Annotated in this window: 73 protein-coding genes; 48 read left to right on the top strand and 25 right to left on the bottom strand. The window is 63.7% G+C overall.

Annotation, left to right across the window (positions count from 1 at the left end):
* Nucleotides 1-138 precede the first annotated feature (138 nt).
* From ACODSR_RS17495 to ACODSR_RS17480, 4 genes are read right to left on the bottom strand one after another with little or no spacing between them, the layout of a single operon-like run.
* A complete protein-coding gene (locus ACODSR_RS17495; protein WP_489077906.1) occupies nucleotides 139-3312 on the bottom strand; it encodes an efflux RND transporter permease subunit in 3174 nt (1057 codons plus the stop codon).
* Nucleotides 3302-4546, bottom strand: a complete 1245-nt coding sequence (locus ACODSR_RS17490) for an efflux RND transporter periplasmic adaptor subunit (protein ID WP_489077905.1) — start codon at nucleotides 4544-4546, stop codon at nucleotides 3302-3304. The genes ACODSR_RS17495 and ACODSR_RS17490 overlap by 11 nt, the downstream gene beginning before the upstream one ends.
* Nucleotides 4546-5814: a TolC family protein gene (locus ACODSR_RS17485; protein WP_489077904.1), complete on the bottom strand. Its 1269-nt coding sequence runs from the start codon at nucleotides 5812-5814 to the stop codon at nucleotides 4546-4548. Before ACODSR_RS17485 ends, ACODSR_RS17490 begins: the two co-directional genes overlap by 1 nt.
* Before the next feature lie 58 nt (nucleotides 5815-5872).
* The gene (locus ACODSR_RS17480; RefSeq protein WP_489077903.1) at nucleotides 5873-6286 is read right to left on the bottom strand and encodes a hypothetical protein; all 414 of its coding nucleotides are present in this window, start codon (nucleotides 6284-6286) and stop codon (nucleotides 5873-5875) included.
* Between the two features lie 263 nt (nucleotides 6287-6549).
* On the opposite strand from ACODSR_RS17480, the gene kdgD reads away from it, so the two are divergent.
* Genes kdgD through ACODSR_RS17465 form a run of 3 tightly spaced genes read left to right on the top strand, consistent with a single transcriptional unit; the run spans nucleotide 6550 to nucleotide 9954 of the window.
* A complete protein-coding gene (kdgD, locus tag ACODSR_RS17475; RefSeq protein ID WP_489077902.1) occupies nucleotides 6550-7488 on the top strand; it encodes a 5-dehydro-4-deoxyglucarate dehydratase in 939 nt (312 codons plus the stop codon).
* Between the two features lie 28 nt (nucleotides 7489-7516).
* Nucleotides 7517-8407, top strand: a complete 891-nt coding sequence (locus ACODSR_RS17470; RefSeq protein WP_489077908.1) for a LysR family transcriptional regulator — start codon at nucleotides 7517-7519, stop codon at nucleotides 8405-8407.
* A complete protein-coding gene (locus ACODSR_RS17465; protein WP_489077901.1) occupies nucleotides 8404-9954 on the top strand; it encodes a carboxylesterase/lipase family protein in 1551 nt (516 codons plus the stop codon). The genes ACODSR_RS17470 and ACODSR_RS17465 overlap by 4 nt, the downstream gene beginning before the upstream one ends.
* 118 nt (nucleotides 9955-10072) lie before the next feature.
* Here the strand turns inward: ACODSR_RS17465 and ACODSR_RS17460 are convergent, their stop codons facing one another.
* Entirely contained in the window at nucleotides 10073-11899 is a 1827-nt protein-coding gene (locus tag ACODSR_RS17460) for a DUF8034 domain-containing protein (RefSeq protein ID WP_489077900.1), read from the bottom strand.
* Nucleotides 11899-13239 (bottom strand): MFS transporter, encoded by a 1341-nt coding sequence (locus tag ACODSR_RS17455; protein ID WP_489077899.1) that lies wholly within the window; start codon nucleotides 13237-13239, stop codon nucleotides 11899-11901. The genes ACODSR_RS17460 and ACODSR_RS17455 overlap by 1 nt, the downstream gene beginning before the upstream one ends.
* A 300-nt stretch (nucleotides 13240-13539) precedes the next feature.
* Between ACODSR_RS17455 and ACODSR_RS17450 the strand changes: the two genes are divergently transcribed.
* Complete coding sequence (locus tag ACODSR_RS17450) at nucleotides 13540-16368, top strand: TonB-dependent receptor (protein ID WP_489077898.1); 2829 nt, start codon at nucleotides 13540-13542, stop codon at nucleotides 16366-16368.
* A 75-nt stretch (nucleotides 16369-16443) separates the two neighbouring features.
* Here the strand turns inward: ACODSR_RS17450 and ACODSR_RS17445 are convergent, their stop codons facing one another.
* From ACODSR_RS17445 to ACODSR_RS17425, 5 genes are all read right to left on the bottom strand, one after another.
* Nucleotides 16444-18837, bottom strand: coding sequence for a TonB-dependent receptor (locus tag ACODSR_RS17445; RefSeq protein ID WP_489077897.1), 2394 nt, complete (start codon nucleotides 18835-18837; stop codon nucleotides 16444-16446).
* 218 nt (nucleotides 18838-19055) lie between these two features.
* The gene (gene nov2 / locus ACODSR_RS17440) at nucleotides 19056-20516 is read right to left on the bottom strand and encodes a lignostilbene-alpha,beta-dioxygenase NOV2 (RefSeq protein ID WP_489077896.1); all 1461 of its coding nucleotides are present in this window, start codon (nucleotides 20514-20516) and stop codon (nucleotides 19056-19058) included.
* 86 nt (nucleotides 20517-20602) lie between these two features.
* On the bottom strand, nucleotides 20603-22225 hold the full coding sequence (locus ACODSR_RS17435) for a GMC family oxidoreductase (RefSeq protein WP_489077895.1): 1623 nt from the start codon (nucleotides 22223-22225) through the stop codon (nucleotides 20603-20605).
* Nucleotides 22226-22233: 8 nt separating this feature from the next.
* Nucleotides 22234-24405, bottom strand: coding sequence for a PQQ-dependent dehydrogenase, methanol/ethanol family (locus ACODSR_RS17430; protein WP_489077894.1), 2172 nt, complete (start codon nucleotides 24403-24405; stop codon nucleotides 22234-22236).
* Nucleotides 24402-25316: an NAD(P)H-binding protein gene (locus ACODSR_RS17425; RefSeq protein ID WP_489077893.1), complete on the bottom strand. Its 915-nt coding sequence runs from the start codon at nucleotides 25314-25316 to the stop codon at nucleotides 24402-24404. The genes ACODSR_RS17430 and ACODSR_RS17425 overlap by 4 nt, the downstream gene beginning before the upstream one ends.
* A gap of 95 nt (nucleotides 25317-25411) precedes the next feature.
* Between ACODSR_RS17425 and ACODSR_RS17420 the strand changes: the two genes are divergently transcribed.
* Nucleotides 25412-25909, top strand: a complete 498-nt coding sequence (locus ACODSR_RS17420; RefSeq protein WP_489077892.1) for a nuclear transport factor 2 family protein — start codon at nucleotides 25412-25414, stop codon at nucleotides 25907-25909.
* A 6-nt stretch (nucleotides 25910-25915) separates the two neighbouring features.
* Here the strand turns inward: ACODSR_RS17420 and ACODSR_RS17415 are convergent, their stop codons facing one another.
* From ACODSR_RS17415 to ACODSR_RS17400, 4 genes are read right to left on the bottom strand one after another with little or no spacing between them, the layout of a single operon-like run.
* A complete protein-coding gene (locus ACODSR_RS17415; RefSeq protein WP_489077891.1) occupies nucleotides 25916-26437 on the bottom strand; it encodes a hypothetical protein in 522 nt (173 codons plus the stop codon).
* Nucleotides 26434-26847: a c-type cytochrome gene (locus ACODSR_RS17410; RefSeq protein ID WP_489077890.1), complete on the bottom strand. Its 414-nt coding sequence runs from the start codon at nucleotides 26845-26847 to the stop codon at nucleotides 26434-26436. The genes ACODSR_RS17415 and ACODSR_RS17410 overlap by 4 nt, the downstream gene beginning before the upstream one ends.
* Nucleotides 26844-28376, bottom strand: a complete 1533-nt coding sequence (locus tag ACODSR_RS17405) for an FAD-binding oxidoreductase (RefSeq protein ID WP_489077889.1) — start codon at nucleotides 28374-28376, stop codon at nucleotides 26844-26846. Before ACODSR_RS17405 ends, ACODSR_RS17410 begins: the two co-directional genes overlap by 4 nt.
* A gap of 32 nt (nucleotides 28377-28408) precedes the next feature.
* Nucleotides 28409-29176 (bottom strand): SDR family NAD(P)-dependent oxidoreductase, encoded by a 768-nt coding sequence (locus tag ACODSR_RS17400; protein ID WP_489077888.1) that lies wholly within the window; start codon nucleotides 29174-29176, stop codon nucleotides 28409-28411.
* Nucleotides 29177-29387: 211 nt separating this feature from the next.
* Here ACODSR_RS17400 and ACODSR_RS17395 point away from each other — a divergent pair, with 211 nt between their 5' ends.
* From ACODSR_RS17395 to ACODSR_RS17380, 4 genes are all read left to right on the top strand, one after another.
* Nucleotides 29388-30236 carry a p-hydroxycinnamoyl CoA hydratase/lyase gene (locus ACODSR_RS17395; protein ID WP_489077887.1) on the top strand — a complete coding sequence of 283 codons (849 nt, stop codon included), beginning with the start codon at nucleotides 29388-29390 and terminating at the stop codon, nucleotides 30234-30236.
* Nucleotides 30237-30353: 117 nt separating this feature from the next.
* The gene (locus tag ACODSR_RS17390) at nucleotides 30354-31481 is read left to right on the top strand and encodes a cobalamin-independent methionine synthase II family protein (RefSeq protein WP_489077886.1); all 1128 of its coding nucleotides are present in this window, start codon (nucleotides 30354-30356) and stop codon (nucleotides 31479-31481) included.
* Complete coding sequence (locus ACODSR_RS17385; RefSeq protein ID WP_489077885.1) at nucleotides 31478-31867, top strand: nuclear transport factor 2 family protein; 390 nt, start codon at nucleotides 31478-31480, stop codon at nucleotides 31865-31867. Before ACODSR_RS17390 ends, ACODSR_RS17385 begins: the two co-directional genes overlap by 4 nt.
* 15 nt (nucleotides 31868-31882) lie before the next feature.
* Entirely contained in the window at nucleotides 31883-32644 is a 762-nt protein-coding gene (locus tag ACODSR_RS17380; RefSeq protein WP_489077884.1) for an IclR family transcriptional regulator, read from the top strand.
* 53 nt (nucleotides 32645-32697) lie between these two features.
* Here ACODSR_RS17380 and ACODSR_RS17375 read toward each other — a convergent pair whose 3' ends face one another.
* The 4 genes from ACODSR_RS17375 to ACODSR_RS17360 all read right to left on the bottom strand — a co-directional run bounded on the left by ACODSR_RS17375 (nucleotide 32698) and on the right by ACODSR_RS17360 (nucleotide 35537).
* Complete coding sequence (locus ACODSR_RS17375) at nucleotides 32698-32937, bottom strand: type II toxin-antitoxin system RelE/ParE family toxin (protein ID WP_489077883.1); 240 nt, start codon at nucleotides 32935-32937, stop codon at nucleotides 32698-32700.
* Between the two features lie 44 nt (nucleotides 32938-32981).
* On the bottom strand, nucleotides 32982-33227 hold the full coding sequence (locus ACODSR_RS17370; RefSeq protein ID WP_489077882.1) for a type II toxin-antitoxin system ParD family antitoxin: 246 nt from the start codon (nucleotides 33225-33227) through the stop codon (nucleotides 32982-32984).
* Nucleotides 33228-33362: 135 nt separating this feature from the next.
* The gene (desA, locus tag ACODSR_RS17365; RefSeq protein ID WP_489077881.1) at nucleotides 33363-34763 is read right to left on the bottom strand and encodes a syringate O-demethylase; all 1401 of its coding nucleotides are present in this window, start codon (nucleotides 34761-34763) and stop codon (nucleotides 33363-33365) included.
* On the bottom strand, nucleotides 34764-35537 hold the full coding sequence (locus tag ACODSR_RS17360) for an alpha/beta fold hydrolase (RefSeq protein ID WP_489077880.1): 774 nt from the start codon (nucleotides 35535-35537) through the stop codon (nucleotides 34764-34766). It abuts the gene before it with no gap.
* Nucleotides 35538-35653: 116 nt separating this feature from the next.
* On the opposite strand from ACODSR_RS17360, the gene ACODSR_RS17355 reads away from it, so the two are divergent.
* Genes ACODSR_RS17355 through ACODSR_RS17340 form a run of 4 tightly spaced genes read left to right on the top strand, consistent with a single transcriptional unit; the run spans nucleotide 35654 to nucleotide 38622 of the window.
* Nucleotides 35654-36523: a methylenetetrahydrofolate reductase gene (locus ACODSR_RS17355; protein WP_489077879.1), complete on the top strand. Its 870-nt coding sequence runs from the start codon at nucleotides 35654-35656 to the stop codon at nucleotides 36521-36523.
* Between the two features lie 29 nt (nucleotides 36524-36552).
* Nucleotides 36553-37407: a formyltetrahydrofolate deformylase gene (gene purU, locus ACODSR_RS17350; protein ID WP_294134071.1), complete on the top strand. Its 855-nt coding sequence runs from the start codon at nucleotides 36553-36555 to the stop codon at nucleotides 37405-37407.
* 2 nt (nucleotides 37408-37409) lie between these two features.
* Complete coding sequence (folD, locus tag ACODSR_RS17345; RefSeq protein WP_489077878.1) at nucleotides 37410-38273, top strand: bifunctional methylenetetrahydrofolate dehydrogenase/methenyltetrahydrofolate cyclohydrolase FolD; 864 nt, start codon at nucleotides 37410-37412, stop codon at nucleotides 38271-38273.
* The gene (locus ACODSR_RS17340) at nucleotides 38266-38622 is read left to right on the top strand and encodes a dihydroneopterin aldolase (protein ID WP_294134076.1); all 357 of its coding nucleotides are present in this window, start codon (nucleotides 38266-38268) and stop codon (nucleotides 38620-38622) included. Before folD ends, ACODSR_RS17340 begins: the two co-directional genes overlap by 8 nt.
* Here ACODSR_RS17340 and ACODSR_RS17335 read toward each other — a convergent pair.
* Nucleotides 38619-39938: an MFS transporter gene (locus tag ACODSR_RS17335; RefSeq protein ID WP_489077877.1), complete on the bottom strand. Its 1320-nt coding sequence runs from the start codon at nucleotides 39936-39938 to the stop codon at nucleotides 38619-38621. The two genes, ACODSR_RS17340 and ACODSR_RS17335, sit on opposite strands and share 4 nt — an antisense overlap.
* 141 nt (nucleotides 39939-40079) lie before the next feature.
* Here ACODSR_RS17335 and ACODSR_RS17330 point away from each other — a divergent pair, with 141 nt between their 5' ends.
* Nucleotides 40080-41306 carry a multidrug effflux MFS transporter gene (locus ACODSR_RS17330; RefSeq protein WP_489077876.1) on the top strand — a complete coding sequence of 409 codons (1227 nt, stop codon included), beginning with the start codon at nucleotides 40080-40082 and terminating at the stop codon, nucleotides 41304-41306.
* A gap of 17 nt (nucleotides 41307-41323) precedes the next feature.
* On the opposite strand, the gene ACODSR_RS17325 is transcribed toward ACODSR_RS17330, so the two are convergent.
* Both ACODSR_RS17325 and ACODSR_RS17320 read right to left on the bottom strand, forming a co-directional pair.
* Complete coding sequence (locus ACODSR_RS17325) at nucleotides 41324-41893, bottom strand: MarR family winged helix-turn-helix transcriptional regulator (protein WP_489077875.1); 570 nt, start codon at nucleotides 41891-41893, stop codon at nucleotides 41324-41326.
* Between the two features lie 42 nt (nucleotides 41894-41935).
* The gene (locus ACODSR_RS17320; protein WP_489077874.1) at nucleotides 41936-42337 is read right to left on the bottom strand and encodes a nuclear transport factor 2 family protein; all 402 of its coding nucleotides are present in this window, start codon (nucleotides 42335-42337) and stop codon (nucleotides 41936-41938) included.
* A gap of 122 nt (nucleotides 42338-42459) precedes the next feature.
* Between ACODSR_RS17320 and ACODSR_RS17315 the strand changes: the two genes are divergently transcribed.
* Genes ACODSR_RS17315 through ACODSR_RS17305 form a run of 3 tightly spaced genes read left to right on the top strand, consistent with a single transcriptional unit; the run spans nucleotide 42460 to nucleotide 44130 of the window.
* A complete protein-coding gene (locus tag ACODSR_RS17315) occupies nucleotides 42460-42849 on the top strand; it encodes a nuclear transport factor 2 family protein (RefSeq protein ID WP_489077873.1) in 390 nt (129 codons plus the stop codon).
* Nucleotides 42850-42860: 11 nt separating this feature from the next.
* Nucleotides 42861-43610 (top strand): SDR family oxidoreductase, encoded by a 750-nt coding sequence (locus tag ACODSR_RS17310; RefSeq protein ID WP_489077872.1) that lies wholly within the window; start codon nucleotides 42861-42863, stop codon nucleotides 43608-43610.
* 16 nt (nucleotides 43611-43626) lie between these two features.
* Nucleotides 43627-44130: a DUF3237 domain-containing protein gene (locus ACODSR_RS17305; protein ID WP_489077871.1), complete on the top strand. Its 504-nt coding sequence runs from the start codon at nucleotides 43627-43629 to the stop codon at nucleotides 44128-44130.
* Nucleotides 44131-44171: 41 nt separating this feature from the next.
* Here ACODSR_RS17305 and ACODSR_RS17300 read toward each other — a convergent pair whose 3' ends face one another.
* Nucleotides 44172-46301: an acetate--CoA ligase family protein gene (locus ACODSR_RS17300; protein ID WP_489077907.1), complete on the bottom strand. Its 2130-nt coding sequence runs from the start codon at nucleotides 46299-46301 to the stop codon at nucleotides 44172-44174.
* Nucleotides 46302-46426: 125 nt separating this feature from the next.
* Nucleotides 46427-46870, bottom strand: a complete 444-nt coding sequence (locus ACODSR_RS17295; RefSeq protein WP_489077870.1) for a MarR family winged helix-turn-helix transcriptional regulator — start codon at nucleotides 46868-46870, stop codon at nucleotides 46427-46429.
* Between the two features lie 124 nt (nucleotides 46871-46994).
* Between ACODSR_RS17295 and ACODSR_RS17290 the strand changes: the two genes are divergently transcribed.
* From ACODSR_RS17290 to ACODSR_RS17170, 25 genes are all read left to right on the top strand, one after another.
* On the top strand, nucleotides 46995-48413 hold the full coding sequence (locus ACODSR_RS17290; RefSeq protein WP_489077869.1) for an aldehyde dehydrogenase family protein: 1419 nt from the start codon (nucleotides 46995-46997) through the stop codon (nucleotides 48411-48413).
* A gap of 167 nt (nucleotides 48414-48580) precedes the next feature.
* Nucleotides 48581-49324, top strand: a complete 744-nt coding sequence (locus ACODSR_RS17285; RefSeq protein WP_489077868.1) for a DUF4198 domain-containing protein — start codon at nucleotides 48581-48583, stop codon at nucleotides 49322-49324.
* 26 nt (nucleotides 49325-49350) lie between these two features.
* A complete protein-coding gene (locus tag ACODSR_RS17280) occupies nucleotides 49351-49731 on the top strand; it encodes a hypothetical protein (protein ID WP_489077867.1) in 381 nt (126 codons plus the stop codon).
* Between the two features lie 10 nt (nucleotides 49732-49741).
* On the top strand, nucleotides 49742-50470 hold the full coding sequence (locus tag ACODSR_RS17275; RefSeq protein ID WP_489077866.1) for a HupE/UreJ family protein: 729 nt from the start codon (nucleotides 49742-49744) through the stop codon (nucleotides 50468-50470).
* A gap of 1 nt (nucleotide 50471) precedes the next feature.
* Nucleotides 50472-51071 carry a hypothetical protein gene (locus ACODSR_RS17270; RefSeq protein ID WP_489077865.1) on the top strand — a complete coding sequence of 200 codons (600 nt, stop codon included), beginning with the start codon at nucleotides 50472-50474 and terminating at the stop codon, nucleotides 51069-51071.
* 23 nt (nucleotides 51072-51094) lie between these two features.
* Nucleotides 51095-52309 carry an acetyltransferase domain-containing protein gene (locus tag ACODSR_RS17265; RefSeq protein WP_489077864.1) on the top strand — a complete coding sequence of 405 codons (1215 nt, stop codon included), beginning with the start codon at nucleotides 51095-51097 and terminating at the stop codon, nucleotides 52307-52309.
* A gap of 314 nt (nucleotides 52310-52623) precedes the next feature.
* Entirely contained in the window at nucleotides 52624-54771 is a 2148-nt protein-coding gene (locus ACODSR_RS17260) for a TonB-dependent siderophore receptor (protein WP_489077863.1), read from the top strand.
* A gap of 235 nt (nucleotides 54772-55006) precedes the next feature.
* On the top strand, nucleotides 55007-56053 hold the full coding sequence (locus ACODSR_RS17255; RefSeq protein ID WP_489077862.1) for a PepSY-associated TM helix domain-containing protein: 1047 nt from the start codon (nucleotides 55007-55009) through the stop codon (nucleotides 56051-56053).
* Nucleotides 56050-56976 (top strand): 2-hydroxyacid dehydrogenase, encoded by a 927-nt coding sequence (locus ACODSR_RS17250; protein WP_489077861.1) that lies wholly within the window; start codon nucleotides 56050-56052, stop codon nucleotides 56974-56976. The genes ACODSR_RS17255 and ACODSR_RS17250 overlap by 4 nt, the downstream gene beginning before the upstream one ends.
* A 160-nt stretch (nucleotides 56977-57136) precedes the next feature.
* Entirely contained in the window at nucleotides 57137-57805 is a 669-nt protein-coding gene (locus ACODSR_RS17245) for a haloacid dehalogenase type II (protein ID WP_489077860.1), read from the top strand.
* 7 nt (nucleotides 57806-57812) lie between these two features.
* Nucleotides 57813-59096: an NAD(P)/FAD-dependent oxidoreductase gene (locus tag ACODSR_RS17240; protein WP_489077859.1), complete on the top strand. Its 1284-nt coding sequence runs from the start codon at nucleotides 57813-57815 to the stop codon at nucleotides 59094-59096.
* Nucleotides 59093-60637: an ABC transporter substrate-binding protein gene (locus tag ACODSR_RS17235; RefSeq protein ID WP_489077858.1), complete on the top strand. Its 1545-nt coding sequence runs from the start codon at nucleotides 59093-59095 to the stop codon at nucleotides 60635-60637. The genes ACODSR_RS17240 and ACODSR_RS17235 overlap by 4 nt, the downstream gene beginning before the upstream one ends.
* Nucleotides 60637-61617, top strand: a complete 981-nt coding sequence (locus ACODSR_RS17230) for an ABC transporter permease (RefSeq protein WP_489077857.1) — start codon at nucleotides 60637-60639, stop codon at nucleotides 61615-61617. The genes ACODSR_RS17235 and ACODSR_RS17230 overlap by 1 nt, the downstream gene beginning before the upstream one ends.
* Nucleotides 61614-62459: an ABC transporter permease gene (locus ACODSR_RS17225; RefSeq protein ID WP_489077856.1), complete on the top strand. Its 846-nt coding sequence runs from the start codon at nucleotides 61614-61616 to the stop codon at nucleotides 62457-62459. Before ACODSR_RS17230 ends, ACODSR_RS17225 begins: the two co-directional genes overlap by 4 nt.
* Entirely contained in the window at nucleotides 62456-64264 is a 1809-nt protein-coding gene (locus tag ACODSR_RS17220; protein ID WP_489077855.1) for an ABC transporter ATP-binding protein, read from the top strand. Before ACODSR_RS17225 ends, ACODSR_RS17220 begins: the two co-directional genes overlap by 4 nt.
* Complete coding sequence (locus ACODSR_RS17215) at nucleotides 64261-64566, top strand: (2Fe-2S)-binding protein (protein WP_489077854.1); 306 nt, start codon at nucleotides 64261-64263, stop codon at nucleotides 64564-64566. Before ACODSR_RS17220 ends, ACODSR_RS17215 begins: the two co-directional genes overlap by 4 nt.
* Nucleotides 64548-65921, top strand: a complete 1374-nt coding sequence (locus ACODSR_RS17210) for an FAD/NAD(P)-dependent oxidoreductase (protein ID WP_489077853.1) — start codon at nucleotides 64548-64550, stop codon at nucleotides 65919-65921. The genes ACODSR_RS17215 and ACODSR_RS17210 overlap by 19 nt, the downstream gene beginning before the upstream one ends.
* Nucleotides 65918-67054 carry an NAD(P)/FAD-dependent oxidoreductase gene (locus ACODSR_RS17205; RefSeq protein WP_489077852.1) on the top strand — a complete coding sequence of 379 codons (1137 nt, stop codon included), beginning with the start codon at nucleotides 65918-65920 and terminating at the stop codon, nucleotides 67052-67054. The genes ACODSR_RS17210 and ACODSR_RS17205 overlap by 4 nt, the downstream gene beginning before the upstream one ends.
* 87 nt (nucleotides 67055-67141) lie before the next feature.
* Nucleotides 67142-70705, top strand: a complete 3564-nt coding sequence (locus ACODSR_RS17200) for a CHASE domain-containing protein (RefSeq protein WP_489077851.1) — start codon at nucleotides 67142-67144, stop codon at nucleotides 70703-70705.
* 140 nt (nucleotides 70706-70845) lie between these two features.
* Nucleotides 70846-71496 carry a response regulator transcription factor gene (locus ACODSR_RS17195; protein ID WP_489077850.1) on the top strand — a complete coding sequence of 217 codons (651 nt, stop codon included), beginning with the start codon at nucleotides 70846-70848 and terminating at the stop codon, nucleotides 71494-71496.
* Nucleotides 71497-71587: 91 nt separating this feature from the next.
* Complete coding sequence (locus ACODSR_RS17190; protein WP_489077849.1) at nucleotides 71588-72064, top strand: DUF4402 domain-containing protein; 477 nt, start codon at nucleotides 71588-71590, stop codon at nucleotides 72062-72064.
* 135 nt (nucleotides 72065-72199) lie between these two features.
* A complete protein-coding gene (locus ACODSR_RS17185) occupies nucleotides 72200-72706 on the top strand; it encodes a DUF4402 domain-containing protein (protein WP_489077848.1) in 507 nt (168 codons plus the stop codon).
* 72 nt (nucleotides 72707-72778) lie between these two features.
* Nucleotides 72779-73246 carry a DUF4402 domain-containing protein gene (locus tag ACODSR_RS17180; RefSeq protein WP_489077847.1) on the top strand — a complete coding sequence of 156 codons (468 nt, stop codon included), beginning with the start codon at nucleotides 72779-72781 and terminating at the stop codon, nucleotides 73244-73246.
* Between the two features lie 97 nt (nucleotides 73247-73343).
* Complete coding sequence (locus ACODSR_RS17175) at nucleotides 73344-74162, top strand: fimbrial biogenesis chaperone (protein WP_489077846.1); 819 nt, start codon at nucleotides 73344-73346, stop codon at nucleotides 74160-74162.
* Nucleotides 74163-74186: 24 nt separating this feature from the next.
* Nucleotides 74187-76838, top strand: coding sequence for a carboxypeptidase regulatory-like domain-containing protein (locus tag ACODSR_RS17170; RefSeq protein ID WP_489077845.1), 2652 nt, complete (start codon nucleotides 74187-74189; stop codon nucleotides 76836-76838).
* A 1-nt stretch (nucleotide 76839) separates the two neighbouring features.
* Here ACODSR_RS17170 and ACODSR_RS17165 read toward each other — a convergent pair whose 3' ends face one another.
* Entirely contained in the window at nucleotides 76840-78312 is a 1473-nt protein-coding gene (locus ACODSR_RS17165) for an aldehyde dehydrogenase family protein (protein WP_489077844.1), read from the bottom strand.
* A gap of 206 nt (nucleotides 78313-78518) precedes the next feature.
* On the opposite strand from ACODSR_RS17165, the gene ACODSR_RS17160 reads away from it, so the two are divergent.
* The 6 genes from ACODSR_RS17160 (at nucleotide 78519) to ACODSR_RS17135 (ending at nucleotide 85199) form a co-directional block, all read left to right on the top strand.
* Nucleotides 78519-79376 (top strand): GNAT family N-acetyltransferase, encoded by an 858-nt coding sequence (locus tag ACODSR_RS17160; protein ID WP_489077843.1) that lies wholly within the window; start codon nucleotides 78519-78521, stop codon nucleotides 79374-79376.
* Entirely contained in the window at nucleotides 79373-80836 is a 1464-nt protein-coding gene (locus ACODSR_RS17155; RefSeq protein ID WP_489077842.1) for an NAD-dependent succinate-semialdehyde dehydrogenase, read from the top strand. Before ACODSR_RS17160 ends, ACODSR_RS17155 begins: the two co-directional genes overlap by 4 nt.
* A gap of 100 nt (nucleotides 80837-80936) precedes the next feature.
* Entirely contained in the window at nucleotides 80937-82007 is a 1071-nt protein-coding gene (locus ACODSR_RS17150) for a tartrate dehydrogenase (RefSeq protein ID WP_489077841.1), read from the top strand.
* Between the two features lie 123 nt (nucleotides 82008-82130).
* A complete protein-coding gene (locus tag ACODSR_RS17145; RefSeq protein WP_489077840.1) occupies nucleotides 82131-83534 on the top strand; it encodes an aspartate aminotransferase family protein in 1404 nt (467 codons plus the stop codon).
* Nucleotides 83535-83554: 20 nt separating this feature from the next.
* Entirely contained in the window at nucleotides 83555-84049 is a 495-nt protein-coding gene (locus ACODSR_RS17140; RefSeq protein ID WP_489077839.1) for an Lrp/AsnC family transcriptional regulator, read from the top strand.
* A gap of 4 nt (nucleotides 84050-84053) precedes the next feature.
* Nucleotides 84054-85199, top strand: coding sequence for a M20 aminoacylase family protein (locus ACODSR_RS17135; protein ID WP_489077838.1), 1146 nt, complete (start codon nucleotides 84054-84056; stop codon nucleotides 85197-85199).
* The last annotated feature ends 46 nt before the right edge of the window (nucleotides 85200-85245 follow it).

The raw sequence follows: 85245 nt of genomic DNA, 5'->3' as shown, positions 1-85245 counted from the left end.
TACCGAACGCTCCCATTAGGCAGCGCCCCGTCCGGTGAACAGCCCTCTAGGTAAGCCCACAGATTCGGTCAACAGGGTTTTTCACACCAATGACTTTTTTTGATGGAAGTTGGTGCAGAAGTCCCGAAAAATGGGACTTCAAGGCTGCATCCCTTCTCGGCGTCGCCCATGCATCAGCCGAAAAAGGACGGGCAGCACCAGCAAAGTCAGCAATGTCGATGAGACGATTCCCCCGATCACCACGGTGGCCAACGGACGCTGCACCTCTGCCCCGGCCCCGACGTTGAACGCCATCGGCACGAAACCCAGGCTCGCGACCAGTGCCGTCATCAACACGGGTCGCAGTCGGGTGAGCGCACCTTCGCGGATCGCGTCCTCCAGCGGTCGTCCCTCTGTCAGCAGCGTGCGGATGAAGCTGAGCATCACCACCCCGTTCAGCACCGCGACGCCGGACAAGGCGATGAACCCGATCCCCGCCGAAATGGACAGCGGCAAGTCCCGTAACAGCAACGCCGCAACCCCTCCGGTCAGCGCCAGCGGCACGCCGGAAAAAACGATGGTGGCGTCCTTGACCGAGCGGAACAGGCCGTAGAGCAGGCCAAAGATCAGCAACAGCGCCGCCGGGACCACAAGCCGCAGACGCTCGGCGGCGGAGATCAGCTGCTCGAACGTTCCGCCATAGCTGATCCAGTAGCCTGCCGGTGGCTCCACGTCCCGGTCCACCCTCTCGCGCAATTCCTGCACGAAGCTGCCAAGGTCACGGCCCCTGACGTTGGCGGTCACTACGACACGGCGCTTGCCATCTTCGCGGCTGATCTGGTTGGGACCGATAATGACTTCGACCTTGGCGACGTCCTGCACCGGTACGAAGCCGCGTGGACCGTCTCCATTGCCGGGCAAGGGGATGCGCAGGCGACCAATTTCGTCCACCTTGCGGCGGATATCCTCCGGCAGACGAACGATCACCGGGAAGCGGCGGTCGCCCTCGAACATCTCGCCCGCTTCCTTGCCGCCGATCGAGATGGCGACGACATTCTGCACGTCGCCGACATTGAGGCCGAGGCGCGCCAGCGCGGCGCGGTCCGGGGTGATTTGCAGCACCGGGAGACCCGTGACCTGCTCGACGCCGACATCGGCTGCGCCGTTTATGCCGCCAACGACCTGCTCGACCGACTGACCGATGCGGAGCAATTCGTCGAGATCGTCGCCGAATATCTTGATCGCCACATCGGCGCGGACGCCAGACAGAAGCTCGTTAAAGCGCATCTGGATCGGCTGGGTGAACTCGTAATTATTGCCCGGTATCTGTTCGACCGCCGCCTGCATTTCGGCAACCAGTTGGGTGCGCGGTTTGCGCGGGTCGGGCCAGTCCTTGCGGTCCTTGAGCATGATGAATGTGTCGGCGACCGATGGCGGCATCGGGTCGGTCGCGACTTCCGCCGTGCCGATTTTGGCGACGACGCGCTCGACTTCGGGGAAGCGTTTGAGCCGCGCCTCGACCGTTTTCTGCATCCCGATCGCCTGCGTCAGGCTGGTGCCGGGGATGCGCAGGGCGTGCATGGCGATGTCGCCTTCGTCGAGGTTGGGGACGAATTCCGATCCCATCCGGCTGGCGGCGAAACCTGCGACCAGCACCAGGCCGACAGCGAGTGCGACAATGACTTTGCGCAATCGCAACGCCTTTTCCAGCGCCGGTTCATAGACCTGCCGCGCCCAGAGCATGAGGCGGCTCTCCTTTTCCTCGACCTTGCCGGTAACGAACAGGGCGATGGCGGCGGGCACGAAGCTGAGCGAGAGGATGAGCGCAGCGGTCAGCGCCATGACGACCGTGATCGCCATGGGGTGGAACATCTTGCCCTCCACCCCGGTCAGGGCAAAGATCGGCACATAGACCAGCGCGATGATGAGGACGCCGAACAGCGACGGACGGATCACCTCAGAGGTGGCCGAAGCCGCAAGGGCAAAGCGCTCGTCGCGATCCAGCAAGCGACCCAAACCATGCTGCGCCTCGCCATAGCGGCGCAGGCAATTTTCCACGATGATGACCGCGCCATCGACGATCAGGCCGAAATCGAGCGCACCCAGGCTCATGAGATTGCCCGATACGCCTGCCTGCACCATGCCGGTGATGGTCATCAGCATCGCAATCGGGATGACGGCGGCGGTGATGAGCGCGGCGCGGACATTGCCCAGCAGCAGGAACAGCACGACGATGACGAGCAAGGCGCCTTCGAGCAGATTCTTCTCGACCGTCCAGATTGCTCGTTCGACCAGATCGGTGCGATCATAGATAGCGACGGCTTCGACGCCTGAGGGTAATGCCTTGGCCGCCTCTTCCAGCCGCTCCGCTGCCGCGCGAGCGACGATACGGCTGTTTTCGCCCGCCAGCATGACGACGGTGCCCAGCACCACCTCCTGACCGTTCTCAGTCGCGGCCCCGGTGCGCAATTCCTGACCCATGCCGACATCGGCCACGTCATTGATGCGGATCGGCACGCCGCCGCGATTGGTGACGATGATCGATTTCAGATCATCGACGCCCCCCGCCTGCCCCGGCACCCGGACGAGATATTGTTCGCCATAGCGCTCGACATAGCCCGCGCCGACATTGGCATTGTTGCGGCCCAGCGCATCGACCACATCGTCCAGCGCCAGCCCATAGGCCGCCATCCTGTCCGGCAGGGGCGTGACATGATATTGCCGTTCATAGCCGCCGATGCTGTTGACTTCGGTGACGCCGGGCGTGTTGCGCAGTTGCGGGCGGATCACCCAATCCTGCAAGGTGCGCAGATCTTCGGCATTATAGGGTGTGCCGTCCGCCTTGCGCGCGCCGGGCTTGGCCTCCAGCGTGTACATGAAGATTTCGCCAAGGCCGGTGGCGATTGGTCCCATTTCCGGTTCGACGCCGGGCGGCAATTGCGATCGCGCGGTCTGCAACCGTTCGTTGATCAACTGGCGCGCGAAATAAATGTCGGTGCCATCGGCGAAGACGGCTGTGACCTGCGACAGGCCATAGCGGGAGATGGAGCGGGTATAGTCCAGCCCCGGCAGGCCCGCGATCGCGGTTTCGACCGGGAAGGTCACGCGCTGTTCCGCCTCCAGCGGGGAGAAACCGACCGCCTCGCTGTTGATCTGCACCTGGACATTGGTGATGTCAGGCGTGGCGTCGATAGGCAGGCGCTGAAAGCTGCAGATGCCAAGCGCGCAGAGCAGCAGCACGGCGGCCAGCACCGCCCAGCGCAGGCGAATGGCGGCGGCAATGATGCGTTCAAGCAATGCGGGTTGCGTATCGGATATGGCCTCAATGGTCATGGCTGGCTCCCGACTTGTCGATGTCGGCGCGGATCAGGAAAGCGCCATCGGTGACATATTCCGTCCCCGGCTCCAGTCCGCCCAGCACCTCCGTCCATTCGGGCGTCTTGCGGCCCAGTTCCAGCATCCGCACCTCATAGCTGTTGCCGACCTTGGCATAGACGACATCAAAGTCGCGGAAGCGCTGAATCGCCTTGGTCCGCACCGCCAGCGGTGCCTGCGTCTCGGCAACCGCGAAGGCACCTTCTACCCCCATGCCAGGGCGGAATTGTTCCGCTGCGGATTCAGGCAGATGGACATGGGCGAGCAGGGTCTGGCTGGCAAGATCGGCGGTCGGCAGGATTGCCTCCACCGCGCCGGTCAGCCGCGCCGCGCCCGACAGGCTGCGCAGCGCGACCTTCTGGCCCACCCGCACCCGTTCAGCGTCGCGGGGATAGACGAAAAATTCGGCGTGCAGCTTGGTCGGGTCGGCGATCACGAACAGCGCGCGATCGCCGGTCATGTCCCCCACATTGGCGTTCTTTTCGACGATGGTGCCGCTGATCGGCGCGGTGACGGTGTAGGTCTGGAGCGAATGGCTGGATTCGACCCGCAGCAGCGTCTGGCCACGCCGTACGACCTGCCCCAGCTCACCGGTCATCGACAGGATCTGGCCGGGCAGGCGCGCGCGCACATCGGCCTTGCCCTCCGGCGTGATTTCGATGCGGCCGGACATGTCGATCAGTTCGGCGATCGACGCTGGCCCTGCCCGTTCGGATCGCACCCCGCCCGCCCGCGCCGCGTCGGCGGCGATGGTGGTGCGGCCTTCATAGGAGGCGTAGCTCCATGTGTGGGTGCGCCCCCCTTCGACCGCTTTGACCTTCACGTCGAAACTGTGCGGTTCTGTGACGACACCGCCACCACGCAGATAATCCTCCTGCGGGGTGAAGGCAAAGCGATCGATCTTGCCGCCCAGGCGGACAAGCTCGACACTAAGCTGAACATCTTGCGGCGCGACCGGCTTGTCGTCGCGATAGGCGTAGATGTGGAATTCGGGTTCGACGCCATCTTCAAAGATGGTGATCTCGACCGCGAAATTGCCGTCTCGCAGCATCCGGCCGCGATGGGGGCCGCGTTCTTCCTCGGCCTCCGCCGCGCCATGTTCCGCATGATCGTCGGCGGGCGGGGTTTCGCTGCAACCGGCGAACAGGGCGGGGACAAACAGCAAGGCTGCCAATTTGAGATAAGGGGACATCAGCGATTCTCCGCGCTGGCGAGAAAGGAGGCGTGGCGACCGGTCAGTCGGTCGAGCAGTGCGCCGTCGAGATGATAGGATTTGAGCAGGGCGATGCGGCGATCATAGGCATCGATCATCGCTTCCTGTGCCTGCGTGACTTCCAGGAAGGTGAAGGCGGTGCCACCGCGATTATAGCCCTCGCGCACCAGCAGCACCGCGCGCTCGGCGCTCGGCAACACGGCATTGTCGATCTTGTTGATTTCACGCACAATCGCCGCGCGCTGGGCCAGCAGCCGGTCCATGTCGCGCTTGACCTGCACCCGCAGCACCGCGATCTCGGCTTCGGCGACGCGGCGTTCGGCTTCGGCCTGCTCGACATTGCCGCGCTGGGCGCGACGACCGCCAAGCGGGATAGAGCCGCCGACCACGATGCTGACATCATTGCCCTGGCCATAATGGCGAAGCCCTGCGCGCAGGGTCGGATCGGTCGCACTGTTCGCTTCCGCCAGCCGCGCCCGTGCTGCCGCTGCGTCGCGTTCTGCGTCGAGCAGCGCCACATCTATGGGTTGCGCGTCGGCTGCCGGGTCGGGCGCGAGGCGGGAGAAGCTGCTGGTGTCGATCTGCACATCGCCGTCCGCGCCCCACCATGCGGCCAATGACAGGCGCGCGATGCGGGCGGCCTCGATCGCCTGTTCATGAGCGATGCGCGCCTGCGCCACGACGGTGCGGGCGCGTTCCAGCGCGAACAGCGGGTCTAGCGCACGCCCAACCCTGCGCGCCACTTCACGTTCCAGCCGTTGGGCAAGCGTCAAACGTTCCAGCGCGACGGGAATTTCGGCCTCGGCGGCCAGCGCCTCAACCCACGCCGCCTGCGCCTGCGCCAATATGTCGAGCTGGCGCAGGCGGCCGCGCTGCTGCGTCACGTCGCGGCTGAGCCGGGCCACGCCGACCCGCGCCTCCCGCTTCCCGCCCCGCTCCCATGTCCGCTCATACCAGGCGGTGGTCTGGGTACTGGCGATCGGCGTGTAGGGACCAGTGCGGGCGAGGTCCTCCAGATCGACGGTGACGACATCCTGCGGGCGTACCTCCGCCTGGCGCATGGCGGCGGTGGCCGCGTCACGCTGGGCAGCGGTCACAGCCACGCCGGGATCGGCCTGCGCGACACGCGACAGGGCGTCAGGGAGCGTCAGCCCCTGCGCCCCCAAAGGCAGGGCGGGGAAGAAAGCGCTGACAAGCAGCGCTATGGTCAGGCGCGGAAAAGCGCGCGGACGAACAGATGGAAACATGAAAACAGGCTTTCGCTATGCGACACGGACCAACCCGCGCCGCATGGCGGCCGCAGGTTCAGACGCGAAGTGCGATCAGCCTGGGTGGGCGCTCTGGCCCCTGCGAGACGGAGTCCGGCTCCACCCGATCAACCCCTATAATGGGTGGCGCAGAGCGCGATGATGACATGGCAAGCCCCGCCTGTCCGAGCAGGATGACGCCTGCCCCGCTGTCGCCATGATGGTGATGGCTGTCGGGCAGGCGATCGGGCTGGCCGTCCTGCTTTTCGCCGCGCACATCATGGTCGGCGTCGTGGGCTTCTTCCACGGACAATGCGCTGAACAGCAGATGCCCATGGCCTTGGGTCATACCGGGCGCGTGCTGGACCTGATCGATCATCCGCGACAGGCTCATGCCCGCAAAAAGCGCCAGCAGCGCAATGCACAGCCATGCGCCCAGGCGAAAATACGGGGAGGGGCGCAACGCGGACATCGGCGGAGCCTATCCAAGCGAACGTAACGACACAAGTATCTGTCCATCGCAATCCGCGGTCCCACATTGCTTTTAGTGGCACGGCAGCAGCATATTCTGCTGCACCCACACAAACAGCCGCCCGTCACGACATTGGCCGATCATGCCAGCTTCTGCATCGTTCATGCGCGTCTTTGGTTTGGACGCATGACCCCGAAAGCGCCTATTTCCTCTCCCCAAGCACGGGCGTGGAATGTCCCACCGTGGAGAGGAGAGCAGCGCATATGAGCCATTACAGCCCCACCGATATGGCCCGGCATCTGGGCGAAGGGCTGTTGTCCTTTCCGGTCACCCACTTCGATGCCGATGGCGCATTTTTGGAAGGCCCCTATCGCGAACATTGCGCCTGGATGCTGGGTCATGAACTGACCGGCCTGTTCGCAGCGGGCGGCACCGGCGAATTTTTTTCCCTCACCCCGGCAGAAGTTGCCACGGTCGTCGCGGCAGCCGTAGCGGAAGGCGGCGGCAAGACGCCGGTTATCTCCGGCTGCGGCTATGGCACCGCCATCGCCACCGGCATTGCCCGCGACGCGGAGAAGGCGGGCGCGGACGGCCTGCTGCTGCTGCCCCCTTATCTGATGCACGCCAAGCAGGAAGGGCTGGCCGACCATATCGAGGCGGTGTGCCGTTCAACCGGCCTGGGCGTCATCGTCTATAATCGCGACAATGCCGTCATCAACGATGAAACCCTCGCCCGCCTGTGCGAGCGCAACGCCAATCTGGTCGGATTCAAGGATGGCGTGGGCGACATCGAACTGATGACGCGCATCTATGCGCGGATGGGCGACCGGCTGACCTATATTGGTGGGCTGCCAACGGCGGAAACCTTCGCCACGCCATACCTCACCATGGGCGTCACCACTTACTCGTCGGCGATCTTCAACTTCATGCCCGAATGGGCGCTGGCCTTTTACAAGGCGGTGCGCGCGGGCGATCATGCCCATGTCATGGACGGACTGCGCCGGTTCGTGCTGCCTTATATCGCCCTGCGCAACAAGGGACAGGGCTATGCCGTGTCGATCGTCAAATCAGGGATGCGCATCATCGGGCGCGATGCCGGGCCGGTGCGCTCCCCGCTGACCGACCTGTCGGCAGCCGAGGAAGCCGAACTGCGTGTGTTGATCGAGGCGGTATCGCCGGGGGCCTTGTCCGCCGCCGCGTGACTTGGGCGAAAGGCGGGGCTAGTTTGTGATGATGTTTGAACTCAGCCAGCTCCGCTGCTTCGTCGCCGCTGCCGAAGAACTCCACTTCGGCCGCGCGGCGCAGCGCCTCAACATGACGCAATCGCCACTCAGTCGGCAGATCCAGCTGCTCGAACGCATATTGGACGTGCAATTGCTGGAACGCACCAGTCGGCAAGTCAGCCTGACGCCTGCGGGCAGCGTGTTCCTGATCGAGGCGCGGCGGATCGTGCGCCTGTCCGACAGCGCTGCCCTGTCCGCGCGGCGCGTGGCGAAGGGGGATGCCGGGCGCGTAGCGCTGGGTTTCACCGCCGTATCGGGCTATAATGTCGTGCCGCGCATCGTCGCGCAGGCGCGTGCGGCTTTGCCCAATATCGAGCTGGAATTGCGTGAGATGGTGTCGAGCGAACAGGTCGATGCGCTGCTCACCGGCCTGATCGACATCGGCTTCGTCCGCCCGCCGATCGACCGGCATGAGTTTGAAACGAGTTGCGTGCTGCACGAGCCCCTGTTCGTCGCCCTGCCGCCGGGCGATCCGCGCCAGTCGAAAGCGGCGCTGGAACCGGGCGATTTCGATGGCCAGCCGCTGATCATGTATTCGCGCCAGGGGGCGAGCTATTTCCACAATATGCTGGTGCGGCTGTTCGACGAGGCCCAGGTCGCCCCCCTCTATGTCCAGCATGTGACGCAGATCCATTCGATGCTTGGGCTGGTCCATGCCGGGGTCGCCGCGGCGATCGTGCCGGAAAGCGCGACCGGGCTGCATATGATGGACGTGCAGTTCCGCCGCCTGATGACGCCGATCGACAAGCCGGTCGAACTGCACATGGCGTGGCGGCGCGACAATGCTAATCCGGCGCTGCCCGCGATGCGGCAGCTGTGCGAAGAGGCGACCGGATGAGCGGGATCAACCGGCGCGCGCTGATCGGCGGACTGGCCGCCGCGCCGCTGGTCGTGGCGGCGCGGGCACCCGCCAGTCCGGTTGCGACGACACGCTATGGACGGGTGCGCGGGACGGTCGAGCGGAACGTGCTGGCGTTTCGCGGCATCCGCTATGGTGCCGATACTGCCCCGCGCCGGTTTCAGCGGGCTTTGCCGCCTGCGCCATGGCGGGGCATTGCCGACGCCACCCGCTACGGCCCTTCCGCACCACAAACCAAGCCGGAGGAGCCGACGTCGGAGGATTGCCTGTTCCTCAACGTATGGACGCCTGCGCTGGACAAGGGGCGGCGGCCGGTCATGGTCTATCTGCACGGCGGGGCGCACGCCCATGGGTCGGGCAGCGATCTGCTATATGATGGCGGCAATCTGGTGCGGCGCGGCGATGTGGTGGTGGTGACGCTCAACCATCGGCTGGCGGCGCTGGGCTATGCCTATCTGGCGCAGTTGGGCGGCCCCAGGGAATCGGGCAATGTCGGCAATCTGGACATCATATTGGCGTTGCAATGGGTGCGCGATAATATTGCCGGGTTCGGCGGCGATCCGGGGCGGGTCATGATCTTCGGCCAGTCGGGCGGCGGCGCGAAGGTCGTGACACTGATGGCGATGGCGGAAGCGCGGCCCTTGTTCCACGCCGCCGCGACGATGAGCGGGCAGCATGTCACCGCCGCCGGGCCGAACCATGCGACGGCGCGGGCGAAGGCTTGGATGGCGAAGGCTGGCGCAGCGGACGTGGCGACGCTGGCCCGGCTGCCGATCGACCGGCTGGTCGCGGCGATGGCGATGACCGATCCGCTGGAGGGCAAGGGCGAGATTAGTTTCACTTCCACGCTGGATCATCATGTGCTGACGCGGCACCCCTTCGTGCCGGACGCCCCGCGCGAGGCGGCGCATATTCCGCTGATCATCGGCAATACCCACGACGAAACCGCACTGTGGATCGAAAAGACATTGCGTGCCGGGGATACGACATGGGACAACCTGCCCGACCGGCTGGCGCGGCAGATGGTCAAGGATATGGCCCCCGACCATGTGATCGCGCGCTATCGCCAATTATATCCCGACCGGACGCCGGGGCAGATTTTACTGGCCGCTTCCACCGCCGGGCGCTCCTGGCCGGGACATCTGATCCAGGCGGAGGAGCGGGCGCGAATCGGTGCGCCCACATGGATGTATCAGCTCGATTTCCCATGCCCCGACGCCGGCGGGATATTGGGCGCGTTCCATACGCTCGACATTCCGCTGGTGTTCGACAATGTCGATGCGCCGGGCGCGCGGACGGGGGTGAGCGCGGCAGCGCGGCGGCTGGCAGGGGTGATGGCGGACGCCTTCATCGCGCTGGCGCGGACGGGCGATCCTAATGGCGGGGCGCTACCGCACTGGCCGCACTTTGATCTGGCGCAGCGGCCCACGATGATCTTCGACCGCAACGTGCGGATCGAGCATGATCCGCGCCGGGAGGAAAGGCTGCTGTTCTCGGTCGCGCCCTATATCAAGCCGGGCGGTTAGACCCCATGACTTCCAGTTAAATCTCCAACATCCGTTCGTTTCGAGCGAAGTCGAGAAACCTGCGCATGACGTTTCTCGACTTCGCTCGAAACGAACGGATCAGGGCATGTACTTCGCTCTATACCCGGTCCCACGGGAAGCTGAGCGTCGGGCGCAAGGCGTAGCGGGTCATCGCCAGACGCAAGCGCACGCCGCAGCCCGGCCCCAGCCGCACGGTCACATCGCGCCCGCCAGCAGCAATCGTGCGCCCGTCGATCGTCACGCTGTCGATGCGATGTTCGCCATAGGCGCCGCCCTGCACGGTGACGCTGCGCGCACTTTTGGGGTCGAGATTGACCAGCGTCACCTCCGTCGCATTGTCGGAGAGGCTGTGGACCAGCGCGGCAACCTGCGGCGGCACCCCGGCGCGACGCGCGGCGGGATCGAAATAACGCAGGCGGCAATGGAGCGGCACGCCGCCCTGTGGCGGTGATGTTTTCGACCAGGGCGGGCGGGCGATGTGCAGGCCGCCCGTCATCAACTGGACCAGACTGGTGACGCTGGCCGGGTTGATGCCAATCGGCCAGTCAGCCAGACGGGTCTGCGGCGTGGTGGTGTCGGCTTCGCGCAGGGCGACGCGGTCGGCCACGCGCTTGAGGTCCGCTTCGATCGCACGTTCGGCGTAAGACGGATCGCGCCCTTCCAGAAAGCCGATCCAGGGGTGATCGCCAGCGGCGGCGCGATCCTCGGCGCGCTGCGACATATACCAGATTTCAAAGCCGTTGGTGCGGTAGGGTCGGGGCTTCCAGCCATACCAGCCGTCCGCGCCATACATGGTCGGCGTGTGCGCCACGCCGTCAATGGTGCGCGCAGCGGCGTTGATCCGCGCATTCTGTCGCCGCCACAGGTCGATATAAAGCTGGTCGCCGCTCATCAGCAGCGCGCCCATGAAGGCGGTGATGGAGCGGGGGACGCGGTTGCGATTTTCGCGTACGCCGGTTTGCGGCACGCGGGGGGAAAAGCCCCAGCCATAGACGCCCGTCCACCAATCCTTGCCGACGGTGCCGTCGGGACGGACATGGCTGGGCAATATGTCGCCGTTGCGCGCGGCACGTTCGACCCAGGCATCGAGATAATCGAGCGCCCAGCGGCGAAAGCGCTCCCCGCCGCCCAGTGCATAGGCGTTGAGACCCAAGGTCGTGGCTTGCAGGTTCAGCGGATTATCACCCGCCACATCGCCATATTCGGCATAATGGTCGAGCGTTTCCTGGTAAGTGGTTTCGCCATGTTCCATATGGAACGGCGTCGGGTCGAACGGATCGCCTGCCCAGTCGAGCGGGGTGGCGGGGCGCAACATCGGGCCGCGACTGCCGTTCATCATGCTGCGCATCATCCGCAATTTCGGATCATAATTGGGCGTGGAAGAATCGCGCCCGGTGTAGAAATCAGCGTAGCGCGCGGTGCGCGCGCGCAGCGCCGTGTCGCGGGGCATGGACAGGCCCATGACGTTGAAGCTGGTCAGCCCTTCGGCATTATGCTGCCAGTCCATCTGCACCGGAAATTCGCGATGATACATGCCCTGCCGCGCGATCGGCACATCAACGGTCCGGGCGGCGGTGAACTGACGCAGATGCCCTTCCCAGAATCGGGCGGCGAGGTCGCGGATGCGGTCGCCCCCGCCCAACGCGTGGAGCAGGAACCAGTCGTTGGTCGCCTCTGCCGCGTCGTCCGGCCCGTCATTGGCGCCCCAGCGCTCGAACACGCGCAGCCGGTCGCGCCGGTCGACATATTTGGCGTAGAAATCGACGCAAGCGGCTTCATTGGCGGCGAGCAACTGGCGTTGTAGCACGGCCCAGCGCGGCGGTGGCATCGGCGTGCTGGCGACGAGGGTTTCGCGGGTGTGGGCCTGGGCGGGCAAGGCGAGCGCAGCGGCACCCGCTACAAAAGCGCGACGGCCGATCCGCATCAGGCCAGCTCCAGCCTGCGGATCGGGCCGACGATCACCAGGAAGGCGAAGATGGTGAGCAGGCAATGCGCGCCCACGAAGATCAGCGCCCAGTCGAACGATCCGGTCGCCGCGACAATGAAGCCGACGACGATCGGCGTCACGATACCGGCGATATTGCCGAACATGTTGAATACCCCGCCCGACAGCCCGGCCAGTTGCTTGGGCGCAACGTCAGCCATGATCGCCCAGCCGAGCGAGGCCACGCCCTTGCCGAAGAAAGCCAGCGCCATGAAGATGATGACCCATGTTTCCGATTCCGCCCAGACGCAGGCGATGATGAGCGTGGCAAGCAGCATCCCGGCGACCAACGGCGTCTTGCGCGCCAGATCGAGCGATCCGGTGCGGCGCAGGATGAGGTCGGAGCCATAGCCGCCGGCCAGTCCGCCGACAAAGCCGCACAAGGCGGGCACGGCGGCGGCAAAGCCCGCTTCCATGATGTTGAGGCCGCGTTCCTTGACCAGATAGATGGGGAACCAGGTGACGAAGAAATAGGTCAGCACATTGATGCAATATTGGCCGAGATAAATGCCCAGCATCATGCGGTTGGCCAGCAATTGGCGGATATTGGTCCAGGTAAAGGTCGGCGCGCGTGCCGCCTGCGCCGCGCCATCCTCCATATGGATGAGGCCACCGCCCGCCTCGATATGCGCCAGTTCCGCCGCGTTGATCGACGGATGCCGGTCCGGGCTGTGGATATAGCGCAGGAACAGGGCAGCCGCCACCAGCCCCAGTGCGCCCATGACCCAGAATACCGCGCGCCAGCCGAAACTATGGACCAGCCAGCCCATCAGCGGGGCGAAGGCGACGAGCGAGAAATATTGCGCGCTGTTGAAGATGGCGGACGCCGTGCCGCGCTCAGCGCCGGGAAACCAGGCCGCGACCAGACGGGCATTGCCGGGAAAGGACGGCGATTCAGCAAAGCCGACCATGAAGCGCATGGCAAACAATGTCGCCACCACCGGCAGCCCCGCGATCAGCCCGACTGTGCCCTGCATCGCCGTGAAGATCGACCAGAGTGCTATGGCCCCGGCATAAATGCGCTTGGTGCCGAAGCGATCGAGCAGCGCGCCGCCCGGTATCTGTCCCAATACATAGGCCCAGGCGAAGGCGGAAAGGATGAAACCCGTCTGCACCGGGGAGATGCCGAGTTCCCCCGACGCCGCATTGCCCGCGATCGAAAAGGTTGCGCGGTCGGCATAGTTGATCGACGTGATCAGGAAGATCAGCGCAATGATGCGATAGCGCACATAGCTGGGCCGATCAGCGGCAACGGCAGTCGTGGTGGCAGGGCGGATCACGAATGGCTCTCCTCAACGGTGCCGTCCATCTGTCGGAACGGTCGCAATGGCAAGGAGTGACGCTAGCGGGACAGGCCGGGCCGGTCCAAGCCGAAATCCGCCATGATCCAGTCCCATCTTGGCTTGATGCTGGAGCGGCTCCGCAAGGCCGCCAGCGATCAGTGCAAGCCGTGCATTGATCCATGCGGCATTGGGATTGGCATATTATCCCGTTCCAGCGCTATCGAAGTGGAACCAATCCGGTGATCAATGCCGGACATCATAAGCGCAAGCCGCGCATATCAGGGGAGTGAAAAGGCCATGAACGCCACCCGTCGAACCAAAGCGATGCTGAGCCTGTCCAGCGCAATCGCAACGATTGCCCTGGCACCGATAGCGCTGGCGCAGAGCGATGCGGGGACTGCATCGCCAGCCACCGCCCTGCCGCAGGACGAGCCTGCCGCCGCCGACATCGTCGTTACCGGATTCCGCGCCAGCCTGAACAGCGCGCTGAACGTCAAGCGCAACGAAACCGCCTCGATCGACGCGATCAAGGCGGAGGACATCGCGGAATTCCCGGACCTGAACCTTGCCGAATCGCTCCAGCGTATTCCCGGCGTCGCCATCAGCCGCGTCAACGGCGAAGGCCGCAACGTCACGGTGCGCGGCCTTGGCCCCGAATATACCCGCGTCCGCATCAACGGCATGGAAGCGATCGGCACCACCGGCGGCACCGACAATTCGGGCGGCGTCAATCGTGGCCGTGGTTTCGACTTCAACATCTTCTCGTCCGACCTGTTCAGCAACCTGTCGGTGCGCAAGACCGCGACCGCCGATGTGGAAGAAGGGTCGCTGGGCGGCGTCGTCGACCTCCAAACCGCGCGTCCGCTCGACTACAAGAAACCTACCGCCGTCCTGTCCGCCGCCGCCAGCTATAATGATCTGAGCGGCAAGACGACGCCGCGCCTGTCCGGGCTGGTCGCGACCCAGACCAACGATGGCCGCTTCGGCGTGCTGCTGTCAGTCGCCTATGAAGAGCGCAAGATTGTCGAGGAAGGCGCGAACATCACGCGCTGGACCTATGGCGGGTTCAACATCGTTCCGAGCAATCCCACCAGCGGCGGTTTCAATCCGGCATCGACCCTGCCCGGCAAGACGATCGCGCAGATCAACGACACCAACCCGAACACTGCGCTGTTCCATCCGCGCATCCCCGGTCTGGTCAGCTACGACATCCGCCAAAAGCGTCTGGGCGCGGCAGGGTCCATCCAGTTCAAGCCGACCGACCGCACGACGATTTCGATCGACAGCCTCTATTCAAGGCTGGACGGCACCCGCAAGGAAGCCCAGCTTCAGGCGATCAGCTTCAGCCGGTCGGGCAGCGGCAAGCCGCAGACGATCATCCGCGATGGCGCGGTCGATGGCGATAACAACATCATCAGCGGCACGTTCGACAATGTCGATATGCGATCGCAAGCCCGCTACGACGTCCTCAAGACCGAATTTTATCAGGTCAACGGATCGATCGACCAGCAGCTGGGCGACCGGGTGAAGATCAACATCATGGGCGGTCACGCCAAATCGGAATTCAAGAATCCGATCCAGACCACGGTGACGATCGACGCGGCCAATACCGGCAATTTCCAATATGATTTTACCAGCCGCTTCCCCACCATCGCGCCGGGCGTCGATGTCGCCAGCGCATCGACCTGGAGCTTCGTGAGCGGCACGTCGGAAGTGCGCATCCGTCCCCAGACGGTGGACAACGCCTTCACCACCGCCAAGGGCTTTGTCGAATGGGAAGCCAATGACATGGTGACCCTGAAAGCGGGTGCCGACTGGCGCAAGTTTGAATATGATTCGACCGAGCGTCGCCGCCTGTCGGCTGAAACCATTGTCGCCCCGCTGACCGCCGCGCAACTGGCAGGTATGACCACCCTGTTCGACGGCTTCGGCAAGGGGCTGAGTATCCCGGCCGGCACGCCCACCGCATGGATCATACCCAATCTGGATGCCTTCATCAGCCAGGGCAATATTTACGGCAATCCGATCTACGCCACTGGCGGTGTCGAGAATGCGACCGCGCGCGGTTCCTATATCACCGTGACGGAAAAGGATCTGGGCGTATGGGGCATGGCCCAATTCAATCTTGCCGCCGCGGGCCTGCCGATCCGTGGCGATGTAGGCGTGCGTTACGTCAAGACCGACCAGTTCTCGACCGGCTATCGCAGTCAGGGGAGCCGGATCGATCTCGTCACGGCGGATCGCACCTACAAGCGCTGGTTGCCGTCGATCAACCTGGTCGGCAATATCACCGAAGACCTGCAAGTCCGCTTTGCCGCTGCCAAGACGCTGGCCCGCGCCGGGATTGCGTCGCTGACACCGGGTGGAAATCTGAACATATCGGGTGGTAACCGCAGCTTTTCGTCCGGCAACCCGGACCTCAAGCCCACATCGTCGAAGAATCTGGACGTGTCGATCGAATGGTATCCGACGCAAGGGGCGATCTATGCGCTGGCCGCCTTCCGCAAGGATATCGGCACCTTCGTCCAGACGTTGAGCGTCGGCCTACCCTACAGCAGCCTTGGCCTTCCCGATTCGTTGCTGGCCGGCACGAATATACCAACGACCGATATCTTCATCGTCAGCCAGCCGGTCAATTCGTCGGGCGGCATTCTCAAGGGGTTTGAGGTCAATATCCAGCAGCCCTTCAGCTTCCTGCCGGGCGCATTGGCCAATTTCGGTGTGCTGGCCAACTATACATTCGTGAAGTCGGACATCGAATATCTGACCGCCGCTAATGGCAGCACGTCGGTGACAGCGCCGCTGGTCGGCCTGTCCCGGCACGCCGCCAACGCCACGCTCTATTATGAAACCAAGAAGTTCCAGATTCGCGGGTCCGTGGCCTATCGGTCCAAATATCTGACCGCCGTGCCGGGGACGGAAGGCAATGCCTATAATGGCACCAACCGCACCATCAACGTCGATGCGCAGGCCAGCTACAACATCACCGAAAAGATGAAGCTGAGCATCGAGGCGATCAACCTGACAGACACGAAGAACGACCAGTTTGTCGATGAAACCAATCGTCTGAACGTGCTGACCCATAGCGGTCGCCAGTTCAACTTCGGTATGCGCTACGCCTTCTAACCCGCCCTTCCTGAAAGCGGAGCGCCCTGATGGCCAGTTGCCCTGCACGGCAACTGGCCATTTTTTAGTGGCGCGTCAGAAGCTCTTTTTCGCGGTGAGCGACCATTCGCGCGGCCGCCCGACCACACCGGTCACGACACCAAAGCTGCCGACATTTTCTGCCTTGCCCGCATAATAATAGCTGTCGAGCAGGTTGGTGACGCCAAGGCTGAGCGACCAGTCCTTGTCCGGTCCCTGATAGGTCAGGCGCGCATTGACCAGATGGGGCGCGTTGATCTGGTTGAACGGGTTGTTGATCGCGTTGTAAAAATAGTTGGAACGCCAGGACCAGTCGATCCGCGGGGTCAGCGTGCCAGACCCGCCCAGATCCGCTTCATATTGGATACCCGCCGACAGCTGCCATTTGCTGATGAAGGGGGCGATCATATCCTTGGTCACCAGCGTCGCGGGGTTGGTGATCTTCTTATAATCAAAGTCCAGATAACCGGCCGATGCGTCGATCGACAGGCCGTCGGTGGGATGGAGCGAGGCTTCCAGTTCCCAGCCGAACACGCGGGCGTCGCCAGCGTTGGACGGCACCGAGCAGGAAAATACCACGCTTTCCGGGCACTGATAGCGGACGAGCTGCATATCCTTATAATCATTCAGGAACACAGCGCCGTTGAGGCGTATCATGCGGCCCATCAGGTCCGCCTTGAACCCGGCTTCATAGGTGGTCAGCTTTTCCGGGCCGAATGTCTGCACCTGATCGGGCGCAGACGGGCGCGGATTGATGCCGCCGCCCTTGAAGCCGGTCGAAACCTGCGCATAGGTCATCAACTGGTCACTCCAGCGATAATTGACCCCCAGACGATAATCGAGACGGCTGCCCTTGAACGTGCCGGACAGGCCGTCCAGCCCCGCGAGGAGGAAATTGGGGGCGAAGAAGGCCCCGCTCGGCAAGGTGCCGTCGACATTCCGACGTGAATAATCATAGGTTTTCTTGTCGTCGGTGTAGCGCAGGCCTGCAATCACGTTGAACGCATCACTGACATGGAATTCGGCATGGGCGAAGGCCGATGCGCTGCGATTTTTGACGACGTCGTCGACCAGGAAATCGAACAGCAGCGTCGGGATGGCGCTGCGGCCCGTCAGCAGATCGGTCGCCTTGTAATAGAAACCGCCCACGGTCAGATCGACCGCATCGTTGAAATTGGCGCTCAGGCGCAATTCCTGCGTGAATTGTTCATGGCCATAGTTGAACTGCTGCAACAGGATGGTGAGCGGTGATCCATCGATGTCGATCGCGCTGGTGCCGTCCGCCTTGCGATAGCCGGTGATCGATTTAAGCTTGAGCATGTCGGACAGATCATAGTCGATCGTCCCGGCAATGCCCCAGCTTTTGACCGAACTGGTCGGGCTGGCGGTGAAACCGCCGGGCGCAACCTGGGTCGGGATGCCGAACACGGTCGTATAATTGCCGCCCGTGGCATAGTTGGCATAGGAGGTATAGCTTTTGGACGCGGTGATGAACCGGCTGTCGAACGGGATGCCTGCGACTGGATTGCCCGGCACATAGCTGCGCACCAGCGGGTTGTCGGCGTAAAGCAATTTGGTTGCGACCGCTTCGCTATTATCCTTCGACACATCAGCGACGATGTTGATTTCCAACGGCGATCCGGCAGGCGCATAACGCAGCGCGGCGCGCAGGGCCATGACGTCGATGCCGCCTTCGGTGCCGACCTGGCATCCCTTGTCATTGGTGCCGGTGGGCGCAATGCCCGACGCGGGATTGACGCAGCCATAATCGAGCAGCTTCATATAGCCATCGACATTTTTCGATACGCCCGACACGCGCAGGAACAGGCTGTCGGTCAGCGGGATATTGGCGCTGCCGCGGAGTTCCAGCTTGTCATAGCTGCCATAGGTCGCCTCGATAAAGCCGCCCGCCGTGGCGTCGGGCTTCTTGCTGAACAGCTTGACCGCGCCGCCGACGCTGTTCTTGCCCGCCAGCGTCCCTTGCGGCCCGCGCAGCACCTCGACCCGCTCCAGATCGGTGAGGTCCATCACCGCGCCATAGGTGGTGCCATAATAGATATCGTCGATATAGATGCCCACGCCCGGCTCCAGCGCGAAACTGGAATCGAGCTGACCCACGCCGCGAATGAAGGCGGCGACCGAATTGCCCTGAAGGCTCGTTGCTGGCGCCAACGCCACGTTGGGGGCGAACTGGCCAAGGTCGGTGACGCTGGTCTGGCTGCGCGCGGCGAGCGTTTCGCTCGACACGGCCGTGATCGCGATCGGTGTGTCCTGCAAATTCTGTGCGCGGAACTGTGCGGTGACGATGATGTCGGCGGGCTGGCCCGACTGATCGGCGGCCTGTGCCGGCGCAGCTGCATCCTGTGCCAGGGCGGGTGTCGCGATCATCGCGGCGACCAGCGCCAGGCTGGCGGCGCTGCCGTTGAACGCGGATTTCCAGATATATGTCATTATTTTTCCTCCCTATTGTCAGCCCGCTGAGCATGGGGAGGACGACACCGTACCACCCTTGGGGCGATTCCGGTCCGGGCGACGCTTATGCGTCTGCCTTTGCTGCCATCCTCTGGTCCTGCTCGTCAGACTGTGCTGCTTTGCCAGTATTTTTGGAGGGGGATGAGACCTTCATGATCCTGCCCTCTCCGTCATTAAATAACGATCGTTACTATTTGTCAAGCGGCGTCCGCAAGCTGCTTTGCCGATACCCAGGCACCGTGAACCTGCGCCCGCATCGGCAATGGCATCGGCACGCGAGCGATCGGCCCGGCGGCAATCGCACCGGCCTCCACCACCCAGAGTTCCGACTTGAAATCCGCCTCGCCCGCCTGCCGATCGACGACCATAAGCAGCCAACCGTCATGCCCTTCCTGCGCTGCAGGCACATGCACCGGTTCGCTGATCGCCATGCCCGGCTCCAGCCCCATCATATCGATGCGCCCATTGCCCGGCTCGATCCGCAGCAGCGCGTTGAACGCGAAACCCACCGGCCCACCGGGCAACGGTGGCCCGCCCTGCGGGTTCATCGACAGATACCAGGCCGCCCGATAGGGCCGCCCCTGATCCGCATCGCGCAAGCGCGGCATGTCGCCGGGCGGGCCGACCAGCCGTTCCTCGAACGTCTCACCCTCCTTCGACAGGTCGAAGGTCCAGCGGGTCAACCCGCCCTGAATCTCACGCTGGTCGCGCTGGATGCCACCCGCCTCGCGCATGAAACCGAACGCATTGGTATCCGACAGGCACAGGTCCAGATGGACGAAGCCATCCTCTTCAAAGGCGTTTACCAGATGGAAGGCCGACACGCCCTTGCGTCCCTTGAACCAGCGCATCTCCTCCACCTTGCCATAGCGCGGCATGATGCCGACCCAGCTTTCCAGATCCTGCTGGTGCGCCCAATGCGCTCCGCCCGCCTTCAGCCGGTCGAGATCGGCGGTGGTCGGGAAGATCGGGAAGATCGCGTAATTTTGGGTGATCGCGAAATCATGGATGGTCGAGCAATAGGGCTGGTCGAACCATTGTTCGGATATCAATTTGCCGTCGCGATCGGCGATCGCATAGGATATTTTGGTCGAACATAGCCCGTCGGCCTCATAGCCGAAGAAGAACATTTCGCCGGTTTCCGGGTCCACGCGCGGATGGGCAGTGAAGGTCTGGGATCTAAGCGCGCCATAATAGTCCCAGCGCCCCAGCGTCTCCAGCGTGTCGGGATCGACCTGATAGCCAAGGCCATCCTCCTTGGTCATGAACAGCCGCCCGCCGTGCCAAACCGGCGTGGTATTGGCGACAGTGCGGTCGCGCCCCGCAACGCTGGGATCGTCTGTAAAGGGGTTGCGATACTGGCCGAACAGCGCGCGCCGCGCGTCCTTCTCCAACTGATAGCGCTCGGTTTCGACATAGCGGATCGCATAATCCACCTTGCCGTCATGAATGGCGAATTTCGCGACCATGCCGTCGCCCGACAGCACAATGTCATCATCGAACATCGGCGGATGGGCAGGGTCCGGCACGGCACGGAAGAAAGCGCCGTCAATCTCGGCAGGGATAGTGCCGATCACGTCCAGATTGCGCGCGGACCATTCGATGCCCACGGGTGCGTTCAGCCCGATGAAATGGATGGTCTGGGGATAGCTTGGCATCGCCCTTGGTTCCTTATTCTCTCCTGGGACTTATACTAACATTCGTTACTATTATTGCAAGCGCAGAATGTATGCCGGGGCAACCTTTATGCCGCCGCCTGCGCGTTACGGCGCAGCGTCTTGAGAACATGATCCGCCCCCTTGTCGCCGATCATGATCGCGGTCGCATTGGTGTTGCCCGCGGGTAGCGACGGCATCACCGACGCATCGGCGACCCAAAGCCCGTCCACACCGATGACGCGCAAATCCGCGTCGACCACCGCAGCCGGATCATCGCGATGCCCGATACGCGCGGTGCCGACCGGGTGATAGAGCGGGATCGACGCCATCTTCACATAGTCGCGCAACTGCGCCGCATCTGTGAGCGCCGCGCCGGGGCGCAGTTCCGATTTCACATGCGCCGCAATGGCCGATTGGCGCAGGATATTACGGGCGATGCCGATGCCTTCGACGATCTGCTCTATGTCCAACTCACTGTCGAGTTGCCGGTGCGCGATGACCGGCGGGGCCAGCGGATCGGGTGAGCGAAGTGTGATCCGCCCGCGATGGCTAGGCCGCATCAGTCCGACCAGCGTCGACACGGAAGGATTTTTCCGCAGCATCAACCGGCCTCGCTCGTCAAAGTCGAAGGCGAAGGCAGCAAAGCTGATCTGGAGATTGGGCGCGGGCAAATCCGCCCGGCTTTTGACGAACGCCTGCGCATGACCGATCGCGGTGGTCAGCGCGCCGCGTTTCGCCAAAGCATAGCGCAGCACTTGCCACGCCCCGCGCAACCCCTGCGCATCACTGTTCAGCGTCGCGCCATCGACTTCGTTGACGACATGGGTGCCGACATGATCCTGCAAATTGCGGCCGACGCCAGGCAGGTCGCGCGCCACTTCTATGCCCATATCCGCCAGATGATCGGCCGGGCCGATGCCCGACAGCATCAGCAGTCGCGGCGTATTCATCGCGCCTGCCGACAGCACGACACCATGGCGCGCCCGCAGGATTTTCTCGATTCCATCCTGACGATAGACGATCCCGACCGCGCGCTGATCCTCGATCAGCAGCCGGAGCAATTGCGCCTCCAGCAGAACGGTCGGTGCCTTGCCGCCGCGCCGTTCGTGCAGATAGCCGCGCGCCGCTGAACAGCGCGTGCCGTTGCGCTGCGACACCTGGACATAATCGACGCCCTCGGCGCTCTCACCGTTCAGATCAGTCGAGCGGGCAATGCCCGCCTGTTGCGCTGCCGCGATCCACTGGTCGGTGATCGGATAGCGCGCGCGTCCTTCCGACACGGCGATTGGACCGCCAGTCCCGCGCCAGGCGTCCGCGCCACGCTCATTATCCTCCATCCGCCGGAAATAAGGCAGCACCGACGCATAGTCCCAGCCCTCTGCGCCCATCGCCGCCCACTGGTCATAGTCCCAGCAATGGCCGCGAATGAACATCATGCCGTTGAGCGCGCTCCCCCCGCCCAGCAGCTTGCCCGCCGGCCAGATGTCCGCCCGCCCGCCCAGCGTCGGGTCCGGTTCGACTTGATAGCACCAGTCATAGTCCGGGTTCTGCACGATCGCGCTGGTCAGCGCAGGCACGCGCGAGCGCATATGCCGGTCGGTCTTGCCCGCTTCGATCAGGGTGACGGCCAGCCCGGCTTCGGCCAGCCGCCCGGTCATCGCGGCCCCGGCCGATCCGCCGCCCACGACGATGATGTCGGTATCTTCCATGGATGATCCTAAAAATTCGACATAACGGCGATGCTGGGTGCATCGAGCGGTTTGCCCGCCGCCTTGAGCTTCGTCTCGCGCGCCCGCAGCGCACCCTGCTCGGCGATCAGCCAGGCGTGGATCGCATCGACATCCTGCACCGACAGCAGATCGTCCCAGCGCGGCATCCCGCCCGGTAACAGCAAGCCATCACGCACGATCGCGCCGAACATCTCATGGGTCGCAGGCTGCATCCGGCGCAGGTCGGGCGCGGTCGAACGCAACTGGTTGCTGTGGCAGATGGCGCAATTCTGGAAGAACAGCCCCTGCCCCTGCGCGATCATTGCGAGGGTAACGCCAGGCTTTTGCGCGGGCGGTGCGGATGCGACCTCCAGCGGCGGCAGCGGGTCGGGCATCTTCACCGGGCCACCATCCAGCTTGAACACCAACAACCGGTTGGCATTGCCATAGCGATAGGCCGCGGAATATTCAGGGACGTAGCCCCAGCCGCCGCCGCCAAAGCCGGTCGCCACCGCCACATATTGCACGCCCTTGACCCGATAGGTCAACGGCGCGGCCATGATCGAACTGCCGGTATCAATCTCTTTGAGAACCTTCCCGGTGTCTGCGTCCCGCACCATCAGCTTGCCGCCGATCGAGCCGTGAAACACCAGCCCCGATGCAGTGGCCAGCGTCCCCATCCGGTCCTGCCACCCCTGCGTCGGCACCGCCCATTTCGCCTTGCCGGTCAGTGGATCGATCGCGCGCAGTTCGGAACTATAGGGCTTGTCCTTCACCCATTGCATTTCGGGCAGCTTTTCCACCTGGTCGCGGATCGCAGCGGGCAGCGTCGGCAGCACCTGTTGCAACATCGGCGTGAAGATCAGCGTCGTCTGGACGTTCAGCGCCTTGGCCCGGCGGGCCTGTTCCGGCGTGCCGGGTGGCGGGCCGAACATGAGGTTGCCCATGTCCAGCACATGCGCGAAATAGAGTTTGCGCGTTGGATCATAAGCCGCCGGATACCAGTTGCGCGCGCCTGCCGAGGCTGGATAGACGATGCGCGGGCCGTTCCAGTAATCGACATTTTTGGGCGTCATCTGCGCGACGCCGTCCTTGTCGAACCCCTTGGTCCAGTTGGTGCGGACAAGCGGGTTGATCCGTAACGGCTTGCCGGTTTCCCGGTCGATTACGAACAGATAGCCGTTCTTGGGCGAATGGAGAATGGCGGGGCGGACCTTTCCGTCCACCTCGACATCGGCCAGCACCATCGGCTGGGTCGCGGTAAAATCCCAGCTGTCGCCGGGCGTTTCCTGATAATGCCATTTGACTGCACCGGTCTTGCGATCGAGCGCGACGATGGAGGAGAGATAGAGATTGGTCCCGCCCTTGGGCGAGCGCGTCTTTATCGCATAGGGTCCGCCATTACCGACACCGATATAGACAGTGTCGAAGGCTGGATCATAGTTGATCGCGTCCCACACCGTTCCACCGCCGCCAATGTCCCAGCGGCTGTCCTTGTCCCAGCTCTTGAGCGCGGCATCGAGCGCGGGATTTTCCTGCGGGCCGGATTTGGGATCATGCGGCACTGTGAAGAAGCGCCACGCCTGTTTGCCATCGGCAATGCGATAGGCGGTGACATAGCCGCGTGCGTCATATTCAGCGCCTGCATTGCCGATGATGACAAGGTCACCCGCGACTTCGGGCGCACCCGTGCTGGTGTAGCCGCGGCTGTGGTCGGTGATTGTATCGACCTTCCACCGCACTGCGCCGGTCTTTGCGTCCAGTGCATAGAGCATCCCGTCAAGCGCGCCGACCATCACCTTGCCGTCTGTCACGGCCACGCCGCGATTGGCCTGATCGCAACAGGCTGAACGGTTGGCCTGCATGTCAACCTCCGGCTCGAAGGTCCAGAGCGACGCGCCGGTCGCGGCGTCCAGCGCATAGACCCGGCCGAGATTGCCGCTGGTGTACATCACGCCATCGACCACTACCGGTGTGGCTTCCTGCACCCGGTTGGTGCCCAGATCATGCGACCAGGCGAGGCCGAGCCGTTCGACATTGCCTGCATCGATATCGGTCAGCCGCGAAAAATGGCTGCCGCCGACATCGCCCCCGGTAAAAGGCCAGTCGTCGCCCGCGCCGCCTTTGTCACCCGCTGCGCAACCCGCCAGTAACAGCAAAGCCAGAATCGCGCCTCTCATAGCGGCCAGCTCCCCTTGTGCGCCAGCATGACATCGTGCAGCGATTTGGGCTTCCGGCCCGTGATCCGTTCGACGCAATCCGTGGCCTGCGCAAAATAGCCTTCGCGGATCGACTGGCCGAAGGTGACCATGTCATCGCTCGACCAGGGAATGGGGCCATCGGGCGCGATGTCGGACGCATGGCGGGGGATGCCGAGCGAATCGAAATAGGCAAACATGGCGTCATCATCGACCGGTTCGACCATGATCGGCTTGCCCGCAATGTCGCTGGCCATCGCCATGGCTTGCGGAATGGTGATGAGGTCCGGGCCGGTCAGGGTGTAGGCCTTATTTTCGTGACCCGGCTGGGTCAGCACGCCTACGGCGGTGGCGACGCAATCGTCGCGGCTGACGAAGGCGACCGGGCCATCGGCGCAATTGTCGGGCTTGGTCCCGGCGATCAGCGCGGGGATGACCATCGCGGCGGCGACCGCTTCGGCATATTGGCTGTCGCGCAAATGGGTCCAGGCCGCGCCCGACGCCTCGATGATTTCCTCGGTCGCGCGATGATCATGTTTGACGATGGCGGGATTGCCCGGTTCGTCGGCGGCAATGATCGAGGTGTAGACGATATGGCGCACCCCTTGGCCGACCGCCGCTCCCACCGCATTGCGATGCTGGGCGACGCGGGTGCCAACGCGGGCGGTGCTGATCAGCAGCATCCGTTCGCCCCCTTCCATGGCGGCGGGAAGGGTCGCGGGATCATCGAAATCGGCGAAGCGAACGTCGGCGCCCTTGGCGGCAAAGTCGGCTAACTTAGCAGGAGTGCGCGATAGCAGGATGACGTCCTGCGGCGTGACCTTGTCCAGCAGCAGGGCTGCGGCGGCGCGACCAAATGCGCCGGAAGCCCCTGAAATGATGATCTTTCCCATGCACCCTCTCGCCTATCATTCTTATCGCCAGTTGCGCATAATAGTAACGAATGTTATTGTTGCGTCAAGAGAGTGAAAACAGGAGAGTGACCATCATGCCCAGCCTGCCCATCGAGGACCGGATCGCACTACAGGATCTGATTGCCGCCTACAGCTGGGCGCTGGATACGGGCGATGTCGATGCGCTGGTCGCCTGCTTCACGCCCGACGCGCGCATGGTGGAGGAGGTGTTCGACGAACCCGACATCTGGGAAGGGCATGAGGGGATTCGCGGGATTGCCGAACATTATCGCAACGCGCCGGGCTTTCCGGGTCGCCAGCATCATGTGACCCAGGTTCAATATATGCCGCAGGAGGATGGCAGCTGCACCATGCGGTCCTTCGCCTTCGTCACGGAATGTGAGGGCGAGCCGCCCTATCTGCTACGCTTTACAGGCTGGTATGACGATCATGCGGTCAAGGGCGATGACGGCCAGTGGCGTTTCCGCCGCCGCACCGTGCGGCTGTGGGACGGGCAAGTGCTGAGCAAATTCCCCGGTCGGGGCGAATGGGTGCCGCGCAAGCGGCCGGAGTCGCTGATCATCAAAAGGTAGGCGCGATCAGCGGGACCGTACCAGCACCCAACTGAGCGCTGGTTCCGCTGCTCCCGTGACCGGCGCAACCTCGCACTGCTCCACGCCGCCCAGCGCCAGTTCGGCGAAGGCTTCGGGCCAGCGTGCGCCTGCAAGGCGCGCCAGCGTGGCGATGGTTGCGCCATCGGGCGTGCAGATCGGCACCATTACGCCCACGGCGCGATGCAGGACCAGCGCGACGCGGCGATAACCTGCTTCTGCCGCAATTTCGCCGATCAGCAATTCGTCGCTGCGCCGGGTGACGCCGAACAGTGGTGCCGGTTCGTGCGCCAGCAGGCCACGTAGCTGCCGCACCCGGTCTCCCTCCAGCGCCACAGAAGCGCCGCCCAGCGCGCCGGCCCGCGCGGCAAAGCGCTGTCCTGCGCCAAGCCCTGGATCATGCAGCAACAGCGCCCCGCCCGGTCGCGCTGCCACCGCGCCGCCTAATCCGGCGAGGGCGGACGCCACCGTCGCACTGGCCAGAAAGCCGCGCCGTGTCACGACGGTCATTGTCCCGCCTCCCCGGCCCGCGCCAGATGTTTCGCGATCAGGTCCATGTCCGCGTCGCTCACCTCGCCGCGCGGAATGGCGGGCATGTTGCCGATCCCCATGCGCGCGGCCTGCACCACATAATCGACGGTCAGGTCGGTGCGCTTTTCCAGCAGCGGCTGTTCCGTCCGGCGCGCCAGCAGTCCCGTCCCCATGCCGCCCGGCCCATGGCACATGGCGCATTTTTCCAGATAGAGCCGCTCGCCCGGTCCCGCCTGGGGCCGAGACGAGAGGGTTTCAGGCGCTGGCAAGGGAGGCGGTCCCTTGGCAGCCTGCGCCGGAGCCGGAGCGTTTTCACTCGCCCGGCCGCACGCTGCCCCGGCCAGCACCAGAGCGGACGCTGCCAGCGCGATCCATCCCCGCCGCCTCATGCCCGGCCTCCTGCTTTGCGGGTGGGCCAGATGCCGCTCTTGCCCGGCGCGATCACACCGTTGGGATCGAGCGCATCCTTGACCTTGCGGTTGATCTGCCAGAGCGCCCCCTTGTTGAAATCATAGGTGCCGGCGACCGCATCCATATAGTCGAGATGGGTGCGATATTCGCCATAGCCCTGGACCTTGGCATCGGCGATCAATTGCTTGAGGAAGGGATCGACCCGGCCCATCAGCGCGGGATCATCCTTGTTGATCAGCACGGCGTTCACGTTGATGAGATGGCGTTCGCCGAACGCAAAGCTGGCCTGATAGTCCATGCCAAATTCCTTGTAGCGGGCATAGGTGCGCTGGAACTGCGCCATCGCCGCCGCGCCCGATTGCGGCAATATGGGCGAGAAGCCGACATGGCCGCCGCGTCCGCCATGCCAGTTGGCGTTCTGCATCGGCATGGTCAGCGGCGTGCCGGTCCAGCCGCTCGCCTCCATCGGTTCGCCCGCCTTCCATGTCGTCGGGCGCATCGCCATGGGTTTAAGCGCGCCCATCGCCTGTTCCAGCACCGCATAGGCCGCCTTGTTCACGGACTCGCGACCATAGAGGCGCAGGCTGACGCCCCACCAGCCGACATTGAATTTCTTGCGGATCGCCGCGATCACATCATCGGCGAGGGCGCCGGGCTTGTCGGTCCACTGGTCGCGCGTCGTCACCACGGCGGCGGCGCGCAGCCAGTTGCCGATGGTGGGCGACTGCTGCAACAGCCCTTCGCGTCGCAAGGGAGCGATGGCGTCGATCAACGGTCCCAGATCCTCCGGCCGGTCAAATTCCAGATCCATGCCCATCAGCGATTCGGGCGCAGGCATCAGCCACAGGCCCATTTTGGTGACGATGCCGAAATTGGACTGGACGAACATCTGGTCCCAACTGGGACCAAAGCCGAAGCGATAGAGCTGCCACGTCGGTGCGCCGTCCAGCGCGCCCATGCCGGTGCGCACGACCAGCCCATCGGCCATCACCGCTTCGATACCGCAGATACGCGCCGCATGTTCGCCATAGGGGGTATAGCCGACGCCCCGGTCGAGCGCATTACCGACGACCGATCCCCAGCTGTTGCCCGGCACCGACAGCCAATGCTTCATGCCCCTGGACTTCAGGAAATCATAAAGATCGTAGAAGCCGACCCCCGGCTCCAGCAGCACCGTGCCGTTTGCCTCGTCATAGTCGATCTTCTTCATCCGGCTCATGTCAAGCACGACCGATCCCGCCAGCAGTGGGGCGGAGCCGCCATAGCCCAGATTTTTGCCCCGGCTGATCGGCCAGAGCGACAGGCCGCGTTCCGCCGCGACCCGGACGATCGCCTGCACCTGCTCCACCGTGGCGGGGGCGACCGCACCGGCGGGGTGATGCAGCGCATCGTCGATGGCGAACTTGTCCTGATAGGCAAGCTGGTCCGCCTCATCGAAAAACACATGATCCTTGCCGACGATCGCGGCGAAGGCGGCGATGGTGGCGGGCGGGAGGGGTTGGGCCATGCTGCTAATATGCCTTGTGCTTGGAAAGGGGTTCAGGCCGCCGCCGTCCAGCGGGTGCGCGCCGGGGGACGTGCGCCGCCGTCGAGCCGCAGCACTTCGGCGTTGATCATCGGGCTGCGGATCAGGAACATGGCGGCGTCGGCAAATTCCTGCGCGGTGCCAGCGCGGCGGGGAAATTCCATCCCGTCGATCAGCTCATCAACCAACGCGCTTGGCATATGTGCCGTCATCGGCGTGGCAAAAAAGCCCGGCGCTATCCCGACGCAGCGGATCGCATGGCGCGACAGGTCACGCGCCCAGATCAGCGTCAGTGCAGCCAACGCCGCCTTCGACGCGCCATAAGCGCCCATCCCCTCCTGCCCCTCGAACGAGGCGATCGAGCAGGCATTGAGGATGACGCCGCGTTCGCCATCCGCGCCGTCGGGCGCATTGGCGATCATGGCGTGGGCGACATGGGCGGTGACGGCGAGCGCGCCGATCAGATTGACGTCGATCACCTGGCGAAAAGCGGCAACGTCGCCCGGACCGGCGGGCGTTGCAATGGGACCAATGCCGCCGATGCCCGCCATATTGGCGAGGATAGCGATCGGGCCATGGCGATCTACAATGGCGGTAACAATGGCTGCAAGGGCCGCTTCATCGGTGATGTCGCACGGGATCGACTCGATGTCTGTCAGTGTGGCCAGCTGCCGGTCCAGCACCACGACCCGCGCCCCGGCGTCGCGCAGGGCCAGCGCCACCGCTTCGCCCAGACCCGATGCGCCGCCGGTCACGAGCGCCACTTTGCCCTTCACATCCATCCCGCCTCACTCCGCCGGTCGCGCCGACATTTTTAATAACGATCGTTATCATCTAATGGTGCGATGGCGTTGTCAAGCCAGCGCTATGTCCAGCATTTGACGCCATCATAAAATTCACTTGCCAATTCCGCCTCCGATATTGTATCCCTAGCATACATATTCGGTGAGGCCGCCCCCGGCCCGCCTTTCACAGGACCAGCCAGGGAGCAGGATGATGGAAAACGAAAAAGACGTCGTGTCGGTGCATGTCGAGGACCGGATCGCCTGGGTAAATTTCGCCCGCCCCGCCAAGCGCAACGCGATGAGCCCGACGCTCAACCGGCGCATGATGGATGTGCTGGATGAACTGGAATTTCGCGACGATGTTGGCGTGCTGGTGCTGGGTGGCGAAGGCACTGCCTGGTCGGCGGGCATGGACCTGAAGGAATATTTCCGCGAGACCGAGGCTGACGGCCTGCGCGGCGTGCGCAAGTCGCAGCGCGAAAGCTATGGCTGGTTCCGCCGCCTACGCTGGTTCCAGAAGCCGACTATCGCGATGGTCAATGGCTGGTGCTTTGGCGGCGGTTTTGGCCCATTGTTCGCCTGCGACCTGGCAATCTGCGCCGATGAAGCGCAGTTCGGCCTGTCCGAAATCAACTGGGGCATCCTGCCCGGCGGCGGCGTGACCAAGGTGGTGGTCGACCTGCTGTCGATGCGCGACGCCATGTGGCTGACGCTGACCGGCGACCTGATCGACGGCAAGCAGGCCGCGACCATGCGGCTGGTCAATGAAAGCGTGCCACTCGACCAGTTGAAGGACCGCACCCGCGCGGTTGCCGACAAGCTGCTGGCCAAAAACCCGGTCGCGCTCAAATTCGCCAAGGATGCCGTGCGTCGCGTCAGCACCATGACCTATGACGAGGCCGAGGATTATCTGGTGCGGATGCAGGAAGCGGCCAATTTCCACGACAAGACCGAAGGTCGCAAGGAAGGCATCCGCCAGTTCATCGACGAGAAGAGCTACAAGCCGGGTCTGGGCAGCTATGACCTGTCCAAGGCGAAGGCTGACAGCGACGCCTGATTCTGCTATCCCTCCCGACAGGCGCCGGACAGGATTCGGCGCCTGTTTTTTCATATCCGCGATATATCCATATCCGCGAAACTGTGGCAGGATGCTCCAAACAGGAGGAGGATCTTCATGCCCATTGCCACCACCCATGTCGGCAGCCTGCCGCGCGGCGACGCGCTGACGCCGCTGCTGCTGGCCCGCGACAAGGGCGAGCCTTATGATGCCGAGGCGTTCGATACATTGGTGCAAGCCGCCGTATCGGAGGCCGTGACAGCGCAGATCGAGGCGGGCGTGTCGATCGTCAGCGATGGCGAATTGGGGAAGGTGGGTTACTCCACCTACATGATCGAGCGGCTGTCGGGCTTTGGCGGGCATACCGACCGCAGGCCCGCCGCCGATCTCGCGCCCCTGCCGGAACTGCGGCAGAAGCTCGCGGCAATCATGGGCAGCCAGGATTTCACCCGCGCGTCCTGCATTGGCCCGGTGCGGAAGGTGACGCTGGAGCCGCTGCATGACGATATTCGGCGGTTCAAGGCGGCACTGGCTCCGCATGGCGAGGGGGTCCGGGCGTTCATGAACGCCGCGTCGCCGGGGCTGATCACGGCGTTCCAGGTCAATCGCCATTATCCCAGCCATGAAGCCTATCTGGCCGATCTGGTCGATGCGATGCGCGAGGAATATGAGACGATCGTGGCGGCGGGGTTCGACCTGCAACTAGATTGCCCCGATTTGGCGATGTCGCGGCACACCGGCTATCAGGATGCGAGCGAGGAGGAGTTTCTCAAGATCGCCGCGGCCAACATCGAGGCGCTCAATGCCGCGACCGCCAATATTCCGCCCGAACGGATGCGGATGCATATTTGCTGGGGCAATTATGAAGGGCCGCATGATCATGACATTCCACTGGAAAAGGTGATCGACATCATCCTGCCCGCGCGGCCCGCGACCGTCTTGTTCGAGGGGGCGAACCCCTGCCACGAGCATGAATGGACGGTATGGCGCGACGCGGCCATTCCCGATCATAAAATCCTGGCCCCCGGCCTGATCGATACCTGTTCCAACTATGTCGAGCATCCCGAACTGATCGCCCAGCGGATCGAGCGCTTTGCGCGGATCGTCGGCAAGGAGCGGGTGATCGGCAGCACCGATTGCGGGTTCGGGACGTTCGCGGGCTATGGCAAGATCGACCCTGCGGTGACTTGGAAGAAGCTGCGGTCGCTCCGTGCGGGCGCGGATCTGGCGGACGCGCGGCTGTGACGGCGGAGGAACGGCGCGCTATCGAGGCGGATTGCGCTCGGCTGGTGGCGCTCTATGCTAATTTGAACGATGCGGGCGACTGGCAGGGTGTGGCGGACCTTTATGCGCCCGACGGGCGGATGGCGCGCCCGACGGCACCTGACGATTGGGTGCAGGGGCGTGAGGCGATACTGGCGGCGTTCCTCGCCCGCCCGGCGCGGGTGACGCGGCATATCTGTTCCAATGTCGTGATCGACGTGGTGAGCGCCAGCGAAGCCGTGGGCGAATCGGCGATGCTGTTGTTCACCGGCGATGGCGCGCCTAAGGTCGGGTCGTTCCACGACCGCTTCGTCCTGAGCGCGGCTGGATGGCGCTTTGCCGAGCGGCGGGGCAGCCTGATTTTCTAGGGGAGTTCGCAGGCCATGAATGGCACCACGCCGTCCACCGTCAAATCGGCAATGCGGACCATCGACATCATCGAATATGTCGTCGCGCGGCCCGCTGGCGTGGTGGCGCAGGAGATTGCGGCGGGCCTGACCATTCCAGTCAGCAGCCTGTCCTATCTGCTCGCAACGCTGGTGGAGCGGCATTATCTGGCGCGGGAGGGGCGGCGCTATTTGCCCGGCCCGGCGCTGGCCCGGCTGGCGTCGCCGCGCATGGCGCTGTCGCTGGCGGACAAGGTGCGGCCGCTGGTCAAATCGCTGCGGACCCAGACCAACGAGACCGCCTCCTTCTTCGTGCGCGACGGGTGGCAGCTGGAGGCGATCGTCACCGAGACGGCGGAACAGTCGCTGCGCTATTCGATCAGCGTGGGGACGCGGATTCCGATGCACAGCCTGGCAGCGGGCAAGGCGCTGCTGGCGACGCTGGCGGACGACGAGATCGACGCCTATTTTGCGCAGGTGCCGCTGGAGCCGTTCACGCCGCAGAGCGTCACCGATGTGCGCGCATTGCGGGCAGAGTTGGCGGCGATCCGCGGGTCGGGCGTGGGGCGCACGCGGGAAGAATATACGCCGGGCATTTGTGGGCTGGGCATGGCGGCGATGGTCGATGGCGTCGCGGTCGGCGCGTTCGCCGTCGCCATCCCCCTGCCCCGCTTCACGGCGGAACTGGAAGCGCGTGCGGTGGCGCGGCTGGAACAGGCGGTCGGGCTGTTCGCGGCGGCTGAGGTGGGGACGGAGTGACGGATATGGCGACGCATGATTTTGATCGCCTACCAACTGCAGTTCAGTCCGCCCTAAAGATGGCGGATGGCGTCCATGCGTTGGTGCAGGATGCGAATGATGGCGATGCCGTAACTTGTCGGTCGAAAATAGAGGATGTGCCGCTCGACATTGCGGCGCCGGTAGCCGGGGCGGATGTTGGCGCAATTTTGGGAGTGTTGCGGCGCTTCAGCCAGCTCGGCGCAGATGGTTTCGATGAGATCGATATAGTGCAGGGCCTGGGGGAGGCCCCATTTCGCGACCGTGTAAATCAAATATACCTTCCAGATCGCGCTGGGCGCGCGGACTGAAACGATATTCAGCCATGCTGGGCGGATTTGCGCTGCTTGAATGCGGCGAAATCGAACGGCTCGGCTTCGCCGCTTTGTTCACCCTCGATCAGGGCCTGGCGGATCGTTTCGGCGGCAAAACTGCGTTCCTGTTCGCGGCGGATGAGATCGCGGATGGCTTCGCTGTCATTGGTGTAGCTACCCGCCTCGATCTGCGCAGCGATCCAGGCATCCTGCTGCACGGTAAGCGTGATGGTCTTGCGAACGGTCGCCATGGTGGACCTCCAGACAGTGCTACCGATAATCATATTATTGGTGCAGTTTAGCGCGGCCCCATATTTGCAGCAACCCCAAACGAAAACGGGGGACGCCTTTCGGTGTCCCCCGTTCCTCCCGCTCAGAGAGTCTGATCAGGCTTTCTTGGTGCGCCAGCCGTCGGCGTAATTGTCGCGGGCGGCTTCCGAGTAAGGGACCGAGGAGACGATCGCCTTGATTTCGGTCTGGACGTGGGGTTCGACGGTCGGCTTGGACGTGCCGCCATTGGGTTCGCCCCACAGCAGCGTCACTTCGGTGCCGGGTTCGGCGAACTCCGCATCGACCATCGCCAGCGCCAGGAAGCGACCGGCATTGATGGTGTAGCCGATCCAGGTGGACAGGCCGATGGTCTTGCCGTCCTTGAGCACCGCGTCATAGGGGTGCATACAATAGACCGCGCTGGGGAATTCCAGGAACTTGGCCTTGTCGCCGGTCTGGAGCATCGAACTCATGACGCGGACGATGTCCTCATTGTCGAGGGCCAGCGTCACCTTCTGGCGGTGCGGCTGATCCTTGACCTTTTCGAGCGCTTCGCGGCCGATAAAGTCATGGTCGAACTTGACCATGATGCCATAGCCCAGCTCCCACGGGTTGAGGTAATAATCCTCGATCTTGTCGGAAACGAAGCTGCCGCCGAGCGAGCACATGCCTTCATAGGATTTGGCGGGCAGCCATTCGCGGAACGCCTTGGAACCTTCGCCGGTATAGGTGGCGGGCAGCGGCGACGGGATCCAGCCGGATTCCAGCGTGTTCGACGAATAGGTACGGCCACCGCACAGGGTCAGGCCATGATCCTTGCCCGCTTCGATCAGCGCGTTGCGGACGGTGTCATAATCCTTCCACGGGCCAAACAGCTCATAACCCGGCTGGCCGGCCATGCCGTGGCGCAGCGCGCGCACTTCGACGCCCGCGATCATGATCGGCGCCATGTGGAAGAATTTAAGGTCCGGCGGGGTCTGGCCCATCGCCTTTTCCAGCACGGGCATGGCGTTTGGCCCCTGCAGCTGGAAGCGATAGTTGCGGCGGTAACCCTGCTGGTCCAGCGGGCGGGCGGCGGTGCGCTCGTCGCGTTCGACCTTCACGTCCCACTTGCCGGTCGAGGCCCAATATTCGACCCATTCGATCGAGGGCGCGCGGCCGACCAGCTCGAACTTTTCTTCTTCCAGATAGAAGAGGATGACGTCGCCGATGACAAAGCCTTCGGGCGTGACGGGGGCGAACTGCTTGGCGCGGTTCGGCACAAAGCCCTTGAAGCTGTTGGGGGCGAGGTAGGACAGCATATCGAACGCGCCGGGACCGGTGACGAGCAGGTCGACCATGTGGAAGCTCTGGTTGAACAGGACCGAGCTTTCCGCCCAGCTGCGCTGTTCGTCGCGCCAGTTGCTATATTCGCCCGGAACGCCCGGATAGGCGTTGGGCCCGACCTGCTGGTTGCGCAGGAATTCGACGATGTCGCCCTTTTCATCGAGCAGTTGTTGCAGGGACTTGTCGGTCATTCAAACCTCTCCTTTGGCATGATTGGAAATGTTAGGGAAATCGGGTGCAGCGGGGATGGTGAGCCATTCCCCGACCAACCTGTTGAACGCCTGTGGCGCTTCGGCCGGCATCATATGGCCTGCGCCTTCGACGACGCGTAGTTGCGCGCCGGGAATGGCAGCGACGATCGCCTCATGCTGGGCGACAGGGGACCATTGATCCTGGCGTCCGACCATTGCGATCGTCGGGCAGGCGATGGTCGGCAGCAGCGCATCGACCGAAGGGCGGTTGAGCAGCGCCTCGATCTGCGCCTCAAACGTTGAAAGCCCCGCCGAGACGGCCATGGCGTAGAGGCTGTCCATCAGGGGTTCGTTGCGCAGACCCGCAAAGCCAACCATCGGCGGCAGCCAGCGTGCAACCAGCGCGGCCATGCCCTGTTCGCGACCAATGTCGCGCAGCGCATAGCGCGCTTCGCGTTCGCCGGACTTGGGGCTGTGGACGCCGGTGTCGACCAGCGCGAGTCGCTCGACCCGTTCGGGTGCCTTGCGCACAAGCTCCAGCGCAATGCGCGCGCCCATGGAGTGACCGAGCAGCGACACGCGCGCGGGCATCCGGGCGAGCGCATAGTCAGCCATCGCTTCGATCCGGTCGCACCCAGCGTAAAAGCCGTCAATCACCTGGGCTGCGGGGAAAGCAGCGACCAGTTCAGCGAACATGCGCGAATCGCACATCAACCCCGGAAGGATGATGAGCGGCGCAGCCTGGCTGCCCTGATCAGATGTTTTCGTATCCATGAAGTTTTCATCTATACGAATGTTTACGGATAGGCTAGGGGAAAAATGCGTCAGGGAGAGGCACGCCGCATTCATCCAGCGCGCCGCCCCTGATCGAACGCTACCGGGAGAGAGACATGAGCCTGCCGTCGATCCATCCGAACTGGGATTTGCCGCCAAAGGGCATGACCGATGGCTATTCGCTGGAAATCACGGCGAAAGACATTGACGCCCTGCGCGAGGCCGCGCCCGCCATGGCCCCTGAAACCCCGGTCGCCGTCACCTTCCTGCCGGGCGAATCGCTGGAGGCGCGGATCGAGGCGGCGCGGACGGTGCGGGCGCTGGGTTTTGAACCGATGCCGCATTTTTCCGCCCGCCGCCTGGAGTCGGGCGATGATTTCGAGACCTATTTGGCCGCCGTGGTGCGCGAAGCGGGCGTTACCCGCTGCTTCATCATTGCGGGCGATCCGCCCGAAGCCGCCGGTCCCTATACAGACAGCATGTCGCTGATTCGCACCGGGGCGTTCGAGCGGGCGGGGATCAAGGCAATTGGCGTCGGAGGGCATCCCGAAGGCCATCCCAATATGACCCCGGACCAGTGTTTTGATGTGCTGATCGCCAAATGCGCGGAGATTGAAGCGCGCGGCATGGCCCCGCTGATCGTCACCCAGTTCAGTTTCGACGCAGCGCCGGTGCTGTCCTGGCTGGCAGAATTGCGCGAACGCGGCATCCATGCGCCGGTTCGGATCGGCATTCCCGGCCCTGCCGGGATCAAGACGCTGATGCGCTTTGCCGCACGCTGTGGCGTGGGCGCTTCGGCGTCGGTGCTGACCAAATATGGCATTTCGATCACCAAGCTGATCGGCACCGCCGGTCCCGACAAGCTGGTCGACGCTCTTGGCAAAGGGCTGGGAAGCCAGCATGGCAAGGTGCGACTGCATTTCTATCCATTTGGCGGCCTCGCCCGCACGGTCGAATGGATCAACGATTATACAACAAGCCGCTAAAGGCGGCGCGACTTGAGCGGAGAAGCGATGTGACCGAGATTTGCACCCTGACCCTGCAATGCGACGACCGGCCCGGCCTGGTGGCCGATGTCGCCGGCTTTCTGGCGCAGCAGGGCGGCAATATTACCGACGCCCAGCAGTTTAACGACAAGCTGACCGACCGTTTCTTCATGCGGGTGGAGTTTGAGGCGGCGGACGACAGCGTCGACGGGCTGCGCGCGGCCTTTACCAATGTGGCGCAGAAGCGTGGCATGGAATGGAGCCTGCGTCGCCGCAGCGAAAGGCAGAAGGTGCTGCTGCTGGTCAGCAAGTTCGACCATTGCCTGGGCGACCTGCTGTATCGCTGGCGGATCGGTGAGCTGGACATGGATGTGGTGGGCATCATCTGCAACCATCCGCGCGAGGCGCTGACCATATCTCTGATCGGCAATGTCCCCTTCCACCATCTGCCAGTGACGAAGGACACAAAGGCCGAGCAGGAGGCGCGGATCAAGGCAATCGTTGACGAGACGGGCGCGGACCTCATTGTGCTGGCGCGCTACATGCAGATTTTGAGCGACGATCTGGCCGGGTTCGTGTCCGGCCGGTGCATCAATATCCATCACAGCTTCCTGCCCGGCTTCAAGGGCGCCAAGCCCTATCATCAGGCGCATGAGCGCGGGGTGAAGATGATCGGTGCGACGGCGCATTATGTGACCGCGGACCTGGATGAAGGGCCGATCATCCACCAGGATGTCGAGGCGATCGGCCATGCCGACACGCCCGACGATCTGGTACGCAAGGGCCGCGACATTGAACGACGGGTGCTGGCGACAGCAGTCCAGCATCATTTGCAGGGCCGGGTGTTCCTGAACGGCGCGCGCACCGTCGTCTTCAAGGCCTGACCATGGCGCAGATCATTGACGGACGCGCGATGGCGCGCGCCCTGTCGGACGAGACCGCCGCGCGGGTGGCGACGCTGGTCGAACGGACCGGCCAGCCGCCCGCGCTGGCGGTGGTGCTGGTCGGCGACGATCCGGCGAGCCATGTTTATGTGCGGCGCAAGATCAGCGAATGTCGGCGCGTTGGGATTACCTCGATCGAGCATCGGCTGCCGGTCGATTGCCCGCAGGCAGAGTTGCTGGCGCTGATCGACGCGCTGAACGCGGATGCGGCGGTGCATGGCATATTGATCCAGCTGCCGCTGCCTGCAGGGATCGACGCGGCGCTGGTGCTGGACCGGATCGACCCGGCCAAAGATGTGGACGGATTCCATCCGGTCAATGTCGGGCGATTGTCCACCGGGACTGGCGGGCTGGTGCCCTGTACCCCGCTGGGGATCATGAAACTGCTCGACAGCGTGATCGACGATTATCGAGGCTTGAACGCGGTAGTGATCGGCAAGTCCAATATCGTGGGCAAGCCCGTCGCAATGCTGTTGCTGGAGCGGGAGGCGACGGTGACCGTCACCCACATCGAAACGCTGCACCTGCCCGATATTGCGCGCAAGGCCGACATCATCGTCGCGGCCGCAGGGGCGCCGCATCTGGTGCGAGGCTATTGGGTCCGGCCGGGCGCGATTGTGATCGACGTCGGCATCAATCGCATTACAGAGGCCGACAATAGCACGCGCATCATCGGCGATTGCGCTACCCACGAACTCGACCATGCCAAGGCGGTGACGCCGGTGCCGGGCGGGGTTGGGCCGATGACCATCGCCTGCCTGCTCAGCAATACCGTGTTGGCGGCCGAAAGGAGCCAAAATGCCTGAGACAATCTGCACCACCCGCGTGAAGGTGCGCGACCTGCCCTTGTTGGCCGACATCGGCATCAACCCCGACGAGATCGGTCGTCGCCAGCCTCTGGTGATCTCGGTCGATCTGCTCCTGTCCGCCGACCGGGTGGACGGGATTGGCGACACGGTCGATTATCGCAAGGTCGCGCAGGCAGCCGAAGATCTGGCTTTGGTCCATATCCCGCTGATCGAGACATTTGCACAGAAATTGGGCGAACGGTGCCTGGACTTTGCCTGCGTGGTCGAGGCGCGGATCAGCGTGGACAAGCCGTTCGCGCTAACCCGCGGGCTGGCGGGGGTCGAGGTGACGGTGCGGCGGGACTAATTTTCGTCCGAGGGGCGGATGCGCGAGGCCAGCAGGACCAGCGCGGCGATAGCTGAGCCCAGCGCCAGCAACAGCGATGTGGTGCCTCGCCCGGCCCCGGCGGCCAACAGTTGACCCGCCGCGAAGGGCCCGAAGGCCGCGCCGAAGCGGCCGAAGCCGATGACAGCGCCAGTACCCGTCGCGCGCAGGGTGGTGGGATAAACGTTAGCGATCAGCGCGTAGAGGCCGACCACCGAGCCGTTGGACAGGAAGCCCAGGATGAATGCCGCGCCCTGAAGCAGGACCAGTTCGGGCGGGACGGCACCGAAGGCGGCGACTGCCACTGCGGCACCGGCGAGGCCGAAGATGACGAGTGGGCGCAGGCCGAGGCGGGGCGACAGCAGGCCGAGCATCAGCCCGCCGATCGCGCCGCCCGAATTCATGAATACGGACACGATCGTAGCCCGCGACGGATCGAACCCCAGCGCCACGACCAGCGAGGGTGCCCAGCCAAGCGCATAATAGAAGGTCATCATGTGCAGGCCGTACATGACGATCAGCGCAATGGTGGTGACGCGGTAGCGGTCGGCAAACAGTGACCGCATTGATGCTTTGGGTTCGTTGAGCGCCACCAGTTGCGCCGCCTGCGGCTGGCCAAGCCGTCGCAATATCGCGTTGATCCGCGCGAGTGCGTCCGGCCCGCCGCGCGTCGCCAGCCAGCCGATCGATTCGGGCAGGCAGGCCAGCACCAGCGGCACCATGACCAGCGTGGCCACGCCGCCGAACAGGAATATCGCCTCCCACCCCTGCGTCCGCAATAATTGCGCCGCGCCCCAGCCGCCGATGATGCCGCCGACCGGATAGCCAGCCGCCATGATGCTGACCGCCAGGTCGCGGCGGCGGCGGTTGGCAAATTCCGCCGACATGGCGTTGATCGCCGCCAGCATCGCCCCTAGCCCCAGTCCGGTGAGCGCTCGGAGCAGGCCGAGCGACACCACGCCAGTGGCAAAGGCCGACGCGAACATGCCGACCGTCATGATGGCAAGACAAAGCAAAATCTGGCGGCGACGGCCGATACGGTCGGCCAGTTGGCCCAAGGTTAGCGATCCGACGACCATGCCAACAAGGCCTGTCGAGACAATGATACCGATCGCGCCGGGTCCGATCGCCCAGTCCTTCGCAATGCCGGGCGCAGCAAAGGTGACAGCCAGCACGTCGAAGCCATCGAGCGCGTTTAAGAGAAAGCAGACAGCGATCGCGACAATCTGCGGCAGGCGCATCGGACTGTTGGCCATGATGCTGCGCGGGTCATCCGCTGGCAGGGTGGCGATGGCCATATTCATCCTCTCCTGTCACGCCGTGCAGTCGCTATGGCGATATTGTATGCTGATGACACAATTAGGCGATCCTGCCCGCTTGCGCCAGCCCCATGATAAATGTAACGATCGTTATTAAATGGGTAGAGGGTGCGGATATTTATGACCGATGCGAGCCGGATAACGGCCAGGGAAAGCACGCAGCCCAGCCTGCTGCTGGGGATCGGCTTTGGCTTTCTGTCATCGCTTGGTCCCCTGGCGATCGACCTCTATCTGCCCGCCATGCCGGGTATGGCGCGCGAGCTGGCAGCCGATAGCGGCGCAGTGCAGCGGACCTTGTCTGCCTTTTTCCTGGGGCTGGCACTGGCGCAGATTCCGCTCGGCACGCTGGGCGACCGGTTTGGGCGACGCTGGCCGCTCATTGGCGGGCTGATGCTGTTCATCGTCGCATCTACTGCCTGCGCGCTGGCGACCAGTCTGGAGCAGTTGATCGCGTTTCGCTTCCTCCAGGGGATGGGCGCGTGCGCGGGGACGTCGAGCGTGCGGGCCATGATCCGCGACCGGCATAGCGGGCATCGCGCAGCGCAGTTGATGGCGTTCACCTTTCTGGTGATCGGCATTTCGCCGGTGCTGGCCCCGCTGGCAGGGAGCTACTTATTGCAGCTGACAAGCTGGCGCGGGCTGTTCGGGTTGCTGGCTGGCGGCGGTCTGGTGGCGATCGTGGCGGTGCTGCTGTTCCTGCCAGAATCGCTGCCGCCGGAGCGGCGGGTGGTGCGTCAGTCGATGCTGATATCCTACGGGCACCTGCTGGCGACCCCGGCCTTTGTCGGCTGGACACTGGTGGCGGGATTGGCGACGACCATCCCCTTTGCCTTCGTGACCGCCGCCCCCTTTGTGTTCAGCATCGGCTTTGCCCTGAGCGCGCATGAATATAGTCTGTTGCTGGCGCTGAACGCCGTGACGTCCATCATCGCGACCCAATTTGCGCCGGGCCTGATGCAGCGGCTGGGCGCGCGGCGGCTGGTGCTGAGCGTCGCGAGCGTTGCGATTGCCGCGACAGCGGTGATTGCGCTGGTAGCGGCGCGGCAGGCTATGCCGTTGCTGCTGTTCCAGCTTTATTCGATGCTGTTGTTCGCGATTGCAGGCCTGATCCTGACCCCGGCGGCGATTTCGGCGCTGGATGCGGCGGCGGGCGGGGCGGGCGCGGCGGCGGGATTGCTGGGTACGCTGCAACTGGCGATCACGGCGGTGGCGAGCGGGGTTGTGTCGCTGTTGCCGTCCTTCACGGTGCTACCGCTGGTCGGCGTGTTGGGGGGGGCGTTCGTCATCATGTGGGTGACGGGCATGGCGATCGGGGCGCGAACTGGAAGCACTGCTCGCCCTGATTAGCCATTACTCCACAATGATTAGGCGTCCGCGTCGTCGGGGCGGGTGGATTCGAGGAAGCGGCTATTGCCTGCCTCGTCCTTGGCTTCGAGCGTGTCGACCAGCGTGTCGAGGAAATGGTTGAGCGTATCGACCTGCGCGGCTTCCAGCCCGGACACCAGATAGTCGGCGACCTTGTCCGTCTGGGGGCGCATCAACAGATAGAGGCGCCGGCCTTCCTCGGTCAGCACGAGCGTTTTGCGCCGTTTATTGCTGGCGTCACGCTCTACCGTGATGCGGCCATGTTTTTGCAGCGCGGCAACGGCGCGCGAGACGCTCATCGGGTTCACGCCCGTCATTTCCGCCAGTTCGTGACTGGCGGAATTGGGGAAGCGGCCGATCAGCATCAGCAGGCGAAATTCGTTGAGGCTGATCTTGTAGCGATGCTCCAGATAGGTGGAGAAGGGCGCCATCAATTTATTGGCCAGCCGCAATATGCGGTGCAGCGTATCGGACTGGCTGACTTCGTCAGCACGGGACCGGGGCGACTTGCGTGGCGCGGTCGGGCTTTTGGGCGCAATACTGTTCGACATGGCTTTCCGATAGGACATTTGCCTAGCCTCAAGTCAAGCCGGGCGTGGGGGAATACAGGTTCAGGCGAGGGGAATGATCACGCAGCCAACGCTGGTGAAGCGGCCGTTCGCGACGTGATAATGGATATATTGGCGCATCTCCTGCACTTCGCCTTTTTTGATCGGGGTGAATTGATCCAGCCCCTGTTCGCGCAGGGCTTGCGCGGTGAGGTCGCGGGTTGCCTCGACCCGGATGATGCCTTCGAGCGCGACCAACTCGTCGCTGGCGGCGAAGCGCTCGATCGTCAGGGTTTCGATGACATGGGCGTGGAGAAAGCCGTAGAAGCGCTTGAACGCCTCGCGCGTGCCAAGATCGACGCCGAAGAATTGGATGGTTGCGCCCGGTGCATAGAAATCGAACACCGTGTCATAATCGCGATTGTTGAAGGCGTGCGCGTAACGCGCATAATCAGTGCGGTTCATATTGGCCTCTCCTGCTGTGCGGGCGGCAATTTTCCCCCTGCCAGCTTGCCTTATTAATAACGATCGTTATCGTAAGGTCAAAGGGCGATCAAACGCCAGCGGAAAAGATGGAAGAGGATGATATGGCCCGCACCGAGCAGGAAGAGCATAATCTCAAACTGGTCTTGGCGATGTTCGACCATGTGCTAAAGCCCATGGATGCGAACGCGGTGGACCGTTATCTGGCCCCCGATTATATCCAGCATAATCAGTGGGTGGATACCGGGACCGAGCCGCTCAAGGCGTTTTTACGGCAGGTGCGTGGGCAGACCCCCGACGCCGTGCATGACATCAAGCGCTGCTTTGCCGACGGGGATCATGTAATCGTCCATTATCATGTCCGGCGGCGGCCCGACGATCCGGGCTTTGCCGTGATCGACATTTTCCGCGTCGAAAACGGCCTGATCGCCGAACATTGGGACGTGGTGCAGGATGTGCCGACCGACAGCCCCAATCCCAATTCCCCCTTTTGACGGAGAGAGACATGCGGTTCAGCGACAAGGTCGTTCTGGTCGTCGGTGGCAATAGCGGGATTGGCCTTGCCAGTGCGCAGGCCTTTGCCGCCGAAGGCGCGATCGTGCGGCTGACCGGGCGGGATCAGGCGACGATTGACACGGCAGTGGCGTCCATCCCCGGCGCGAAAGGCTATCGCGCGGATATTGCCGATCTGGACGCGATGGACGCGGTCATGGCCGACATGGCGGCGCAGGACGGGCGGATCGACACCTTGTTCGTCAATGCGGGCGTCGGCGGCTTTGCGCCGCTCCGCGACCTGACGCCCGCAGACTGGGACCATGTTCATGGCGTCAATCTGCGTGGATGTGTGTTTACGATCCAGAAGGCGTTGAAGCTGATGCGCCGGGGCGGGTCGATCGTCGCGACGGGATCGATCGGCGGCCATGCCTTCGTGCCGGGCAACACAGCCTATGCGGCGGCCAAGGGCGGGCTATATGCGGCGATGAAGGTCATTGCTGGCGAGTTGGTGGGCGAGGATATCCGCGTCAACCTGGTCAGCCCCGGCCCGATTGAGACCCCGCTACTGCATCGCAATCCGGGGATGAGCGATGCGGATGTCGCGGCGATGCGCGAGGTCATGATCGAGGCTGTGCCGATGAAGCGCATGGGACGGGCAGAAGAAGTGGCGCGCGCGGTGCTGTTCCTGGCATCGGACGAGGCGAGTTTTATCACGGCGGCAAATCTGTTTGTCGACGGTGGAACACTGGAATTGGGATGATTGGGGAGCTTGGATAATGGACAATCTGTTTTCGACGCTGGATAATCCGCGGCTGGAATTTGCGATGGAGGTGCGGCTGCAATTTCCGCGGGTGCAGACCATCGTGAATACGCCGATGGGGGGCAATCGCAGTGCGGTCTATGTCGATGGCGGCACGTTCGAGGGACCACGGATCAGGGGCAAGGCGGTGCCGGGATCAGGCGGCGACTATGCCTATTTCCGGCCCGACGATGTCGCCGTATTCGACGCGCGCTATATGCTGGAGGAGGAGGATGGCACGCTGATCCTGCTCAACAATCGCGGCTTCCTGTGGGGGCGCAAGCCCGACACGATGGCGAAGTTGCGCGATTGGGCCTTTGGCGAGGGACAGCCGGTGGAGCAGCAGGATTATTATCTGCGCGGCAATCCGACCTTTGAATGTCCCGTCGGCAAGCATGACTGGCTGACCAAGCATGTGTTCATCGGCGTGGGCGAGCGGCGAGCGGACGGCAATGTGCTGCGCTATTATGCGCTGACGTAAATGGGCGGCGTGCTCTCGCGCAGGCGGGAGCACGCTGTCATTCAGAGCGAGATCAGCGCGTCCAGCGCCAGCGCACCTTTCCCTTCGGGATAGACGATCACCGGGTTGAGATCGACCTCGCGGATGTCGGGGGTGGCGGCGACCATGCGGCCGAGGCGCTGGACGACATCGGCCACTGCGCCGATGTCCATGACCGGCGCGCCACGGAAGCCGTCGAGTAGCGGGGCCATCCGCAAGGAGCGGATGCGCGCGATGATGGCGTCGCGCGGCAGGTCGGCGGGGAGCAGACAAACGTCGTGCAGCAATTCCGCCGCAACGCCGCCAAAGCCGACCAGGATGGTCGCGCCCCAATGCGGATCGTTGCGCGCACCGACAATGAGTTCGACACCCTTGTCAGCCATCCCCTCGACCAGCACCCCATCCAGCACCAGGCCGGGGCGGGAGGCGGCGATATTGGCGGCGAGGCGGTGCCAGCCCTCGGCCAGTTCATCGCTATTTTTGAGGTTGATGATGACACCGCCCGCGTCGCTTTTGTGCGGCAGGTCGGGCGATTGGGCCTTGAGAACGACGGGATAGCCGAGCGTATCGGCGGCGGCGATCGCCTCGTCCACGCTCTGCGCCATGGCGAAGCGGGGGAAGGCGATGCCGTGGGCGGCCATAATCGCCTTCGACCGATATTCGGGGATGGAGTGGCCGACCTGCGCCAGATCGGCGACCGGGGCGGCATCAAGTGGGGCTGTGGCAAAGTCACGCGCGGCAGCGGCGCTGATCCGGGCGAGCGCGCGAACGGCACGTTCGGCGGTAGGCAGATAGGTGACGCCTGCCTGACGCAGGGCGGCAAGGTCGTCGGCGAACACCGCGCCGCCTTCGTCCACGCCGCCAACGATGATCGGCTTGTCGGGGCGCAGGCTGGCAAGCGCATCCAGCACGGCGGCAAATTTGATGTGGGAGGTGCCGGTGTCGGTCTGGATCAAGGTCAGCAGGATAGTGGCGATGCGCGGATCATCGACCAGCGCGGCCAGGGTGCGACCGTAGAGACCGGGATCAACCAGCCCCTGCGCGGTGACGTCGAGCGGGTTGGTGACGGGGACGAAATCGGGGAGCGCCGCGCGCAGGGCCGGGCTGTCGGCGTCGGTCAGGGTCGGCAGGTCGAGCGCGACCGCTTCGGACAGGTCGAGCATCATCGCCTTGAACGCGCCGGATTCGGCGATGACGCCAGTGCCACCCCCGCCGATCGCGGCATTGCGGGTCAGCATTTCGGCGACGTCGCCCAATTCTTCGAGCGAGTCGACCAGGATCACGCCGGCCCGTTCGACATGGACGGCCATGACGGCATGATCGCCCGCCATCGCACCGGTGTGGGTGGCGGCGCTGGCCGCGCCCGCCGCGCTGCGGCCGGGATGGAGCAGTACGACCTGCTTGCCCGCCGCGCGGGCGGCGCGGGCGGCGGCGAGGAAGCGGGCGGGGTCGCGTATATGTTCGGCGATCATGGCGATGACCATGGTTTCAGGTTCATCGACCAGATGGGTCAGATAATCCTCGATCCCGCTGGCGGCTTCATTGCCGGTGGAGATGTAGCAGCTCAATGGCACGTCGCGATGAATCATCGTCGTCGCCAGCACCGCGGCCATCGCGCCCGATTGCGAGACGATGCCGACCCGGCGGTCGCCCTGCGCCTTTGCCTCCGGCATTTCGATGAAGGTCAGCGAGACATTGTCGCGGAAATTGACAAGGCCCAGGCAATTTGGCCCTTCGACCACCATCCCGGCGTCACGGGCGATGCGGGCGATTTCCTGCTGGTCGGCCAGCCCCTGCGGCCCGTCCTCGGCAAAGCCCGCGGAGAAAATCACCGCCGCGCCGACATGGCGACGGGCAAGGCCGCGCATCGTATCCAGCACGCCTGCACGCGGGATGGCAAGGACAGCGACATCGACGCCTTCGGGCAGGTCATCGACCGAGGCGACGCAGGGGCGACCGCCAATCTCGGAACGCTTGGGATTGACCAGATGGATGGCCCCGGCAAAGCCCTGCCGCACCAGGTTGGCCAGTACCGATGCGCCCAGCGCGCCCGGCTTGTCGGACGCGCCGACGATCGCAACCGAGCGGGGCCGCAGCAACCGGTCGAGCGACGGCGCGGCCGTTGGCGATGCGGGCCGGTCGAGGTCGATCATGTCGGTCAAGCGTATCTCTCCCCAGAATTCAGGTCATGGGAGCGGGTCGAATCAGCCGCTCTTTCATGCCCATATTGTGCGCCTGTGATACAATTTACGCAACCGATTTTGCGCCTGCCTGTCCTTTAGTCGGTGCTGGCGGCGCGCGTCGCCGGGCCAAGTTTACGCAGCAGAGCATTGAGCGTGCGGACTTCCTCTGCGCTCAGCCGTGCCGTCATACAAGCATCAGACTTCCGCAGCGCATCCACCATGACCGGCACCTGCGCCTCTCCACCGGGCGTCAGCCACAGCGCGTTGGTGCGCAAGTCGCGACCAGGCCGCCGCTCGACCAGGCCGCGCTCTGCCAATATGTTGACCAGCTTCATCGCGCTGGACCGGTTGATGCTGAGCGCCCGACCCAGGGCGGTCTGGTCGCAGCCCGGATTGTCGCGGATCAGGATGAGCGCGGTCAGCTTGGCCGGGGACAGATCGTGCTCTGCCATTGCCGCGCGCGCATCCGTGTCGATCACCAGATGCGCACGCTGGACTTGGTAGCCTACCAGCCCACGAAGATCCGCCCCCTGTTTCATCGCTGCCTTTATCCTCTTGCCAAAATTGTATCACAGGCGCACAAATACATGCTACAGGCTAGCATCGCACAAAGCGATAGCCAAAGCCGTTCCGAATCAGGACTTGCAGTCAAGGAGAGCGATAATGGATCATGAATACCGCCTGTTGATCGACGGCGAACTGGTGCCGGGCGTCAGCATGTTCGATGTGGTGAACCCGGCGACGGGCGCTGCCTTCGCATCCGCGCCCAAGGCCGACGAGGCGCTGCTGGAGCGCGCTGTGGCCGCCGCCAAGCGTGCGCTGCCCGCATGGTCAGCGCTGCCAGTCGATGAACGGGCCGCACTGGTCAATAAGCTCGCCGACGCGCTGGAAGCGCGAATCGGGGAATTTGCCAGCCTGCTGACCACCGAACAGGGCAAGCCGCTGGATCAGGCCGGCTATGAGATTATGGGCAGCGTGTTCACGCTACGCGGTTTTGCCGCGATGCGCATCGAACCCAAGGTGCTGAAGGACGAAGGCGGCAACCGCGTTGTCGAACATCGCACCCCGCTGGGCGTCGTCGCGTCGATCACGCCGTGGAATTTCCCGCTGATCCTGCTGATGAACAAGCTGGGTCCGGCCCTCGTCACCGGCAACACGATGATCGCCAAGCCCGCGCCGACGACGCCGCTGACCACGCTATTGTTCGGTGAACTGGCGCAGGCGATCCTGCCGGCGGGCGTGCTCAACATCGTGTGCGACCAGAATGAGCTGGGCGCGCTGATCACCGGCCATCCTGACATTGCCAAGGTCGCCTTCACCGGATCGACCGCGACCGGCAAGAAGGTGATGGCATCGTCGGCCGGCACAGTGAAGCGGGTGACGCTGGAACTGGGCGGCAATGACGCGGCGATCGTGATGGACGATGTCGATGCCAAGCAAGCGGCAAAAAAAGTCTATCAGGGCGCGATGACCAATGCCGGGCAGATCTGTGTGGCGATCAAGCGCGCCTATGTGCCCACCCCCATGTATGACGAATTTTGCGATGAGCTGGCCAAGCTCGCCAATGAAGCGATCGTCGATGACGGGGCCAAGCAGGGGACGACGATCGGCCCGGTGCAGAACAAGATGCAGTTCGACAAGGTCAACGCCCTGATCGAGGACGCCCGCACCCGCGGCACGGTGATGACCGGTGGCGCGCCGCTCGACCGGGCGGGTTATTTCATTGCCCCCACGATCGTGCGCGATCTGGACGATGATGCACCGCTGGTGCGTGAAGAGCAGTTCGGGCCGGTGCTGCCGGTGCTGAAATATGACGATATCGACGATGTGATCGCGCGCGCGAATGATAGCGAATATGGGCTGGGCGGCACGGTGTGGGGCAAGGATCTGGCCCGCGCCACGGCGGTCGCGATGAAGATCGACAGTGGCACGGTGTGGGTCAACCAGCATCTGGCTATCGACGCCAATATCCCGTTCCGGGGCGTGAAACAGTCCGGCCTTGGCGCGGAACTGGGCGAAGCGGGGCTGCTGGAATATACTCAGGCGCATATCGTCAATTCGGTGGAATTTGCCGACGCCTGATCTTTTATCCTGATAGGGCGTAAAAAGGGCCGGAGAAGCAGATCGCTCCTCCGGCCCTTTCTTTTTGACATTTTCGCGTCGCCCATATGACGTATTCGGAATTTTCGTTCGCGCGGTCATCATAGCCTCGACCCAGGAATTGGCCCCCTTTGTCGAGGAACTTCCCTATGCGTTTCGCTCCTATGGTGACTGCCGCCGTTACCGCTGCCACCCTGATCGCCACCGCCGTCCCCGCAACCGCCCATGGCATCTGGTTCGCCCAGCGCGCGCGGCAGATCGCGCTGGTCTATGGCGTTGGCGCGGACGATCTGGATGCAGTCAAGCGGCTGCCGATGATCAAGTCCGTTACCGGTTATGATGCCGATGGCGCACCGGTGACGACGTCGCTGCGTGCGGCTGGCGCAATTCCAGTCGTGGACAGCGACGAGCCTGTCACGATCGTCGCGGCAGTCATGGATTATGGCCTGTGGAGCCGGACGCCCGATGGCGAATGGCATAATAAGGGCCGTGACGAGGTGCCGACGGCGGCACTGGCCGAACATAATTGGAAATATGCCGTCCATTTGACGCAGGTGCCTACCAAGGCGCTGCCGATGATCCCAGGCCATATGCTCCAGATCGTTCCGGTCGATCCATCCATCCCGCAGAAAATGGGACAGCCAATGAAGGTGCGCGCCCTCTATCAGGGCAAGCCGATGGCGGGCGTCACCGTCATGACCGATTATGTCAACGACCCCGATGAAGCCGCCGTCAAGACGGGTGCTGACGGCACGGCGACCATCACGCTGCGCAATCAGGGGTTGAACGTCTTGATGGGCATCTATGTCGGCCCGGCGGACGACAAGACGAAGGTCGACCATGTCGAATATCGCGCGTCACTGTCGTTCGTCATGCCGCATCTGCCCGAATAATCCGATTTGCCGAGGAGTTTGATCCCATGAACAGCGCATTTTTCCGTACTGGCCTCGCCGCCCTCGCCCTGATTGCTGCACCTGCGATGCTGCACGCTCATGGCAGCATGAAGCCGCAGCATGGCGGCCTCGTCCAGATGTCGGGTGAGACGATGATGGAACTGGTCGCAGGGCCAAAGGGCGTCGACGTCTATCTGAGCGAGGAGGATGAACCACTGGCAGCGGCAGGCTATACCGCCAAGCTGACCCAGAGCGTCGCCGGGGCCAAGACCGAGGCGGCGCTGAAGCCCGCAGGCGGCAACAAGCTGTCCGCGCCGGGATTCAAGACCGCCAAGGGAGCCAAGCTGGTCGTCGCGCTGGTCGACAAGAGCGGTGCCAAGATTTTCGCAACCTTCGTGGCGAAATAAGGAACAGGCGATGCGCAGCGCGGCCCTCCCCCCGTCTTTCTCTCTGGGCGTGCGGCGGGTCGCGCTGCTACTGGTAGCGCTATTGTTTGCGCTGCTCAGTCAGGCGGCGCTGGCGCATGGCGTCGATGAGAATGACAAGGCCTTCATCGAGGGCGCGTCGGGCGTCAATATCATCCCCTATATGTATCTGGGGGCCAAACATATGGTCACCGGCTATGACCATCTGCTGTTCTTGGCGGGGGTGATTTTCTTCCTCTACCGGATGAAGGATGTCGGCGTTTACGTCACCTTGTTCGCGACCGGCCACAGCACGACTCTGCTGCTGGGCGTATTGCTCGACATGCGCGCCAACCCCTTTCTGATCGACGCGATCATCGGCCTGTCGGTGGTGTATAAGGCGATCGACAATCTGGACGGATTCCGCACCTGGTTTGGCATTTCGCCCAATCCCAAGGCGGCGGTGCTGATCTTCGGTTTCTTCCATGGCTTTGGTCTGGCGACGAAATTGCAGGAGTTGACACTGGCCAAAGACGGAATGATATATAATCTCATTAGCTTCAACGTCGGGGTCGAGCTGGGCCAGTTCATTGCGCTGGCGGTCATCCTGTTGCTGATGAACCTGTGGCGGATGAGCGGGCACTTCCAGCGCTCGGCCATTTTCGCCAATGCCGCGCTGATGACGGCGGGCTTCGTCCTGGTCGGCTTCCAGCTGGCCGGTTATTTTACGCAAGGGGCATGACATGACAGCATCTGCGCTTCCCACCCGCATCACCCCGTCGCCTGCCACGCTGGCCAAGGCGACCGGCGGCGCGGCGATCGCCGCCGTGACGATCCTGACTCTTTTCGTGCTGCCTGCCGAATATGGCATTGACCCTACGGGAGTCGGCGCCGCGCTAGGGTTGACGGGCATGGTCGCAGTCAAGGCGGATACGCCGCAAGCTGCTGTCGCGCCCGTTGCAGCCGCGCAGGCGATGCCGACCGGGGCCAGCATCGCGCGCGCAGGCACGCTGCGGCAGGACACCATGACCATCACCCTGGAGCCGCATAGCGGACAGGAGGTGAAGGCGCATATGCAGGCTGGCGACAGTTTCGTCTTTAGCTGGACCACCACCGGCGGGCCGGTGAAGGTCGACATGCATGGCGAGAAGCCCGATGCCGCCGAGGGTGAATTCACCAGCTATTGGGAAGAGCGCGAACAGACCAGCGCGCAGGGCAGTTTCACCGCGCCTTTTGCCGGCACCCATGGCTGGTACTGGCGCAACAAGGGCGACACGCCCGTGACCGTGACGGTAAAAACCACCGGTTTCTACAAGGATCTCTTCCAGCCCAAGGGCGCATGAAGCAGAGGATAGAGGGACAGATTATGAGCAGCATTGCGGGCCACGCGCCCCCCACCGCCTACAGCCCTAGCGCCGCCTCACCTGTCGCGGCGGCCAAGGCGCGCACCCGATTGATCGCCATCGACGCGCTGCGCGGCCTCGTCATGCTGTTCATGCTGGTCGATCATGTGCGCGAGACATTTTTCCTGCATTTGCAGGTGACCGATCCGGTCGATGCGAACACGACCGATCCGGGGCTGTTCTTCACCCGGCTGCTATCCACCTTTTGCGCGCCGACCTTCGTGGCGCTGACCGGCCTGTCGGCCTGGCTCTATGGCCAGTCGCACAGCAAGGGTCAGGTTTCGGAATTTCTGCTCAAGCGCGGGCTGTTCCTGATCTTTCTGGAAATGACCGTGGTTGGCTATGCCTGGCCGACACAGGCGCCCGCATTCCCGCCGACGGCGATCTGGTTGCAGGTGATCTGGGCGATCGGCATTTCCATGGTGGCGCTGGCGGCACTGCTGCATCTGCCGCGCGCCGCGCAATTTGGCGTAGGGTTGGCGATCGTCTGCCTCCACAATCTGCTCGATCCCATTCGGCTGACCGCAGATCAGCCGGGCTATGTTGCCTGGGCGATCCTGCACCAGCGGTCGTTGATTGAATTTGGCGGTGCGGCGATCAAGACCACCTATCCGGTGTTGCCGTGGATCGGCGTCATCCTGCTTGGCTATGCCTGCGGGCCATGGTTTGCCAAGGGGAGCGATCCGCAGCGGCGCATCCGCCGTCTCGTCACGCTGGGGCTGGGGCTGATCCTGGGTTTCGTTGCGATCCGCTATCTCAATTTTTACGGCGACAAGCCCTGGTTCGTGGCCGAAACGCCGCTGCGCACGGTGATGAGCTTTCTGGCGCTGACCAAATATCCGCCATCCCTGCTGTTCCTGATGCCGACCGTGGGCACTGGCTGCCTGCTGCTGGCCTTGTTCGAAACATATGAGGATAGCACAGTGATGCCGCATCTGGCGCTGCTGGGCGGGGCGCCGATGTTCTATTACATCCTACATCTCTACGTCTTGAAGCTGATCTACAATGTCGCGCTCGTCCTCTACGGGCCGACCAAGGGAACGGTGTTCGGGGTCGATAATCTGTCCACCGTTTGGATCTGGGTCGCGCTGCTGATCCTGCCGCTTTACTTTCCGACCCGCTGGTTCGCGCAGCTGAAACAGCGGCGCAAGGATATCTGGTGGCTGAAATATCTCTAACACCGGTTCATATGGCCGTCTCCATTACGGAGGCGGCCATTTTTCGGCGGTTTTGCCATCTTTGCTGCGAAAATCGGGCGCAGCATTTTAATGCCGTAACGACCATCGATTCACAATTTTGCGCCGTCCTATGCGCCAAGTTTGACGGAATATGTCTGGAACTCATCCTAGCCTGAACAGCAAGAAGAGGTGGCACAAACACCCCGTGGCCCGGCACCCGATGACAGGACAACAGTCCGCGTCGGACATAAAAGACCCGCCGGTCCCCGCTTCGCAGGACGTTCGGAACAGCGATTTTTTAAGGGGATTTCATCATGCGACCATCATCCACATTCCGTCTGGCGATGATTGCCAGCACCGCCGCCATCGCGTTGCCGACTGCCGCGATCGCGCAGGCACCCGCCGCCGAAACCAGCGACATCGTCGTCACGGGCCTCAAGCGCCAATATTTCGGCGACACGCCGGTCAAGGAAATCCCGCAGGCGGTCCAGTTTCTGGAAGGCAAGCTGCTCAACGATCTGAACATCACGCGGCTGGACACCGCGCTGGAGTTGGCGAGCGGCATTTCCAAGCAGAATAATTTTGGTGGTCTGTGGGACAGCTTCGCGATCCGCGGCTTTGCCGGGGATGAGAATTTTCCGAGCGGCTTCCTGGTCAATGGCTTTAACGGTGGTCGCGGCTATGGCGGCCCGCGCGATGCGTCGAACGTCGAGCGGATCGAAGTGCTCAAGGGTCCGAACTCGGCGCTGTTCGGGCGTGGTGAGCCGGGCGGCACGGTCAACATCGTCAGCAAGAAGCCGACCTTCAAGGAAGGCGGCAGCTTTTCGGTCGCGGGCGGCAAATGGGACACTTATCGCGTCGAGGGCGACTATAATCTGCCCATCACCGACACGGTCGCCATTCGCCTGACCGGTGCGGTCGAAAATGCCGAAAGCTTCCGCGACACGGTGGAGACGCGCAAATATGTGCTGAACCCGTCCTTCCTGGCGAAGCTGTCGGACAAGACAATCTTCACCTACGAACTGGAATATGTGAACCAGGAAGTGCCGTTCGATCGCGGCGTCGTGGCGATCCCGACCGTGGCGGCCAATGGCACGATCAGCGGCTATACGCTGGGCGCGATTCCCAACACCCGTTTCCTGGGCAATCCCGGTGACGGTCCGATCGAGGTGGAAGTACTCGGCCATCAGGCGCAGTTGCAGCATGACCTGAGCGACGACTGGGTCGTGATGTTGGGCGCGGGCTATAAGGACACGACGTTCGAGGGCTTTTCGAGCGATCCTGAGCTGGTGCTGAGCCGCCAGCGGATCGACAATGACGGTCGCACCCTGTCCCGCCAGCGTCGCTATCGCGACTATAGTACGACGCACATGGTGTTCCGTGGCGAAGTCAGCGGCAAGCTGGAAACCGGGTCGATCATCCACAATATCCGCATAGGCGCGGATTGGGACAAGTTTGAAATCGACACGTTCCAGACCCGCTATCGTCCGAGCGCGGCGGACCAGTCCTATGCGATCGACATTTTCACGCCCAACTATAATATCGTTGCACCAACGCCGACGGCGGTGATCCAGAATTCGACCGAAGTGCAGAAGGCCTGGGGCATTTATGCGCAGGACCAGATCGAGATCACGCCGCAGTTCAAGGTGCGCTTCGGTGGCCGCTACGATCATTTCAGCCAGGACATCGACCTGCGCCTGAACGGCACCAATCCGAACAAGAGCTACACCAAGTTCAGCCCGATGGCAGGTCTGGTGTTTGAGCCGACCAGCACCGTTTCGCTCTATGCCAGCTATGGCAAGGGCTTCCGCCCCAACAGCGGCGTGGGGTTCGACGGCCAGCCCTTCGCGCCGGAAATCAGCAAAAGCTATGAAGTGGGTGCGAAGTTCGTGACCACCGACGGCAAGATCACCAGCACCCTGTCGCTCTACAAGATGGAAAAGACCAACGTGCTGTCGACCGATCCGGTCAATGCGGGCTTTTCCAAGCCAGTGGGCGGGGCGGACAGCAAGGGCATCGAATTCGATATGAATGCCAAGCTGCCCGCCGGGTTCGAGCTGTTCCTGACCTATGCCTATACCGATGCGGGCTGGGCCACCAACGTATTGGATCCCAATTTCGGCGCCCCGATCCTGAAGGGCGATCCGCTGGTCAACATTCCCAAGCATCAGGGCAATATCCTACTGTTCAAGAATTTCTCGATCGGCGATCATGAAGCGATGCTGGGTGGTGGTGTCAGCCATGTCGGCAAGCGTCTGGGCGAAACGGCGACAAAATTCTTCCTGCCCAGCTACACCATCGCCAAGCTGCTGGGATCGGTAACGATCAATGACCAGTTCAAGCTGTCGGCCAATGTCGATAATCTGTTCGACAAGAAATATTATGCCAGCTCCTATGCGTCACTGTGGGTGCAGCCGGGGACGCCCCGTTCCTTCACGGTGCGCGGTACGTTCAACTTCTAACATCACGGCGCGATGCTTATGGCTCCCCTCCCCGGCGGGGAGGCGTTGGGGGAACGGGGAGCGAGGCGAAGCCTAGCGTCCACATCGGCGGCAGCACACCCCCACCCAACCTCCCCCTCAAGGGGGAGGAGCCATGGACAAGTGCCGGGGAGGCGTTCGCGCCTTCCATTCCGGGCCGCCAACGACACTCCTCCTCCTGTCGTTGGCGGCCCTTTTCGTTTTTGAGGGATGCCCCATGAACCGCGCGCTGATGTTGCGCCTGCACCGGATCATCGGCCTGGCCATGGCGGCGTTTCTGCTGGTGCAGGCGCTGAGCGGGGCGATGCTGGTCTATCGCGGGCCGTTAGCGCGGCTGATCGATCCGGTCGCGATGACAGGAGGCGGCGCGGGACCGGAGATTTCAGTCGGCGAAGCGGTCGTGCAAGCAAACCGAGCGGCGGCGGGCTTTACGGTGACGCGGCTGTTTGCGCCCGATGTGGACGGAGCGACCTGGTTCGCGCAACTGGGCGATCGCGACGGCGCGCTACGCTATGCGTCGGTCGATCCGGCGGGCGGCGCAGTGACGCGGTCCGGCGGTGTGTTTGCCTTTCCGGTCGAGGCCGCGCTGCAAATCCACTATCAGTTGATGGCGGGCAAGGTGGGCATGGCTGTAGTCGTACTGAACGGCATTGCCTTGCTGGCGATGGTCGTGAGCGGGCTTGCCTATTGGTGGCCAAAGCGCGGCAAGATGGGCAAGGCGCTGGCGATACGCTGGACATTGTCGCCCCGATTGGTGCTGCGCCAATGCCATCGCACGGCAGGCGTCGTGCTGAGTGCGATCCTGCTGTTCATGGCGACGACGGGCCTGTTGCTGGCAGTGCCCGAATTATTGGGGAGCGGCGCCGCGAGTGCGCCGTCCGCCGCATCGGCCGCTGCGATCGACCGTAGCCTGACGCTGGCGCAGACCGCCTTTCCCGATGCCGCATTGCGCGACCTGCGGATCGATGGCGACCGGTTGATCGTCAATTTTCATGCGCCGGAGCGTAATGCGCGTGCGATCCATCGTGTCATCGTGACGCTGGCGCAGCCGCGCATCGTCAGCGCGATCCGTGCGGATCATAACAAGGCGCTATGGATGACCGTTCTGCCGCTTCATGCGGGCGATGCCTTTGGCGCTATTGGTAAAGCACTGTTGCTGGTCGTCGCGCTGGCATTGACCGCGCTGTGCGTTTCCGGTCCTCTTATGTGGTGGCAGGCTCAGCGCGCCCGCCGCCCCGCTTCCGCGCGAAAGTCTGTGTCATGACCCTGCTCTATACCTCCGATCCCGAACGTGGCCGCATCTGGCGCGGGATTTTCGCTGATGAAGCGGCGGACATTGGCTTTGCCGATCCGGCGGACGCCCCTGATCCCGCCACGATCCGCTATCTGGCGGCGTGGAATCCATCGGTGGAATTGATCGCGACATTGCCCGCACTGGAAGTGCTGTTTTCGATCGGTGCGGGGATCGACCAGTTCGATATGTCCCGCCTGCCGCCCCATGTCCGCATCGTGCGGATGATCGAGCCGGGGATTGCGCAGGGCATGGTCGAATATGTCACGATGGCGGTGCTGGCGCTGCATCGTAATCTGATCGACCATGGGATCGCGCAGCGCGAGGGGCGCTGGGCGCCGATCAAGCTGACGCCCGCCAGCCAGCGCCGCATCGGCGTGATGGGGCTGGGCAATCTGGGGCAGGCGGTGCTGGGGGCATTGCGGCCATTCGGTTTTCCGCTGTCGGGGTGGAGCCGGTCGGCCCACATTGTGGAAGGCGTGGAATGTTTTGCGGGCGCTGCGGCTTTGCCCGAATTCCTGTCAGGCTGCGACATGCTGATTTGCCTGTTGCCGTTGACCGACGAGACGCGCGGCATTTTGTGCCGGGAGGTGCTGGCGCAGCTGCCACGCGGGGCGGGCCTGATCAATGTCGGACGGGGCGGGCATCTGGTGGAGCAGGATCTGCTGTCGCTGCTGGACGAAGGGCATCTGTCGGGCGCGGTGCTGGACGTGTTCGACCCCGAACCACTGCCGCAAGGCCATGCATTCTGGGCGCATCCGCGCATCATCATGACCCCCCATGTCGCCAGCATGACCCGCGCGGACAGCGCCGCACGCGCGCTGATCGCCAATATCCGCCGCCACCAATCCGGCGCGCCGATGGAGGGCGAAGTCGCGCGCGACCGTGGCTATTGAGGGCGCGGCAATCTATGCCGAATGGGTGGCGATAAAAGCCCCATATATGCGCCCGCGCCCACAGAAATGGGCTTCATGTTCCGGTGCGCCCATGTCGTAATATGCCAGTCACATGGCCACCAGGCCGACCTTTTGAGAACCCGCAAAGGACGATCCGCCGATGCCCAATTTCCGGCCCAAATATATCAGTTTCGACTGCTATGGCACGCTCACCCGTTTCCGCATGACCGAGATGGCGACCGCCTTCATGGCCGATCGCATCGACGCGGAAAAACTGCCCGCCTTTTGCAAGGACTGGAGCGCCTATCGCTTCGACCAGGTGATGGGGCCATGGGAACCTTATCAGGAAATCATCCGCAACTCGCTGCGCCGGACGTGCCAGAAATGGGGCGTGGCCTATAATGAGGCGGACGCCGATGCGGTCTATGCCGCCGTGCCGACCTGGGGTCCGCATGACGATGTCGCCGGTGGCCTTTCCAAGATTGGCGACAAGATTCCGCTCGTCATCCTGTCCAACGCGATGAACGACCAGATTCATCATAATGTCGGGATGCTGGGCGCGCCGTTCCACGCGGTCTATACCGCGCAAATGGCGCAGGCCTACAAGCCACGGATGCAGGCGTTTGAATATATGTTCGATCAGCTGGGCGCGAACCCGGAGGATATGATGCACGTATCGTCCAGCTTCCGTTATGACCAGAATACGGCGACCGACCTGCATTTTGGCTGCCGCGTGTTCGTGGGGCGTGGGCATGAGCCGTCCAATGCCTTCTATCGCGATGTCGAAATCCCGCATATCGGTTGCCTGCCCGCGGTCGTGGGTCTCTGATCAGGCGATGAGCGCCTCCCCCCTCTCCTACTGGCTCGCCAGCGCCCCGGCCTTTACCGGCGGGGCGGAGGGCGGGGTCGACGGATCGGCCGATGTCGCCATTATCGGCGGCGGCTTTACCGGCCTGTCGGCGGCGCTGGCGCTGGCGAAGCGCGGCGCGAGCGTCGTGCTGCTGGAGGCCGGACAAGTCGTGGGCGAAGCGTCCGGGCGCAATGGCGGCCAGTGCAACAATGGCACCGCGCATGACTATGGCGCCTTGTCGGCCAAGTTTGGCCAAAAGGTCGCCAAAGCCTGGTATCGGGCGCATTGCGATGCGGTCGATACGGTCGAGCGGCTGGCGCGAGATGAAGGGATTGACTGCAATTTCACGCGCTGTGGCCGGGTGAAGCTGGCGGCCAAGCCGGCCCATTATGACAAGCTGGTGCGCGCCCATGACCTGCTGGCCGCCGAAGTGGACGAGAATGTCCGGTTGTTGCCGCCGGAGCGCATCCGTGAGGAAGTCGGGTCCGACGCTTTTCACGGCGCGCTGATCCAGACGACGAGCGCGCAGATTCATCCCGCTCGGTTCGGTGTCGGGCTGGCCGAGGCGGCGGCGCGGGCTGGCGCGCGAATTTTCGAGGGGGCCGAGGTCACAGGGCTTGATCGGTTGCCGGCCGGCTGGCGGGTTACGTCATCGCGGGGGACCGTCGATGCCAAGCAGGTGCTGGTCGCGACCGGCGGTGCGCCTGCGGCTACGCCGTTCGGTTTCTTCCGTCGCCGGATCGTGTCGGTCGGCAGCTTCGTGATCGCGACCGAGCCGTTGGACGATGCGCTGATCGAGCGCCTGCTGCCGGGGCGGCGCAATTATGTGACCAGCCAGAATATCGGCAATTATTTCCGCCTGGCTCCCGACAACCGCCTGATCTTTGGCGGGCGGGCGCGCTTTGCGATCAGCGATCCCCGGTCGGACAGGAAGAGTGGACGCATCCTTGAGGAAACGCTGGGCGCGATTTTCCCGGCGTTGAAGGGCGTGGGCGTCGGCCATGTGTGGGGCGGGATGGTGGACCTGACCGCCGACCGGCTGCCGCGCGCGGGCGAGACGGACGGGTTGTATTATTCCATGGGCTATAGCGGCCATGGCGTGCAGATGGCGACCCATATGGGTCAACAGATGGCGCGGGTGATGAGCGGCGAACGCGATGCCAATCCCTGGGCCGATCTGGACTGGCCGAGCGTGCCGGGTCATTTCGGCAAGCCCTGGTTCCTGCCGCTGGTGGGTCTATGGTATAAATGGCAGGATGTGATCCATTGAGCGATATGCTTTCGCCCTTTTCCCGCCGGGACTTGATCGGTGCGGGGCTTGGCCTTGGGGCCGGGCTGCTGCTGCCCGATGGCGCGCTGGCGGCCAGCAAGCCGCGCGTGGGCGGGCGCATCCGTGTTGCCAGCCTGTCCAGCTCGACCGCCGACACGCTCGATCCGGCCAAGGGTGCGCTGTCGACCGACTATGTCCGCCATTATATGTTTTACAGCGGGCTGACCCAGCTCGATCGTAACCTCGTCCCCCGCCCGGCGCTGGCAGAGCGGATGGAGAGCGCGGACCAGATCAACTGGCATGTGCGGTTGCGCAGGGGCGTGACATTCCATAACGGCGCGGAGCTGACCGCCGCCGATGTGGTCTGGTCGCTGCTGCGCCACAAGGATGCGGCCACCGGGTCCAAGATGGCGCAGATCGCCGAGCAGTTCGCGCAGGTGAAAGCGACCGGGCGGCATGATCTGACCATCCGCCTGACCGGACCCAATGCCGATCTGCCGACGATATTGGCGCAGTCCCATTTCCTGATCCTGCGGGCGGGTACGCGCGATTTTCGCACCGCCAACGGCACCGGTCCCTATATGTGCGCGCAGTTCCGACCGGGTGTGCGGACGCTGGCGCGGCGCAATCCCAATTTCTGGAAACCGGGCAGACCCTATCTGGACGAGATCGAGCTGATCGGGATTCCCGACGAGGTCAGCCGGGTCAATGCCCTGCTGTCGGGCGACGTCCAGCTCGTGATTGCAGTCAACCCGCGATCGACCAAGCGGGTCATGGCGTCGCGTGGCCACGCGCTGCTGGAAACCCAGTCGGGCCTCTACACCAACCTGATCATGCGGCAGGACCAGTTGCCGACCGGCAATCCGCATTTTGTCGCGGCGATGAAATATCTGCTCGACCGGCCGCTGATCAAGCGGGCGCTGTATCGCGGCTATGCGACGATCGGCAATGATCATCCGATCCCCCCGTTCCACCCCTATTATCGCGCCGACCTGCCGCAAACGTCGCTCGATCTGGACAAGGCGCGTTGGCATTTGCAGCGGGCAGGCCTGACCGGCGTGCGGCTGCCGGTCTATGCGTCGCCAGCGGCGGACGGATCGGTCGACATGGCGTCGATATTGCAGGAATATGGGTCGCGCGTGGGTTTGAAGCTGGCGGTCAACCGGGTGCCGGGCGATGGATATTGGTCGACCCACTGGATGAAGCATCCGCTGGGCTTCGGCAACACCAACCCGCGTCCGACCGCCGACCTGCTGTTCAGCCTGTTCTACAAATCCGACGCAGCCTGGAACGAAAGCGGATGGAAGAATCCGCGTTTCGACCGGCTGTTGCTGGATGCGCGGGGCGAGGCCGATCAGGCACGGCGCAAGCAGCTTTATGGCGAAATGCAGGGGCTGGTCCGTCAGCATTGCGGCGTCGGCATCCCCGTGTTCATCAGCCTGATCGACGGCTATGACCGGCGGTTGAAGGGGCTATATCCCGTCTCGCTGGGCGGCCTCATGGGCTATCAGTTCGCCGAGCATGTGTGGTGGGAAGGCTGATGGCGGGCGCATCCTCCCAAAGCGGCATGAAGGCCGCGCTTACCCTGATGGGCAAGCGCTTCGCGTCGTCGCTGCTGACGCTGCTGCTGGTGTCGCTGACGATCTTCGTGATCGCGCAACTGCTGCCTGGCGACGCGGCGCAGGAAGCGCTGGGGCAGAGCGCCACGCCGGAACAGGTCGCGGCGCTGCGCCATGAAATGGGTCTCGATCGCCCGGCCCATGTCCGTTATGTCAGCTGGTTGGCGGGCATGGCGAGCGGCGATCCGGGCCAGTCTCTGGTCGCCAACATGCCGGTGTCCGAAGTGATTGCCGAGCGGCTGCCCAACAGCCTTTTGCTGGCCGCGCTGAGTGCGCTGGTCGCGGTGCCGGTCGCGCTGGCGATCGGCATTGGATCGGCGATGAACCGGGGCGGACGGATCGACCGGGCTCTCAACATCGTCACCCTATCGATGGTTGCGGTGCCGGAATTTCTGGTGGCGACGATCGCCGTGCTGATTTTTTCGGTCAAGCTGCGCTGGTTGCCGTCGATCGCGATGGCATCGAGCGATATGGGATGGGGCGATTATCTGCGCGGGGTGGCGATGCCGATCCTGACGCTGAGCATCATCGTCATTGCCCAAATGGCGCGGATGACGCGAGCGGCAGTGATCGACCAGATGGACCGGCCTTATGTCGAAATGGCGGTGCTGAAAGGCGTCGCGCCGGTGCGGATCGTCCTGAAGCACATCATGCCCAACGCCATCGCGCCGATCGTCAATGCGATGGCGCTCAGCCTGTCCTACCTGCTGGGCGGGGCGGTGATCGTGGAAACCATCTTCAACTATCCGGGGCTAGCGAGCTTGATGGTCAATGCCGTCACCAGCCGCGACATGCCGTTGTTACAGGCCTGCGCGATGATTTTCTGCGCCGCCTATCTCATCCTGATGCTGATCGCGGATGTCACCGCGATCCTGGCCAACCCCAGGCTGCGGGCGCAATGATGGGTAATGCTTTTCAACGGGCGAAAGCCCAAATGAAGATGCTCCCGCTGTCGGGCAAGGTGGGACTGGCGCTGGTCGTTTTCTGGCTGGCTGTCGCTCTGTTCGGGCCGATGCTGGCCCCCTATCCGGTCGGCGCTTTCGTCGCCTATGACGTGTTCGACGGCCAGTCGGCCAAGCACTGGCTGGGTAGCGACTATCTGGGCCGCGATGTGCTGAGCCGGTTGCTGTCAGGCGCGCGCTATACTGTGGGGCTGGCCGCGGCGGCGGCGTTGCTCGCCAGCACGACCGGCACCGCGCTGGCGCTGACTGCGGCGGTAGGCGGGGCGAAGGTGGATGAACCCCTGTCCCGCTTCATGGACATGCTGATTTCGATCCCGTCCAAGATATTCTCGCTGGTGCTGGTCGCGGCGTTCGGATCGTCGCTGGGATTGCTGCTGCTGATTGCGGCCTTCACCTATGTGCCGGGCAATTACCGGATCGCACGGGCGCTGGCGGTCAATCTGGCGCAGATGGATTATGTGCAGGTGGCGCGGGCGCGGGGCGAAGGGCGGTTTCACATCGCCATCGCCGAAATATTGCCCAATATGATCCACCCGCTGCTGGCTGATTTCGGGCTGCGCTTCGTGTTCATCGTGCTGCTGCTGTCGGGGCTGTCGTTCCTCGGCCTTGGCGTCCAGCCGCCCGACGCCGATCTGGGGTCGCTGGTGCGGGAGAATATTTCGGGGTTGGGCGAAGGGGCGCTGGCGATTTTGGCGCCCGCCATCGCGATTGCGACACTGACCGTGGGGGTGAACCTGTTGATCGACGCAATCGGCTTTTCGGGCAAGGGGAAAGGCCGATGAGCGCGGTGCCCCATGTTGAAGTGAAAGGCCTGACCGTCACCGCGCGCAATGCGGCGGGGGAGATATTCCCTATCGTCAGCGGCATTGATTTTGCGTTGAAGCGCGGCGAAGTGCTGGCGCTGATCGGCGAGAGCGGGTCGGGCAAGACGACAATCGCGCTGACCCTGCTGGGCCATGCGCGGCCCGGCGCGACGATTGCGGGCGGCTCGATCCGCGTGGGCGAGCTTGACCTGACCAAGCTGGATCGCGGCGCGCTGGCACAGCTGCGCGGCAATCGCATCGCCTATATCGCGCAAAGTGCCGCGTCGGCGTTCAACCCGTCGCGCACGATCATGGATCAGGTGATCGAACCCGCGCTGATCCATGACCTGATGCCGCGCGCGCAGGCGGAGGCCAAGGCGGTCGAGCTGTTCCGCGCGCTCGCCCTGCCCTCCCCCGACACGATCGGCGCGCGTTACCCGCATCAATTGTCGGGCGGCCAGTTGCAGCGCCTGATGGCGGCGATGGCGCTGATCACTGACCCCGAACTGGTGATATTGGACGAGCCGACCACGGCGCTGGACGTGACGACACAGATTGAGGTGCTGCGCGCGTTCAAGGCGGTGGTGCTGGAACGCGGGGCAACCGCCATCTATGTGTCGCATGATCTGGCGGTTGTGGCGCAGATGGCGGACCAGATTGTGGTGCTGAGCCAGGGGCGCATCCGCGAGGCCGGGGCGGCAGCGCAGATCCTCCATGCGCCTGCCGACGACTATACCAAAACGCTGATGGCGGCGGCGCGTCCCGCGATCCGCCCAGCGCCCGAAAAAATCGCCCTGCCCGCTGCGCCGCTGCTGGAAATCCGGGGCATGACGGCGGGCTATGGCAAGATCGGCAAGGATGGCCGTCCGCGCATTCCGGTACTGCGCGACATCAACCTGACGATCGAGCGGGGCGCGACGTTGGGCGTGATCGGCGAAAGCGGGTCGGGCAAATCCACCATCGCACGGGTCATCGCCGGGCTGCTGCCACCCGCCAGCGGGCAGGTGCTGCTGGATGGCGAAGCGCTGCCGCCGGGGTTGCAAGGGCGCAGTCGCGATCAGTTTCGCCGGGTTCAGCTGGTATTTCAGAACGCCGACACGGCGCTTAATCCCGCGCATAGCGTCGGGCGGATACTGGCGCGGCCGCTGGCCTTTTACCATGGCTTGAAAGGCAATGCCGCGCGGATGCGGGTGCTGGAACTGCTGGACCTTATTCGCCTGCCCGCGTCCCTGATCGACCGGCCGATCGGTGGGCTGTCGGGCGGGCAGAAGCAACGGATCAATCTGGCGCGCGCGCTGGCCGCCGATCCGCAACTGATCCTGTGCGACGAGGTAACGTCGGCACTGGATACGGTAGTGGGCGCGGCGATATTGGAGCTGATGGCGGAGTTGCGCCGGGAACTGGGCATCGCGACCATGTTCATCAGCCATGATATTTCGACGGTGCGGGCGATTTGCGACGACATCCTCGTCCTTTATTCCGGCACGATGGTGGAGACGGGACCGCGCGCCGCTTTCGGGGTTGCGCCCTTCCATCCTTACACCGACCTGCTGATCGGGTCCGTGCCGGAAATGCGCGCGGGCTGGCTGGAGGAAAGCCATGCCGGGGCCGCGCCGCCGCCGATTGGGGGGCCAGGTGATCATCCTGACCTGTGCCGTTTCCTGCCGCGTTGCGCCGCGCGGGTGGATGGGCTGTGCAACACCACCCCCCCGCCCCGCCGCCCGCTGAACAAGGGCAGCCAGATATTGTGCCATCATGGAGATGAAAGCTTGTGTCCCTTATGAGCCGCTTCGTTCGACTGGGCGAAACCGATCGTCCCGCCATCACTGTGCATGTCGATGGTGCGCCCGTGGACGCACTGGAGGGTGACACGTTGATGGTCGCGCTGCTGAGCCACGGCGGCGTGCTGCGTCAGTCGGAGTTCGGGCCGGAGAAGCGCGCGGGTTTCTGCCTGATGGGCGCCTGCCAGGATTGCTGGGTGTGGACCGAAAGTGGCGATCGCCTGCGCGCCTGTTCGACACTGGCCGCAACGGGCCAGCGCATCCTGACCAGCCAGCCGGAGGCATCATGGCCGAACCACGCATAATCATCGTCGGTGCCGGACCAGCCGGCACCCGCGCGGCGGAAGCGTGCGTGCAGGCGGGGGTTCGCCCGATCGTGCTGGACGAAGGGCGGCGCGATGGCGGGCAGATTTATCGCCGCCAGCCCGACAATTTCACCCGGCCCTATGCCAAACTTTACGGCAGCGAAGCCGGGCGGGCGCAGGCATTGCACGAAACGTTCGACGGGCTGAAGGGCGCGGTCGATTATCGGCCTGAAACATTGGTGTGGAACATATCGGGCGGGCAAGTCTGGACAGTGAGCCAGACATATGCGGACACGCTGCCGTTCGATGCGCTGTTGCTCTGCACCGGGGCGACCGACCGGTTGATGCCGGTCAAGGGCTGGCAATTTGCAGGTAGCTATAGCCTAGGCGGATCGCAGGTGGCTTTGAAGTCGCAGGCGGTGTCGATCGGACATAAGGTCGTGTTCATGGGATCGGGACCGCTGCTGTATCTGGTCGCCAGCCAATATGTCGAGGCGGGCGCGAACGTCGTCGCGGTGCTGGATACCGCGCCCTATAGCGCGCGGATCAGGGCGCTGCCCGATCTGCTGGCGGTGCCGTCCGTGTTGTGGAATGGCGTGTTGCTGACCATGAAGCTCAAGCGCGCGGGCGTGACCGTGCATAATAGCGTCAAGCCATTGGAAATCGTCGGTCAGGCCGAGAGTGGCGTGAGTGGCGTCCGTTTTCGCACGGGGGCGGGTGCCGAGCAGGAGATTACCTGCGACGCGGTGGCGATGGGGCATCATCTACGGCCGGAAACCCAGCTGGCCGATCTGGCGCGCTGTGCCTTCGCCTTTGATTCTGCAACGCGGCAATGGCTGCCGGAGCGGGACGGTGACGGGCGGTCGAGTGTCGCTGGCGTCTATCTGGCGGGCGATGGCGCGAAAATATTGGGCGCGCGGTCGGCGGAAGCCAGCGGACGGCTGGCGGCGCTGGCGGCACTGGGCGATCTGGGGCTGCCCGTCGACAAGGGCGAGATAACGTCGCTGCGCGGCGATGTCGGCACCTATGCCAAATTTGCGCGGGGATTGGCGACAGCCTTTCCATGGCCTTCAGAACAAGCATCGCAATTGCCTGACGACGCCATTCTGTGCCGGTGCGAGGGGGTGACGGCGGGCGACCTGCGCGGCGTCATGCGCGAAACCGGCGCGCAGGAGGCGAACCGGGCCAAGGCGTTCAGTCGGGTCGGCATGGGACGCTGCCAGGGGCGCTATTGCGGGCTGGCGGCGGCGGAGCTGATCGCGGCGGAAGCAGGCGTGCCGGTCGAGCAGGTCGGGCGATTGCGCGGACAGGCGCCGGTCAAGCCGCTGACCATTGCGATTGGGGATGAACAATGAGCGCGGCCAGCGACGTCATCATCGTGGGCGGCGGGCTGATGGGATCATCGGCGGCCTTGTTCCTGCGCGGCCATGGCCTGTCGGTCACCCTGCTGGAAACCGACCTGATCGGGCGGCAGGCGAGCGGCACCAATTTCGGCAATGTGCGGCGGCAGGGGCGGCCTATTCACCAGTTGCCGCTGGCCAATCGCGCTATCGCCATCTGGCGGCAATCGCGCGAATTGCTGGGGGCGGATGTCGAATATCTCCAGTCCGGCCATATCCGCGTCTGTTACCGTGAGCGGCCCGAACTGGTGGGGTCGATGGAGGACTATGCCGCCAAGGCGCGCGAGGAGGGGCTGGAGCTGGAATTGCTGAGCGGCAACGCGCTGCGCGACAAATTCCCCTTTTTTGGGCCGGACGTACTGGCCGGTTCCTATTCGGCGAGTGACGGCCATGCCAACCCACGACTGGCCGCGCCCGCCTTTGCGCGGGCGGCGGCGCGGCTGGGCGCGGTGATCCATGAAAATACGAAGATCGTGGATGCGCAGAAGGTGGGCGAGGATTTCATCGTCACCGCCGCAGACGGGCGGACGTTCCGCGCACCCATCCTGCTGGTGACGGCAGGCGCCTGGGGCAATGCGCTGTCGTCGCAATTTGGCGAGCCGGTGCCGATCACGCCCAAAGGCCCGAACATGAGCGTGACCGAACCGGTGCCTTACGGGATTTTGCCAGCGGTTGGTGTGATGACGCCAGTGGAAGAGGAGACCGTCTATTTTCGGCAGGTTGCGCGCGGCAATATCGTTCTGGGCGGCAGCACGCGGGGACCATCCTTCCCCGACCAGTATCGCGCCTATGTCGAACCGCAGAACACGCTGAGCCAGTTGAAGCATATCAGGCGGCTGGCCCCGTCGTTGGGGAAGCTCAACATCATCCGCGTCTGGTCCGGGATCGAGGGTTATATGCCCGACAGCCAGCCGGTGATGGGACCGAGCGCGACGACCAGCGGGCTTTATTATGCGTTCGGCTTTTCCGGGTCGGGATTTCAGATCGGGCCGGGCGTGGGCGAAACAATGGCGGAGATCATCGCCAAGGGGGCGACCGACATTCCGATCGCGCCCTATCGCATCGAACGCTTCGCCACGCCGACCTGACAACGATTGCCGATTGCGCGCCATCCCCTATAAGCGGGAGTCCAGACGGGCCGGAACCACGCCGCCCCGCCTGTGCCGGGGGGCAAGATGGAGCAACAAGGCAGCCGGGCGTCGGCCGGAGGTGACAGGACTCTGCGCGGAGGACGTTTCGCACCGCGCGCGGTGATGCTGAATGCCGGGCTGGCGCTGGTCTATTGCGTCGTCGGGTGGCTGGGCCTGAAAATGGCGATCCCGCCCGGCTATGCGACGTTGATCTGGCCAGCGTCGGGTATAGCCGTATCCGCCATCCTGATTTTCGGACGCGCGCTATGGCCGGGCGTTGCGCTCGGCGCCTTCGTCGTCAATGCCGCGATCGGCATGATGCGACTGGAGACTGCGGGCCTGCCGCTGATCCTGTCCAACGCGCTGTGCATCGCGATCGGATCAACATTGCAGGCGCTGATCGCGGGCAGCATCGTCCGCGTCCGGTTCGGGACGCCAATCCGGCTGACATCGGCCTACGATATTGCGTTGCTGGCAGCGCTCATCTGTCCCCTGGCCTGTGTAGTCGCGCCAAGCGTCGGCGTCGCCACGCTCTACCTGAACCAAACCATCCCTGCCGCCGCCATCGGTGAAAGCTGGGCGACATGGTGGGCGGGCGACCTTCTGGGGGTGCTTATCGTCACCCCGGTCATCATGCTCAGTCCCTGGAAGGGATGGCGGATATTGTGGCGCGACGAGCCGATTGCCCAATACACCGCCACGATGAGCGCGGTTATGATCGTCATGATCGGCGGCACGTTGACCGCATGGAAGGTCACGTCCGAATTTGTCCATGACCGCAATCAGGCCAGCTTCGCTGTGCTGGCGCGTGAGAATGAGCGGGCATTGCGATACCGGCTGGAAGCCTATGCCCGCAGTCTGGACGGCGCAGCTGCGCTGTTCGCTGCGTCCGACGACATTACCCCGGAGGATTGGCGTGCCTATGTCGCGGCGCTGGATATGGGCGCATTCCTGCCCGGCCTGAACGGCATTGGCTATATCCGCCCCGTGACGCCAGCGACGCTGCCAGCGTTTCAGCAGGGACAGGCGCAGCGCTTCCCCGGCTATCGGATCCATCCCGACAGCGGCGCTACCTTGCGCGGCGTGATCGCCCAGATCGAACCGATCGCGGCCAACCGCGCAGCCATGGGACTGGACATATTGGCCGAGGCCCGGCGGCGATCCGCCGCTCTGCACGCGCGCGACACCGGCAAGGCAACGATCACCCGGCGCATCATATTGGTCCAGGATGCGCAGCAGCGCCCCGGCTTCCTGCTGTTGCGACCGCTATATCGGCCTGGTCTGCCCCATGCGAGTGTTGACCAGCGGCGTAAGGGACTGATCGCATGGGTCTATGCGCCGTTCATCGCCAGCCGCCTGATGGAAGGGTTGACGCAAAGTCAGGGGCGGTCGCTGGACATCCATATTTTCGATGGTCCGGTGACGGACGATGACGACACTATCTATGCCAGCGCCGCCAAAGACGATCATGAGCCGCGATATAGCGTAACCCGCACGCTGTTTTTGATGGAACAAAGATGGACAGTGCGCTGGACCAGCACGCCGCAGTTTGAAGGGAGCGTATCGACCAGCGAAGGCTGGCTGGTGCTGGTCTGCGGACTGGCGATCAGCTGGATATTCGGCATATTGGCGCTGTCCTACATCCGGCGCGAGGCCTATGCGCTGCGGCAGGTGGAGATCAAGACCAGCGAGTTGATGGAACGCGAAGCGGGCCTCCAGCGCGCGGTCGGCGCGCTGGAAGAAAGCGAGCGGCATTTTTCCGCGCTCGCCAGCCTGTCGCCCGCCGGGATTTTCCGCACCGACGATCTGGGTTTCTGCAATTTCGCCAATGACGCCTGGCTGAAAACCACCGGCCTGTCGCGCGACGCAGTGATGGGCGTGGGGTGGATGGCGGCGATCCATCCCCATGACCGGGAGAAGATCCGCACGCAATGGCGGTCCGCTATGTCGCAGGGGCTGCCATGGCGGGTGGAATTACGCTTTTGCCACAGCGATGGCGGCATTTGCTGGGTCGACCTGATCTGCGGCCCGGAGGTCGATGCACAGGGTCAGCTGATCGGCCTGATCGGGGTTGGCACCGACATCAGCCGGCGCAAGGAGCTGGAACAGGAAAATGAAACCGCGCTGGTGCGCGCCGAACAGGCCGCCAATGCCAAGGCCGTTTTCCTGGCGAATATGAGCCATGAAATCCGCACGCCGATGAACGGTGTGATCGGCTTTACCGAATTGCTGTTGCAGGATGAACCGCGCCACGCACAGCGCGCCAAGCTGGAATTGATCCTGGAATCCAGCCAGTCGATGATGGAGTTGCTGAACGACATATTGGATTTTTCACGGATCGAAGCGGGCCAGATGGTGCTGGAACCCGAACCGGTAAACCTGCAGAAAAAATTGCAGGCGAGCGTTGCCGCGCTTCATGCGCTGGCCGAGCGCAAGGGGCTGCCGGTGTCCATCATCGTCGATCCGGCAATACCCCAGATGATATTGTGCGACCGGCTGCGGCTGCGCCAGATCATCGTCAACCTGCTGGCCAATGCGATCAAATTCACCCATGATGGGCATATCACCATACGGGCGATCAAGCTGCCCGGCGATATGCTGCGCGTAGAGGTGGAGGATACCGGCATCGGCATTGCCCGTGACCGGCAGACCGCGATCTTTCAGGAGTTTGTGCAGGCGCATGGGGCGGCGGCGCAGCGCCATGGCGGATCGGGGCTTGGCCTGGCGATATGCGATCAGCTGGCGCGGCTGATGGGCGGGCACATATTGCTGCGCAGCGATCTGGGTGAAGGCACGATTGTCGCGCTTGAAATACCCTTGGTGGCGGCGCCGAGTGAAGCGGCAACAAAGCTTCCCTCTGCCCTGCCCTCACCGGTCAGAGCCGCCATTGCGCGCCGCATCCTGTTGGTCGAGGATCATGACATCAACCAGTTGCTGGTGTCCGAGATGCTGGAGCGGCTGGGCCATGACGTCGCGATCGCAGCCAATGGTGTCGAGGCACTCGCCATGGTGAGCGATGCCCATGCGCGGGGATTGCCCTATGCGCTGGTGCTGATGGACCTGCGTATGCCGCACATGGATGGACTGAGCGCAGCGCGCAAGTTGCGAAGGCGGGGCCACAGCGCCGATCAGCTGCCGATCATCGCGATCAGCGCAAACGCCTATGCCGATGATATCGCCGCCTGTCTGGATGCCGGGATGCAGAGCCATGTCGCCAAACCCGTCAGGATGGCGGATTTGCAGGCGGTGCTGGAGCCATGGTTGCGCGCAAGTAACGACGATCGGGTGGTGGATGGACCGACACCATCACTGGCCCCGTCACCCCGGCTGGCGCGCATGTATCGCGAACGGCTTGACAATATCGCCACGCAATTTGCCAGCGCCGCCGCGCCCGATGGCCTGACCAGCGAGGCCAAGGCGCAGCTGCGCACCGCGATGCACCAGCTGGCCGGGACCGCTGGCCTGTTCGAGAGTGTGACGACCACCAGCGCGATGCGAGAGCTTTACGAGGCACTGGATAGCTGGTCCGACGCGCAATGGCCGCAACAGATTCGCGAGGCCGCCGATCGATTCGCCACGATCGCAGCGCAGGCGGAACGGGTGATGTAACGCTAACATAGGTTGTAGGCCGAATTTAGTCCCCGCCTGAAACAATGTTCTGCCGGATTTGCCCCTTAGAGCGCTTGATGGCGGGATGCGGTTGGGTTAGCGCACGTATATAACAAATGTTTAACAGGGCTGGGGTCGGCGTGATACATAAGGTTTATGTCGTCGATGACGACGAACTAACGTGCGTCGCGTTGCGCGACATGCTCGAAATCGTGCCGGGGGTCGATGTCGAGATATTTGCATCAGGCAATGATTTCCTGGACGCCATGCCGGTCGCTGGCGGGCTGTTGCTGATGGATGTCTATATGCCCGGCCTGGACGGTTTTGCGACGATCGCAAAATTGGAAACGAAGCACAGCCATTTTCCCACCATCATGATGTCGGGCCGGGGCGAAATCCGCCAGGCGGTGCAGGCGATGAAAATGGGCGCGATCGACTATCTGGAAAAGCCGTGCCAGCCCCACGCCCTTTATGCGGCGGTCAAGGCCGGGCTGGACCAGCTGAAAACGGTGCTGGATGATCAGAGCGCCAGCGCCGACGCGCAGCAGCGCATCGCCAGCCTGACCGATCGGGAAAGCGAGCTGCTGCGCCTGCTGGTCAGCGGCATGACCAACAAGGACGCGGCCGAGCAGATGGCGATCAGCGTGCGGACCGCAGAGGCCCATCGCGCCAAAATGATGCTGAAGCTGGGTGCGGACAATTTTACCGACGTCATGCGGCTGGCCTATGCGTCTGGCTTTGCGACGCTGAACCCGGAAAATGGCGCGTCACCGGCACTGCAACAGGCTTAACGTTGCGGTAAGCATTTATGCTTACGTATTTATACCAATTCGCAGGCACAACGGCGATATGCGGGATGGCAGCATCATTTCATACCCCTTGATGCGGGTCATCCTGTTCGCCGGAGCCATGGCTTGTTCCAGCCTTGCCATGGGTCATACGGCGAATGCCGCCTCCGGCGGTGCGGCGGTGACGATCTTACGATCGTTATCGGCGACCCAGGAAGAATCGCTCGATTTCGGGCGCATTCTTCCTGCGGCGCAGGACGGAATCGTAACGGTACGGCCTGATGGCGGGACCGAATGTAGCGGCGCCATGCTGTGCCTGGGTGAGCGACAGCCTGCATTGTTCCGGCTGACCGGCGCGGACGTGCCACTGGCGGTGTCGATTGACCCGGTGGTCGCCATGGTCGGGCCGGATTCGGCAAGCCTTATGGTGACATTGTTGCCGTCTGGGCCGGTGGCGATGGCGAGTCCGACCGGGACCCCCTATGCCGTGGGCGGGCAGATGATCGTGACGGCAGGAACGCCGCCGGGCAGCTATGCAGGGCAATATAATATTAGCTTTGAATATCAGTAACTTATACTGAATCTCTCAACCCTTCATATGGTTAATGGCGGCTTTACCATGCCCATTAGCCTTAGGTAGACGGACATTTCCTATCAATGCCCTTGTCGGAGCTGGAATGCCGACGCTAACCAAGGGGTATATGACATGACCAACAAATCCGTTCAGGCCCTGGGCCTGACTGCCATGCTGTTTGCAGGCGCTGCGCTCTCGATCGAACCCGCCCATGCTGCATCCGCCACCGGCGATGCAACGGTTAAGATCCTTCGCGCCATCACAGTCACCAAATCGTCTGACCTGGACTTTGGCAAGATCGTGCCGTCGGCCGCTGCTGCGACTGTCGCCATCGCCGAAGATAATAGCCGCGTCTGCGGCAGCGGCCTGTCCTGCTTCGGCACGACCACGGCGGGCGCCTTTGCCGTCGTCGGCACGGCGAATGAAACCGTGACCGTCGCGATCGACAATCCGTCGATCACCCTGACCGATGGCGGATCGAACAGCATGGCGGTAGCGCTGGCGACGACGACGTCGGCGATGACCCTGTCCGGCACGGGTGATGGCAGCTTCAAGGTGGCTGGCACGCTGAATGTCGGCGCCAATCAGGCGGCTGGCACCTATTCGGGCCAATATGCTGTCTCGGTTTCCTATCAGTAAGATCATGGTCGGCAGGGGCGGCGCACAAGCGCCGTACCCATGCCGTGCCGATGCCGGAGGGAGGACAGGGTGATGCGTGCAATGTCCGCCATGGCGGCGATTGCCCTGAGCCTGTCCCCCCTGCCCGGCAATCTTGCCCATGCCGACACGCGCAAATCCGCGCCGATTGTCGAGGCGGCCACCGACATCAGTTTCGGGATAGTGGCAGCCAGCACGACCGGCGGCACGATCGAGCTGACGCCATCAGGCGTGGCACGATGCTCCTCCGGGCTGCAATGCCTGGGCGGCGAGCGAGCCGGACTATTCTATGTCACCGGGCCGAAAGACTATATGGTCGGCATATTGCTGGCCCCTGCCCAACTGACCAATGGACGCGGCAATAGCCTGTTGGCGCTTCCCAAAGCGTCGCAATCGACGATGGTTTTGGACCCTGGCAAGCGCAAGAATCAGTTCAGCGTCGGCGGCACGCTGACCCTGTCAGCGGCACAGCCCGAAGGCGCATATACGGGCAGCTATGCGGTAATGGTCGAATATTTCTGACCCACACCCGGCATGGTTAGCGAGTTGCTAACCAATTTTCGTCATCCCTGCCCTTTGCGGCCCGCTGGACACGAAGCCGCTGACATGGGGTGATAATATGAAACGGACGATGATGACGGTGGCGCTGGCCGCTGCCCAAGCCCTTGCGCCGACCATGGCGCAGGCAGCCGCAGGCGACCTGCTGGTCGCGCCGACCCGCCTGATCATGAGCGCCAATAGCGGCGGCGAAGTGGTGGTCAATAATAGCGGCGACAAGGCGACGACCTACCGCATATCGCTGGTGCTGCGAAAGATGACGGCGGAGGGGACGATCGAATCGGTCGATGAAGCGACCGCGTCGCAGCGGGATGCCGCCGCGCTGGACCTGATCACCTACGCCCCGCGCAAGATCACGCTGGCGCCGCAGCAATCGCAGACGGTGCGGATCGGCGTGCGAGTGCCGCCGACCATGCCGGGCGGCGAATATCGCGCGCATCTGCTGTTCCGCGCCGTGCCTGACGTGGCCGATGCCGCCGCGCCAGTGCCCGCGGGCGATGGCATGTCGATCAGCCTGACACCCATTTATGGCGTGACCATTCCGGTCATCGTGCGCGTGGGTGAACCGAAAGGCAGCGCCAGCCTGAACAACGCGCGACTGAGCGTGCAGGACGGCCAGGCGCAGCTGGACGTGGACCTGATGCGCGCGGGTGACCGATCCGTCTATGGTACGCTGGAATTGATGCAGGCCGATGGCAAGACGGCGATCGCCACGATCAAGGGGATCGCCGCCTATCCCGAAGTGGCGCAGCGACACATCATGCTGCCAATCGACAAGGCGGCGCTGGCGCGGGTGAGCGGGCCGCTCAAGGTGCGGTTCGTGGAGACCGATCCGGCGGCGGGCGGCGCGGTGAGCGAAACCGCCGTGGCGCGGCCCTGACACCAAGCCAAGGGTTCAGACCCCATGAACGCGCAGCCCCGGCTGTGGCGTGTCCTGCTGTCATGTCTGCTGGTCCTGCTACTGTTGCGCGCGGGTCCGGCGATGGCGGCGGCCGCGCCGCTGTCTCCCGACGACGCGCTGTTATTCGACGCGCGGGTCGGGTCGCTGTCGGTCGGCAACGGCATTCGCGGCTTTGCGGTCGAGGATGCCATCTGCCTGGATTTGGGCGATGTGATAGACGCGTTGAACATCGCGCTGGTGCCGAGCGAGGACAAGCGCCGGGCGGAAGGCTGGGCCTTTGATGAGGCACGGCACATCGCCATAGACCGCGATACGGGCGAGGCGCGGTTCGGGACGGAATATATGCGGCTGGGCGCGGGCGACATATATGACAGCCGGTCGGGGTGGTGCGTTGGCACCCATGCGCTGGGCCGGTGGCTGGACGTCACGTTCGACGCCGACACGACCAACGCGATCCTGACGATCACATCGCCAGCGCCCCTGCCCATCGAAGCGGCGTTGCGCCGGACAGCGGCGGCGGAACGACTGGCGGCCAAGGCGCAACCCCAGACGGCCGGGCTGGAACGGCGTGCCTTTCCCTATCGACTATGGCGTATGCCCGCACTGGATGCGTCGCTGTCCGCCGGATGGCAGCGCGACGCCAAGGGCGCGCAGGTGCGGACGAGCCGCTATGAAATGCTGGCGGCGGGTGAACTGGCCTATGCGTCGGCTGAAGCGCGGCTGGTATCCGATGTACGCGGGATGCCAGACAGCGTGCGGCTACGGCTCTATCGGGCCGATCCTGACGGACAATTGCTGGGTCCGCTGGCAGCGACGCAGGCGGCGGTCGGAGATGTGGACAGCTTTGCGGTCCCGCTGGTCGCCGGTTCTGCCAGCGGGCGCGGCCTGTCGCTGACCAACCGGCCACTGGATGCCATTGGCGAATTTGACAAGGTGGCGCTGACCGGCCTGTTGCCGCAGGGGTGGGACGCGGAACTCTATCGCAACGGGGAGTTGTTGCGCGTGGTCCCCGGCGATGCGGCGGGTCGCTATGCCTTTCGCGATGTCGCCCTGCGCCATGGCGTGAATGTGCTGGAGGTCGTGCGCTATGGCCCGCAGGGACAGGTAAGGCGCGAACGGCGGGTCTATAATATCGCGGCGCAATCGCCGGGGCCGGGCGAAACCTGGTGGTCCACCACTATCGTACAGGGCAATCATGATCTGCTGCGTTTCGGTGCCAGCCGCCAGACCCCGGCATCGGGATGGCGTGGCAGCATGTCGGTGGACCATGGACTGGGCCGGGGAACGTCGATCGGCGCGGCGGTCGTGCGTGCGCCCTCATCCGACGGCAGCGCCGATTTCGCCCATCTCAACATGCGCGGCGGGCTGGCAGGGATGCTGGGGGAGTTGTCCTGGGCCGGGCGTAGGGGCGGCGGATCGGCGATGCGGGCGTCGGTCGTCGGTGATCTGTTCAAGACCAGCATCGCGGTGGAGGCGGTGCATAATCGCGGGCTGCGATCCGAGCGGATGGACCCGGCGTTGCGATCGTCGGTCGGGGTTGCGCTCGACCGGCCGGTTCGTGCAGCGGGGCTGATCCTGCCGCTGCATTTCGACCTGCGATCGACCCGGCAGCGGAGTGGACAGGGGGTGGAGGCGAATGGGCGCCTGTCCGTGGCATCGCGCAGCGTCGCGGCGAGCCTGGTCGGCGGATGGAGCCGCTTCCGGTCGAGCGACGGCATCACGCGCGACAATGCGACAGCGGGGCTGTTGGTCAGCGGGCGGGCGGGCAAGATCAGATTGCGTGGCGAAGTCCATTGGCGGTTGACGCCCGATCCGGCACTGATGGGGGTGCAGCTGACCGCGAACCGGGCGCTGGGCGCGGCAGACATGGTGCAGATTTCCGCCAATTATGCAGCAAGCGAAGGAAAATTTGCGATCGACGCGGCCTATGCGCGCGATTTCGGCCCGGCGGCCCTGACGCTGAACCTGTCCGGCGATAGCCGCCGGGCAGTGGCGATCGGGCTGGGGCTGACCTTCAGCGTGGGGCCGGGGGGCGATGAGCGGTTCGGGCGGGTGCGTTCGGCGTCGCAGGCGCGAGGCGGCGCGCTGCTGGTGCGGGCCTTTCACGATCTGGACGGCAATGGGCGGCGCGATGCGGGCGAGCCGCCCTTCGCCGATCCGGTCGGCGTGCTGGTGAACGACATGCCGATGCCCGCGCGGCTGCGCGACGAGGCGGAGCGGGACGTCGAGTTGGACGGGCTAAGCCCCGCTACCCCGGTCAAGATCGCGCTCGACGAAGCATCGCTGTCCGATCCGTTCGATATACCGAGCAATCCGGGTATTCTCGTCACCCCCCGTGCGGGGTTGCGCGAAGTGGTGGAGCTGGGCGTGTCGCCCTCTGCCGCGGTCGAGGGGAGGCTGGCGATGGACGGGCGGGCGCTGGCGGGGGAGACGATGGAGTTGCTGACGATGGACGGGGTTAGCGCCTATCGCGCCCGCACAGAGTTTGACGGCATGTTCAGTTTCGAGCGGGTCCGCTATGGCCGCTACCGATTGAAAGTGGCGCAGGGCCGCCACCCCCATGTCGAGCAGATTGTCGAACTGGGCCAGACGCGCAGCATGGTGCGGCTGGGCGTCATCGACGTGCGCGCGACGGCCCAGTTGGCCGCGCGGTAAGTCAGAACTCGATCAACGCCACCTTGGTCTTGAGATTGGCGACATAGGCTTCGCGGCCCAGATCCTTCCCGATGCCCGATTGTTTGAAGCCGCCGGTGGGCAGGATGAAGTCGTTGCTGCGGCCATAGCGGTTGACCCAGACGGTGCCGGCCTCCAGCGCACGGGTGGCGCGCAGGGCGCGGGTCAGATCGCTGGTATGGACGCCAGCGGCCAGCCCATAGGCGCTGTCATTGGCCAGCGCATAAGCCTCGCCTTCGTCGGCGAAGGTCTGGACGGTCAGCACGGGTCCGAAAATTTCGCCCTGCACCGCTTCGCTATGCTGCGCAGCATTTTGCAGCAAAGTCGGCTGGAAATAGCTGCCATCCTGCGGCGCGGTGGCGCGGGTTCCGCCGGTCAGCACTTGCGCGCCATCAGCGACCGCTCGCTGAACGATGCCGTCGATCCGGTCGAGCTGGCCTTCCGAAATGATCGGGCCAAGCGTGCTGTCGCTGGCCCAGGTCGGTCCCGCCTTGTGCGCGGCGAAGGCCGTCATGATGCGGTCGATCACCTGATCGGCGACCTTGTCCTGCACCAGCAGGCGCGATCCGGCGACGCAGACCTGGCCAGCATTCAGCGTAATCGCGCGCGCGACGATGGCCGATGCCTTGTCCAGCCCAGCGTCGGCAAAGATGATCTGCGGGCTTTTGCCGCCAAGTTCCAGCGTCACCGGCTTTGGCCCGGTCTGGGCGCAGGCGGTCATGATCGCCGCGCCAGTGGCGGTCGATCCGGTGAAGGTGACCTTCGCCACCTCAGGCCGCCGGACCAGCGGATCGCCGACGCTGCGCCCGTCCCCCTGCACGACATTGAAGATGCCCGCGGGCAGCCCGGCCTCGATCGCCAGTTCAGCCAGGCGCACGATGCTGAACGGCGTCATTTCGGAGGGCTTGAGCACGATGCTGTTCCCCGCCGCGATGGCGGGCGCGATTTTCCATGCGGCCATCACCAGCGGCAGGTTCCACGGCGCGATCGCCGCGACCACGCCATAGGGTTCGTGGATGGTGAGGCCCAGCTTGTCGGGCGTCGTCGCTGCGACTTCGCCGCCAATCTTGTCCGCCCATTCGGCAAAGAAACGGACGGTTTCCGCCGTGTAGCTGGCGTCCCAGGCGCGGATTTCGTGGATCATGCGGGTAGAGCCGAGCGCTTCGAGCGGGGCCAGCACCTCGATGTCCGCCTCGATCAGGTCGGCCCAGCGGCGCAACACCCGCATCCGCCCGCGCGGGTCGGTCTGTGCCCAGCCGCTGCTCTTATAGGCGCGCTGTGCGCTTTCGACCGCTTGCGCCAGCTGCGCGTCGTCCACACTGTCGAGATCGGCATAGACCCGCCCGTCGGAGGGACGGCGCACGGGGATCGCACGCCCGCGCCCGGTAACACGCCGCCCGCCGATAAAATTGCTGCCCTGGGGCAAGGCGATCAGATCGGGGTTGAAAATGTCCACGGCGCGGCTCTCCTTCATGCAGGCTGGTTGACAGAATATGGATCGCGCGCGGCATGTGTTGCAGTTGCGCGGGAAAATCTGCGCGATAATCTTCCAAAATCAGCGCGAAGGCAGCAGCCAATGCTTGGACACGCCGATTAAGCTTGCCCCAAGTGATTCCTAATCAAGGCAGGCGGACGACCCTTTTCCGCCGGGGAGCAAGACGCATGGCGACAGGCATAGAGGCGATGGTGGACCTGCGGGCAATGACCGTGGATGATCTGACCGCCGCCCACACGCTTTCCAGCGAGCAGAAATGGCCGCACCGGATCGAGGATTGGGACATGCTGCTCAGCCTTGGCTTTGGCTATGTCGCGGAGCGTGACGGGGAAGTCATCGGCACCGCCATGGCGTGGCTGTACGGCACCAACGCCGCTACGCTGGGGATGGTGATCGTATCGCCCGCCGCCCAGGGCATGGGGCTGGGCCGCCGGTTGATGGAAACGGTGATGGCCGACCTTGGCGACCGCACGATCCTGCTCAATGCGACGGACGAAGGCGCGCCATTATATCGAAAGCTGGGCTTTGAGAGCATCGGCCCGGTGTTCCAGCATCAGGGCGCAGCCTTTGCGGTGCCGGTCGCCGAACTGATCCCCGACGAACGGGTGCGACCGCTGGGGGCCAAGGATATGCCGACGCTTCATGCGCTGGCGCGGCGGGCCAGCGGCATGAACCGCGATGCGCTGCTCGATGCGCTGGTGCCGGGCGCGCAGGGCGTGGTGCTGACACGCGCCAACGAACCGGTCGGCTTTGCGCTATTTCGCCGCTTCGGGCGCGGCTATGTGGTCGGGCCGACCGTCGCGCCCGACACCGGTGGCGCGAAGGCGCTGATTTCGCACTGGCTGGGTTCCAATAGCGGCATTTTCTGTCGGCTCGACGTGCCGGAGGAAAGCGCGCTGTGCAGTTGGCTCGATGAACTGGGCCTACCGTGCGTTGGTCGGGTGATGCGCATGGTGCGCGGCCCGATGCCACAGACCGACCCTTCGATCAAAGTTTTTTCCCTCACGACACAGGCGCTCGGATGACCCTTTCCCTTTCCAATCCCGCCCTTTTCGTCGAGCGCACCTTTATTGGCGGCGCATGGGTCGGCGCGGCGTCGGGCGCGACCGTGCCGGTGGACAATCCCGCGACCGGCGCGATCATCGGCACCGTGCCCGATTGCAGCGCAGCCGATACGCAGGCGGCGATCGACGCGGCAGAAGCCGCCTTCCCGGCGTGGAAAGCCCGGACGGCGGGCGATCGCGCGGCCATGCTGGAGCGGTGGCACGCGCTGGTGCTGGCCAACGTCGCCGATCTGGGCCGGATCATGACCGCCGAACAGGGCAAGCCGATCGCGGAAGCCGAGGGCGAAATTCGCTATGCCGCCAGCTTCATCAAATGGTTTGCCGAAGAAGCCCGGCGGATCGAGGGTGGCATCATCCCCGCGCCCGAAGCCAACCGCCGCATATTGGTGATGAAGGAACCGGTCGGCGTGTCCGCCGCGATCACCCCGTGGAATTTCCCCGCCGCGATGATCACCCGCAAGTGCGCGCCTGCGCTGGCCGCCGGTTGCCCGGTGGTGGTGAAGCCATCCGAACTCACACCCTATAGCGCGCTGGCCATGGCGAAGCTGGCGGAGGAAGCGGGTTTTCCGGCGGGGGTTTTCAACGTCGTGACTGGCCTGCCCGCCGCGATCGGCGGGGCGCTGACCGCCAGTCCTGTGGTGCGCAAATTGTCCTTCACCGGATCGACCCGCGTGGGTGCTTTGCTGATGCGGCAGTGCGCAGACACGATCAAGCGGGTCAGCTTCGAGCTGGGCGGCAATGCGCCGCTGATCGTGTTCGATGACGCCGATATCGACTTGGCCGTCGCCAGCACGATGGTCAGCAAATTCCGCAATGCGGGGCAAACCTGCGTCTGCGCCAACCGGATATTGGTGCAGGACAGCATCTATGACCAGTTTGCAGAGAAGCTGGCGAAAGCCGTGTCGGCGCTAAATGTTGCACCCGGCGACATGCCGGGCAGCACGATCGGCCCGCTGATCAATGCCGCCGCCGCCGACAAGGTGAAGGCGCATATTGACGACGCATTGTCCCACGGCGCGACCCTGTTTGCGCAGGCACCGGAGGGCGCGAGCGGTGAACGCTTTGCCCGCCCGGTGGTGCTGACCGGTGCGACGCGCGACATGCGGCTCGCCGAAGAAGAAACGTTTGGGCCGGTCGCGCCGCTGTTCCGCTTTACCCATGAGGATGAGGCGATCGAGCTGGCCAATGCGACCAGCTATGGTCTGGCCAGCTATTTCTACACCGAAAATCTGCATCGTGCTTTCCGCGTGGCAGAGCGGCTGGAGGCAGGCATGGTGGCGCTCAACAGCGGGTCGATCGCGATGGAGGTCGCGCCGTTCGGCGGGGTCAAGATGTCCGGCCTAGGCCGCGAGGGTGCCCATGCGGGGATCGAGGAATATCTGGAAACCAAGGCATTCCATATCGCCGGCCTGAAATTGTAAACGCACCCAAGTTCCGTTCGCCCTGAGCCTGTCGAAGGGTCGTATTTCACTTCAAGACAGAACAGGGCTTCGACAGGCTCAGCCCGAACGGGAGTTTTCTATGACCCGCAACTACACCATCTCCGTTATCCCCGGCGACGGCATCGGCAAGGAAGTGATGCCCGAAGGCATCCGCGTGCTGGAGCGGGCGGCGAGCCTCTATGGCTTTACCATCGCACAACAATGGCAGGATTTCGCCTGCTGCGATTATTATGCCAAACATGGCCAGATGATGCCGGACGACTGGAAGGAGCAGATCGGCAAGCCCGATGCGATCTTCTTTGGCGCGGTCGGATGGCCCAATACGGTGCCCGATCATGTTTCGCTGTGGGGATCGCTGCTCCAGTTTCGGCGCGAATATGACCAATATGTCAATCTGCGCCCGGTCCGGCTGATGCCCGGCGTCCCATGCCCGCTGGTGGGCCGTGAACCGGGCGATATCGATTTCTGGGTCGTGCGCGAGAATACCGAAGGCGAATATAGCTCGGTCGGCGGAAAGATGTTCCCCGGCACCGATCGCGAGATCGTCATCCAGGAAACGGTGATGACCCGCCACGGGACCGACCGGGTGCTGCGCTATGCGTTCGATCTGGCCGCGACGCGCGACCGCAAGCATGTAACGTCCGCCACCAAATCCAATGGCATCGCGATCACCATGCCCTGGTGGGACGAACGGGTGGAGGAGATGGCCAAAAATTACCCGACCGTCAGCCATGACAAATATCATATCGACATTTTGACCGCTCAGTTCGTGCTGAACCCCGACCGGTTCGACGTGGTGGTCGCGTCCAATCTGTTCGGCGATATCTTGTCGGACCTTGGCCCGGCCTGCACCGGCACCATCGGCGTCGCGCCGTCGGGCAATATCAACCCGGACGGCACCCATCCGTCGCTGTTCGAGCCGGTTCATGGCTCCGCGCCCGACATTGCCGGGAAAGGCATTGCCAATCCGGTCGGCCAGATCTGGTCGGCGGCGATGATGCTGGAGCATCTGGGTGAGGCAGACGCCGCCGCCGCAATTATGCGCGCGGTGGAAACCGTGCTGGCAGAACCCGGTTTGCGTACCGGCGACCTCAAAGGCAAAGCCAATACCGAGCAATGTGGCAAGGCGATTGCTGACGCCTTGACCTGACCCTGCGCGGCGCAGCATAATATGCTGCGCCGTTTCGCTAATACGGCCAGACACAGGCCCGCAACCGGCCAGATTGAGACTTTCCCGCTGCGGCACAAGGATAGGCTGCATCCCATAACCACCATGGCGAGCACCCCGACGATGCACCAATCCAACCGTTCCCTGCTGGACATCGACCGCGATCATTTGATCCATTCGGTCACATCCTTCCGCGCCCATGAAGCGCGCGGCGCGACCATGCTGCAAAGTGGCAAGGGCATGTGGCTGACCGATATGGACGGGCGCGAGGTGCTCGATGCCTTTGCCGGGCTGTGGTGCGTCAATGTGGGTTACGGGCAGGACAGCATTGTCGAGGCGGCGGCGGAGCAGATGCGCCGCCTGCCCTACGCCACCGGCTATTTCCATTTCGGTTGCGAGCCTGCCGCGCGGCTGGCGGAGCGGCTGGTCGCCCTGTCGCCAGAAGGGCTGGACCATGTCTATTTCACGCTGGGCGGATCGGACGCGGTGGACTCGGCGATCCGCTACATCACCCATTATTATAATGCGATCGGCAAGCCGACCAAGAAACAGTGCATCGCACTGGAGCGGGGCTATCATGGATCGAGCAGCAGCGGCGCGGGGCTGACGGCGCTGGCCAATTTCCATCGCAATTTCGACCTGCCGCTCCGCTGGCAGCATCATATCGCATCGCCCTACCCCTATCGCAGCGATCTGGAGGGCGATGATGCCGCCATCATCGCCCGGTCGGTGCAGCAGTTGAAAGACAAGGTTGCAGAACTGGGCGCAGACAATGTTGCGGCCTTCTTCTGCGAACCGATCCAGGGATCGGGCGGGGTGATCGTGCCGCCGGTCGGCTGGCTCAAGGCCATGCGACAGGCGTGCGATGAGCTGGACATATTGCTGGTCGCTGATGAGGTCATCACCGCGTTCGGGCGCACCGGGCCGATGTTCGCCTGCGAAGCCGAGGATGTGACGCCTGACCTGATGACCGTCGCCAAGGGGCTGACCGCCGGCTATGTGCCGATGGGCGCGGTGCTGATGTCGGATAAAGTCTATCAGGGCATTGCCGATGGCGCGGCCGCCGATGTCGTCATCGGCCATGGCGCGACCTATTCGGGCCATCCGGTGAGCGCAGCAGTGGGGCTGGAAGTGCTGCGCCTCTATACCGAGGGCGGGATATTGGCCAACGGGCAGAAGGTCGCGGCGCGCTTCGACGCGGGCCTCGCGGGGCTTGCCGATCATCCGCTAGTCGGTGACACGCGCGGGCGCGGCCTGCTGGGCGCGATCGAACTGGTCGCGGACAAGGGGACGAAGGCGCGATTCGACCCGGCGCTGAAAGTCGCCGACCGTCTGTTCAACGATGGCTATGCCAATGGCGTCATCTTCCGCGCCTTTGCCGACAATATTATCGGCCTCGCCCCGGCGCTATGCGCAACGGACGCGGAGATGGACGAGATATTCGCGCGCATCAGGAAAACGCTCGACGGCTTGCTCGAACAGGCCGATATTCGCGCGGCGCTGGGATAAATATAAGGGGGAACAAGGGCATGTTGGGCGGACCCAGACTGGACAGGATCGACCTGAAAATCCTGACGCAACTTCAGCAGTCGGGCCGGATCACCAATGTCGAGCTGGCCGATGCGGTCGGCCTGTCCCCCAGCCCCTGCCTCACCCGCGTCAAACGACTGGAAAAGGCGGGCTATATCACCGGCTATGGCGCGCATATCAATCTGCACAAGCTGGGGGAATTTCTGACCGTCTTTACCGAAGTCACGCTGAGCGAGCATCGGTCGGGTGACTATTCCCGGTTCGAAACCCGCATCCGCAAGCTGGACGAGATCGTCGAATGTCATCTGGTCAGCGGCGGCTATGATTATCTGCTGAAATTCGTGACCCGCGGTGTCGGCCATTATCAGTCGATCATCGAAGGGATGCTGGAAAGCGATTACGGCATTGAAAAATATTTCAGCTATGTCGTGATCAAATCGCCCTTCATCAAACATCATTATCCGATCCAGCATCTGTTCGGCGAGCAGCGATAATTTCATGACCGACATCACCGACCTGATCGAACCGCTTGTCGCCTTCCGCCGCGACATTCATGCGCACCCGGAACTCGGCTTTTGCGAACATCGCACAGCGGGCCGCATTGCCGAGCAGTTGCGCGCGCTGGGGCTGGAGGTGCATGAGGGGATCGGGCGGACCGGGGTTGTCGGCGTGCTGCGCAACGGAACGTCGGGGCGCAGCATTGGCCTGCGCGCCGACATGGACGCGCTGCCGATCGAGGAGCAAACCAACCTGCCCTGGGCCAGCAGGACGCCCGGCACCTTCCATGGCTGCGGCCATGACGGGCATGTCGCGATGCTGCTGGGCGCGGCGCAGCAACTGACGCGCAGCCGTAATTTCGACGGGACGGTCAACTTCTTCTTCCAGCCCGCCGAAGAGGGGCAGGGCGGCGCGCGCGAAATGGTGAAGGAAGGGCTATTCGAGCGCTTCCCGTGCGATCGGGTGTTTGGCCTGCATAACTGGCCCGATCTGCCCGCTGGCACGATCGCAACCCGCCCCGGCCCGATCATGGGCGCGGCGGACAAGTTCGAAATTATATTGGAAGGGCGCGGCGGCCATGCGGCGATCCCGCAGGATACGCCGGACGCGATTTTGGCGGCGGCAACATTGGTGACGCAGATGAACGCGATCCTATCGCGCCGGATCGCGCCGACTGCATCTGCCGTGCTGTCGATCACGCAAATCCATGGCGGGCATACGCATAATGTGATCCCAGCCGAAGTGCGCATCGGCGGGACGGTGCGGACGTTCGACGCGCAAGTGCAGGACAAGATAGAAGCGTCGATCCGCGAGATTGCGACCGGTGTGGCGATGGCGAACGGGCTAAGCGCGAGTGTCGATTACCAGCGTTACTATCCCGCGACGATCAATGATGCGGAGGCGGCGCAGGAGGCGCTGGATGCCGCGGCGACCGTCGGCATCGCGCAGGTCGCCCCCGACCCGGCCTTCACGTCGGAAGATTTCGCCTTCATGCTGCAAGCGTGCAAAGGCGCCTATATCTGGCTGGGTCAAGCCAAGCCGGACGGCGGCGCACCGCTGCATAACCCGCATTATGATTTCAACGATGATGTGCTGGGTCTGGGTATCCGGCTGCATGTCGCGTTGGTCGAGCGACATTTGGCATAAGCGCCAACCTCCGTTCGTTTCGAGCGAAGTCGAGAAACCTGCGCGC

The sequence above is a fragment of the Sphingobium sp. FG125 genome (assembly GCF_057809795.1).
The sequence above is the reverse complement of the archived record's forward strand: the minus strand, read 5'-3'. Positions and strand labels throughout refer to the sequence as shown.

Coding starts and splice junctions, on each gene's coding strand:
- ACODSR_RS17395 (WP_489077887.1), top strand. CDS start 29,388: ATGATGGAAAACGAAAAAGACGTCGTGTCGGTGCATGTCGAGGACCGG.
- ACODSR_RS17405 (WP_489077889.1), bottom strand. CDS start 28,376: ATGGCCCAACCCCTCCCGCCCGCCACCATCGCCGCCTTCGCCGCGATC.
- ACODSR_RS17230 (WP_489077857.1), top strand. CDS start 60,637: ATGGCGGGCGCATCCTCCCAAAGCGGCATGAAGGCCGCGCTTACCCTG.
- ACODSR_RS17220 (WP_489077855.1), top strand. CDS start 62,456: ATGAGCGCGGTGCCCCATGTTGAAGTGAAAGGCCTGACCGTCACCGCG.
- ACODSR_RS17150 (WP_489077841.1), top strand. CDS start 80,937: ATGACCCGCAACTACACCATCTCCGTTATCCCCGGCGACGGCATCGGC.
- ACODSR_RS17325 (WP_489077875.1), bottom strand. CDS start 41,893: ATGTCCTATCGGAAAGCCATGTCGAACAGTATTGCGCCCAAAAGCCCG.
- ACODSR_RS17355 (WP_489077879.1), top strand. CDS start 35,654: ATGAGCCTGCCGTCGATCCATCCGAACTGGGATTTGCCGCCAAAGGGC.
- ACODSR_RS17370 (WP_489077882.1), bottom strand. CDS start 33,227: ATGGCGACCGTTCGCAAGACCATCACGCTTACCGTGCAGCAGGATGCC.
- ACODSR_RS17200 (WP_489077851.1), top strand. CDS start 67,142: ATGGAGCAACAAGGCAGCCGGGCGTCGGCCGGAGGTGACAGGACTCTG.
- ACODSR_RS17460 (WP_489077900.1), bottom strand. CDS start 11,899: ATGCGGATCGGCCGTCGCGCTTTTGTAGCGGGTGCCGCTGCGCTCGCC.
- ACODSR_RS17190 (WP_489077849.1), top strand. CDS start 71,588: ATGCGGGTCATCCTGTTCGCCGGAGCCATGGCTTGTTCCAGCCTTGCC.
- ACODSR_RS17340 (WP_294134076.1), top strand. CDS start 38,266: ATGCCTGAGACAATCTGCACCACCCGCGTGAAGGTGCGCGACCTGCCC.
- ACODSR_RS17450 (WP_489077898.1), top strand. CDS start 13,540: ATGAACGCCACCCGTCGAACCAAAGCGATGCTGAGCCTGTCCAGCGCA.
- ACODSR_RS17315 (WP_489077873.1), top strand. CDS start 42,460: ATGGCCCGCACCGAGCAGGAAGAGCATAATCTCAAACTGGTCTTGGCG.
- nov2 (WP_489077896.1), bottom strand. CDS start 20,516: ATGCCAAGCTATCCCCAGACCATCCATTTCATCGGGCTGAACGCACCC.
- ACODSR_RS17310 (WP_489077872.1), top strand. CDS start 42,861: ATGCGGTTCAGCGACAAGGTCGTTCTGGTCGTCGGTGGCAATAGCGGG.
- ACODSR_RS17410 (WP_489077890.1), bottom strand. CDS start 26,847: ATGAGGCGGCGGGGATGGATCGCGCTGGCAGCGTCCGCTCTGGTGCTG.
- kdgD (WP_489077902.1), top strand. CDS start 6,550: ATGAGCCATTACAGCCCCACCGATATGGCCCGGCATCTGGGCGAAGGG.
- ACODSR_RS17160 (WP_489077843.1), top strand. CDS start 78,519: ATGGCGACAGGCATAGAGGCGATGGTGGACCTGCGGGCAATGACCGTG.
- ACODSR_RS17140 (WP_489077839.1), top strand. CDS start 83,555: ATGTTGGGCGGACCCAGACTGGACAGGATCGACCTGAAAATCCTGACG.
- ACODSR_RS17180 (WP_489077847.1), top strand. CDS start 72,779: ATGCGTGCAATGTCCGCCATGGCGGCGATTGCCCTGAGCCTGTCCCCC.
- ACODSR_RS17275 (WP_489077866.1), top strand. CDS start 49,742: ATGCGCAGCGCGGCCCTCCCCCCGTCTTTCTCTCTGGGCGTGCGGCGG.
- ACODSR_RS17285 (WP_489077868.1), top strand. CDS start 48,581: ATGCGTTTCGCTCCTATGGTGACTGCCGCCGTTACCGCTGCCACCCTG.
- folD (WP_489077878.1), top strand. CDS start 37,410: ATGGCGCAGATCATTGACGGACGCGCGATGGCGCGCGCCCTGTCGGAC.
- ACODSR_RS17185 (WP_489077848.1), top strand. CDS start 72,200: ATGACCAACAAATCCGTTCAGGCCCTGGGCCTGACTGCCATGCTGTTT.
- ACODSR_RS17170 (WP_489077845.1), top strand. CDS start 74,187: ATGAACGCGCAGCCCCGGCTGTGGCGTGTCCTGCTGTCATGTCTGCTG.
- ACODSR_RS17210 (WP_489077853.1), top strand. CDS start 64,548: ATGGCCGAACCACGCATAATCATCGTCGGTGCCGGACCAGCCGGCACC.
- ACODSR_RS17295 (WP_489077870.1), bottom strand. CDS start 46,870: ATGAAACAGGGGGCGGATCTTCGTGGGCTGGTAGGCTACCAAGTCCAG.
- ACODSR_RS17415 (WP_489077891.1), bottom strand. CDS start 26,437: ATGACCGTCGTGACACGGCGCGGCTTTCTGGCCAGTGCGACGGTGGCG.
- ACODSR_RS17205 (WP_489077852.1), top strand. CDS start 65,918: ATGAGCGCGGCCAGCGACGTCATCATCGTGGGCGGCGGGCTGATGGGA.
- ACODSR_RS17225 (WP_489077856.1), top strand. CDS start 61,614: ATGATGGGTAATGCTTTTCAACGGGCGAAAGCCCAAATGAAGATGCTC.
- ACODSR_RS17270 (WP_489077865.1), top strand. CDS start 50,472: ATGACAGCATCTGCGCTTCCCACCCGCATCACCCCGTCGCCTGCCACG.
- ACODSR_RS17305 (WP_489077871.1), top strand. CDS start 43,627: ATGGACAATCTGTTTTCGACGCTGGATAATCCGCGGCTGGAATTTGCG.
- ACODSR_RS17300 (WP_489077907.1), bottom strand. CDS start 46,301: ATGATCGACCTCGACCGGCCCGCATCGCCAACGGCCGCGCCGTCGCTC.
- ACODSR_RS17260 (WP_489077863.1), top strand. CDS start 52,624: ATGCGACCATCATCCACATTCCGTCTGGCGATGATTGCCAGCACCGCC.
- ACODSR_RS17135 (WP_489077838.1), top strand. CDS start 84,054: ATGACCGACATCACCGACCTGATCGAACCGCTTGTCGCCTTCCGCCGC.
- desA (WP_489077881.1), bottom strand. CDS start 34,763: ATGACCGACAAGTCCCTGCAACAACTGCTCGATGAAAAGGGCGACATC.
- ACODSR_RS17490 (WP_489077905.1), bottom strand. CDS start 4,546: ATGTCCCCTTATCTCAAATTGGCAGCCTTGCTGTTTGTCCCCGCCCTG.
- ACODSR_RS17480 (WP_489077903.1), bottom strand. CDS start 6,286: ATGTCCGCGTTGCGCCCCTCCCCGTATTTTCGCCTGGGCGCATGGCTG.
- ACODSR_RS17240 (WP_489077859.1), top strand. CDS start 57,813: ATGAGCGCCTCCCCCCTCTCCTACTGGCTCGCCAGCGCCCCGGCCTTT.
- ACODSR_RS17435 (WP_489077895.1), bottom strand. CDS start 22,225: ATGGAAGATACCGACATCATCGTCGTGGGCGGCGGATCGGCCGGGGCC.
- ACODSR_RS17470 (WP_489077908.1), top strand. CDS start 7,517: ATGATGTTTGAACTCAGCCAGCTCCGCTGCTTCGTCGCCGCTGCCGAA.
- ACODSR_RS17390 (WP_489077886.1), top strand. CDS start 30,354: ATGCCCATTGCCACCACCCATGTCGGCAGCCTGCCGCGCGGCGACGCG.
- ACODSR_RS17215 (WP_489077854.1), top strand. CDS start 64,261: ATGAGCCGCTTCGTTCGACTGGGCGAAACCGATCGTCCCGCCATCACT.
- ACODSR_RS17330 (WP_489077876.1), top strand. CDS start 40,080: ATGACCGATGCGAGCCGGATAACGGCCAGGGAAAGCACGCAGCCCAGC.
- ACODSR_RS17445 (WP_489077897.1), bottom strand. CDS start 18,837: ATGACATATATCTGGAAATCCGCGTTCAACGGCAGCGCCGCCAGCCTG.
- ACODSR_RS17485 (WP_489077904.1), bottom strand. CDS start 5,814: ATGTTTCCATCTGTTCGTCCGCGCGCTTTTCCGCGCCTGACCATAGCG.
- ACODSR_RS17155 (WP_489077842.1), top strand. CDS start 79,373: ATGACCCTTTCCCTTTCCAATCCCGCCCTTTTCGTCGAGCGCACCTTT.
- ACODSR_RS17425 (WP_489077893.1), bottom strand. CDS start 25,316: ATGGGAAAGATCATCATTTCAGGGGCTTCCGGCGCATTTGGTCGCGCC.
- ACODSR_RS17145 (WP_489077840.1), top strand. CDS start 82,131: ATGGCGAGCACCCCGACGATGCACCAATCCAACCGTTCCCTGCTGGAC.
- ACODSR_RS17280 (WP_489077867.1), top strand. CDS start 49,351: ATGAACAGCGCATTTTTCCGTACTGGCCTCGCCGCCCTCGCCCTGATT.
- ACODSR_RS17245 (WP_489077860.1), top strand. CDS start 57,137: ATGCCCAATTTCCGGCCCAAATATATCAGTTTCGACTGCTATGGCACG.
- ACODSR_RS17430 (WP_489077894.1), bottom strand. CDS start 24,405: ATGAGAGGCGCGATTCTGGCTTTGCTGTTACTGGCGGGTTGCGCAGCG.
- ACODSR_RS17360 (WP_489077880.1), bottom strand. CDS start 35,537: ATGGATACGAAAACATCTGATCAGGGCAGCCAGGCTGCGCCGCTCATC.
- ACODSR_RS17320 (WP_489077874.1), bottom strand. CDS start 42,337: ATGAACCGCACTGATTATGCGCGTTACGCGCACGCCTTCAACAATCGC.
- ACODSR_RS17175 (WP_489077846.1), top strand. CDS start 73,344: ATGAAACGGACGATGATGACGGTGGCGCTGGCCGCTGCCCAAGCCCTT.
- ACODSR_RS17265 (WP_489077864.1), top strand. CDS start 51,095: ATGAGCAGCATTGCGGGCCACGCGCCCCCCACCGCCTACAGCCCTAGC.
- ACODSR_RS17495 (WP_489077906.1), bottom strand. CDS start 3,312: ATGACCATTGAGGCCATATCCGATACGCAACCCGCATTGCTTGAACGC.
- ACODSR_RS17380 (WP_489077884.1), top strand. CDS start 31,883: ATGAATGGCACCACGCCGTCCACCGTCAAATCGGCAATGCGGACCATC.
- ACODSR_RS17255 (WP_489077862.1), top strand. CDS start 55,007: ATGAACCGCGCGCTGATGTTGCGCCTGCACCGGATCATCGGCCTGGCC.
- ACODSR_RS17465 (WP_489077901.1), top strand. CDS start 8,404: ATGAGCGGGATCAACCGGCGCGCGCTGATCGGCGGACTGGCCGCCGCG.
- ACODSR_RS17335 (WP_489077877.1), bottom strand. CDS start 39,938: ATGGCCATCGCCACCCTGCCAGCGGATGACCCGCGCAGCATCATGGCC.
- ACODSR_RS17250 (WP_489077861.1), top strand. CDS start 56,050: ATGACCCTGCTCTATACCTCCGATCCCGAACGTGGCCGCATCTGGCGC.
- ACODSR_RS17400 (WP_489077888.1), bottom strand. CDS start 29,176: ATGGATGTGAAGGGCAAAGTGGCGCTCGTGACCGGCGGCGCATCGGGT.
- ACODSR_RS17290 (WP_489077869.1), top strand. CDS start 46,995: ATGGATCATGAATACCGCCTGTTGATCGACGGCGAACTGGTGCCGGGC.
- ACODSR_RS17420 (WP_489077892.1), top strand. CDS start 25,412: ATGCCCAGCCTGCCCATCGAGGACCGGATCGCACTACAGGATCTGATT.